A 114,165-nucleotide genomic window follows, 5' to 3' on the forward strand; every position below is an offset into this window, starting at 1 on the left:
CCCGAGGATGCGTTTGCCGAGTCCTTCCAGAAGTTCAACGAGGCCGCTGCTGCAGGTAGCGATGCGGAGTTCGGTCGCGGCAGCAGTGCATACGATCGGTACTACGGCGACCCGACAGTGTCTCCGAACCCGAATCTGCGCCAGCTCGACAAGAGCGCCCTCTATGCGGTGAAGATGACGCTCAGCGACCTGGGCACCTGCGGCGGTGTGCAGGCGGACGAGCATGCACGCGTGCTTCGTGAGGACGGCAGCGTCATCGACGGCCTGTACGCGATCGGCAATACCGCGGCCAACGCATTCGGTCACACCTACCCAGGCGCCGGCGCGACGATCGGCCAGGGGCTGGTTTACGGATACATCGCGGCCCATCACGCAGCAGAGAAGTAGCTCAAACCGTAGATGCACTAGCTAGTAGATCGACCTGACGGGAGATCAGCGCGCGTTTCCGATGCCGGAACGTGCACTGGTCTCCCGTTCGGCGTGTAGCAGCAATGCCAGCTGTATGTCCCATCTCGGTAACGCTGACGTGCCGGGTGACCGAGGCGCGGTATCGTCTCCAGAAGTGATGTGAGGCACTGATTTTTTCACCAGATGCCGTGGAATGAAGTGGCGCCTGATATCGACCGGTCGGGTCGAAAGCGCAAAAACAGGTACGTACCCAGGTAATTCGACCGTGGCGTGGAGCGTCGTGAAGCGACAGCGTATGAGGTGATTCCTCATCCGCAACGCAAGGATCTCCATGTTCCACCCCATTTCCGACCATCCGGGTAGACACCCACCCTGTCGATCTTCGAACGAAATGCCCTCAGTTCGGTCCGGCATTCGTAGTCCTCGATCAACGATCGATTCAGGCACTGCCTCGATGTAAAACCCGTATCTCCTGTGCTGTCACCAGGAGATACAGACCTGCGGGTCTATGCGCGCGATCGCGTTCGAGAGTGGTCACCGTACTTCTCTCCATGGCGCAATCCGAAAATTTCACTCCAACGGAGTCTCGGTGCGATGCACCGCGTAGCTCAGCACGTACTGAGTGCTGTCTGGCGGTAGAGCCTGCGCCGGCTCCGAGCACATCAGTCAAGGAAAATATGAGTAAGCACAGAAAACACAAGCCTTCCAGCACAAAACGATTCATCGCCGTAACTGCAGGACTGGGCGCCCTTGTGGGGGCCGGAGCAGTTGTCAATGCAGGTACCGCCGGTGCGCAGGGCTGGTCGGCGAGTTGCAGTTGGGAGTGGCCGGTAAGCGGATCACTTTCGCAGGGGTACCACGCGGGACATGACGGAGTCGACTTCGCTGTCAACGTCGGCACCGCGCTTCACGCGCCGACATCGGGCACGATTTCTGTTGCCGGACCCAATGATCCGGGTGGATACGGAACGTACATCCAGTTGGAAGCGGACAGTGGCGAGCAGATTCAGATGGGCCACCTCTCCGAAACCTGGGTCGGTGTGGGGCAGCACGTCGAGGTAGGCGACCAGATCGGGGCAACGGGTAACACCGGTAGCTCCACCGGTCCACATCTGCACCTCCGCATTCACACTGGTGGCGCCGTCGATCCCATGTCCTTCCTGAGTTCGATCGGGGCGTGCGATACCGGGTCGAGTATCGTGCCCGCACCCGCACCCGCACCCGCACCCGTGCCGGCACCGGAAGTAGCACCCGAATCCGCACCGGAATCGGCGCCAGTTCCCGTTGTCTACTCTGAGGCAGCCGAATCTGCACCGGTAGAGAGCATTCCGGAGTCGAAGGCTCCAGCGTCTGGCGAAGAGGTAGTCGTTGCGGCCGGTGATACATTGTTCGGCCTCGCTGCAGAACGAGGTCTCACCTGGCAGCAGCTGTGGGACATCAATCCACAGATCGCCGATCCCGACCAGATCTTTGTGGGCGACGTAGTCAATCTGTGAGAGTGGATAATTCGATACTGATCCTGGGGTGAGTCAAAGATTCGTATACGACCGGTTCCAGTACCCGAGTTAACTCCGAGTCCCAGTTGGTGCGTGTGAGCGCTGCAGCCGGGCCGTGTATTTCACGGTCCGGCTGTTTGCGCGCTCCGAGAAGTGATTCCTACCGAAGTGCTGATGCGTGGCGGTTCGCTTCTTGGGCAGCCACGGCCAATCGCGGGGGATCTTGCCGATACTATTGAGCCCGTGAACCGGTCCGCGATCACCTCCCTACGTCGACGTTGGTCAGATGAGGGCGTCGACAATTTACGGGCGCAGCTGCTCGATCAGTCGCGGATCGTCAAGCCGCCCCACACTCTCGTCTCCCCATGGGCGGAGACCGATGACGGGCTGATCGACGTGCGTGGCCTGACAGCGGGTAGCGGTGGATTGGACATCCGGTATCTCACGTTGGAACGGATTGATCTGAGTTTCGCTCGGGGTGCGATCTCCGTCTTCGAATCCGAATTATTCGACTGTCGTTTCGATTTCGTGGCACTGACCGGACAGACCCGTTTCAATCGCCGATTCGAACGGTGCAGTTTCCGGGGTGCCACGCTCTCGCGTCTGGCGCTCGGACCGAGGGTCGTCGATTGCGATTTCACTGGAGCCAAAGCACGCGGGCTCCGCTCCGTGCCCAATACTGTGTTCGAACGATGTGCATTCGACGACACACGCCTGCCTGGTGCGCAGTTCGCCGATACCTCTTTCGTGGAGTGCACTTTCGGCGGCGCACGATTCTCGGCGGCCACGAGTTTTGTGCGGTGTTCCTTCACCCGGACCGCTGTCGAGTTCTCCGAGGCGCGAGTGTCGCGAACAACATGTGACGGCACCGCGATTCCGGATCAATGGGCAGGTGAGGCTGATTCAGCAGTCGCACTGGAGCGGTATGCCGGTCGATATGCCCGAGCACTCGGCGTGGGGGACACAGAGGGTATGGCCCTCGATCCTGAAATGGATGATTCGTAAAGGGGGCAGATCGATGACTCGCGGGGTCACGTTCAGAACAGTATTCGGTGGCCCGTCGGTGCCGCTCGACTTCATCGAGGAGTTGACTCGGCTCAGACACCGGCTGAGGGGCATCGCGATGCAGTACGACTTCGATCTGTTTGTTGTCGTTGGTGGCGACATCACCGTGGTGACCGATCCGACCGGGATCCGGCTTCCACGTGTGTTTCTGGGCAGGCGTACCGCTACGGCGCAGGTTCAGATGAACACTGACGACGTGATGGGGGTGTCCGAGCCCCGCACATTTCTGTACACGACGATCCATGCGGCACTGACGGAGCTGATTGCGCGTGTCTCATACCGCGACAACGACTTCGATGCGGACGGGGAGCGAGCGAAGATCGAGTTCTTGATCCCGGAAGACAGACGCGATTGACCCATTGGTATCGATCTGTGGGTATTGGCCCTGGACCGCCGATTGCAGTGCCGCGGCCGTCAGGGTGACGGTCGCTGTGGTCCGACCCCGACAGTCAACGGCGAAAGCTTCGCACCCGAAGGATAATTCGCGCCGAACATCATCGAACCTGCAGGGGTAACCCTGACCTCGGCGCACACGGTTGATGCTGGGCTCTCGACAACATCGAGGGTCGCAATCACGATGTGGTCCGAACCGTCGAGGGTGGTCCTGACGCTTAGTTGACCCTGTTTGTCGTTGATACGAACCTCGGGATCGGCAATGACGATGTCGAGAAGCCCGTCGTGGGCCCGGAGGTGAATCTCACCACGGTACTGGGAAATTCGCGCCCCATCGGGGTCGTGGCGATCGGCGACGAGTGGCCAGTGGAGTTCGTCACCTTGTTCGGCTAGGCCGTAAGCGTATGAAATCTCGCCCAGGGCTCGAACATATTGCAGTAAGGAATCTTTCACTGACCATCTCAGTGACGTGGCGGTAGTGTTCTCCGATATGTCCACTGTGGCTCGCTTCTTTCCTGTGGTACCGACCGTGTTCGATCGGTCCGACCAATCTTGTGCATTCAATTTCATTGTGCGGCAGTAACTTCGGCGATATGAACTAGTCGTTCGTTCAGTGGTGAGTCAGGACGATGAACCGTAGGCGCGACTACCTGTCAGCAGAACTGCTTTGAGATTTGACGCCCCCGAGGACTAGATCGACGACCGACTCGATATATTTATCGATTCCGGCTTCGAACTCTTTGAGTTTCGAATTCGGGGTCATCAAATAATGGTGTTCGATCGTTCCTGCGACGGCATCAAGTATCAGAGCTGGCGAAGTTCCCTTCGCTATCTCTCCGCGTTCAATCGCGCGGAAAATGATTTCGCGACCGCCGGTTATGCCTTCAGCGCGCACCCCAGCGATTTCGCCTTCGAATAGTTCTGGAAAGACTTTGGCGTCGATCATGGCCCGCATCCGTACTGTGCCATGGTTCCCGAACAACCGCTCTGCAGTTTCTTGGCCGACGGCCACCAGGTCCCCCCGCAGTGTTCCAGTATCCAAGTCACCGAGAGATCTTTGACTGAATCGCAACGCGGCTGACATTATCTGTTCTTTGGTTTGCCATCGCCGGTAGAGGGCGGCTTTTCCAACCTTGGCGTGTCGCGCAATGAGATCGAGATTCAATCTTGCCCACCCTAGATCCCCGTACAATTCCAGAGTGGTGGACAGAAGACGTGTTTCTATGTCGGGGTCGATGGGGCGGCCGCGCCCAGACGGTTGTGAGGCGGCGCGTGGCATGACTCCATCATGCCACGCACCACCTGGCGATCTCCTTAGGGCATCTCGTCAGTTCCGGTCTAGCCTGGTGTAGTTGCGAGGTTCAGTGTGCTCCCTTGTTCGGAACTGCGGCCAAAGGCTCTCGTTCCGAATCATGATGATTCTCGGACCGGAAGATTGATCATTTGCTCCGGAGTCTCTGGCTGGTAGGCCTTTCCGCCCAGTTTGTTGAGGAATGGGGCGAGAACAAAGATCAGAACGGAAACACCGATACAGATGGCCCAGATCGTTATGAAAGCACTCTCGCTAGGTATTTGCGACCCGCTGATCAGCATGCTGGACATGATTGCAGCGAACGTGGCGCCGGCGACGGCCCCAGCCATCGTTCGAGAGGTGTTGTACAGAGCGCCGGCGATTGCGGAGTCTTCTGGACGTGCACGAGAAACGATGAGGGCGGGGAGGAGTGCCGCGATAAAACCGACACCGATACCACCAATAGCACCCATCGAAATGAAAACGGATAGATTGTGTCGAAATGTAATCAGCCCAACGAACCAGATGGCAATCAAAAGGGAAGACATCTGTAACGTGGTTCGATTTCCGAATCGTCGCGAAACGCTGTCGGCGAGGGACGACGAAATCATCAGGGCAATCGGCACCGGACTGATAGCAAACGCCACGCCCACTGAGTCGAGACCGAATCCGTACCCGACGGCTTCGGGTTTGGATGCGAAGAACAGTACTGAGACGGTGGCCGCTCCGTAAAATTGTAAGCCGAATAGTCCCGTCAATCCCATCAAAAATCCCACCCCGCCCTTGGTCAACAAGCTCACATCGACCAGTGGGGCGCTGATTCTCTGCTCGAGCGCGACGAAAGCGACAAGTAGCGCCAAGCCGCCACCAATCGCCATGAGCGTTGTTGCAGAAGTCCACCCCAGTTTGCTTCCGTTGCTGATCCCGACAAGGAAGATCGCGAGGCCGATGCCAAGCAGCGCTGCACCTGTCCAATCGATGGACCCAGCTGCACGGGTGGAGGTTTCGGGGACGAACAGCGCGATGGTGGCAAGGCTTACCAGTGCGAGTGCGGCGGGTATGAAGAGGACCAGAGTCAGGTCGGCGTTGGTGCCGAGCATTCCGACCAAAAGGGTTCCTGCCGCTCCTCCGGCGCCAAGGCACCCGACGAGAATTCCGATTGCGCGGCCTGAATTAGCTCCCGCTCGTTCTCGGAGAATTGCAAGTTCCAGCGGAAGTAGAGCTCCCAGGGATCCTTGAATTACCCTGCCCAACAGAAAGATTCCGAAGGACGGAGCTGCTGCTGTCAGGATCGTTCCGAGGGTTACGGAGCCAAGCACAATCAAAACCATGCGACGATGACCGTATCTGTCGCCCAGTTTGGCTAGCAATGGGACGAAAATTACGGTGGAGAGTAGGTATGACGCCAGGACCCAGTTGAGTTGTGCCGGGTTGACGTCGAGCCTCTGCCCGATTTTGGGAATGAGCGGTATATACCACGACTGCAACATTCCGCTGGTGACTTCCGAAAATGCGAGGAACCCAACCGCTGCTAGTCCTCCGGCCTGGAGAGGCGCAGTGGCAATACCCGACTGGACGTTCGGTGTGGTCAATGGAGCCCTCCGGCGATAAGCCCACTGCGGGTTCGGTTGTTGCGCATCAGTTCTCGGTTCCTTGTCTGCGGGAGATTTGGAGTCGACCGAATAAGAGACGACTATCGTCCGTTGAACAATATTGAGTGTGTTGCTGATGTGTCAAGGCTCACAAAATTACTACTGGGTGGTAGCTAGACCGGGCGCTCGGACTCCGGTGCTCGGCAGGTGCGGCCGTGCGTGCGGACCTGCGCTCAGTGGCGTGTGGTCCGACGTCCGGACTTCACTTGTCGGCACAGTCAGCCTGCAGGGCTTGCTATTTCAGCGATGGTTCGCTCGACGGTGTGGGCGATTTCGCCGGCTGGAGGGAGAAGCTCGGCATCTGTCTGGATTCCGATCCAGAAGTTGTCGTTGCAACACGCCGCCGTGAAGCCGACGCGGGGATTGCCCGCCAACGGGCCAAGCGGCCAGCGCTAGACGAGCGCGGCCTCGAGCGTGAGCGGAAAGGTTGTTCCTGCCGCACGTGGAGACGGCTTGCGACCGAAGTTTGCTTCGCGACGATTGCGACGGCACGTTCGAGGTCTGTTTCTTGAAATGGGAGGTCGATGATCATGAATCCGACGGCGTTGCGTGCGTCACCGATCGCTGTGACGGAGACGGGGACCGGAACGGCGATCGTTTTCAGAATGGACTCGCCACGATCTTCGAGGATGAATCGCAGTCGGGTGCCCGCTGCAACGAGGTAGGCATCGTTCAATGTGCCTCCCGCACTTTGCCAACCGGCACGACCGGAGCGGTCTGGGCGTTGACGGACGCGATGGATCTAGTGGTGCCGATTGTGCCTAGCAGTGGCCGTGATCGGATCGGCCGGTGTAGGAACGTCCTGATTCGAAATCGGAGGAGGTTCGAGAAACTGGCCTTTTGCGGGATGTGGTGTCGACCCTCTGCTGAGCTTATCGAGGCGACACGGTGGACGACGCTGGTTTCGGCTAGCGGATCACCAAGTCGTGGTCGGTGGCGCTGAGCGTGATCGCGGCAATGGGGTTTCCGCGCATCCAGTCCTGCACGAACGCGTTCAGAGCGGGGTTCGATGCCCGATCCGCGTACGCGTCCGACGGGATCTCGATTGCCCCGACGAGGTGGCGCGGATCGGCATCGAGGCCGGATGCGCGGGGAGTCATCCGTAGTCCGTCGGCGGTGTGCAGGACGACCGGAAGAACCGTGCCATCCGGTGCAGTCACGGTCGCGGTCCGGGTGGTGGCGACCGGGTCGAAATGGTCCACGTCCAGTCGGTATCCGGACGGTTGTGCGTACTGGCCGATCGCGTCCAGCATGCGCGGATCCACCACAGAGTACGGAAACCCGATGTCGATCAGAGTCTGACCGTCGATGGCGCCGTCGCGGGCGGGCAAGGTCGTGGACAAGTGCCAGGGGGCAGCGGGGGACAGGGTATCCGTCGACCGGTCTGTCGGCGCGTTTTCGATCAGTGTGCCGAGAAGGGACGCGCCAGTCGGCGTGAACTCCCAAGCATCCCCGACGAGATCCTTGTGCCAGAAACCGGATTCGGCGCCGCGGCGGCCCTCGACACGCAACTCCCGCCGGTTCGGGCCGGGGCCGAGTGAGTGCACACTGATCGCGGATGTGACTTCACCGGGAATCTTGGGCTGGTGCACCCAGTCCGGTGCCGGAAGTTGGATCGCGGCGGTGCTGCGGTCCAGCGTTTCGGCCACGAGGTTGGGTGCCGACGGCTTGTCCGACTGATCTTCCCAGCTGTAGCGGAAGAAGATCGAGTCCGATCCCGAAGAATCGAAATCAAATGTGCGGGTGTACATGTCGCCGTACTTGTTCATCACGAAAGTGGTTGATCCGGCCGCCGACAGCGAGTCCGCCTGGAATCGCCCGCCGAGCGGGCCGCCGATCTCGTAGCTGTCGTCGTTGGGCAGCCACGGGTCTGCGTAAGTTATTCGGCTGCCGTCCGCGGTCAGCGTGGGGATCATCGTCATCTTGGCGAGTCCGACGAAGTGAATCCGTCCCGCGATGTCGGTGAAAGTTTGATTGTCCCAGGGCGACGAGACGCTCAGCGCCCACCCGTTCGGCCGGTCTCCCGGAAGTTGTCGGCCTGGACCACTCCAGAGGGGCGCGCCCCACGCGGAAGTCCAGTTCCACACGAGCGGGTCCTGGGAGGCGTTGTCCATCGTGTAAACCCAGCCGTTGTCGTCGACTGCGACGAGTTCGTCGTCGTCCAGTGATATCCCGACCAGTCGTCCACGTAGGCATTCGGGCATCGGCACGAAACGCCATGGCTCGGTCGTTGGTTCGCCGGGTGCCCGCGGACGAGCGAGTAAGTCGTGGTCGACCAGTGCAAAGTCCCAGAATCGATTGAATTGGGTTGTTGGCGTGCGCATCTCGATAGAAGACGGGGTGGCCGTGCCGTTGAACAACGGAAGGTTTTCCAACCCGACTCGTCCGCCTCCCGAGGGTGCGCCGGGTGGCAGTTGGGCGGTTCCGAATGGTACGCAACTGGCCGGCCCGGTTTCGGTGGGCGTGGCTGCGGAGAGGGGAGTGGACCACAGCAGGCCGGCGGCGAAGAGGATGCCGACGGTCGACAGTCGCGATCGGTACGGGTGCGAAACTCCACTCGCGGTCTCGTTCACCGTCCGATTGTCGCATGATCGGCACGTTGAATCTGCGGATTGTGAGGTTTGTCCATCTGTGTCGGTTGCGCCGAGAGTGCCGATCGCTGCGTTGGTTGTTGTGAGTGGAACGAGAGTGCTTGTACTGCAAAGGTATTCGCCGTGTAGCTGAGTTTGCCATGACCTGCAGATACGGTGGGGTGATGAGAAGGCCGAAGTCGCTGGGTGAATGGTTGGTAGCTGACCCTCCGGAGTCGTCCAAGCCACCGGGGCCGATTCTTTTGGCATTCACCGTTGTTCCGCTTATTGCGTTGGTCTGCCGGCATTACGGGTGGTGGCCTTCGCCATTCGGTGACTTCAGGTGGTTCGATCCTCTCCTCGTCAGCGCTGCGGCTCTGCTCACCTTGATCGTTGTTGGTCTGGTGTGGGCGGTTCGTACGCTCTACGTTCTCGGCCAGGACCGACGGTGGTCGTGGTGGATCCTGCCCTCTCCGGTTGCCGTTATCGCCGCGGTCGCTGCGGTGTTGTTGATGCCGCCGGCAACTTTCCTCGACAAGAGCGGAGAGTTCGAGACCGTCGCGATTGCTCTCCTGGAGCAGCCTGGATCGACTGTGGAAGAGCTCGAGATCGGCCAGTTCGAGATCAGCAGTGCCCATGTCGTACGTCCCGATGAGGTCTACTTCATCGACAACGACAGCATGTTCACCACCACGAGTGGATGGGTGTACTCGCCCAGCGGCGCACCAACGGGGTTCGACGATTTCTCCGCAAAGCACCTCGGCGGACCTTGGTACGAGTTCACGGCGGTCTGGCGTGACTGATTCACCGCGCCATTTCACGCATGAAGTGCGTCGATAAATCGAGTGGCCCGTGTCGAGGACCTGTGGCTACCATCGGGGTGTGGACATCGTGATGCCCCATGGGCGTGAGGGGGTTGTCGGCGTCGTCTTCGCCGGCGGCAGATAGCGCATTTCGGACCCGACAGCACTAGGTGCTGGTCGGGCCATGAGCTGTACCCACCTTCACCGATCCACGATTGGCATACACCCATGATCATTTTGACCGATACATCTACCCGTTCCAGCCTCGTCAACGCGAGCCGTAAGGAGAAGACTGATCTCACGTTGCCGGATGGCTTCGACACCATCGACTTCGACGCTCTCGACTATCTGGGCTGGCGAGATCCCAAAATGGGCCGACGCGCCTACGCGATCGTCCCGACACTCGACGGGGAGATCATCGGAGTCTTGCTCGTTCAAGCGCAAGCCACTCCGCGGTCGCGTGCCCAGTGTTCCTGGTGCCGTGACACGCGCCTTCCCAACGAGGTCGTCTTCTACGGCGCCAAGTTGGCCGGGCCCGCTGGTCGACGTGGCAGCACAGTCGGAACACTGATCTGCCGAGACTTCCAGTGCTCGGCCAATGTTCGTAACGACCCCCCGCTCCCGTATGCCGGCTACGATGCCGCCGCTGCGCGCCAGGACCGGAAAGATGAACTGGTGCTGCGTGCTTCGAGTTTTGTCGAGCGAGTGGCTCGGCAGTAGAGGGGACCCCGGGGACGCGATATCCCTGTTGTGAAGTTCGGCCCCTCCCTGGGCTGAGGAAGGGGCCGAACTGCCTGGACGGTGTCGATCCGAGGGGCACTCGGACACGGTGCGACATCTGGCGTCGCACATGATTACTCGGTCAGGGCGTTGCTCGACGTAAAGTGACCCAGGCTCCGGCTATGCAGGCGATGGCCAGGGCCAATGGAAGTAGTGCCATCGGCACCACTCGGGAAGTATCGGCAAACCACGAACCGATCGCCGGCCACCAGCTGGCCCAGGTGATTACGATCGCTGACAGGCCGAGCACACCGAAGAGACCGGTGAGAGAGGCGAGCAGACCGGTGGTCCTCCATCGCTGGTAGATCGCACCTGTCAGCATTGCGATCGAACTGGTCAGCAGCAGCGTCGCGAACAGCGCGAGCAACTGAACGGCTGCGCTGTCGGTGAAATAGCGTGCGATGCCGAACATGCGCATGTGCACACCCCAGCCGTTGGTGGCGGACTCCACCACTGACAKCAGTTGTAGCGCGATTGCGAAGATTGCGGACTGTGCCAACGCCATTATCGTGGTGGCAGTGAAGAACTCGCGGCGAGTCACGCTCAGCCCGAGCGCGAACGGGAACGTCTGGGTCATCGACTGGAGGTAGAACGCCAGCACGAAACCGTAAACGGAGAACACACTGCCGGTGAATCCCTCACCCTGCTCGTTTCCGACGATCGCGTAGATGGTGAAGCTGATGAGGAAAGAGATCAAAAGGATGCCCACCGGCCAGGCGATCAGCAACGGCCACGCGACCGTGTGCAGTTGGAGGACGGAACCGATCCTGGACCGGGTGGGCGCCTTCGGGACCGTCCGGGGCGCTGTCGTTGCGATGCTCATGCGGTGATCTCCTTGCGCTGCGTCGAAGTCGCGATGACAAGTTCCTGCAAAGATGCCGGTTCCACTTGGACTCCCGCCTCCCGCAGTCGGATTCGCTCGGTCTCGGTCACATCGGCCTGCAACATGATTCGGCTGTGGGAGCCTAGTGTCTCCCGGCGCAGGACCCTGCCGGACGCGGCAACAGCATCCACCGCATCAAGGGGGCCGGATACCACTACGGCGCGACCTCGCAGTGCGTCTGCGTCCTCGTCGACGACAATCCGGCCGCTGTCTACGACGATCACGTGCTCGAGCAGATTGGCTACCTCGTCGATAAGGTGAGTCGAAAGCACTACAGTGCGAGGATGTTCGGCATAATCGGCAAGCAGACGATCGTAGAAGAGTTGGCGTGCAACGGCATCGAGGCCGAGATACGGCTCGTCGAAGAGCGTGAGCGGTGCACGGGAGGCAAGTCCGATGATCACTCCCAACGCTGACCGCATGCCGCGCGAGAGCTTCTTCACCTTGCGGCACAGTGGAAGTTGGAAATCGTCGAGCAGTGTCTCGGCGAACGCGTGGTCCCAATTCGGGAGCAGATGGCCGGCGGCGACGAGTACATGCTTGACCTTGAGGTCCTCGGGGTACGTCTGGCTTTCCTTGACGAAGCACACGTTCGCCAAGACGTCGGCATTTTCGAAAGGGGCAGCGCCGAATACCTCGACGTCGCCGCTGGTGTGCAGGTCCTGTCCGGTCAGTATCTGCATGATCGTAGTCTTGCCTGCGCCGTTACGGCCGAGCAGGCCGTAGATCTTGTTCTGGCCGATCTCGAACGAGACGTCCGAGAGCGCATCGACGTCCCCGTAGCTTCTGTTCACTGCTCGCATCGAGGCGACGAGTTCAGTCTCGTCGAAACGCCTGACGTGCGACTTGGTCGTTGTCGTGCTTGAGTTCATCGGTCCGCCTTCCTGTCGTCCAGCATGGATTTGAGTTCGTCGAGGGAAATCTGAAGGCGGTCGGCCTCCATGACCAGCGGCTCGATGTATTGGCGCGCGAACGCTTCTCGTCGTCTGAACCTGAGTGCGTCGCGGGCGCCGACGGTGACGAACATTCCGATTCCCCGTTTCTTGTAGAGGAGCCCCTCGCCTACGAGTTGATTGAGGCCCTTGGCTGCCGTCGCCGGATTGATTCGGTGGAACGCCGCCAGTTCGTTGGTTGAGGGCACCTGCCCGTCTTCCGGCAGTGAGCCGTCGATGATCGAGCCTTCGATCTGCTCGGCGATCTGCTGGAACAGTGGTCGTCCGTCGTCGATCACGATGATCGGCGCCCGGTGTTCACTGGTTCATTACTCATGTAATGAACCATAGAACGTCGTGGGGCATGTTGGCAATGAGATCGCGGAATCTGGCACCGATGACTTGGGTCTCCGAGCGCTACCCATCGGGAAATTCATCGCAGAGGCTGATGGAACAGCTTGGATGCAGACCAGCTACGACTCCCAGATCCCCGGGGCGCTGCGCACAGGCATTGAGCTTCTGCGGAACCGTGGAACCGCCGATCTAGGTGGTCGACCACGGGACGGGGTTGACCGAAACACCCGTCAGCATCGGCAATTCGCCACCCAACGTGAACAGACGAAACCGCGGCCTCGGCTTCGGGGCGTAACCCGGAGTCGTAGAACAGAAGCCGGACCGCACGCCGCGGTCGGGCTGTTTTTCGTCAACCCAAAGACGGAATCGCATCCACCGCAAGTAGGGACTTAGCGCCTCGTTTTGGTGTTTCTGTACTGATTCGCGATCCCGATACGTACGCTTCCGGCCAGGGAATCGGACACTCGACCAACAGGGGTATCAATGCCGAATGTGACAGTGAAGTTCGGGGGTTCAGACCCGGAAACAGCAGACCTCGCACGCCGGGCACTGCAACCAGTACTCGACAGCATCTACCGCACATACCGCAGGAAACCGCTCCCATTCGTCGAAGCCGCACTGAAACGCGCAGGCCGAGGGAGCTTCTCACAAGCAGGAATTGAGCGATTCGCCAATTACATTTCAAGAGGCGACCGACCGATTCTCACCAAATAGTGCGGCCGCCCGTGATCAGGCCGAAGACCGAAGCGCTTCCACCGGCTACCTGGTCGACGACTTAAAGTGGTCTGTGCCAACTAGGTTCTGTGCCAACTAGGTACAGGTCCATCGTGGTCAACATCGGAGACAGCTCCCGCTCGCGTCCGAGATCGGTAGCTGCCTCACCGTGGCATGGGACCTGTCAAACACAATCTCCCCTTCCTGGACAGGTAGGGGAGATTGTGTTTGTGACCACCGCACGATCCACGCATCTGCTGATATGCAGGTTTCAGGCAGAGCTGAAACTGTCATTCACATGCGGTCGGCCGATCTTCTCTACAAGTCGGGTGCGGTTAGTGGCCCTGCGCCTTCTAATGAGAAGGGGATCGTGGAACCGTTCGCCATCGCCACGATCACGTTGACGATAGCAAAGAGGACGTTATTCATTTCAAATTCACCTCCTCTCTCCGTCTAGAGCCCGGCAGCATTCGCTATTGCATACAGGGCAGAGGCCCTGCTATCGAAATTGGGACTGCAATGTAAGCGGGCGAGCCTGGACCGAATGAGGTGACTGTCCTGATATATCCGAGGCCATTCGAGGAGTTGTAGTCCACCAACCAAGGTCCACCAGAATCGCCTCCGCCAAAGTTGCCCGGTTTGGGAGTTGCGTGAGAAGCCGTAGCTCCGAACGTCATAACCAGGGAAGGCGCCGCAATGCTTGCGAGGAATAAGGTTTCGACTCTGGACACCTACGGCCCTCTATCGAATTGGGGCCAACCTGCCGGTTTTTTAAGATCTTCGGGAAGGTAGCGCGACGCTAAGGTGACAGTCCTCCAAACTGGGGTATTTCTTCGAGATTTATCCGGCTCTTCCGGATCCGGAGTGTATGAGTCGAACCACGGATGATCCGAGCAGGCACAAGATGTAGGTCGGTGAGGGTTTTTAATGTGCAGACCGATGGTCGTGCATTGGGACTTACGGTTAGGGCTGTCCGATACTGAGGAAGAATACCTACTTGATGCTTTTCGAAGGTGATTTTTGACGGACTTGGGTATTTTCACAGTTGTGATTGTGAGAAGACCTGCATTCTTGCGTGAGTTGTGGTCCCCGGTGTCCGGGTGCGCTACGGCAGATCGGTTTTAAAAACTGATAAGCGCGCGGCGCCCGAGCAGAGACAGTTTCCAACCCCATCGGTTGGTAGTCGCGCTCGAATCACTGATGGACGGCAAACGAACCGAGGTACCGGCGACCATCGGCTTCGAGGTCGACAGCACTCTCCTGACAGTGCGCGCAATGGACACCGATTTAGGCCGGGGCACGACCAGTCGGACGGCATCGATGAACTGCAGAATTCCGAGATCCGGTCCTCTAGCACCCCCATTTGCGTTGGATACACGTTAACTGATCACTGAATGGAGGAGGTTGTGTACCTGCCGTGTACCTGTCACAGGATTTGGGACCCAAACAAGCGAAGTTCGTCTGCCCCAAAAAGGACTCTGAACTGCGGAGAATCTGTGGAGCCGATGACGGGAATCGAACCCGCGTATTCAGCTTGGGAAGCTGATGTTCTACCATTGAACTACATCGGCGTCGCAGCCGACCGGACGTGTTTTCACCGCCGATCAACGTGCTGTCCGAACATTATCAGACGAGCTTTCAAGCAGCGGTGTCCCCGGCCGTCATTGATCAACACAGGCGTGTGGAAGTCGGCGCCATCGGTAAATGATTTGCCCACAAGTTCTGCGCGGGAAAGCCTTTCGGCATGGAGAACTTGAGACAGGTGGGGCTGGGCTCTGCCGTGGGAGTCCAGAACCCGCGCATCGTGTTCGGTAACCACGGTGTGATCGCACCCATCGATGGGTCGGCACTGCCCGCAGAACCGGTAACCTCTACCTGTGCTGCTCTCCGATCGTGACATCCGTGCCGAAATCTCCGTTGGACGTCTGGGTATCGACCCTTTCGACGATTCCATGGTGCAACCGTCGAGCGTCGACGTGCGCCTGGATGGTCTGTTTCGGGTGTTCAACAACACGCGGTACACGCACATCGACCCGGCACTGCGCCAGGACGAGCTGACCAGCCTGGTCGAACCAGCAGAGGGCGAGCCGTTTGTGCTTCATCCCGGCGAGTTCGTTCTCGGTTCGACTCTCGAAGTGTGCTCACTGCCGAACGACCTGGCCGGCCGCCTCGAAGGTAAGTCGAGCCTCGGGCGCCTGGGCCTTTTGACGCACTCCACTGCCGGCTTCATCGACCCGGGTTTCAGTGGCCACATCACACTGGAGCTGTCCAACGTCGCAAACCTGCCGATCACGCTGTGGCCGGGAATGAAGATCGGGCAGCTCTGCCTGCTCAAGCTGTCGAGCGCTGCAGAGTTCCCCTACGGAAGCTCCGAGGCCGGATCCAAGTACCAGGGTCAGCGCGGCCCGACTCCGTCGAAGGCGTACCTGAACTTCAACCGCAGCTGAACGAACCAACTTCGGGGGGAGTGGCATGATCGGAATTTTCTACGGTCTGGTTTTCATGAACTTGTTGTTCGTGACCAGCACCGTGTGCTTGATGAAGCCATCGAAGGCCAGTGTTGTTGCGACCGTCTGCACAGGAGTGGCGTGGCTGTTCTTCAACGGCCCGCTGGAAGGTCAGGTCTTGTGGTCGTTGAATCGAGAACACGGTCTGACGGTCTCGGATCTGATGTCGCTTGTTGCCTTCGGCATCGCCGCTCGTGGTTGGAATCAGGTCCGTAAGGTCCGCGAAACCGTCGACGCCGATCGCTACTGACCTGCGAGCTCACCTCAATTGAACGCCACGATTCGGACAGAAGTTTCGACCTGGAGCACAACGGTCGGCGAATCGGGCACAATTACTGAGTATGTGGTGGATTGTCGGAGGCGTACTACTCGTATGGGTCGTGTGTTCCATTCCGATTGCCATCCTGGTCGGACGCGGTATCGCGCGCCGGGACCGCGCAGAATTCGACGGCCGAAATCAACAGTGGGCCGACGAGGTTGTCAGGTCGATAGAGAAGCAATCGGATCAGGACAATGCCGATCGGCGTAAGCCACCACTGATCAGCTGACCAGCTGAACTTTTCCGGAGGTGAGTGGGCGTGGAACTTCCATCCGATACTCCCGACGACGTCGTGGCCGCAGCCGCCGGAGGACCCAGGATTCCGCAGTTCGATCCCACAGTCGGGATTCCGGTAGTTCCGCCTGCGGGAGATGCTCCACACCGGTTGGTGGTCATCGGCGACTCGCTGTCGCAGGGATTTCAGAGCGGGGCGGTCTTCAATACCGAGCTGTCGTATCCCTCGATCATTGCTCACCAGTTGGGCTGGCTCGATCGGTTCCGCTTTCCCCGATACGGCGGTCCGGGCGGGCTCCCACTCAACATCGAACTGCTGCTCCGCACCCTCGAAGAGCGCTTCGGCCCACGGCTCGACCTCTGGGAGGTTCCGCTCGCACTCTTTGCTGCACGCGGGTTCATGGACCAGGTGGAGGACTACTGGGAGCGTGGGCCGGGCAGCGAAGCGCCGACGTTCTCGGCGATCAATCACAACCTTTCGGTCTACGGGTGGGATCTTCGTGACGCTCTGACCAAGACCACACATGGGTGTGAGGCAGCCCTGCACGAACCGCACGACGACCTGATCAGCCAGATCGTCGAGAACAACGGCGAACGCGCCGCACTGAGAGTTCTGCCGCGAGGCTCCGAGGCAGAGAAGCGCATGACGGCGTTCGACGCGGCAGCGGAACTGGGCAAGGAAGGCATCGAAACTCTGATCGTCTTTCTCGGGGCCAACAATGCGCTCCGCACCGTCACCGAACTCCGAGTCGAGTGGAGCGGCAACAACTTCCGTGACCCGGACGGCAAGCGCGAATACACGGTGTGGCAGCCCGAGCACTTCGCGTCGGAGTACGCCGAGGTGCTGGCCGCGATCCGCAAGATCAACGCCCAGCACGTCATCCTCTGCACCGTCCCACACGTGACCATCGCACCGATCGCCCACGGGCTCGGCGGCAAGATCGAAATCGGATCCCGCTATTTCCCGTACTACGCGCGACCGTGGGTGCGCGACACAGACTTCGACCCACAGCGCGATCAACACATCACCGGCGCGCAGGCGTGGGCCGTCGATACCGCAATCGACATGTACAACGACGGAATCGAGCAAGCCGTCGCGAATGCCCGTCGGGTGGGGAAGGACTGGTACCTCTGCGATATTGCCGGGTTGCTCGAGCGCGTGGCCTCACGGCGCTACGTCACCGACGTCAATGCGCGGCCGTCATGGTGGACGCCGTACCCCCTCCCCAAAGCACTGACCGACTTGCAACCCGTGCCGGACTCGCTGTTCCTCTCCGCCGACGGTCGCGGCGGCCGCGCGTCGGGCGGCCTCTTCTCGCTCGACGGCGTTCATCCCACGACAGTCGCGTACGGGGTGATGGCGCAAGAACTGGCGAACATCATGGTCACGGCCGGGGTCCAGTTCGACCGCGCTCAGGTCGATTTCGACCGACTCGTCCGACGCGACACCTTGGTGCGCACTCCGCCGCAGAATCTCGATTCCACGCTCGGCGTCATCGGCTGGGCTGACGAGCATCTCGGCTTTGCCAAACGTGTGTTCGGCCTCTGATTTTCAGCTTGCCTTCGACATCGTCGGTGCAACGATGCGTTCCGCGTACTCCCGCAACAGCACGACCAGGTCTACGTCGTCGACGGAAAGTCTGCCGGTCGGACCTATCGCAGCCAAGGCACCGACGACACACCTTTCCGCGTCGTGGATCGGGACGGCGACGGCGGAGCGTCCGACACGAATCTCGTCGACCTCACGGGCGGGCTCGCCGCGCCGGATCCGAGAGAGTTCGAGTTCCAACTGGTCGCCGTCGGTGATGGTGTGTGCGGTGACCTTTCGCAATGGGGCCTCGGCCAATTCGGGTCGGCTGGCGAGGAGCAGCTTCCCGATAGCCGACGCGTGAACGGCTGTGACCAGCGTCCGTTCGCCGCTGAGCTCGTGGTCTGGATCGCGATCGACCAGTCGAATTCTGTTCTCTGCAAACGACGCGAGGTAGACGCCGAACCGTAGCTGTTCGCGAAGTTCTTCGAGGAGCACCGAATTGTCGACGGGGGTGGGTTCGGCGGCAGCCCCGGCCAATTCACGGGTGCGTCGGCCCAGCGCGAAGCCGGAGAGGTCGGCGATCCGAACCAGGTAACCGTCGGCGACAAGGATGTTGAGCAACCGATACGCAGTGGCAGGTGGGATGTCGGCCAGGGCTGCAATGTCTTTGGCGGTGGCTCCCGATCCGAGCCTGGCCGCCGACTCGAGGAGGGCAAGGGCGCGCTGAACCGCTCGGGGTTCGTGCCCACCGAGGTCGCGTGGTCGGCCCACCATCAGCGGGCGCCGGCAGTCGGCTCGCCCACCAGCACGATGTTTCCGGCTGCGTCGGTGGCGAACACCCCAGCTCCTGGTAGTACGTCCTCGGTTTCGGGACTGTCGAACGCGCCGACGTGCAGCAGGCTCTTGGGGCTTCGGCGTCGCAGGTAGAACTGCCAGAGCGTGCCCGAGGTCAGGATCACGAGCACAGCGATCGGTGCAACGTACGCATGGTCGATCGTGTTGGCGTAAACGAGGTAACCGAGAACTATCGCACCGGCACCACTTCCACATGACGCGGCTGCGAGAACGCCGGGAGTGTGCTCTCCGATACGCGTCAGGAAGACAACCGATGCGATCGCCACCAGTGCATAGGCAACGATGACGGCACCGCGAACCGTCAGTCGAACGTCGTCGAAAATCTCTCCACGTCCAAGGATGGCAAAGGCTCCGCCGCCCACCAGAACTGTGCAGACGACGACGGTCAGCGCGAAGTAGGGCGTGCGAAATGCGCTGTGAACCGAGGCGAACCGGCGGGGGAGTAGGCGTTCGACGCCGAACGAGTAGACCAGTCGCGACGCAGCATTGGACGACGCCATCGACGACGCCAGCCACGAGCACCCCAGACCGACGTTGAGCGCGATGACGACACCTGGACTCACACCCGTCGCTGTTCCGTGGAGATAGGCGTTGACGAGGGTGTCGCTACGTCCCGACCAAGCGGCCCAGCCCGCAAAGATGAAGAGCGATCCACAGATGATCGGGGTGAGAAGGACTGTGCGGGTGACGGTTACCAGCGGACGACGAGCTTCGGGGCCGAAGAAGGCCGCGCTCTCGAATCCGGCGAGAGCGAACACGGCAGCCAGGGCGGTGAGTAACAGCCCGTGGCCGGAGGTAGGCGGAACGATCTGTGCTTGTTGACTTCCGGAACCGCCCACAATCATGAGCCCGACGATGAACAGAAGTGAACAGCTTTCGACGACGAGGATCGCGAGAGCAGCAAATCTGACACTTCGAACGAGGGCACCGAGAATCAGCAGGGCTATCCCAAGGTAGAGCGCGATGACGTGAAAAGTCTTGTCCACGTGCACACCCGCGAAGCCGAGCAATGCGATTGCGGCCTGTCCTCCGTGATAGAGCGTCATCACCGCGCTGCCGACGTACTTGACCAGCATGGCGATGCCGGTGGTCAATGCTGCCCGGGTGCCCAGGCCACGAAAGACGAAGCTGTGCAGCCCGCCCGATGCTGCCATTCGGCGCGTGAACTGCGAAACGCAGAAAGCGATGAGCGTCACCAGCACGGTGGCCGCGATGATGGTGATCATCCCGCTCAACAATCGGCCGTGTGTCAGCATGGTGACGGGCAGAACGACCATCGACACAGCAGGGGCGGTGGTTGCCACCGACTGGGCCAGCACTTCGGCGCCCGAGAGTTGCCGACGGCCCAACGCGCGCAGCGGTGATCGCGCCGGGGGCTGCTTCTCGCGCGTGGTGAAGGACCGCGCGATAGCTTCGGTGAGAGCGGACATGTCGCGTCACGCTAGTCCGGTTCTGTAACGCGGATATTGCGGACATGCTTCCGCTGATCGCACTCGGGTGAGAGAGCCCGATGCTGATGCTCGCAGGTTTCTCACTCGGTCCCCACTGACTGTTTCCTGCGCGTCAAGTTCCGGACCCAACGCTCCTGAAGTCTGTGTTCAACACCAACCACCCGGGTCACCGGGAGCACACTGGGGAGCTCGAATGCCATACACACGTAGATCTTTCATGCGCAGTCTGGGAATCACCGGCGGTGCCGGCCTGGCACTCGGTGCTATGTCGTCCATCGGCCTGGCACCGGCGGTGGCGTCGACGCCGAGGCGATTTCAGGCACCTGCCGCGGGTGACCTGATCGGAAAGGTCAAGGGAAATCACTCCGTCGTGATCCTCGGCGGTGGACCGTCCGGTCTGTGCTCCGCCTACGAACTGCAGAAGGCCGGATACAAGGTCACTGTCCTCGAAGCGCGCAACCGGCCGGGTGGTCGGGTGTGGTCGATCCGCAACGGCACCGAAGAAACCGACCTGAACGGTGAGACACAGACCTGTACGTTCTCCGAGGGGCACTTCTACAACCTCGGTGCGACGCGTATTCCGCAAAATCACAACACCATCGACTACTGCCGCGAACTGGGCGTCGAACTGCAGATGTTCGGAAACCAGAATGCGAACACCTTCGTCAACTACACCGGCAACAAGCCGCTGGCGAATCAGTCGATCACCTACCGAGCAGCCAAAGCCGACACCTACGGATACATGTCCGAGCTGCTGCAGAAGGCCACCAATCAGGGCGCTCTCGACCAGGTCTTGAGCAAGGAAGACAAAGAAGCACTCTCGTCCTTCCTCACCGACTTCGGTGATCTCTCCAGCGACGGCCGCTACGTCGGATCCTCGCGTCGAGGACACTCCGCCGAGCCGGGCGCCGGCCTCAACTTCGGAACCGAGATCGAACCATTCGGGATGAGCGATGTCATCCAGGGCGGCATCGGACGTGCATTCTCCTTCGAGTTCGGTTACGACCAGGCCATGACGATGATGACCCCCGTCGGCGGCATGGACCGGATCTACTACAAGTTCCAGGACGCGATCGGGATGGACAACATCGAGTTCGGCGCCGAGGTCAGCGGCATGAAGAACGTGCCGGAAGGCGTCACCGTCGACTACGTCGTCGACGGCAAAACCAAGTCGATCACCGCCGACTACGCAATCTGCACGATCCCACCGCACCTGATCAAGCGGCTGAACAACAACCTGCCCTCCGACATCCTGCTCGCGTTGGATGCAGCCAAGCCGTCGTCGTCGGGCAAGCTCGGTATCGAATACTCGCGTCGGTGGTGGGAGACGGAGGACCGCATCTACGGCGGCGCGTCGAACACCGACCGCGACATCTCCCAGATCATGTTCCCCTACGACCACTACAACTCCGACCGCGGCGTCGTGGTCGCGTACTACAGCTCGGGTAAGCGTCAACAGGCTTTCGAATCGCTCACCCACCGTCAGCGGCTGGCAAAGGCCATCGCCGAAGGCGCAGAAATCCACGGCGACAAATACACTCGCGACATCTCGTCGTCCTTCTCCGGAAGCTGGCGTCGCACCAAGTATTCGGAATCCGCCTGGGCATCATGGGCCGGCGCGGGAGATTCCCACGGCGGCATGGCAACTCCCGAGTACACCAAGCTGCTCGAACCCGTCGACCGGATCTACTTCGCCGGCGATCACCTCTCCAACGCCATCGCCTGGCAGCACGGGGCCTTCACGTCCGCGCAGGACGTCGTCACCCATCTGCATCAGCGTGTTGCGCAATCTGCCTGACGTGCTTCGTTTTCCATCACTTTCTCTGGAGGTCACATCATGAAATCTCGCAGCACCAAGGTTCTTGCAGCGGCATTTGCCGCCACCGCGCTACTGGGCTTCGCCACGGCCTGCTCGTCCGATGAGGCGGACGCCGAGACCACATCGACACCGCGATCTACAAGACCAGCGGCATCGGCCCGTCGGCAGGAAACAAGGCGGCGCCGGAAGGTTCGCCGGAGTCGTACATCGACGGCCAGTTCTCCGGCGGAGTTCTGCCTGCCGGGGTCACCGTCACCGAGGCGCAGGGCATCAACGTACTCAAGAAGATCCGCGACAACCTCGAAGCCCAGGGATTGAGTCTCGAAGACGTCGTGACGATGCGCGTCTTCCTGGACAACGCGCCGGGGTCGGACAAGGCCGACTACACAGGATGGAATCGCGCGTACCGCCAGTTCTTCGCCAATACCAATCTCGACACCGGTGATACGGAGCTGGTGCCGATGGGCACTGCCGAGCCGATCGCTCCGATCGAGCGCAACAGCGCTCGGCCCACCCGCTTCGCCCTCGAGGTTGCCGGACTGCCCGTTGCCGGTTGGCTCGTCGAGGTAGAGGTCGACGCGGTGTACCCCGATGGCAAGGAACCCGCCTGATGGGCGCGCTCAGCCCGACCCACTGGGCAATCGTCGCAGTAGTGGTCGTGGTGCTGTTCGGTTCGAAGAAGCTGCCCGACGCGGCCCGCGGCCTTGGCAGGTCGATGCGGATCCTCAAGACCGAAGTCGGTGAACTGCACTCGGATACGGACCTCGCGTTGGAGAAGCGAGACTGACCCCTGTGCSCGGTTGAGGAGTCCCCACACTCCTCAACGCGCACAGCAGCGTTCCACCAGGCTCGAGATGCTCGACGACGTGCAGCATTGCCTCGATCAGCTTTTCGAAGGTCAGGTAATAGCCGACTTCGCTGATGACGACGAGGTCGAAGGTCTCGTCGGGCCAGTCGTCACCCAACGCCCAGAGACGAAATTCGGCATCACGTCCGGTAAGCCGCGCACGGGCGCTCTCGAGTGCGGCCGGGACGATGTCGGTGGCGAGAACGCTGTCGCAGCGCTCTGCCAACTTCTCGGTGAGAACCCCGATCGAGCATCCCGGTTCGAATGCGCGACGGTAGCGAGGTTTGGGGAGCATCGCGGCGCTGAGCGCGTACTTTCGCTGCTCGTACCACCGGGATTCGAAGTCCCACGGATCGGATTGCGCCGCATACATCTTGGCGAAGTAGTCCGCGGGAAGCTCACGATCGGTCATACGAACACCGTTTCGTACGGTCGCAGTAGTCGTTCCATCGCATGTCGGGGGAGGATGGGTGCATCCGCGGGATGGTCGGAAAGCGGGGCGATCTGTGAAGTGAACTCATTGGCAGCAGCGGATTTTGCAGCCTGAACGTCGGAGGGCAAGGCCACTCTTCTGGCCCTTTCCCACGGGACTGCTGCATGATCCGGCTCAGCCCAATGCCACGCCCAGATGGGGTACTCGATCAATCGTGATCCAGTGTCCGCGCAGGCCTTCGCCGCTGCCTCCCCGGTGGCTTCATGGTCGGGGTGGCCGTCCCCGCGCCACGTCGAGGCGCACCAGGTACCCGTCGAGGAATCACCGAGAATCGAGCTGAGACGGTCGGTCAACTCCTGTCGGTTCTCGCTGATCTTCCCGTCTGGAAGGCTCAATCGAACCGGTGCGGGAATTCCGAGTACACGCGCTGCTCGATCCGACTCGGACCGCCTGAGATGTTCCATCTCAGGCTGAGTCACTGTTGGTGAATCGGGATGTGAGGCTCCACCGTCGGTGACAGACACCACGTGAACGTCGATGCCGGAAAGCGTTGCGAGAAGAGCAGTTCCACCCAGTCCGAGTATTTCGTCGTCGGGATGGGGAGCGACGACGATCAATCGCGAGCACCCGGTGAGATCCAGTTCCGGAAAGCTGCGTCCCCACTCCTGCCATGTCGATTCGGGAGTGCCGCCATCGTCGACAGGCTTCTGCGCGAACAGTTTCGAGTTCACCACGGCCGTTTCCCCTTGGCCGCAATCCGGCCCAGTTCGGCGAGATCCTTCTCGGCGTGGCTCTGCCGCAAGTAGACGGTGAGGTCGGCTACCCGCGCGGCATGCTCGGCGTCCATGCAGAGCGGTGCGGCGCCGAGAGCGCGTCCCACCCGATCCAGGGTCTCGGTGGCGGCGCGCTCGACAATTGCCCGCACACGGAGTGCCCGCTGCATGGCCTCGGCATTTTCATCGAAAGGATCGGCGTCGATCTCCGCCGCCGCGACCGCGAGCGCGTTGCGCGCTGCGGCCAGCGCCGCATCGACCGCGCCGAGGTGGGCGAGTAGGTAGGGATCGTCGCTGCTTGCAGCCTTGTCGTACAACGGATCTGCAACGCCGCAGGCACCGCCGTACCAACATGCAGCCACGCCTATCGCGCCGTGCCAGAACCCCGGCCTGCTCAGGTAGTCGCCTGCCGTCCCGACCGGTATCGCCGGAACCATGTCGAAGTCGACCGCGCTGGAGTCGCTTTCGGCCATACCGACGGCCTTCCACGAATCGGGAACGGGATGCACCCCAGGTAGTCCGAGCTCAACTGCGAAGAGTGAGGGTACTCCGTCGACCAAGGCGGTGATCAGTGCATGCGTGCAGGTGTTGGCACCGGAACACCACAATTTGCGGCCGGTGAGCGTCCAGATCCCTACGTGCTCAGACGCATTCACCACAGGTTCGGGTGGCTCGGCCGCCCACACTCCCCACAGCTGCCCGGGTTCGGGATCCGGCCCGTCGAGTTCGGTGAGTATCGCGACGGCATCGGTGTGAGCCTCAGCCATCCGCCCGAGAACCACATTCTCGCGCGTGAGCTCTGCCAGGGAGGTCCACCGCGCGGCTGTCGCGCCGCCGCCGGGAAGCGGCAAGTACAGTCCACCTGCGTCCAGGAGTGTGTGTAGTCGTTTCATCGTGCCAGCTCCGCTTCTTCGTTATCGGCGGTCGTACAACCCAGGTTACGGATATGTCCGGCAAAGCCGCCCGGAGTTCGGCCGTCGAGACGCGCAGACGTGGTGACCGCAATGTCTTCTGCCCACGCGATACAGGCACCAGCCTCGCTCAACCGCCGGACGAGATCGACGTCCTCGTCTTCTTCGAGATCGGAGAATCCTCCGACGCTCCAGTACATATCCGCGCGGACACCGAGGTTGGCCCCGTGGACGTGACCGTGTCGACCATATGGATGTGCGTGGTACATACGTTCGTATCGTTCGCGAACGGAGTGTGGATGGCCTTCCCAATCCGCGATGCGTACGGTTCCCGCGACGACGTCCGCAGTACGCGCATACTCCAATTGGCGCGCAATCCAGGTGGGGCCGACCACCGAATCGGCATCGGTGGTGGTGAACCACGCCGAAGCTCCCAACCCTCGGCCGAACTCGGAAAAGCCCGTCGCTCGCGAACGTCCGACGTTCTGGTGCTCGACGCGGAGTACTTCGACCCCGTCGGGGATGACACCGGCGGTTCCGTCCGAACAGTTGTCGAGGACGGCAACCAGTCGGACGGGAACAACGCAAGCCGACGCCGCTGTTGCGAGTGCGCGAAGGCAATTGGGGAGGTCTTCGGCTTCGTTGTGGGCGGGAACTACGACAAGAACCTGGTCGATTGGCACAGTGACGATCCTTTCCTCACCCTGGTACGGTCGGGTCTTCTTTCGTCCCGGTTCTCAACAGATAACCACATTTCGGACGAGGGCTGCCGCTCGACCGCCAGCAGTCACGCAGGTCGAAAACTGTTTCGGTGAAACATCTCTGGATGCGTTTGGGAACTGTGACTTCGGGGTACAAGACGAGGTTTTGCGACTGTGCTTTAAGGTGCAAAACGGGGTTTTGCACCGAAGAATCTTCAGAGCCGGCGGTGGCGCACCGAATCGATGAGCATCCGGGCAACCTCGTGCAGTTTCACGTTGGTGTTCTGCGATTGCTGCACAAGACGGCTGAATGCTTCCTCGGCGTCGATGCCGTGGACGGCGATCAGGACACCTTTGGCTTGTTCGATCTCGGCCCGAGATTCCATGGCGCAGTGCAACTGTTCGATGTGCTCGTGTGCTTGACGCCAGCGTCGTGAATCTGCGATCGCCGCGCCCGCACCGGCGGTGAACAATTTCATCAACTCTTCGTCGAAGGCCTTGAACTCTGTCGAGGCGAATCCGTAGACGTTGAAAGCGCCGAGCAGTTCGGTGTTCCCTTCGCCCATGGTGATCGGCACGGACAAGTAGGACCGGACGCCTTGTTTGCGGGCTTCGTCGGTGAATTCCGGCCATTCGTCGACGTGATCACCCACCTTTGCCCGAACCGAGGACACCGTGCGCGCGGCGTCAACGCACGGACCACGATCAGCGGAGTGCTGGGCGTCATCTATCTCGGAAAGGTAGTCCGCGGTGGACGCAGCAGTTCGTGGGCCATCGGTGGACAACACAGTCACGCTGACAGCATCGGCGTCAGGCAGTGCTTTGACCGCGGTCTCGGCCAGACGTTGGAGCATGGAGTCGAGATGCTCGTCCGTGTTCAGATTGGACCGGAGTCCGGCAATCGCTTCGGCGAGTGTGTCGAGCGAATCTGCTGCGGAAGCAAACGCCGCGGCTACCTGAGGAGCGTCCGCATTGCCTGTCATGACTCAGGTCTACTCCGCAAACTGCGACGATGTAACCGTTCCGGGCAGTCGATGCTGCGATGTTCGCATGAAATCCGAGGTTCCTGGGTAGCCGCACGCAGCGATGTGCGATGTCGCCTGAAAAAGAGGAGCCGATGATGATCCTGCGTCTACCTGGTGTGTATCGACCGCAACACGACACGTCGTTACTGGCGGATGCGCTGCTGTTCGAGCACCTCACCGCTCGCAGCCGGGTCCTGGATCTGTGCACGGGGACCGGCGCCCTCGCCGTCGCGGCATCGGCGGCTGGTGCAGGCCACGTCGTCGCGGTCGACATATCTCGCCGAGCGTGCGCCAATGCTCGTCTCAACGGAATCCTCAACGGAACCTTGATCGATTCCCGTCGCGGCGACCTCACCGAGGCGGTACACGGCGAACTCTTCGACCTGGTGATCTCCAACCCGCCGTACGTCCCTGCACTGGCAGACGATCTACCTACCGCTGGAATCGAACGGGCTTGGGACGCAGGCAAGGACGGACGCGCCCTCATCGACAGGATCGCGGCCACCGTTCACGAAGTACTCGTCCCCGGCGGCACACTACTTCTTCTGCAGTCGGTACTGTGTGGGGTCGACAAGACCGAGGCGATACTCGAGGAACACGGTATGGCCGTGGAGATCTCGGCCCGGAAGTACATTCCCTTCGGGCCCGTGATGCGCGAGAGGCGCACCATGCTCGAGGCACGAGGGTTGATCACCACCGGTCAGGAAATCGAACAACTCGTGATCATTCGCGCAACGAAGTCTCGCCCTTCTCCCAACTCGATGTGAGGTGATCGCCGAGAAGGTCGTCGAACGCGAGGCACGTTGCAGCGCCGAACAAGATGTCATCAGTGCGGTGCGGCTGCGAAGAAGCAAGACCGCCGGCAAGTTCCCGAACGGCGATCTGTTCGTGAACGGAATCCGCTTCCACGTGCTCGTCGTAGAACAGTGTCGCGTCCGAACCGAATCCGAGTCGGCGCAAGCCGGCACTGTACCGTTTGCTCGGCAGCGCCGACGTGGTCTCGACGGCGCACAGGTGCCCGACCAGCGCTCCGAGATGTCGGCGATGAAAGCCGAAGAGCGAGAGAGCATTCAACGACGCCAAGGTTACCGCGGGAACAGCATCGATGTAGTGGCCGTAGCGGTCCGAAAGGCCGACAGCCCGCATGGTGTCGGCAAAAAGACGCGAATGCATTCGCTCTGCGCTGCCCCCTCCGTACTCGTCGCTCTGCACTTCGACGAGGGCTGCTTTGACGGCACCGGAGAGGCGCGAAATTCCAAGGGTGTGCACATCCGCTTCACGCAGCTGATTGAGCGAACGGTGAATCAGCACCTCCGCGATCTGATCGATTGTGGCGTCCTTCGCCATAAAGGACGCCAGACCGGGGCCTGCACTGGGAGCCGTCATCGCCCACAAATCGGCTACGACGTCACCGGACGACGGAACCTTTCCCACGAGTTCCACGATGGCGGCCTCGAAATGCGTCTCGAGACGCGACCTCGCCGCGAGCAGGTCCAGATTCCACTCCCACGCGTCCGAGACGTTCTCGATTCCCTGCAAATGAAGCTCGTAGAGGAGCGTCAGAGTCAACTGAGCGTCGTCGTCTCGAAGAATGTCGTAGGTGGGGTCGATGGACCGTGCAACCTCGTACGCGTCAGCGGCAGCCGTAAGCTCCCTCGGATCGGCCGAGGAGCGCAGAATGGAAACGAGAGTGGCGCTCAGTGGGCCGCGAGCCTGTGGAACAGGCATGGAAGTGGGCACGCCAGTGGCCGAATCGAGAAGTGAAGAGGACATATGACCGCGTTTCCCGAATCGTCATCTGCCGAAACACCGAGTGTTGCCGGTAACAACACCACCATAACCGCCTGCTCGGACGGCCCGCTGCTGGTGCGTGGTGACTTCGAGTTGCTCCGTGACGACGGCACTCCGATAGAGAACAAGCGCTCTACGGTTGCTTTGTGTCGATGCGGGCGGACCGGCATTGCGCCGTTCTGCGACAGCTCCCACAAGAAGAAGCGGGCGCGAGCGACGTAACCGGGGCCAACTCGGAACGAGCCCGACCCGTAAACCAAGACGGCCCTGAAACCAAGAAAAGGCTGGATGCCGGCACCGTGCGGTGCAGCGTCCAGCCTTTTCAGTCTGAAGTCAGACTGGGATCGAACTCAGATGGCGCGAACGTTCTGAGCCTGGGGGCCCTTCTGGCCCTGTCCGATCTCGAACTCGACCTTCTGGCCCTCGTCGAGGGACTTGTAGCCGCTGCCCTGGATCTCCGAGTAGTGAACGAACACATCCGGTCCGCCACCTTCCTGCTCGATGAATCCGAAGCCCTTTTCACCGTTGAACCACTTGACACTGCCCTGAGCCATAACCAAATTCTCCTGGATCCATCGAGCCGAGCCCTCCCATCGAGAGTCCGGTCTCACACCTGATCCTGCCATGCTCTTCTTTTTCTGTCTCCAATTACATGCATGGCGAGTTGCAGTATTTGACGGGTTTGTCCCGTTCCTGGACCACGTCGGAAGCAGGTGATTGTTCAACTATGCGCGTTTACCTGCTGTGATGTATTCGTCGCTTCGATGTAGCGCGAAATGACAACACCTGTGTTAAATCTGGATTCGCGGCGCAGAATGCCACCCCGATACCCAGGAGGGGACCAAATACCCAACTCGATCGGGGTCGAGATCAGTCCGAATCGTCGGGTTTGGTGTGCCCGTCGAACGTCACATGGATGTTCTCGTGGGGAACCGCGCGTTGGGCTTTTGCTTGATCGGCGAAGGTACGCCGATCGCCTTCGATGAGTTCGGTGTTGTCGGTGAACGGAGCCAACAACGCCCGCGGATGGAGTTTGTCGACTCGCACGACGTTGATTTCCGCGCACATGACGATCGAGGCGGCAGCGAGGAACAAGAATGCCAACAAACCCAGAACGATGGCAAAGACGCCATTGGTGGTGGAGGCGCCCCGCACCACGGACGTCACGTAGAGGGCGCCGAAGGACTGAAGTGCTTGCCAGAGAACAGCAGCGGCGATCGCTCCAGGCGCCACATCGGCTACCGAGAGCGGGCGGGCGCAGGTGAGCCGGAAAGCGACGATGAAGATGCCTGCATTCAAGACGACTACCGCAAGGGTCAACAGGAAGCTGAACGAACCGCCCAGATGAAGCGCACCGCCGATGTTGGAGACAGCGGTGGTCCCCAAGATCGCGAGACCGATGGTGCCCAGGAGCAGTAACCCTTGAAGACGCCCGCGGATGGGATCCGGTCGCATGTTTCGGGGCACCGACCACACCGTGTTCATCGCATTCTGGCAAGCCAGAGCGACACCGAGGCCACCGTAGAGACCACCGACGATTCCGATCACCAGCCCTGTGACACCGCCGCCGATCTGTTGCGCATTGCCCAGATCGTCACCGATCACCGGAAACTGATGCAGAGCGGAGTCCAAGATTTGTTGCTGAAGCTCGGGGTTGCCAGAGAGCACGAAGCCGAGAATGGTCGAGAGCAACAGAAGAAGAGGGAAGAGCGAGACGAAGCCGTAGTACGCGATCAGCGCGGCGAGATAAACACCTTGATCGTCGAGGAACTTGTAGAGGACCGCTATCGGGAACCCCAGGGCCGGATGCTTCTGTTGCAAGGCATCGAGGCGCTTGGCGATTGTCATTCTCGGTCTCTCTCAGCTCGTCGGACAGCCCGACGAACGTTAGTCGCTGCGAGCGCGCGGCGCTCGACGCCGGTGCAGGCTTGGCGTCAGGAGGCTTCGAGTGACTTTTCTGCTTCGGCGAGCGCGCGCATTGCTCCCTCGACAGAGTTGGTGACCGGAAATTCCTCTTCCGCCCGTGCGGCCCGAAGCAAGCGTCGAAGCGGGTGTGACCCGATGACGGACCACTGGAAGTCGTGCGCTCGTGAACGGGAGTTCAGTTCGGCGAACAGTTCGAGGCAGACCGCACCGACGAACAGTGAGTTTGACAGGTCGAGAATGACGCGGGACCACTCCGCAGCGTACGAGTTGAGAAGTTCTCTCAGTTCTGGGGCGGACAGTTTATCGAGGTCGACGTCGACCTGGATCAGGACTGTCGAGGGTGCTATCCGCCAGGCCGCGAAGCCATGTGTGTCCACGATCGGACCCAATTGTGTTGAGGGATCGACGAAATCGATCGCTGTGTGGTCGAGTTCATTCAGATTCATGGCAGATCCGGTCTGTGTGCTTTTCGTCGAAAGGCTGACGACCGACCTGGCGGCACGGAAAGTGGAAGAGTCCAGGTGTGGAAAGCATTGAGCCCAATGGATGTACGCAGGAAGTTGTGACCTGAATCCAGAGTCCTGATGCGAACCGAGCGCCAGCGGCTTCAGCCCCGGCTGTATTCTCAACCTCGGTATCGCTCAGTGTAGCTCGAGGGCTTGGATCGGTCCAGGCTTGTAGTCGAACATTAAGCGGTGCAATGTTTTTGGCTCGAGACTTCGGTATGGTTGGGGATCGGTGCCACCTGACGAAGGGATTCAGATGAACGACCGCGATGCACTCACGGCCATCTCGACCAAGCTCGACACACTGATCGGTGCGGAGACCAACGGTCTGCAGGACGAGGTTCCGCCCGGTTCCAGTGTTCAGCGCACCGAGCAGGACGGCGAGCACGGCCGGTGGGGGCACGATTACCGTCTCGCCAACAAGTATCTCGAGGCTCTCGACATCGGCCAGCCCGGGCTCATTGACCGAGACGAGATGGAACGTCTTGCGCAGGAATACATCTGATCCTGGGGACCTACTTCAGAAGATTTCACCCATCTCGGTGCGCAGCTGCTTCAGTGTCTGAGTGAGGATTCTGGATACATGCATCTGAGAGATGCCGATCTTTTCGGCAATCTGGGACTGGGTGAGATGACCGAAGAATCTGAGAACCACGATCGTGCGCTCGCGCTCCGGTAGTGCAAGGAGCGCGGGTCGCAGGGTTTCGTGATTGTCGATCCGACTGATCGCTTCGTCGTACTGTCCCAAAGTATCGATCAGAGTCAGTCCGCTCCCGTCGCCGGCTGACGCGGTGTCGAGCGGTGTGGTTCGATACGAATTTCCGGCGGTCAACCCCTGTTCGACCTCGTCCGGCTCGATGTCGAGCTCCGTCGCAAGTTCCGCTACCGTCGGTGCACGGCCGAGCGTCTGCGACAACGACGTGAGCGCCCGGTTGAGGGCAAGATGTCGTTCCTGAAGGCTGCGAGGTACGCGTACGGACCAGCCGTGATCGCGAAAATGCTTGCGTACCTCGCCCATTACGGTGGGGACTGCGAACGACAGGAAATCCGATCCTTTGTCTACGTCGAATCGCTGCACAGCCTGTACCAACCCCACGCGCGCAACTTGTTCCAAGTCCTCGAAAGGCTGGCCGCGCCCCTGGTAGCGACGTGCAACGTGGGTGGCGAGCGGTAGGCACAGTTCGATGATCGAGTTGGTGATCTTTTCTCGGGTCGGATCATCCGGCGGAAGCGACGCCATCGAGACGAACAATTCGACAGCTAGTTCGTACTGGTCCTTCTTGTCCGGTGGTACAGCCTTGCCCGGTGGGACAGTATCGTCCGGTGGGACAGCGGTCACGCACGCTCCTGGAGCAAGCCCTTTTCAAGCGTCATCGTCAGCGTGATGTGACCGTCCGCGTCGATTTCCGATTGCTCCAAACGGACCGAGTCGACCAGTGCTTCGAGAACGAACCATCCGAAGCTGTGGGACTTGTCGGGTATTTCGGAGTGCGCGATCACCGACACGACGATCCGAAGAGTGCGACCGTAGGTCTCGAATCGGCAGGTCAAGTCGCTGGACGGTATCGCATGGCCGATGAGGATGCTCGCGACTTCGTCCATCGCCAGAGCAAGGTCGGCTGTCCCGTCGACGTCCAATCCGGTGTTGTTGGCAACCGTGCGGGTGATTCCGCGCAGAGTCGGCAATTGGGAGTACGACGCTCGGACGCGGAGCGAGGCAATGGAGTCGTGAGTAAGTTCGGCTTCGGTCGGACTCGACAGAGGAATCAAGGGGCTTCCTGTAGGTAGATGTGGCGTAATTCCGGCGGACCGAGGCAAGGAACGGTACCGGCCATGCGTGCCAGCCATCTCTACCCCGGAAGTATTCATGGCCTTCGATTACCCTTCGCCCGGCGAAGTAATCCTCTTTACCCGAACTAGAGGATGAATTGTGAGACACATCACCTGTGGTGCGCTCGTACCGAATCCCATCTTTCATTTGTGACCCGTTCGGGTACGTCCGTTTCATGGGCACTCAGGCGGACAGGCAGATCCCCGTACACGCACGACCGGAAGGCGTCACGGACGACGAGGTGAAGGCAGCGGGGGTGTTGTCGAACGCCCTCGAAACGGTGGAGCGGGCGCGAGGCGCTCTGTACGACTTCCATCAGCTGATCGGACATGCAGATCTGATGCTCGACGAGGTCGTAGAGCTACTGCGAACCAGCGGTAACGACGAGCTGGCCGATCAGGTCGAGAAAGAGTTGATGGGCCGGAACGTGGTCGAAGGGCGCTGGACCTTCCAGCTGGTCGAGGAGTTCGACGAGAACTACTGGTCCTTCTTTCGGGAATGCGAACAGGTGGTGCGTGACAAGCTGGCCGGCGGAGTGCCGCACCTCTTCGAAGCCGAGATGAAGGAGCGACGCCGCACGCACGGTTTACGACATCACGAGGCCAGGCCTTGAGGTTGCCACCTACTCCGGTGAGTTCGCAGCGGCACTGATCAGTGGTTCAGTTCGACCTTTACGCAACGATTCTCGTTCGGTCGCGGTCATGCCGCCCCAGATACCGTGGGGTTCCCCGGTCTGGATGGCGTGCACGAGGCATCTCTGCACGACAGGACACCTGGCGCACACCAGCTTCGCCGAACTCTCGCGTTTCGCTCGCCTGGAGCCGCGCTCGTTCGTGTCGTCGTAGAACAGGGCGGGGTCGGTGTCGCGGCAGGTGCCGGACAGCTGCCAATCCCACTCGTCGGCAAGGGGCCTGGGAGATGTGTAGGAGCGCATGAACATGGACGTTCCCTTCGCTGCGTGACGAACTCGACTCGGATCGGGGATCCGGGTCGGGTGTTAAGGCAAAGCTCGGTCCCGCCGGCCTGAMCCGGCGGGACCTTCGAGGCTCCTCCCTCGAGGGGAAGATTTCGGGGGTACCTCTGGTCGGTCATTACCCAGCCGTACAACCTTTGAATCCCGGTCGTCAGGAATTCTTTTGATCGACGGCACGTCTCTCTGCTGCGGCGACAAGACCACCGGCGATGTCGCGCACCTTGACGTTCCATTCCTGCGACATCTCGACCAGAAGGTCGAAGGCTTGGTCGGCCGAGCACTCGCGCTCGGCCATCAGTAATCCCTTGGCCTGCTCGATCACGGGCCGAGAATCCAAAGCTCTTCTCAGTTCGTCGTTTTCCGCGCGAAGGCGGGTGAGGACGTCTGACGCTGAACTGGACTGCTGAGCCTGGGGTCGTTGAACCTCGTACACACGATGAAGCACTCCGATCACCCTGCCGTCATCATCGGTGACGGCGGAATTGACCGTATTCCAATAGCGCGTGACAAACAGCCCACTACCTCGCTCATCGCGCACGTCGTAACGCTGAGTCGGCAGTGCGTCCCGAGTTCTGGAGTGCATCGTGCGCTCGAATGACGYTGTCAACGAGAAGATTCCGTCGGCAAACGAGTCGTCGGGATTGTCGGGGAAGGCTTCGAACACTTCCACTCCGTGCAACTGATCGAGGCTGCGGCCGGACACGGCAAGGTATTCGTCGTTTGCGCCCTGGATACGGAAATCGCTGTCCACGAGCAGAAGAGAAGAAGTGCTTGCCGCAAATCGATCGCTTCGAACGATCGAGCGGAGAGTGCTCGAACTCATGATTGTGTCGTTTCTGTCCTGTCTTCGACGGCTGCGGCCCCTGATATTTCAGAAGTAATTGATCGCGAGAACTCCAAGGGCGGTGCCTGCCACGATCGATCCGAACAACAAACGCTGTTGCAACACGAACATCTGATACTCGCGACGTGTTTGTGCCGACGTGCCGCGCGAGTCCGCAGACATGCTCTTGCCCTTTCCTGTTGTGGGGATCGCGATTTCGGCCGACCCCCGATCGATCTTGCCGACGTTGTCGATTGCAGTGCGGCTGTCGGTGATGACCCCGGTGTAGACGAGGTCGAGCGCAGCCAGATGGGCGCGAGCGTCGTCGCGGCCGACGGAGTAGTCGTCCCAAGTCCGATCGCGCTCGATCGCTCCCGCTGTGCCCTTGGGGGAGTTGCCCAGTGCCGCGATACGTTCCGCCACATCATCGGCGTAGCCGCGAACCAGCTCCACCTGTGGGTCGATCATCTCGTGCACGCCAATGAAGTTGGGTCCGACGACGTTCCAGTGGACGTGCTTGAGCGTCAGATGAAGGTCGTTGTAGGCGCTGAGGCGTTCCTGCAGAATATCGGCGACGGACGAACCGTCTGCGCTGCTCAGTCCCGGTACGGTGAACTCGGACATATGTTTTCCTCTCGTTTTGATGGGGATCGCCCGCGAACGGGGCGGTCTCGCGCCATCGTCAATCGGATCGCGTGTCGGTCAGGTTCAGTGCGCGAGTGCTACTGGCTCCTCTGTCACCGGGTCGCCGTACATCATCGCGATTCGGCGCTTGACCTCTTCGGTTGTCAATGTCGCGCTTGCAACAGTGATTCCGATGCCGGTGGTGCTCTCGCCCTGTGTGGGCGGGATGTCGATCGTCGTCATCTTGCTCCCGGTGAAGAGTGTGCCGTGAGGGAGTCGGCTGAACCACCGACTCCGACGTCTGGGTGTTCTACACCTTCGAGTGCCGGTTATGGCGCTTTCAAGTGCTACAAAATCTATATCAGCCGATGTAGATAATTGGCAAGGCTACTTCGATTCGACGGCTAAGGGAAGCTCCCTGTGCGATCTTGCCGAAATCGGCTTTGATCTGCCATTACATGCCTTCTCGGCTCGACGATTTTTGTCATGAGTGGCCCTGGACACGCTTGAATCTATGTCCTGGGCGTCAGATTCACTGCGTGATGATGCTAAGGTCGGATGACGCCGATTGAGACAGCCGACACCGAACTAGGAGGTTCCAGTGACGTCGGAATCCCAGACCCGGGCGCTGCGCGGCGTATACGGGATCTCAGTGATGTCAGAACTGTCCGGGGTAGGACCTCAGACGCTGCGCCTTTACGAGCGAAGGGGCCTGCTCACACCAACCCGCACGGATGGCGGTACACGCCGTTACAGCGAGGCCGACCTGGATACGCTCGGACGAATCACCGCGCTGATCGACGACGGAGTCAATCTGGTCGGTATCCGTCTGATTCTGTCCCTGGAGGCCGAAAATGCAGTCTTAGCGGCTCGAATCAGCCAGTTGACCGCCGAGGGTGACTAGTAGCGTTGCTCCATACGATGCCGTTCAGGATGGAGTTTCGGTGCGGGTAGGGTCGCCGAAGTCCGCGTCGGCGGAGATCTTGTTGCCTGCCGCTTCGATCTGTTCGAGCGCGGCGTCCAAAGCATCGACCAACCATTGATGCGACGCTTCCGCGAGGAGGCGATCCGGTGTGTCGGTGTTTTCGGATTGGAAGAACCGCACCAGCCACGATTCTCCGTTGTCGGGTCGATCGGAGAGTCCGGCCGCGGTATTGGTCGCCAGAAGATAACGGTTGTATTCGAGATCGACACGAATGGCGTACTCGCCGAACAGGTTCACCACATTGGCCGGCCGATGAGTAGCAGCAGCGAGCGCGATGAGAGCGTCGTTGTAGGTTTCGGAGTACTTCACCGTGAGGGGCATGGTCGGCCTGTCTTTCTGGGCCGATGCAGCATTGCACGGCTATGTTGAGGAGATCAGTTCGCAGCCGCTGCTTGACGATGAACTGAAACCAATCCTAGCTCGAGTCTCCGCTCACCCTTGACGCAAGCCCACGGGGTCAGTTGTTGCGTGCAAAGTCAGACTCGCGCTCCGTGACGAACTGATTGTCCGGGCGCGGTTCGGGCGGCGAAAGTGCCGTCAGGAACGACTCGGCCCACTGATGCACATCATGCGTCATGACCTGGCGATGCAGCGCAGCCATACGGCGACGGCCCTCTTTCGGATCCTGATGAACTGCGGTCAGGATTGTATTTTTCACGCCGTCCAAATCGTGCGGGTTGACCAGGTATGACTGTCGTAATTCCATTGCAGCACCGGTGAACTCGCTGAGAACGAGAGCGCCTCCGAGGTCGCCTCGGCAGGCCACGTACTCCTTGGCCACCAGATTCATCCCGTCACGCATCGGCGTCACGAGCATGACGTCGGCAGCGACGAACAGTGCGATCAGTTCTTCGCGGTCGACCGGCTGATACAGGTAGTGAACTACGGGGCGGCCGATCTGACTGTGGTCGCCGTTGATGCGGCCCACCTGTTCCTCGATGACACTGCGAAGGTCGATATAGTGTTGCACGCGTTCACGACTGGGCGTGGCGAGCTGCACCATCGTGTACTTCTCCGGATCCAAGCGGCCCTCGTCGAGGAGTTCCTTGAGGGCTTGCAGTCGCAGGTCGATGCCCTTGGTGTAGTCCAGGCGGTCGACTCCCAGCAGGATTTTTTCGGGATTTCCGAGCTCTTCCTTCAATTCGCGTGCGCGGCGCAGGACCGATTCGCTCTTCGACTGGCGCTCCAGCTCGGCCGAATCGACGGAGATGGGAAATGCCCCCACCTTGACGACGCGAGAGTCGAAATCCACATGCCCGAGCGCACTTCGAACACCGACGCCCGCGGTCGTTGTCTTGAGTCCGAGTAGTTTTCGGGCCAAAAACAGGAAATTGTTTGCGCCACCAGGCAAGTGGAAGCCGATCAGATCGGCGCCCAGCATTCCCTTGACGATCTCCTTGCGCCACGGAAGCTGCATGAAGAGCTCGACCGGAGGAAACGGAATGTGAAGGAAGAACCCGATCGTCAGGTCCGGGCGCAGTTCGCGCAGCATTGCCGGCACGAGTTGCAATTGATAGTCCTGCACCCAGACGGTGGCTCCGTCCGCGGCGCAACGGGCGGTTTCCTCGGCGAACCGCTGGTTGACCGCGACGTACGTGTGCCACCACGACCGTTCGAACGTCGGTGCCACCAGGACGTCGTGGTAGAGCGGCCACAGCGTGTCGTTGGAGAACCCCTCGTAGTACTCGGCGAGGTCCTGAGAGGTCAGCTCGACGGGAAACAGACGAAGGCCGTCAACCACTATGGGATCTACCTTCTCGTCCGCGACGCCCGGCCAGCCGACCCAAGCGCCGTCTCGCTGTCGCAGGATGGGTTCGAGAGCAGTGACGAGTCCACCCGGACTTCGCTTCCAGTTCTTGCCACCGTCCTCGTCGGTTTCGAGATCGACGGGTAGTCGGTTTGCGACGACGACGAATTCGGAGAGCTTTTCGAGATCGGTACTCACGCCGACATCGGCTCCGCCAGGGTCTCGTCCAGCACGGTGGTCGAGGACAGGTATGTGACCGCCTCGGCTGTCGAGTCGGTGAACACGATGTCTGCGTCCATCTTCAGAAGAGACAGCGGGCGCCTGACGGGGTGCGCTGCGACGAGCGTCCAAGGAACGCCGAGCCTTCGTGCCTTGGCCGACAGAGTCTCGATGATGGAAAGACCTCCGACGGAGATGAACTGGACGTCCGAGCAGTCGAGTACGAACGGGTGACGCTCACCGATCAGGTCGTCGACGCAGGCAGCGAAATCAGCTCGGGACCGGACGTCGATCTCGCCGCTGACCACGAGTGATTGAATGTTTTCCGCACACGTCGTGGTGAATGTGGGGGGACTGTCCGTACGCTCATCTGTAGTTCTCGAAAACTCGTTCATCGAAACTCCTGACGGATTGCTCGAAACGGTTCGTTCGAACGGTCTGGTTCGAAACGGTTTCGTTCGAAACCGGGAAACGGCACGGGAAGCAACGCACGAACCGTGCTCGTCTTCAACGGCTGGGTACTCAACCGTGCTGAGTGCCTACCTTACCGCATCGCGAAAACCCAGGTGAAAAGCGTTAGATCCGTAAGGATTTCAAGGACCCGTGAGCGTCGGCCCACGGGACCTTGGTCCCGATGACTGAGCTCTTGCGCGATCAGTCGGTGTCGGTTGCCGGGCCGGTACTCGAGGCTCCACCCTCGTCGGCCCACGTACGCTCGCCCGACGGATCGGTCTGAACGTCCTTGTGTGCGGCATCGGCCCCGGTTCCGGGACCGTGGTCGGTGCCGGTGGTCTGCGGCTCGTCCGTCTGATCAGTGCGGTCGGTGGAATTTCGTTCACTCATGGTGGCTGCGTCTCTCTGAAGGTTGGTGTTCATGTACTTGTCGTTTCTTGCTCACCCGCGAGGGGTACTCAATAGGGGTAGTACGTCACGTCGAGCCAGTACGTCACGTCGAGCCAGTACGTCACGTCGAGCCATACCAGCAAAGTCAGCTGTCACCGAAGCAGGAGATTTCACGTGAACCATATGACCGTGACGACCGAACACCTGCGTGCACTGCTGGGCAGCGGGCCCCATTCGGAATTGGTAGCGGTTGGGGGTGAGATCGAGATCTACGTCCCCGATGAAGAAGGGTTCGGCCTCGATGGTATCTCGCTTGTCACTCGCGAGCAGTTGGCCGAGCGCCTACCATCCTCGCCCGACAACCCCGACGAAGGTGAACTACGTATCGCCGCAGAATCGTTGAGCGAGATGATCGCCGAACTCGGCGGCTGAAGTCTGAAGTTCGGGGCAGCTGACTTCAGATCTGCGGGATCGGATCCGGGGGATACGGGTTCGGTGGCGTCGGAGTCGGTGGCACGGGCGGGGGATTCAGCGGATCGGGTGGTGCCGGCGCGGGTGGTGTCGGCGACCCCGGGTCGGGGACGGGGCCCGGATCCGGTGGTGGGGGAGTGGTCATGAGTGCCGGGTTCCCAAACACTTGCCGAACAAACACCTAGTGCTCGGAGTGGCTTTTGGTGTTCTCCTCGGCAGGTAGATCATCCACGATGTCGACTACGGCGATGTGGACGTTCTCTGCAGAGACGGGTGGGTCCATGTCGCCGAGGATCAGGTGAACGACATCGACGACGGTGAATCGAACCCGGTCCGACAGTTCGGCCAGATCCACTCCGTATGGCGCTGCCAGTTCGATACGTAGTGAACGTATTTCGTGGCCGTCGACGAAGAACTCGATACTGCTCGGCGAGCAGTGGTGTCGAGAACGTATCTCGGCGGCCAAATGGGTGCGGAGGACGTGATCGCTCACCGACACCGTGCCTAGACGTGGACCTTCGGACGCGTGTGCGTCGAGCGGCCAACCGGACGCCGAGGTCGACCGTAGCGCCCGGATCACCTTGTCGCTGATTCGATCCCAGCCTGGCTCGGGAGCGTTCCGCAGGACGTCGGATGCGTGCGCCATCAATGCGTCGGTTCGTGATTCAGTCATCGCCACCTCGTCATTCGTTCACTCAGGTTAGCCCGTGCACGATGGTGATGCCCTCGCACTGCATCCGGAGTGAGTCTCAGAATCTTGCCGATTTGAACGAACGTGAGCATCTCCACCTCTCGCAGCGTCCAGGCCGCACGCTGGCGATAAGGCAATTCACCCAACGCTTCTTCCAGTGCCTCCAGGAACGCGGCGTTCGAGGTCGTGTCGAACGGGCCGGCCTCGGGAGACGGCACGAGAGGATCCAGCAGCTTGTCGTCGATGGGTTGTGCTCTCTTGATTCGATAGCTGTCCACGATCTTTCGGGAACATATCGCGAAAAGCCATGTTCGCATCGACGATTCGCCACGAAATGAATCGAGTCGGCGCCACGCGGCCACGAAGGTGTCCTGGACTACCTCGAGAATGTCGCCTTCATCTGCGAGCATTCGACGCGCATAGCGGTGAAGTGCAGGTCCGTAGTAGTGCACCAGTGACTCGAATGCTTCTCGGTCGCCGAGTATCGCAGCGTCCACCGTTGCGGTGTCCAAGCCGTCAGGTGCTTCGGTGAGCCCCTGTGTGTGCGGTAACGCCACAGTCGCTCCTCTCGCGGAAATGCGGAAAACTCGGCTGCGTTCGAAGATTGTTCGCCCGGCCGGGGCGTTGAATGTTACGGACAGTAACTAACAAGTGTCAGTGATGCACGTCACCTGACTGGGGCATTCGGTTTTGCCTTCGAGTGACGACTACACAGGTAGATCGATCAACAGGAGGAGATGACAATGGTCAGCACACAGGTTGCGACAGCATCTACGAAGGATGTTGCATCATCGAACGACTCGGCTCTCGTGAGCTCTCAAGGAAAGACGTCGATCGCCGACACCGTTGTCTCGAAGATTGCCGGCATCGCCACGCGAGAGGTGAGCGGTGTGTACGACGTCGGCGGCGGAGCGTCCCGGGTTGTCGGGGCACTGCGCGAGCGGATCCCCGGCGCGAGTGTCAACCACTCCCAGGGAGTATCGGTCGAGGTCGGCGAAAAGCAGGCAGCGGTCGACATCGACATCGTGGCCGAGTACGGCGTATCGCTCGCCGATCTGGCCACCGGCATTCGCCGCAACGTCATTGCGGCGCTCGAACGGATGACGGGTCTCGAAGTGACCGAGGTGAACATCACAGTTCACGACGTCCACCTCGACGAGGGCAGCGACGACGAAACCGGCGAGCCCAAGACTGCACGGGTGCAGTGAGTTCCGAAATCGCTGACACCATCGCGGCGGCTGTGACGGGGGTACCTGGGGTCGCCTCGCTTCATGCCGGAATGTTCGGCGAGGTTGGCACGTACCTCCCCGGTCGCCGCGTCGTCGGCGTGCGGGTGACGGAGTCGTCGACAGACATCCATGTCTGCATCTTCGCCGACGCCGCCGTTCGAGACACGGCTTTACTTATCCGCCAAGCGGTTTCAGGACTCGTTACAGGCCCCGTGAACGTGACAGTGGAAGACGTAGTCGGTCGTGGACGCGATGCCTGAGCACTCTCGGGGTTCAGTTCCCGATCGACGATCCGCACGCCGAGAGGCGATCAGGAACTACCACCCCGACGTGGGCGGATCTGCCGACGCGCTCAATCGAGCATTCGAACGCGTCGACCGGGACTTCGCATCCCCGATCGGTGTGGTTGTGCGCACGTCGCTGCGCGGCACGATGCGACAGGTAGCCAAACCCGTTCGGGCCCAGTACACGCGGGTGCGCGCTCGGTTTCCGGGTGCAAAGACCTACACCGAGATCTGACAGGCACCATCGAACATCATCCACAACGGAGGATTCACATGACCACCTCGACTGTCGGCCTACTGGCAGGACTACTTCTCGGAGTCGCAGCTGCTGCAGGCGGTTTCACCGGATTCCTCATCGCTCTGGTTCTCGGTGTGATCGGATACCTCGTCGGTGGTCAGCGTGACGGCGAGTTCGATCTCGGTGTGATGCTGAAGGGTCGCGGACGTGGCTGAGACAGCTCGACCGGAGTCGTCTGTGCTTGGTGAGCCGGGCGATCGTGGAACGCTGACGATTCGAGACAGAGTCGCGCAGAAGTTGGTTCTCGAGGCGACGCGCGGAACCCCGGGGGTGCGCCATCACGCCGCCGGCATGGACAAACTGACCGGGCGCGAATTGCCGAGGGCGCGAGTGCTGGTATCCGGCAAGCGGGTACGGGCCAAGGTGGACATCGCGATCGAGTGGCCCGGATCCTTGTCGGTCATCGGTACCGCGGTGCGAGAGAACGTGACAACCCAGTTGCAGTCTGTATCGGGCCTGGACGTAGACGGAGTGGACGTGGCGATCGTGAGCGTTCTCCCGGCATCGACCAAGCGTGACGCGGGAAGGAAAGTGCGATGACCGCCGACAAGGTCGCACCACCCACTGCCTCGAGGGCTGCTGCTCCTGTTCCCCTTTCGGCGCCCGGATCGGCCGTCACGGGATTCCTCATCGCCGCGGCGCTACTCGCGCTCGGCGTGGTCGGCGTCCGCGACGCGCTGGTGGATACCGGCGTGATCACCGGGTCGCAGTGGATACCAAGTGCTGCCGCATATGTGGACGGGCTCGCGTACCAGGGTTGGATGTTGCCGGCGGGGATCGCAGCCGTCGTTCTCGGCCTGTGGTTCGTCATCCTCGGACTCAAACCGCGCCGAAAGACTGCCAATGCCTTGGTCGGAGTCGCGAATACGTGGATCGATCCCGCCGATGTAGCGGCGATAGCGTCTGTTCGCGTCGAGTCTCTTGCCCAGGTTCGATCCGCTTCGTCACACGCGACCCGGCGCAAGCTGGAAGTGAAGGCCTCGGTCACGCCCGATGGAGCCGCCGCCGCTGAATCGGAAATCCGTGCGGTGCTGGGGGACTTGGCCGGGTCGCTGTCACCATCGCCGCGAATCAAGGTTCGTATCCAGACGGGATCGCTGTCATGACTCGGACGGCGACGGCGATGGATCGCGTGGCGACATGCGTCGTGGGGATGCTCGCGGTAGCGCTGGGAGTTGCAGCGATCCTGTGGAATCTCGACGTGATCAAGGATTTCCCGGCGCGTATCGAGATCCCCTGGGCTGAAGATCTTGTCGATCACTCGTGGTGGCCATGGGCTGTCGGAGCTGGGGGAGTATTGCTAGCCCTCCTCGCGTTGCGGTGGTTGATCGCGCATGTGCCGCTGCGTCGGGTGAAGGAGATCACGGTCCCTGGGTCGAACTCACACAATTCCATCACCGCGGATCTGGGTGCGGTGGCGGAAGGGGCGAGCGCATCACTGGAGGACTTCGACGAAGTGTCGCGTGTCCGAGGAAAAGCGTTGCTCGATCGTGGAGTTCGCACGATCGATTTGCGAGTGACATTGAGACGTAGCGTCGTATCCGGATCGGAAACGTTGTCCGAGTTGATTGCTCGCGTCACTGACACGGGGGATCAAGTCGAGTCGATGGTCGGTGATCCATCCGTCGCGACCAGAACTCACATCGCCGTGGAAAGCGCGAAACGCGATGAGCCGAGAACTCTCTGATCAATCGAGGTTTGAGCCTCCCGGTGACCGGGTATTGGTAGACCTCCCGATCGTGCACAGAGTCATGGATGTTGCTGTGGCACTGTGTGTCACGGTGCTCCTTGCGACCGTCACTTCGATGGCGATCGCGATCGTAGTGACGCTGATCATGTGCGCGTCGGTGAGTGTCGTTTCTCGTATGTGGTGAATCGCCAGTCATTTTGGTTCTGTCGTGAACACCTGATAGAAAGGTAAGCAGACAATGTGGCTGCTACTGAGTGCACGATCCCCCGCGTCGTGCGGCGGAGAGTCCGGTTGTGTGCAAACACAACCCGCGATCACGGTCTAGTTGCGCGGGCCGATCGCTCGGAACTCTCCCTTCACCGGCAGTCACTCATTGCGCCGTCCCTCTTTACTCTAAGGAGTTCAAATGCTTCCTCTCGGTATCATCGCCTGGATCATCATCGGTGGGCTGGCGGGTTGGATCGGCAGTAAGATCATGAAAACCGATGCGCAGCAGGGGATCTTCCTCAACATTGTTGTCGGTGTGATCGGCGGCCTGATCGGTGGTTTCCTGCTTCGAGTCTTCGGCGTCGATGTCGAGGGTGCAGGCTGGATCTTCAGCTTCCTCACTTGCCTTCTCGGTGCAGTCATCTTGCTGTTCCTGGTCAAGGCAGTCACCGGAAAACGCTGACACATTTGTCCACGCAGTTCGAGTTCGACTGAATCCCACGGCCGAATCCCACGGCCGAACGCACGACCGAATCCACACCGAATTCAAGAAGGAGAAACACATGTCTGACTTCATCGACAAGGCAAAGCACCGCGCTGAGGATCTCATCGGCGAAGCCAAGGAAAAGATCGGAAATGCCACGGGCAATGACGATCTGGCTGCCGAAGGTGTTGCCGATCAGGGCGAGGCAAAGGTCAAGAAGGCCGGAGACACTGTCAGTGACAAGGTCTCGGATATCAAGGACAAGTTCACAAGCTGAATGAGTTTCGGGGGGGGGGGGGGGGGGGGGGGGGGGGGGGGGGGGATACGCTAACTTCCGCGTTTCCGCGAGCCACTCCGGAAGCATGCGCATGTGTGCCGGCCTGTTCAGGATCGGATCGAAGGACGGCTGGAGGCAATCCGGGTGGTCCTCGACTTCGTCGAGACAGAGATGTCCGATCGGTATCAACTGAAGTTGAATTCTCGCGAGGTACACGGAGAAGTGCAGCGGGGAATGATCGACCGCAGCTTTTAATGCAGACAAAGAAGTGCCGGCCGGGTGGACGCCGCGCGGTGTCACGATCAGCCACGCCGCGGCCCCGCCCGCGCGTGAGTAAGGGACCAGTGTGCTGTATCTCGCGCCGTTCCACGAGAAAGCCGGAGCTGGAAACATTTTCGAGAAGGTAGAAAGTCCTGATGTTGCGAGAAGAATGTCCCACGGGTTTTCATCTGCGCCGACATCGTGCAACCGAAGCGCCAGGCCAAGTATGTCGGGTAGGTCTCCCGGAATTCCGAGTGCTTTCGACATTCGAGCGGTGACGGTAATCGTCGACGACTCCGTTACCGGCCACCACGGGGTGGCCGGCTTCAATGTTCCCTTCAGTTCGATCCCGTGCGGGTGAAAAACCCTGGCCATGCGCAGCGATGATGCGAAGTGGAACGGTGCGCCGACCAGCTTTCCGATCGCGCTCTTGCCGGCGGGGATGATCGAATTGAGCGTCACAGCTTCCTTATCTGAGAATTCTCCGCCCCCCGAAGCGCCCAGACTGGACGGACGTTCAGGCGTGTTGACGGGCTTGCGGACGGTTTCTTTCGGCTTCCCAGCGGCAGCGATTGCTAATCATGTGACGCGCCGTAACAAAAGTCTCGCCGGTCGGGATAATTAGCCAAACGCACAAATTGGTCGTTATGGTTCGTTTGTCCGTAACGGTGCGATCGGACCTGCGACCGTCGCGAACTGGCGAGATTGCTACCCGTGATTTGTGTTTGGTGATTGCGCGGAAACAAGAAATGTCGAGGAGACACGCTGATGGGCCACTCTCGAACCTGGCTGACGCGCGCGCTGGCAATGCCGGTGGCTGTCGCGGTGACTTTGTTGCTTCCTCTCGGCGGTGTCGCCTCGGCCCAGGATTTCGAGGACGACGCAGATACTTCGGTGGTCGCCGCAGCCACAACTCCGATCTCCTTCACCGAACTCGGCCGAGGAACGGACATCGTGTTCTCTTCCGATGACGCACCAGTGTTGGTGACCGTGCCGGTGCCGGACGGACTCACCGCAACAGCCGTGACCGGAATCCTGACCGCCCCGACCGACTTCAGTAGGGGCTGGCTCGAAGTGACTGCGGACGGCAGATTGGTGAGCCGCGTCGACTTCGACGCCGGGCAGGCCGGGACCGGGTTACCGATTTCGGTTCCCTTGCAAGGTCTCGAAGTGGTCGACCGTAGTGTGACCGTGTCGATGATCGCTCACCTCGTTCCCGTCGACGACCGCTGCTACGACCGAACGAGATACCAGCCCCTCGCGCTCCGGGATGCCTTTGTCGCCTACGACGGTGCTGAGCGGCAGCCCACAACTGTTGCAACCTTCTTCCCGCCGATTTTGAGGAAGGCAACCATCTACGTCACGGATGGTTCGTCAGGGGCGCAGCAGAGTGCGGCTTTGCAACTGAGTGCAGCGATTGTCAACAAGTACGGAAGTCAGCCTGATGCAGTGGTGGTGGAGCAGCTGCCGAACGGCCAGAGTCTGCCCTCCGCTGAGCCGGGACTGTTCGAGAGAGCTGTAGTGCTCGGTAACAGCGGGGACGCCGGCATCGATCTCGCGACGGCGCCGAATGGTTCACCCGTGCTGCGAATTTCAGGGGATGACAAGACGCTCGTTCCTCAGGTCAGTCTCTTGGCGGCGAACTTCGACGGCTACTGGGCGGCGAGCAGAGCGCTGGCGTCACCGGACAACACGGTTGCCCAGATTTCCCAGGACGCCATCACCGTCGGTGAGCTGAAGCTCGGAACGCTGACGACTTCCGGTCTCAATCACATCGAGGTCGACGTCCCGTTCAGTCAGTCGCAACTGGGGCGTCCGATGAAGGATGTCTCGGTGCGAATGATTGGTTCCTATGTCCCGCTACCGAATTCGCGTAACGGAGAACTGTCGATCTCACTCGGGGATAGACGACTCGCCTCGCAGACGGTTAACGAGACAGGGCGCTTCGACATCGGCGTCGATGTTCCGAACGAACTCCTGCGTCGCGACTTGACGTTCGAGGTCTCGATGGATGTGACCGGCGACTTCCAGTGCGGCACCAGTAGCCCTTCTTCGCTCACTGTCGATCCGGCCAGCACCATCACGTCCACTACCGGATTCCCGCCGACGCCTGGAGGATTCCAGTCATTGCCTCAGTCGATGCTGCCCACACTCGATGTCGGTTTGAGTCACGGTGATTTTGCAGATCTCGTTCGAGCCCAGCGCCTCGTTGTCGCGATGCAGCGGTTGAGCTATCTGCCGCTGCAACCGCGTGTGCTCCCGTTCGGCGACGCGGCGACCAGTTCGCTGCCTGCGTTGTTGATCGCGGCGGACGGGACGCTGCCCACTCCGGTGGCTCTACCCATGGACACGGCAGATCAAGGACTCCTGCGCTTGCAGGGTCTGGAATTCGGTGGACAATACGGTGCCTTGCAGGTGGTTTCGGGTTCGCACAACGAAGTAGTGGCGCTGACGTCTGAGGGTGATGCGGCCGATGCCGACGGTCTGCTCAACTGGTTGGAAGGTGGGAAAGACCGGTTCGCAGAACTGACCGGCGATCTACTGGTCGCACCTCGCGGAGGTGAGCCGTTCGACGTCGGAGTCGACGTCGCCCCGTTGGGCACTGCGACCTCGGCCGAAGAAGAGACCGGACTGAGCGCGGTCACGATCGGCTGGATCGGATTCGGGACCGTGGTTCTGATCGCTGTTGCCGTCGGTGGTGTGCTCGTGGCTCGGCGTCGCGGACAGTGACCGTCACCGATCGCCCGGCCCTGTCCGTCGCGGTCCACGACCTACCGGGCCGGAAGCCATGGCGGATGTTCGTCGTGCTCTTCGCGATCTACACCGCGTTGGGCGTATGGATGAACGCGGGTATCGGGTTCATCTTCACCGATTCGCTCAGTCGTGTCGCCGCGGTGTCGGCGATGCTGCTCAGCCGTGATCCGCACTTCGCGGCGATCGGATTCGTGTTCACCCCGTTGACGGCGGCAGTCCAGATTCCGATGGGCCTGATGGGTCATTGGTGGCCGGATCTGCTGCGGTGGAACATCACTGCGGTCGTGATGTCCGCGGCCTTCATGGCTGGCGCGGTGATTCAGATACGCGGGATCAGCCGCGACCGTGGGTGTCCGCGATGGGTCACCGTCGTCCTTACCGTGCTGTTCGCTGTCAATCCGATGATCGTCATGTACGCGGCGAGCGGAATGAGCGAAGCTCCGTTCCTCTTCTTCGTTCTGTGGGCGACACGTCGACTGATTCGGTGGATGCGCAGCGACGACGTACACGACCTCATCGGTGCGGGCCTCGCGTTCGCTCTGGCGTACCTCACTCGATACGACGCATTGGCACCCCTGTTTGTCGCGGTGGTGCTGGTGACCGTGGTGAGTTGGCTTCGTTTTCAACCGACAGCGGAGGAGCGGGGCGAGGGCGCAGGACCTGGCTTGCGGCTCTGGGCAGCAGCGCTCGACGGCGCCGTCGTGCTGATGCCGGGTTTCCTGGCCTTCGCCTTGTGGTCGTTTGCCAGTTGGCTCATCACGGGTCAAGCGTTCCAACAGTTCTCGTCGGTGTACGGGAACAGTTCCATCCTGGAACAGGCTGGTGCCGGAACCGACTCACCGGTTGCCCGCCTTGCGTTCTCGATCACCGAAATGGCGGTACTCGGGCCGGCGCTCCCGGTGTTCGTGGTCCTGGCAGTCATCTACGCACTTCGGCGGCGCGACACCGAAGTGGTGGTGCCTCTTGTGCTGTTCGGCGCCATCCTCGGAGCGCAGACGTTGCTCTACCTGATGGGATCGACGTTTCCTCTTCTGCGCTTCTACATTTCGATCATTCCGCTGTGTTTCGTATTGGTCGTCCTGATCGCTCCTCGCGGAGCGCCGGTCATCACGCGTCGACCAGGGGCTGCTGCGTCGCGCTCGGTGTCGACGTACCCCGAGCAGGCGGGACCGTCTCTACCTCTTGTGATCTCCCTGTGCTTGCTGGTCGGTTCGACGCTGGTCACGTTTGTTGCGATGGGTAGTGCGCGGATCGCAGTGCTCGAGCATTCCATTGCCAGCGCGATCATTCCGGGCCGCCAGAACCTGGAGGAGCAGACGAATCTACGCACGTTTGCGGCCGAGCGTCGCATCGCCAGGTACCTGGACGACTTGGCTTTGCCGGAGGGGTCGGTTCTGCTCGACACCGTGCAGAGCTATGCCGTCGTGGCGTCGTCGAACAACCCTCGGCAATTCGTCGTGCCTTCCGATGCGGACTTCGTGCGCGTACTGAACAACCCGGCCGAACATCACGTCGAGTACATCCTGTCGGTTCCGAACACCGGTCGCGGTGTGTCGGACGCGGTCAATCGGCGTTATCCGACGATGTACGACACTGGTGCCGGCGGTGTGGGAGCACTGGTGCTCGAGGTGCACAACGACGGCGGCATGGACCCTTCGGCCTGGCGATTGTATCGCGTGACCGGTGAACGTCAAACGGGTCGATGAGGGAATTCGTGTGGGAGGATTGTCCGTATGACGTGGATGGTTGTAGATGTCTTCTGAAGAAGCGCGTCCGCGTGTGCGTGGCACAGTGCGTCGCCGTATCGCTGCCGCTGTAGTCAGCTTTGCAACCGTCGCGGTCGTGACAGGAATGTTCACGACGCCGGTGGTTGCCGATTCGCCCAAGACGGTTCGGGTCGGAGCGTCGTCGAGCGGACTGACACTCGACGGACAGCCGTGGTGGCCCACCGGGCTCAATGCTTATCAACTGGCCACTGATTGGTCGGTGAACTTCGGCTGTGGCGCGATGGTCGATCTCGATGCCTACTTCGGTTCTCTGCCACCGAATTCCGTCACGCGTTTCAACGCCTTCCAAGCGTTCGCGGTGAACAAGGTGTCCGGGGAGATGGATTTCGGACCGATGGACGCGGTGTTCGACGCTGCGGCGCGACACAACCAGTTCACGATTCCGGTGCTCTCACCACAGGACAGCGGGTGTGATGACGGGCTGTTCAAATCCAGGGACTGGTACACCGACGACTGGAAGGTTGCGAACCTGATCCCAGGTCGAGCCACCATGAGCTTTCAGGACTGGATGCACACCGCCGTCGACCGTTGGAAGAACGAGCCTTCCGTCGCGGCGTGGGAATTGGTGGGGGAGCCGGAACCGAGCCTGTGTACCGACGCCGCCTGCAATTGGTGGACAAGAACGTGCCCGTCTGATTCCGCGCAGGTGTTGCGGGAGTTCTTCGACACGGCAGGCGCCGAACTTCGGGCGATCGATCCGAACACCCTGATCACGGCCGGATACGTCGGGGGCGGTCAGTGCGGCACTGCTGGTGACGACTACCAATATGTGAGCGAGTCCGACTTCGTCGACATTCTGCAGTATCACGACTACGGAGCAGACGGGGTTCCGCTTCCGGGCGACCAGTGGAACGGACTGGCGCGTCGCATCGAACAGGCCACGAACGTCTCGAAGCCGTTGTTGGTCGCTGAGACAGGCGAATTGGCGGGCAGTTGTGAATCATTGGCAACCCGAGGCACGAATATCGAGACGAAGCTGACGGGGCAGAAGGCGGCGGGTACGGCCGGAGCTCTCCTGTGGGCCTTCGTACCGGATCCGCGGCCGAACGAGTGCACAATGGACATCGGGCCCGACGATCCACTCTTCGATGTGATCGCTTCACTGGCAAGTTAGGACACTGCTGGTAGTCCACTAGGAGTTCCGCCCAGTGGGAGTATGGTCACGATCTGATAACAACCTGAACCTGGCGTTGTGACGTGATGACCGTATTTCGTTTGCATCCAATGGTATTCAGTGGCATTCACCTGCGGATAACCGAACTTGAAGGCCCGCGGGACCAAGCAGGACTATCGACGCGGCACCCGCAGGACCTACGTCCGGTTGTGCGAGGACGGTCCAATCGAGACGCCGGCAACGGAAGTTGCGCTGTACCTGCCCCTTTGGTTGACAGAGCAGTCCCTTTCCGATTGACGTCGAAATGCGGGCACGACCGTTCGCCGCGGTAACGGGTAGTGAGCGGAGTTCGGTGCGGCCCTCGCGGAAGTGACAATGTGGGGTGGTGTGTAGCTCTCGCGCGCAACGAATTCCGAGTTCGAGTCGACTTGCGACGGCATCGGCTGCCCGGTAGACCTTGTGCGCAGGCTGTACATGCGATGTGAGCTTTCGGTCGTCGAAATGAGGGGACGACCGCTGCATGCGCGTAACGGTAAGTGTGTGGAGCATCGCGTGAGCGGAGAGGTGAACGATGACTGGATACTCTGAACGGCCTTTCAGGACTGCGGTGGTACCGGCTGCCGGGATGGGGACCCGCTTCCTTCCGGCCACCAAGACGATCCCGAAAGAGCTACTCCCCGTCGTGGATACGCCCGGGATAGAACTGGTTGCCAGCGAAGCGGCTCAGGCCGGCGCAGAACGCTTGGTGATCGTCACCGCGCCAGGCAAGGCATCGGTGATCGGTCACTTCGTCGAGGACCTGGTGCTCGAGGGCAAGCTCGCCGCGAGTGGAAAGCACCATCTGCTCGAGCGTGTGCGTCGAGCACCTGGCCTCATATCGGTGAAGCCTGTCGTCCAAGAAACCCCGCTCGGCTTGGGTCATGCCGTCGGTCTTGTCGAGTCGGTGTTGGATGCCGACGAGGACTCGTTCGCGGTGTTGCTTCCCGACGACCTGGTTCACCCCTGCGGCGTTCTCGACGCTATGGCGAAGGTCCGTGCCGAGCGTGGTGGTTCTGTGCTGTGCGCGTTCGACGTCGCGCCCGATCGTGTGGGTGCGTACGGAGTATTCGACGTCCAAGCGCCTGAGGAAGGCGATGACCCCGATGTGCTCGCGGTCGTCGGCATGGTGGAGAAGCCGGACCCGGCGGATGCTCCGTCCACCCTCGCCGCGGCCGGACGCTATCTGCTCGATCGCGCCGTGTTCGATGCGCTCCGGCGAATCTTGCCTGGGCAAGGTGGTGAGCTGCAGCTGACGGATGCGATAGCGCTGTTGATCGCGGAGGGGCATCCGGTTCACGTCGTCGTCCATCACGGAACCCGCCACGATCTGGGTAACCCGGGAGGCTTTCTGCGAGCATCTCTCGACCATGCGCTCAGTCGCACCGAGTACGGTCCGGAGTTGCGAGTCTGGCTCAAGGAACGATTGGATCAGCCGGATCCGCAGTTGACGTACTGAAGAATGCCGTCCATGACAGCTGAGATCGGAATATGTTTTGGTGCAAGAGAATCCGCACCATTTTCGGTTAGTGCGTATGTGAATGTCGGTAGCCCGGATTCATTCGCTGCGTTTGTCGATACCGCGTCGGGTGAGTTCGTCCACCAGGGACTGTGTCGCAATCGTCGCGACGACCGACGGTGGAGTCGTTCCAGGCTCCGCCTCCTCAGAGGTCAGATAACCGGCGGCTACGAGGACCTCCATGATCGGAGCGTCGAAGACCTGACATGCCGTCCGCATCGTGTCCTGCGTGGGAGGGCGCTTGGCCGACAGCCATCGACTCAGCTCGGAAGGTCGAATCTTCAGCGCACGCGCAGCTTCCTGGATGTCGCCGAACGAGCGAAGTTCCAGTTGATTCTCGACCCATGCGGAGAAACCACTCATAGCGGTCATATTGCCTGAGCCGAGAGGTATATGCCACTTCCTTTCGGCCACGAGTCGAGGACAATTGGATATCTGCCATGTCGTGGCAAAGTTTTACGTCGACGATTCGCTTATTTGCAGTTACGCGACGTCGCCGACGGAGGCTGACTTCTGCGCTGAGCGGGGATTATTCAGCCCGGCGTTGGCGAAGGGTGAAATTGAGGGTGAAATGCATAAAATTCGATTGTCGGAAGCAGGAACTCAATGACAACGCCGAGTCAAATCAGACCTGAAGGCCTTCGGGATGATGCCGCTCCGACGGCAGGGCGAACAGGCAGAATTCCTTTGTCGCCGACTACCGCCGTCTGGATGGCGATCGCGGTCGTAGTTCCGATATACCGCTCGTTGCCCGGCGCCGTCACGCAGTTGTGGGCGATGGCAGTGCTTGCGGTCATCGTGGCGTCAGTAGCACTGGGACGAGTTGCTCGGCCGCAGTTTGTCGGCGTCTGGTTGATCGCCGGCTACGCCGCTCTTGTCGCCACGGTGACAGCAACGCGTGGCAGTGACGTCACCGGAAATCTCTACGTTGGAATCCAACTCTTCATTGTTCTCGGGCTCGGAATATTTGTGATGGTCGCCAATGTCCGGCGCGATCCGGAATTTGTCAGGCGTGTATGTATTGCGTTCATAGCAAGCCAATCGGTTTCTGCTCTGGTCGCCGCTATCCAATTGGCAGGTTCATCCGTCTTCGGTTTCGGTGTTGTGAACGGTCGTGCTCCAGGTCTGGCAGGTCACCCGAACGTTCTGGGCATCATGTCCTCACTTGCGCTGATTCTGTGCCTGGGGGCTGCAGTGCAAAAGGTCGGAAATCGGGTCGTTCTGGTGCTGATCTCGATTGTGAACGCGGTGGGACTGCTGGCAACCGGTAGCTTGAGTTCGTTGTCGGCGTGCGCGATCGGATTAATCGTGGTGGCGATTTCTTCGCGAGTGAAGATCGCCACCATCGTCAAGAGTTTTGTCGGTGCCTCCGTCCTCTTCTGGATCGCAATCACCTACACCGAGTTCGGAAAGCACCTGGAGACGCCGGCCGATCGATACCTTCAGGTCACAGGGCAGACCAAGGCCGTCAGCACTCTAGAGATCCGTAACGATACTTACGGATTCGCTTGGGACGCTATTCGTGCGCATCCGCTGTCCGGGGTGGGTTTGAACGCGGCCAATGCGGCCTCGTTCGACAACGTCACAGTCGTCCACAATGTGTTTCTACGATCCTGGTACCAAGGCGGGGTGGTGCTTGCCCTGGCTGTGGCACTGATCATCTGCGCGACGGCATTGGTTGCGTTCAGATCGATGAAGTCCGGCAAGAACGCCGCCGCGGCCGGCGTTCTGGTCTCGATGATGACGTTCGCTCTGACATCGGCGTTCTTCGAGCAGGCATACTACTGGCTACCGGTCGTACTCGCGTTTGCATGTCTTTCGACCGACAGCGATCGGACCGCGAGCTCCAAAGCTCAACCGGCGCAACAATCTCCGGTCGGGAACTGAGGCTACGTGTTCAGTCCGTGGAAGGTTTTCTCCCAGTACGACGGATTGCGTATCAACTGATAGGTGCCTTTTATGGCTGCGATGCTCATCAGTACCCAGTAGAGCGGAGCGGTGAGGCAGGCAATCAGCAGCATGGGATTCCGCGTCTCGCGGCACGCCACCAAGTTCATGTAAAGGACTGCAGCGTTACCGAAGACGAGTGACACGAGTGCCGGAAAGTAGACGTAGTTGGGAAATACGTCGTGGATGACCTCAGGCTGGCCGAGGATCCATCCGAGACTGATCAGCCAGAATGCCATGTTCAGCGTCGCCACGACGGGTGTACCCGCCATCAAGATCGTGAAGCGTAGAAATCCGACCGTGCCGAGTCCGCGCCACAGTTTCACGGGTTGACGCATGTGAACCAGCCAAGTCTGCAGGTAGCCCTTGTACCAGCGTGAGCGTTGTCGGATCCAGTTGATCGTGTCGCTGTTGGCCTCCTCCAGCGTCGTCGAGTTCAGAACAGCGGTCCGGTAGCCGCTCTCGGCGATGCGAACTCCGAGATCTGCGTCCTCCGTGACGTTGAAGGGATCCCAGGCGCCGATCTCGTCGAGCACACTTCGCCGAAGGTGATTGGACGTGCCCCCCAAAGGAATCGGTGACTGACTGCGCATCAGCCCAGGGAGGATGAAATTGAACCAGAGGGCGTAGTCGGCCGTGAACCATGCGGTCAACAAATTCTGAGTTCCGTTGTGAAATGCGAGTTTCGCCTGAACGCACGCAGTATTCGATGGAAGTTTTGCGAAAGTTGCTACCACACGACGTAACTGGAGCGGATCCGGAGAGTCCTCGGCGTCGTAGATGGTGATTATCTCGCCCGTAGAGAAGTGCAATCCGTAGTTACAGGCTTTGGGTTTGGTGCGCGGATCTGCAGCAGGGACCTTCAAGATACTCACCACAGCATCGACTCCGGCGGCAGTCGCAGCTTCGATAGTGACAGTGTCATCCTCTTCGAGGAGCAAGAGCACCTGCAATTTGTCCGAGGGGTAGTCGATCGCGCGCATAGCGGAAATCAGGTCTCCGACTACTTCCGGCTCGTTGTATGCCGGAACAAGGATTGTGTAGTGCGGGAGTTCTTCGTCCGAAAGCGAGCTTGCCTCTTGATCGCTGATCGTCATGATCGAGGAAGCATCCAAACCTCTTGTGAACAGCACGAGTCGATCAACCATCGCCCACACGTAACCGAGAGTGCACGCCAATGTGAGAACGATCAGCGTGGGAGTAAGGAAGAAGACCAGACACACCATGGTGATCACGAGAATCAGGAGCAGGATGTTGCGCTGCCACGGATAGAACGCAACTGATGCCGATGAAATCGGTTTGCGTTCACGCAGTCCGTTCACAGCGTCGTGGAGTGCGGCTCGTTTGAATTCTTCGGAGCTTTCGCCCTCAACCGAGAGATCGGGATCTACCACTTCTGTGCCTCCACGACGAGCCTTCCGAGTGACTGGAGCATACCTAGATCCTTGTACTGAGATTCGCTGTCCACAGTCGATATCCGGCCTCTGAGTAGAACGGCCAAGGTGTTGCTTCCATTCGAAGCCATTGATGGTTTCGGTTCGGGGAACAAGGCATTCGGTTCATGATTGTCCACTGTCAAGAGTGTGACGCGTTGTGCGGCACCGTCGCCGCGTGTCCACACGAAATTGAGGTTGCTCCAGGTGAGTAGGAGGGAGTCGTCGACAACTGTGTACATTTCCGCGACAACTCCACGACTCAACTCGACTCGTACGGTGGGGCTTACACGTGCGTTCTGGAGATCATAAGTTGTATTGCTCGGATAGACAGACAGAGTAGACGGGCGACGCACTTGAACAACGTCCATTTGGACAGTGCGTGGGCGCATCTGGGTGTCCCAGGCAGGATTGGGCGTATCAGCACGAATCGTCTGGCGAGTGAGTGCCGAAGTGGAACCGAAGTATTTTCTCGGCCAATCGTATTCGTTGGTCGAGATTTCACGCCAACCAGCGGGGACGATGAGGCGTGGATCAGCAGTCGCCGGCGGGCCTACCGAGACCGGAACGCCCTGAGCGGTGGGCACCGGCGTAAAGAACATCACGATCGCCGCGGCGAACACCACCAGGATCGTCCAGTTGCTGGTCGACGTCGAAGGATTCCGGAGCGGACGCTCGAACGGCTTCCATGACCTTCCACGTCGCTCGTACAGGTAGAAGAACCCGCCTACCAGTAAAGCGCTACCTAGTGCTGGTAGCAGCTGGATGCTGAACAAGGGTGCAGTCGGGTACTGACGGGAGAGATAGTAGACCAAGGCGGCACCCAGGACGGACGAGCCGACGAACCCGGCGAATCCTCGTCTCCAGGTCCTACTGACGGCGATCGTCGTTGCGGCCGAAGCGACCAGCACCATGATGATGCTGTAGTCGAATCGAGTGCCGCCGAGTTCAGTCGCCAGCGTGCGGTAGATGAGCGGCGCCAGGACGATCGGAACAACCCAGATTGCCCAGTAGCGGTTCACCGGACGCAGCCCGAACATGAGAACCGCTGCGCTCCAGACGAATACCCAAGCCGCGATTACATCGATATGCATCAGTTCATAGTTCTCGGCAAAACGTGGCATGAGGAGTGCCTGTAAACCCAGGGAGACAAGTAAGCCGATACCGCCGACAATCTTGTCCGTCTCGCGGTCGTGGATCGGAAGGTCCGGGCCTCGCCGCAAATCTGTTCCGACGGCGGCTATCAGGCAGAGCAAGGGGAGGACAAAAACGTATCCGATGGCGGTACCGCTCGCGGTGCTCCTCCACAAATTGGTCCAGGTAGGCCAGAAAGCAAAGATTGTCGCGGCTGCAATCATCAGCCAACGTACTGTGAGGCGGGGGATAATTCCCGACTGCGTGCGTAGGTCGCGAATCTTCAAGATATGTAGTCCTATTCGAACTGGTCGTCTACTCCGGCCGTGTCGGCTGCAGCGAGGTTGTGTCAGCGAACCCGACTTTTGTCGACCTTACGTGATCGATCGCAAGGTGCGAATCCGCACACCGGCCGACGCGGAATGGCCGAAGCGGGGGAAGAATCTCACATATTGAGACGAAGGAAAAATTTCTTTTCGGGGCCGGTTAGTTGCGAACTGGACGAGCGACCTGTTCTTGTTCTGATGTTGATGCCTGTATCAGCAAGGGCTGTAGTGCTATTCGCCTTCGAATTGCACATCGAAACGGCAATAGGGACCAAGATCCCTGTCGGGGACGTAGGTCCCCAACGGCGCAGGCACCTTCTGTCGGCGAAAGTCATAGCGTTGGTTACCAATGGAAATGATCCTCTGTTCAGGCGGTATCGGTAATGCGGTGCCCTTTGGCAACCGCCTACTGGCGAGTAAGGTCCTCCCGTTTGCCGCACTTTCGTTGAAGTAACGCGATAGTTGCTTCTGAATCGATCTCTCGTCCAGTTGTTCCAGTCGATCCGCCTCCGAAGGGCGAGAGGCAAAGCGCTTGCGCTGCGGCCATATTGGAATAGGTGGGGGTGTGGGCGGCTACAGGCCTGAACTGGGATGACTTTGCGTTTGATCCTGCGCTCGGACAGTGCTGCAATGTAATCCAATCGGAGCGTGAGAGCGTTCCGATTCTCGAACAATTGCACTCTTCGGATCGAAGCGAGCAATTTGCTGTTCCAGCGGATTGCTCAAATCTGGTGAATCACGCTCAACACCTGTCAACGACACACGGATTCAACGACACACGGATTCCACGAATGAGGAAGGGACTGATCACGTGACGGCGCTCGACGTGTCCACACTGGGCAAGACCAAGCACACGCTTCCCCGCGCAGTGCCCGACCTCCGCCGCGGATCGACTTCTCGGAGGGAATGGGAAACGGCATACCGCAGAAGGCTGTTCCTGGGCGATTCGGTGATCATCGTGGCGACGGTTTTTCTGGCTCAATGGCTACGATTCGGCGGAGACGGCCGTGCGGTAAGCCCCGGAATCCTCGGGCAACTCAGCTACACCGGTGTGTCAATTGCATTGGCGGCGATGTGGTTATCGTCTTTGGGGATCTTCCGCACTCGCTCGATTCGTGTGATCGGCAGCGGCCCCGAGGAGTACAGACGAATCTTCGTCGCGACAGTTCGCCTCTTCGGTCTCATTGCGATTGTCAGCTTGCTGTTGCAGTTGGACATCGCACGGCTCTATCTGGCCTTCGCATTTCCGGTCGGTCTGACCGCACTGATGGCGAGCCGCTGGATCTGGCGAAAGGTGATCGCGCGGAAGCGGTCTCGCGGCGATTTTCAGACGTCCGTCTTGGTCGTGGGAAGCCCGGTTGCAGTCAAGAAAATGGCCCAGACCTTCGAACGAGCTCCCGGTGACGGGTACCGGGTAGTGGGCGTCTGCCAACCCAGTCAACTAGGACGTCGCGACAGAGTCATAGTGGTCGACGGCAACGAAATACCGGTCCTAGGCGACGAGCACGACGTGACCGACGCACTCGATTTGGTCGGTGCCGATGCGGTGGCGGTTACGGCGACGGAACACCTCGGCTACGACGGTATGCGGAAACTGGCCTGGGATCTGGAGTGTAAGGACGTCGATCTTGTTGTGGCACCGGGAATCCTGGATGTTTCCGGTCCGCGACTGTCGATGCGGCCGGTGGCGGGCCTTCCACTGATTCACGTCGAACGTCCGCGATACCATGGTGCTCAACGGTTCGCCAAGACAGCCTTCGACGTCGTTTTCGCATCTGTCATTCTCATTTTGATCAGTCCCGTTTTGATCGTGACGGCCTTGGCAGTCAAGTTCACCAGTCGGGGTCCTGTGCTCTATCGGTCGGAGCGAATGGGATTGGACGGGGTTCCCTTTCCGATGCTGAAGTTCCGATCGATGGTTCAGAACGCAGATACGCAGGTCGACAGCCTGCTGTCGGATAACGAGGGCGCCGGCGTCCTGTTCAAGATGCGTGACGATCCTCGGGTTACCAAGGTGGGGCGCGTCATTCGAAAGTTTTCGATTGACGAGTTGCCTCAGTTCGTCAATGTGCTCCGTCGCGAGATGAGCGTAGTTGGCCCGAGACCGCCGTTGAGGCGTGAGGTAGAGGCATACGACGGGGCCGTCAAAAGGCGACTGCTGGTCAAACCGGGTATCACCGGTTTGTGGCAGGTGAGCGGGCGCTCGGATCTTTCGTGGGAAGAAACCGTTCGGCTGGATCTGTCCTATGTCGACAACTGGTCGATGGTCGGGGACGTGATGATCGTCGTGAAGACGCTCAAAGCCGTAATGGCTAGTGACGGCGCATACTGATCCGTTCAGTCAGTCTTTCGTATTCGTATTCGTATCGCGAATCCGATTCGCCATTCCCGGCGAACTCTGCCTGGGATCCGAAGTAAGGGAACTGCGCAATGCACACTGGCCAATCGGTGGTGCTCGATGAGAACTTTGGGGGAGCAGGCTCGATGTCATCAACAAAATACTCGATGTATTTGGCGGTGATTCCAACCTATCGGAATCCGTGCATCGAGGTGTTGCGTGAGATGGAAGAAGGAAATCTCGATATTCTCGCTTCGGACTACGGGCTGGATTCCACGGTGCGAACTGGCATCGACAAGGATTTCTACGACCGCGTTCGACGGATCGGAATCTTCGGTGACAAGGTTCTTCTTCAGGTGGGTTCTTGGAAAAATCCGCTTTCCGCGTCCGTGACTATCCTGGATTTGAATCCCCGTAGTCTCACATCGTGGAGTATTTTGGTCCTTCGACGAATAGCGCGTCGCCGTACTCTTCTTTGGGGCCATTTGCATCCCAGGCAAGGTTCTTCGTCGAAGACGGCTTTCCTTCGGCGAACGATGCGCCGCTTGTCTCAGGGGACCATTCTTTACGGGTACGCCAGTGTGGTCCCAGCCAAGCTCGAGGTTCCAGGCCAACCAGTTTGGGTTGCACCCAATTCTTTGTACAAACGCGCTGACATCAACGCTGGTAACATCGGCGAATCGCGTAGATCAATTGTCTATGTCGGCCGATTGGTTGCCGAGAAGAACGTCGATCAATTGGTTCCAGCTTTCCACCGATCGGGCCTCGTAGACGAGGGTGCCGTGTTGGAAATCGTGGGTTTCGGCAATGCGGTGGAAACGGTAGAACGGCAAATTCTCGAATTAGGTCTGGAAGAGTCCGTTGTGGTACACGGTCGCATTGAAAGTCCGATCGAACTTGCTGAAATCTACGCACGCTCAATCATGTCGATCTCTCCCGGATACGTCGGGTTGAGTGTCACTCAGAGTTTGGGATTCGGAGTCCCGATGCTGTACCCCGAGGACGCCCCGCACGCCCCCGAGATCGAACTTGCTGCTGTCGGTCCTATGCAGAGTTACTCACCGACGACCGAGGAGTCGCTGGCTGCGGCGCTGCGAGACTACTTCCTGCATCTTGTCTCCAATCCCGTTCCAGCGGAGGAAGTTTCAGCGAAGGTCGGGGATCTCTATTCCGCCGAAACCATGGCATCGGGGATCTCTGCTGCGTTGCGAGGTCAGGTCGTCGAATTCGACAATGAGGGATGGCCCAAGGAGATGGTCGTACGATGAGCAACCGATCACGCCTACCGTCAGGTGTCAGGCGAGCCCTTCGCGGAATTATGAATGGACTCGCAATATCGAACGGGAATGTTTCAGTAGGGCGCGACTTCAACGCCGGCCGTGGAGCTATCATCAGTGCGCCTCACCGACTGAATATCGGCGATAATGTCAGTGTCGGACCCCGAACCGTTATTCAGGTAGACGGCTCCATCGGATCCCACGTCATGATCGGAATGAACGTCTACATCGTGGGGCGCGAAGACCACGCGATCGACGAGGTGGGTATTCCGATGCTCGCGTCGACGTGGGTGGGGGACCGTCAGCCTGGTGCCCGCGATTCTGTCGAAATTGGAACAGACGTATGGATAGGCGCCTGTTCGGTGATATTGAGCGGTGTGAAGATCGGTGACGGTGCGGTTATCGGAGCCGGTTCGGTCGTGACGAACGACGTCGAGAGTTTCTCGGTGAATGTCGGAGTTCCGGCACGGAAAGTCGCCGAACGATTCGAGAGTGACACGCAGAGAAGTGCACACCTGCAAGCTGTGCACGGACTGCCGTCCTGAGTTAGCTGAAAAGGGAAATGAGCACGATGGATAATCAGGGAAATAAAATCCTGATCGTGGGAATCAACTATTCTCCTGAGCCAACCGGTATCGCTCCGTACACGGAGGGTTTGGCAAATGCGATAGCGGATGCCGGTGCTGACGTCAGGGTAGTGACAGGGTATCCGCACTATCCATTCTGGCGAAAGATGGATGGCTTCTCAGGTCTGTCCTCCGTAGAGCAGTCGGAAAATCTGACGGTTCAAAGACTTCGTCATTACATCCCTCGGAATCCCAGCTTCCTGCGAAGAATTCTGATGGAGGCAAGTTTCGCTTTGAGAGCGACCTGGGCGACTCTTTTCCATCGAGCAGACCTCATACTGTGTTTAAGTCCTACACTTTTGTCCTCGGCGGCATTTGTCATCAGGACCAGGCTCCTTCGGTCGCGCACACCCGTGGTGCTGTGGGTGCAGGACTTCTACGGACTGGGCGCGTCCGAGACCGGTCAGCTGAGCGGAGGCCTGTCGTCTCTCGTTGATCGAGCCGAATCCTGGATCTTGCGAAAGTCCGATCACGTCGTCGTGATCCATCCGCGGTTCGCGAAGCATGCTCAGGACAACCTCGGAGTCGACTCGAGCAGCGTCACAGTCATCAGGAACTGGACCCACCTGGATCTCTCCCAGTCTGCCTGCACCCGAGAAGATTCGCGAAAGCGATTGGGCTGGGGGCCGGAACAGAAGATAGTTCTGCATGCCGGCAATATGGGTGCCAAGCAAGGGCTCGAGAACGTAGTGGACGCCGCGCGTTTACTTGGGCCGCGGCAGTCCGACATCAAATTCGTGCTGATGGGGGATGGGAATCAGCGGGCCCATCTCGAAGAGCTGTCCGAGGGATGCACCGGGATCGAATTCATGGATCCTGTTGGCGGCGAGGACTTCACCGATGTGCTGCGAGCAGCGGACGCATTACTTCTCAACGAGTTGGCCGATCTTCGCAGTATGGCCGTTCCGAGCAAACTCACATCGTATTTCGCTTCAGGGGTACCCGTCGTCGCGGCTACGTCTTCGGACAGTGCCTCCGGCGAGGAGATCGCCCTGTCCGGGGCGGGAGTACGTGTTGACGCCGGAAATCCGGAAGCATTGGTACGTGAAATAGAGATGCTGGTATCCGACCCCGTCCGTGCCGCTCAACTCGCGCGAAGCGGGGGGGAGTACGTGCACGAAATCTTGTCTCCCGGCTCTGCCACCACGGCGTTCGGTGACCTCTTCGACGGACTCATCAATCGAGACAGTTTGCCGACTCGACCGACGCAAGCCCGAGCGCGATGACACACCCGCAGCTCTCCCTCGGTGAATTCACCGGGGCAGGATACGACAAGGGACGTCCGGCATCAGTGCAGGTCGCCTGGCTCGCGGTGGCACCACTGTTCCGGGCCTGGTTCGTGCCGGCACGCGTACGAGTTGCCATTCTCAGACTGTTCGGCGCTCAGATCGGTGATGCAGTCCTGATTCGGCACGGCGTGAAGATCCATTGGCCGTGGAAACTGTCGATCGGTGATAACACTTGGGTGGGTGAGGGAGCATGGATCCTCAATCTCGAACCGGTGAGTATCGGGTCGAACAGTTGTGTCTCGCAGGACGTCTTTCTGTGCGCGGGCAGTCACAGCAGAAAGTCACGGACTTTCGAGTTCGACAACGGACCGATCGTCATCGGCGACGGAGTGTGGATTGCGGCCAGGTCCACAATTCTCCGTGGCACGTCGGTCGGTGACCACTCGGTTATCGGCGCAAATTGCCTTGTTACATCTGATGTTCCGGCGAGTTCGATCGTCCGCGCCCCGGTTTCGTCGATCGGACGACCATGAAGGGCGCACGACCGCGCTGCGCCGGGGTTCCGCACTCGTTCGAGTGCCCGGGTGGTGGAACATGAAGGTGATGACGAACCCCCTGGTGGTTCAGTTCACGGGAATCGCCGGCGGACGTCTTGTCGGTGCGTTGATTCAGGCACTGAGTATGGTCCTACTCGCGCGTATCTCCGGTCCGTCCGGCTTTGGAATCTTCGCTGCGGCTTATGGTGTCGGACTGGTGCTTCAGACCATTCTGAACTTCGGGTTCACCCCATTTCTGGTTCGGATCCGTGCGTTGGGTGACCAGGACCCCCTCATCGCGTCGACCTTGGAGTTCTCGCGCCGCGCCAACCTGGCCGTTGGTGCATTGCTGGCATTTACCGCGGCGGTAGCCGCGGTCTTCGAGCCGAAGCTTTGGTTCGTAGTGCCGTTGACAGCTTGGGTTGTTCTGGACAATTACGTCGAGACGCTGCTCTCGCTACCACTCGCTGACGGGAATACCTGGCAGAACGCGGTGTCGTTGCTCCTCCGGCGAGCACTTGCTCTCGTTTTTGTTGCGGCGGCTTGGCTCGCAGGAGTCGACGCAGTGTTCTGGTATTCCGTGGGCCTCGCGTTCTCTTCGATGATCGCTGTCTTCGTGGCCATTCGGCTCGGACCGGCGATCACTCGTGTCAGATCGAGACGCTCGTACAAGTCGATCATCGGCAAGTCTTCGCACTTCTGGTTGAATTCCGTTGCTACTCAGACGCGCAACTTCGACGTACTGCTGGTTGGACTCGTCACGTCGCCGGCCGTCTCCGGAATCTACGGCGTGACGAGTCGTATCACCACGCCGTTGCGGCTGATTCCCACATCATTTGCGGCAGTTCTCATGCCGGCGGCGGCGCGCTCGACGACCGGGCGAATCACCCAGGGCATTCTGCGACCCGCGATGTACGTATGCATCGCAAGCGCGGTGATCTTCGGTGTGATCGCAGCTGCCATACCTGTGCTCGTTCCACCGATTTTGGGCGATGCGTACGTAGACGCGGTACCGGTAATGCAGGTCGTCTGCTTCAGTTTGATCTTCGCAGCGATCTCGTCCCAATTGAATGCGATTCTGCAAGGTACGGGCAGAGTTGAAATTGTCTCCTACATAACGGTTGTGAGCACCTTGATCTGCCTCGTCGGAATCGTGCTTGCTGCCCCCCGTTACGGGGCGCTCGGAGCGGGGTGGTCGCTCTCGCTCAGCTATGTACTTCAAACCGCATTGCTGACCTGTGTCGTTGTCGTTGCAATGAGGAGGGATCCCCATGCGTAGGTTCTTCATGAGTATTGCAGCAGCTCAGGGCAATCTGGGTGACATCGAGATACGGCGAACAGCAGTCGACTACATGCGTGAACTGGGATTCAAACCCGTTGTCTTTTCCGGCAGTATGAGCGCGGAGTACGTCGATGCCTTCGATTGGGAGCCAACCGACGAGGTCGTGGATTCGGGTATCAGCTTCTGGCGAGCGATTTTGTCCGATACGGTGCGCCGAAAGCGGGCAGTGATCGTGATGGCACCTGGGCCGGCGGTTCTGGGGGCTTCAGCAGCAAGCGTCGTCAAGCACTCGTTGTTGGTGACAGTCTTTGCGGTGCTTCGCATTTTCGGTACACGAGTCCTCGTTTTGGGACGGTCGATCGAGGTGCGAAGCTCGATGGCGGCAGTACCCGAGAAGATCCTCGTCGGCGTAGCCGACGTCTACGCGGCACGTGACAAAAGGACGTGTGAGTACCTGCGAGGCAAGAGTCGGTTCTATCCCGATCTCGCGTTCCGGGCCGGCGTATCCGACGGAGCGAAGTCTGCAGGCCGAGAATCTGCGAGCCGAGAAATAGCCTTGCTTTCACTTCGGCATGACCGACCGGTGAACTACGCGGTTCTTCGGTCGATCCACAGTCAGGTCGAGGCAATCGGCTTGAATCTGGTGGCCTGCTGCCAAGTTGCCGAGGACGACAACCACAATCGTGAAGTTGCTGCAACGCTGGGTATTCAGTACGTGGGATGGGACGATGACGTGACCCATCGGCAACAGGAGTCCGCTGTCCGCGCCCTGTACGAGCGCGCTGCCGTAACCATCAGTGACCGCCTCCATGTTTTGATCCTGAGCGCTCGAGGCGGATCGATACCGGTGATGGCGGGCAGCAGTTCGGTACCGAAGCTGAGGGATTCGCTGGAACCGGTACTCGCGCCGCAGGCCTCCTGGATGGACGATGCGACGGGTGGCAGCTTGAATCTCGGGCACGACGAATCTACCCGTATCTCTCGCGGAATGGATTCCGCTGCCGCGGAACTGGAGGATTTGAGATCGCGGATCAAGGGGGCAGTAATGCCGTGAGGGTTTCTCAGTTCTGGTTGTGGGTTCGTTACTCCCACACAACACAATTCGGCCGATGACTACTCGCAGACAAGTATCTGCTTCGAGGACGGAGTTTCAAGTGAAACGTGCACTGATTACCGGAATTACAGGCCAAGACGGTTCATACCTGGCCGAGCTGTTGTTGAGCAAGGGATACGAGGTCCACGGACTTATTCGTAGGTCGTCCACGTTCAATACAGCTCGAATCGATCACATGTATGTGGATCCCCACACGCCGGATGCAAAACTGTTCCTTCACTACGGAGATCTCAGCGACGGGGCGCGTTTGGTCACTCTTCTCGCACAGATACGCCCGGACGAGGTCTACAACCTCGCAGCGCAGTCCCACGTGCGGGTGAGCTTCGACGAGCCAGAACATACCGGTGACACCACGGGAATCGGGTCGATCAGGTTGCTCGAAGCAGTCCGGATGGCTGGTCTCGAATGCAGGTTCTACCAGGCGTCCAGTTCCGAGATGTTCGGTGCGACACCGCCTCCGCAAGACGAGCAGACTCCCTTCTACCCGCGATCGCCGTACGGTGCGGCGAAGGTGTACTCGTACTGGATCACCAAGAACTACCGCGAGGCGTACGGGATCTTTGCCGTGAACGGAATTCTGTTCAACCACGAATCACCCCGGCGAGGCGAAACATTCGTCACTCGCAAGATCACGCGAGCGGTGGCGCGGATCAAGGCCGGTCTGGAAAGCCATTTGTACATGGGCAATCTCGATGCAATCCGCGACTGGGGCTATGCGCCGGAGTACGTGGAGGGAATGTGGAGAATGCTTCAGGCCGACGAACCGGACGATTACGTGCTCGCGACAGGCGGTAACTACTCGGTCAAGGATTTCCTGACGGTGGCCTTCGAGCACGCCGGCCTGAACTGGGAAGATCACGTGCGCTTCGACGAGCGCTATCTGCGGCCGACGGAAGTAGATGCGTTGATCGGAGATGCCGGTAAGGCGGAGCAGAAGCTCGGTTGGAAGGCGACTGTGCATACCCCGGAGCTGGCTCGAATCATGGTCGATGCGGACATCGAGGCTCTGACGTGTGAGGGCAAGCCCTGGATYGACCGTCCGAACCTGGTGGATTGGGAGCACGCTCGATGACGGGGGAGTACACGCAGAAGTCCCTCGATCGAAGCGACACGGTATACGTTGCGGGCCATCGTGGACTCGTTGGTTCAGCGATTTGGCGTCGTTTGGAAGCCGACGGTTTCAATCGCCTTGTCGGTCGCACGTCCGCCGAACTCGATCTTCGCGACCGCGGTGCCGTATTCGAATTCTTCGCCGCTGAGAGGCCGAAGAACGTGGTCCTCGCGGCAGCCAGAGTGGGCGGGATACTGGCGAACAGCACACTGCCGGTGGACTTCATCTCCGACAACCTTCGCATCCAGGTGAACGTGATGGACGCGGCGGCCGAATTCGACGTAGATCGCCTTCTATTCCTCGGATCATCCTGCATCTACCCGAAATTCGCACCTCAACCGATTCGCGAAGAATATCTGCTGACCGGTCATCTGGAACCGACGAACGATGCCTATGCCATCGCAAAGATCGCGGGAATCCTGCAGGTACAGGCTGTTCGCAAGCAGTTCGGGCGACCGTGGATCTCCGCGATGCCGACGAACCTCTACGGCCCGGGTGACAACTTCTCTGCCAAGGGCTCTCATGTGCTGCCAGCCCTCATCAGGCGCTTCGACGACGCGCGCCGTGATGGAGCTGCGTCAGTCGTTAACTGGGGCAGCGGGACGCCGAGGCGCGAGTTTCTCCACGTCGACGACATGGCGGATGCCTGCCTTCATTTGCTCGACCACTATGACGGAGCAGAACACGTCAATGTTGGTACGGGCGAGGACCAGAGTATCGCGGAGATCTCCGCGATCGTGGCGGACGAGATCGGGTTCGACGGCGAGATCGAATGGGATCATTCGAAACCTGACGGGACGCCGCGGAAGTTGCTTGACATCGGGAAGCTTCGAGATTTGGGGTGGCAGCCCAGGATTGATCTTCGTGCGGGAATCGCATCGACCGTGGAGTGGTATCGACAGAACGTCGATTCGATCAGGACATGAAGTACTACAGCATTATTCGACGTAAACCCGACTTCGACAGGCAGACATCGTTATGACTTCTCGTATTGCGGTATTCGGCACCGGCTACCTCGGGGCGACACATGCAGCTTGCATGGCCGAGTTGGGTCACGAGGTTCTCGGGGTGGATGTTGATCCGAACAAGCTCGCGATGCTCGAAGCTGGGGAGGTTCCTTTCTACGAACCGGGACTCGAGGAAGTGCTGCGCCGCAACATAGCCGCGGGACGTCTTCGATTCACGGCTTCCTACGAGGAGGCCGCAGAGTTCGCCGACATCCATTTCCTCGGCGTCGGTACGCCGCAGAAGAAGGGGGAGTTCGCGGCCGACATGCGTTTTGTCGATTCGGTGATCGAGACGCTTGCACCCCTCTTGACCAGGCCGACCGTTATCTTCGGGAAATCAACAGTGCCAGTTGGTACAGCAGAGCGATTGGGTGCGCGGGCACGGGAACTGGCGCCTGCCGGACAAGACGYCGAGGTGGCGTGGAACCCGGAATTTCTCCGGGAAGGCTACGCGGTGAAAGACACACTTCACCCGGACCGGCTTGTGCTCGGGGTCGACCGTAATCGACCCGGACGTGCGGAATCGGTTGCGCGTGAAGTGTACGAGCAGCTCTTGAACGAAGGTATTCCCTTCGTTGTGACCGACCTTGCGACTTCGGAGTTGGTCAAAGCGTCAGCCAATGCATTTCTGGCGACGAAGATCTCGTTCATCAATGCGATCTCGGAGGTGTGCGAGGCGTCGGGCGCGGATGTGACCGTTCTTGCCGATGCCATCGGCCACGACGAGAGAATTGGTAGGCGATTCCTCAACGCCGGAATCGGTTTCGGTGGTGGCTGCCTACCTAAGGACATCCGTGCTTTCATGGCACGTGCGGGTGAGCTGGGAGCAGATCAAGCACTCACTTTCCTACGCGAAGTCGACAATATCAACATGCGTCGTCGTACTCGGATGGTCGAACTGGCTCGAGAAGCGTGTGGTTCTCTACTCGGAGCCAATGTGGCGGTTCTCGGTGCAGCCTTCAAGCCTGACTCCGACGACGTGCGCGACTCACCTGCGCTGAACGTTGCCGGCCAGATTCAGCTCCAAGGCGCTGCCGTCAATGTCTATGACCCGAAGGCCATGGGAAACTCGAAGGCGTTGTTCCCCACCCTCACTTACACTTCGAGTGCACTTGACGCGTGTGCAGGAGCTGATGTCGTCTTGGTTCTGACCGAGTGGACCGAGTTTCGAAAGTTGTTGCCGTCGGATCTCGAAGCGGTCGTCCGCAAGAAGGTCATCATCGACGGACGTAACTGCCTGGAACCGACCACCTGGCGCGACGCAGGGTGGACCTATCGAGGTCTTGGAAGGCCGTAGATCGGTGAAACCCTCAGCGAGGGATGGTTATTGCACGGCGTCGAGGGGAGTGCCCGCGTGTCTGGGACGAAGGTCCGTCAGTAGATGAACTATTCCGGTGTGGAAACTTCGATCGCCGCCCGTCGATTTCGGGGCGAGTGGTGTTTGCCCTGTTCGATTGGTGTGCACCGGCTTCCGGTGGCGGCGGGCGTTGTTGGATGTTCGCGGACTTTGGTCCTACGGCCGGCTGAGGGTGTGTGATCTTCGCGTGGTCGGCACATTCGGCTGGCGAAATCGAGGGGTTTCGATGCTGCGTTGCGGTGGTGAAAAGAACCACGACACAGTAGAGTTCAGCCTGGCTGCACGTTACGTCCGCTCTCTTCGATGTGCAGTGAACTCCAGGTGGCGGTGTCGGCCGATGAGGCTGACGAAGAGAACTGGACCCGATGTCCGTGTCGCAGGTTCGCCGCTGCGTCAATATGTAGTCGTGCCGTCAAGTGTGGACCACGAACTGAGATGCGTGAGATGCCACGAAGGTTTCTTGTCCCTGCCTGTTTCGGGATCGACCTCTCTGTGACGCAGGGACGCGCGATAAAAAGATTGGCTGCCTCGTTCAGCCTGGATTGAGTGCAGCGGCTCGACAAGCGGCTGTCGATTACTACTCGAATACGTACTACGTGCTCGAGCCGAAGGAGATTCGACGATGGATGTACGGGACTACCTGAAGATCTTGCAGGCACGGTGGAAAATAGTCGTTGTCGTCACCGTGGTTGTGATCTTGGGCGCTTTGGGTGCCTCGTTGATTGCGACACCGGTCTACCAGGCTTCCACGCGCCTGTTCGTGTCGACTTCCACTGGAACGACCGTGAACGAGGCTTACCAAGGCAACCAGCTTTCACAGCAGTTGGTCACCTCCTACGCCAAGCTCCTCACTGGGGAGACGCTCGCGCAGCGAACAATCGATGCAGTGGGGTCAGATCGATTGGGTGGGCTGTCCGCGGCGGAGATCTCGTCGAAGGTGACCGCCACATCGGCGCCGGATACTGTACTTCTCGATTTGAGCGTGCAAGATGCGTCGCCTGAACTGGCACGCGAAATCGCAAATGCGCTGTCGGACGAGTTTGTCGTGATGGTCAAAGATCTGGGTACGCCCGCGAATGGTGGCACAGCGCCGGCGCGCGTCGTTGTCGAGCAGCGAGCACAAACTCCCGCGGAACCGGTGTCGCCGAAGACTTCGCGGAACGTGGCGCTCGGTGCCGCGATCGGGCTTCTGCTGGGGATCGGATTGGCTGTCGTGCGTGATCGCCTGGACAACACCGTCAAAGAGCGCAAGGTGGTCGAAGACATCGCCGGCGCGGCGATGGTGGGAACAATTCCGTTCGACAAGGAACGCGAAGTTCATCAAGCGATCAACTTCCACGAGGGCAACTCCGCAAGTGCCGAGGCGTACCGCGAACTGCGAACCAATCTGCAGTTCCTGGCCGTGGATCGTCCACCGAGTGTCATCGTCGTCACGAGTTCTCTTCCCTCCGAGGGAAAGACCACGACCGCGGTGAACATCGCACTCGTGCTGGCCGAGGCAGGCAAGAAGGTGTGTCTCGTCGAAGGTGACCTCCGTAAGCCTCGCGTTTCGAAGTACCTTGGACTTATCGGAAGCGTCGGTTTGAGCTCGGTCTTGGCTGGGCAAGCAGATCTCGACGACGTACTTCAAGTCACGAGCAACGCTGACCTGACGGTTCTTGCTTCAGGTCCGATTCCCCCGAACCCGAGCGAACTGCTGGGGACTGACACTGCCCATGCAGTCTTTACCGATCTCCGCAGAAGGTTCGACTACGTCATCATCGACGCCTCGCCGTTGCTTCCGGTTACGGATGCTGCAGTGCTTTCAGCGCTGGCGGACGGTGCGCTCGTGATTGCTCGTCACGGCTCGACGAAGAGGGATCAGCTGAGCAGGGCGGTCGGCAATCTCCACAGTGTGGGCGCGACAATTCTCGGCACTGTCATCACGATGACCCCGCTGAACGGTCGTGGTGTCTACGAGTACAAGTACTACTACGATTCCGATCCGGTTGTCGCAGACGTGGCCGTGGGAGGTTCCGTGGACAGCAATCCAGTCGGCAAACGAAGGGTAACGTCGACAGTCAACTGATCTGGTCGTACGTTAAATCCCGACGCCTCACAGGGCCCTCGAGCAATGCTCGAGGGCCCTTCGGCGTGTGGTGAATCGGACGCAATTCTCTAGTCGGGTCCTCTGAGTCTGCGACGCTGCGGTCTGACCTGTCCTACTTGACCGGTGCCGCTATGGCTTTCGATCTGGTTGCGCCTGACGAGCCCTTGTGAGCTTCCTGTCGGAGTCGTGTGACGAGTGTGGCGGACCGCAGGCGGACCAGCACGGTTCGGCGATTGGAGTTGCGCAACGTCTAGATCTCGGTCTGGCATCCCGTGCTGGATTCAGGCAGTGGGTGCAGTAGCTGTTGGCGCAGCCAGAGTCGTGGACGGGGCCCGACATTGTCCCGGCAACCAACTGGTGGATCGCTCGAGGCGGCCGGTATCTCGGTGCTATCCAGATGCGGCACAGCATGAACGAGATCTTGGCCGATGTCGGTGGTCATATCGGCTATGGAGTCCGGCCGCCGGAACGCCGGCAAGGTATCGCGTCGACGGCTCTGCAGGAGATGCTCACGTGTGCCACACAACCGGTGGGCCTCGGTCGAGTCCTGATTGCCCGCAACGAGATGAACGTGGGTTCACGCAAGGCCATCGAGGTTTGCGGGGGTCTACTCGCGAGCGTGCGCCCAGCTGATCAGTCGACCGCAACCTCGGCTGTTCGAGAGACACGCTCCGCTACTGGGCGCCAACGAGYATGTCGAGCGTCAGTTGACCTATACGCGGCCGCGCACACTTGCCATTGCCGCGCACGCTTGCATGGACATAGCCGTCGGTAGCGGTCGCCCCGCTTTGTAGTCGAACGGCTGCACAATTCCCCCTTCTCGAATTGGATTGTGCTGCAAATCTTTCTGCACCGCATAGACGGTCAGTGGCGGTCCAGGCTCCTCCTTTTGCATGTCTAAATTCTCGGTGTCGCCCGATCGTAGGTTCGCGCATTGCCGGCCAGTCGTAAGTAAAGCGCGCAGAGGCCAAGTGCCGGACAATCGTCCAGGTCTGAGGCGACGCTGAACGCTTCAAAGTATGGTTTGCAGAGCGATTACCAACTGCGTGCGGGTTTCCGTCCAAACGTGGAGTCCAATTGGCTAAGTCAATGAAAACTATAGGTACGCAATAGTAATGGCGATGAATGGTCTCACCTTCCTGATTGGAGGGTGAATAACTGACCTCAATGCTGGCGACCGGAAGAAGTTCGGGAAGCGCTATTGCCACACTGTCCGGAATGTGGCAAACTCCTCACTGGTACTGACCAGCTAGCCGTAAAATTGCCAAGACGTGAGTCCTGACAATATCGAGGCTGGCGACGTCAGCGGGCGAGGAGAAATCGCCGATCGTCCTGTGTTTGGGTCGTTAGTGGACTCTGCTTCAATCATGGGGTGTGAGCTGCGGCAATGCCGCAATAATCGACAGTTGGGCCGAGGCCTGACAATAGTCGCCGGGTTAACTGCAAGGCGCACGTAATGCGACCATTCGCACTGAACGCAGCAATGCGGAGCAGTTGCTTCGCCGTCGAAGTTTCGGGATTCGGCAAGGCGGTCCGATGGACCTCGGCCGGTGAACAGCTTCAGGCCGAATTTTGTGCATGGGGAAAGGTTTCTGAACACATGACGGTTCTCGAGATGGCCGCGCCCACGAAAGAACGGCCACAACAACACCGACGAGTAGCGCCGGAGAGGGCTGGTGGAGTTTCCGCACGCAGGAAATGGCAATCTGCGTATCTTCGTCGTCTGGCGATCACCGACACGATCATTGTTGCGGCAGTTGTGTTTCTGGCTCAATGGTGGCGATTCGGTAGCGACGCGGATGTCGTCGACGGTGAAGCATTCGGCCATTTCAGCTACACCGCACTGTCTTTCGCCTTGATTATCGGCTGGTTCGCCGTGTTGAGAATATTTCGCACCAGATCTCCTCGCGTGATCGGAAGCGGCCCTGAAGAGTACCGATTGATCGCTGTCGGAACGCTCCGCCTGTTCGGACTGATTGCGATTGCCAGCCTTCTCCTTCACCTGGAGATCGCGCGCCTGTACCTCGCCGTGGCGTTTCCGATGGGATTGACCGCCTTGATCGCGAGTCGTTGGATCTGGCGACGGGTGATTGCTCGTGAGCGAGCCCGAGGTGAATTTCGAACTGCCGTACTTGTGGTCGGTGTGCGAGGGGCGGTTGTCGATCTTGCACGCAACCTCGAGCGCGACGATGCCCATGGATACCGAGTCGTCGGAGTCTGCGTACCTGGCTACGGAGGAGACGTGGGCGAAGTTGTCACAGTGAACGGTCGGGACATTCCGGTGCTCGGAGATGAGCACAGTGTCACGGACGCAATCGAACAGGTCGGTGCCGACACGGTGGCAGTGACGGCGTCGGAGCGATTCGGACCGGAAAGGCTGCGCACGTTGGCCTGGGATCTCGAGCGCGATCATGTGGACCTTGTTGTTGCACCAGGGATTCTGGATGTGTCCGGACCGAGGCTGTCGATGCGCCCGGTCGCTGGATTTCCGCTGATCCATGTCGAGCGTCCGCGCTATCACGGCGCGCAGAAGTTCACGAAGACGACCTTCGACACCGTCTTCTCGACCGTGGTACTCGCCATGATCAGTCCGGTGCTTCTGGCGGCTGCGATCGCAGTCAAGCTCACGAGCAAGGGGCCGGTTCTGTACAAGTCCGAGCGGATGGGGTTGGACGGGCAGCCGTTCCCCATGCTCAAGTTCCGCTCGATGGTCCAGAATGCGGATTCTCAAGTCACGGCGCTGATGAAGGAGAACGAAGGCGCCGGAGTGCTTTTCAAGATGCGAGATGATCCGCGTGTGACGACGGTCGGTCGCTTCATGCGTCGGTACTCGATCGACGAGTTGCCCCAGTTCGTCAATGTTCTTCGGCGCGAGATGAGCGTCGTCGGACCGCGGCCACCGCTTCGGCGCGAGGTCGAGATGTACGACGATGCGGTCAGTCGCCGGCTACTGGTCAAGCCCGGTGTCACCGGTCTGTGGCAAGTCAGCGGACGTTCTGATCTTTCGTGGGAAGACACTGTCCGCCTTGATCTTTCCTACGTCGACAACTGGTCGATGATGGGTGACGTCATGATCGTCGCGAAGACGCTCAAGGCGGTGGTGGGAAGTGATGGCGCCTACTGACAAGAATGCGGCACCGGCGCCTTGCGAAAATGAGGCACCGAACAATCCGCTGATCTTGCGAACGGCATTGGTGATCGCGGTCATCGGCGCGAGCGGAGCCTTTCAGGCCTACACGCAGAAGACAGCGCTCGGATCGTTGCTCGTACACGGTTCGGCCGTTCTCTCGGCGACACTCGCGTTGGTCTACTTCCTCGACCGGCGATACTCACGCAACGCGTCCTGGCCTGTCTTCATGCTTCTGATCGCGGCCGGCGTTCCGGCAACCAGCTGGTACTGGTCGACGTTGCCCCGGAACTCCGTCGTCGCCGGCATCGTCATCGTGTGCCTGGCGATCACTGGAATCATGGTCGCCCGCGAGTTGACCTTCCCGGTGCGAGTGCGGACGGTGGCCGTCACCTTGCTGGTACTACTCGTGCTGTCGCTGATGGTCGTGGTCCTCGATCCTTCGACCGGCATCGATGTGGACACCCGCACTGTTGCCTATCGCGGAATCTTCACGCACAAGAATACTTTGGGCCGAATGGCTGCGATCGAAGTTGTCCTTGTTGCTGTCATGCTCATGCTTCCCGACGTCAAGCGTATTCCGTGGGTGGCGGCGCTGGCTGTTGCCGGCATCGTGTTGTTCGAAGCCCGGAGCCAGACCAGTCTCGTCGCTGCAGGCATTGCGCTGGCGACAGTGCTTGCTCTGAAGTGCCTTCGACGGACACCTAACGCTCGCCTCGCCTCGACGGTGATCATCGGGCTGTACATCGGGGTATCCGGCGCGATGAAAGTGCTCGGACCCGATGTCGCAGCGCTACTCTCGCGAGATGTCACGTTGACCGGCCGGCTACATCTCTGGACGGTGTCCGAGTACTACGCCGAACAGCGGCCCCTGCTCGGTTGGGGCTTCGGCTCGGTCTGGGCACCTGACAGCGTTGTCGGACAAATGATCCGGTCCAAGCTGTCCTTTCCGGCGACCAGCGCGCACAACGGAATGCTCGACATTCGTCTCCAGATCGGTTGGATCGGATTCCTGCTGCTGTTGGCCGGCTACTACCTGCTTCTGAACACGGCGCTCGGGCGAGCTCGCAGCAGAACGGAGTACATCGCCGTCGTCGCGATCATGGTTCTCGTCTTCTCGATGGACTTGACGGAGTCGACGCTCTTCTTCGGCGCCATGTGGCTGATCGCATGGGTCTTCCTGGCGCCGTACGGACCCTCAACGCACCGCTCTCACAGTGCAGGCAATGCCGAATTGTCGATCCGTAGGGGTCGTGCGTACGGGTTCACTCCGGAGCGAAGAGGAGGTCAGTGAGATGTACAAGTCGTTCGATGTAGCGCGTTCGAAGCCTGAAGTGAACCCGACGTCCGCCGGTGGATCCACGCCGCCGAAAGCTTTGATGTTCCATGCGATCTATCGGAGTCCGGGTGGTGAGGAGCAGAGCTTCGCCAACGAATCCAAGCTCCTGAAATCGATCGGATACGAGACGGTTCAGTGCACCACCGAGAATTCCAAGATCTCCCGGGGACCGTGGGCGGCAGTCACCGCAGTGTTCAGTCCTCGAGTACTCGTCGATGCGTTGCGCATAATCCGTTCGGAGCGACCGGACATCGTCTACGTCAACAATCTGTGGCCGGCGTTCTCGGCTTCGTTGCTCGTGGCCGCACGAGCCGCCGCAATTCCTACGTTGCAGGCGGTTCGGAACTATCGCCTCGCCACTCCGTCAGCCAAGTTGCGCGCAGATGGCACGTGCACCGAATGCGGTTCCACCAAATACTTCACGAGTTGTGTCCGCAACGGATGCTACGGAAACAGCCGACTGCAGAGCCTTGTCTGCTACCTGAGCGCTGCGGCAGTCAAGATCAGCGTCTTGGGGTGGAAGCAGCACAGGTTCGTCGCAACGAGCGCGATGACAGCACGTCTGGTCGAGGGACGACTGATCGATTCTGGCCGCGTCGTGGTTCGTCCGAACTTCGGATTCGAAGAAAATGAACCCGAGTTCCGGAGCACTGATTCGGTTGTGTGCGTCAGCCGACTGACACCGGAGAAGGGCGTCCTGGACTTGGTGCGCAACTGGCCGCAGGGCGCTGGAAGTCCCTCGCTCACAGTTCTCGGTGACGGACCGCAGTACGGCGAGATCTCCAGCATAAGCGCAGCTCTCCACAACGTCACGCTGGCCGGATTCACTTCAAACGAAGATGTGATCGAGATACTCCGCGACAGTGCGGCGTCCGTGGTGCCGTCTCAATGGGCAGAACCGTTCGGGCGGGTTGCGATCGAGTCGATGTCGGTTGGCACCCCGGTCATCTACGCAACCAGCGGTGCACTCGCGGACATCGTCGGACCGGGCGGAACGCCTCTCCATACCTTGGAAGAGTCGTCGATACGCGAGGCCCTCGACCGAATCTTCGGAGCGGACGACCGATCGGCGATACGCAGATCCGCTTATCGTCACTACTCGAATCGCTTCACATCGCGCAAGGCGGCGACGTCGATGCGTGAGCTCATCAACGAGGTGAGATCGTGAACGATCGCACTCGGCATGTGACATTCATGGCCGATCAAGGGCTTTCGAGCGTCCTCACTTTTGTCGTTCTCACCTCGGTGGCACGACTCGGTGGTCCGATCGAAGTCGGCCAGGTTGCCGTGATTCAATCGGCGGGTCTGTTGGCACTGGCACTGGGGAGAGCGATCGGCGTCGACGTCTGGCTGTCGCGAGGGGCGGTGTCCGACGAGCGTGGACCGGCGTTGGCACCCACGATCGTGCTGGCGGCGGTATCGGTGACATCGGTGTGGGCACTGTTCCTGATCGCCGGCTCGGACTCGATGAATCTCACGGTATACGCCTTGGCTGCAGCTGGTTTTGTGGTTTTGGACGTGATACGCACGATGCTGATGCACGACGGAGCGAGTTGGATCTCTGCGTCGATACAGATCGTGACACTCTCGTTCGTCCTTATTGCAGCTTTCCTGGTCGAGAATCTGACACTTGCACTCGTGACCCATACGGTCGGTGTCTTCGTCGCGCTCGCGCTCGGTCACGCATCCATGCGTCTGGTACCGCCGGTGCCGTCGGTCAGGTACTCGCGCACTCACCGATATAGATCCGTGCCGTTTGCGATCGAGATATTGATGGGATCAGCTGCGCAGCAGGCGATGTTCTTGATACTCACCGTGGTGGCGTCGATCTCGATGATCGGTGAGATCAGAACTGCCCAGACACTGCTCGGTCCACTGTCCTTGATGTTCGCGGGCATCTCGCCAATTCTGATGCGTAAGTTCGGCAGTGGTGTCGAAGCGAGGAGCGCGAGCGAGTGCATGGCACTCGGCCGCCGAGTGGGCTTGCAGATCTTCTGGGTTTCGATCATCTGCGTTTCGCTGATCTGTCTCACGCTCGAGATTCGACTCTCGGGAGTGCGATTGATGGATCATCTGGTCGGGCCGCACTTTCCGAACTTGATACCGGTCATTCTGCTGTGCGGGTTGGCGGTGGCGTTCAACGGGATTCTGCTGGGAGTCGGCACGTCGATCCGCGTCGTGGACAAGACGGGAAACCTCAACAGATTTCGCGCCTTGCTGTTGCCTCTACAGTTTCTGATCGTTCTCGGGGCAGGACTGACCGACAGCGCCGTACACGTCGCAGGAGCATTGTCCGCGTCGGCGTGCGTCAGCGCGAGCGTCGCACTCCTGGTCTCGATGAACCGTGGCGCCCGACCGAAAGTTGACCTCTCATGAAGAATCCCAGCGGCGTCATAGTGGCGATTCTGACCTTCCGTCGCGAATCGGAACTGGCTGTATGCATCGACAGCGTCCGGGCATCGATCCAGGCTTCCGGTGTCTCCGCCCAGGTCGTAGTAGGCGACAATGATCCGGAATCCACCACACCGACGTATGTTGCCGACGGGATCGAACGACTGCATCTCGGATTTGGCGGGGTATCTCCGGCGCGACGTGCGCTGGTCGATCTCGCCCGTGCACGCGATCGTCGTTACATCGTCTTCGTCGACGACGACGAGTACGTCGATGTCGACTGGCTGTCGAATCTCCTCACCTGCGCCGCAGATTTCGACGCAGGTGCTGTGGCCGGTCCTGTGATTCCGGTGGGTCTGCCTGCCTCAGAACTTCCATTGCACACTCGCGTTCGCCATTCGACCGGCACCCCGGTTGCGTCTGCAGGCGCTGGAAATCTGTTGTTGGACCTGAAGACTTTGAACGGCTTGAACTTCAGTGACGACTGGGATCTACCTGGCGGCGAGGACACCGAGTTCACGCTCAGGATGAGCGCCGGCGGTGTCCGGTTGTTGTGGTGCGACGAGGCGCTTGCGTACGAACCCGTCGACGAGAATCGGCGTCGGGACTCCTGGCTCTTCGCCCGGTATGTCAACAACGGACGAATCCTCGCGGTCTGTCAGGGACAGCTCGACCTGCCACTGTTGACGGCTCAGAGTGCCAAACGCGCTCTGCTCGTACTCGCGTCGGCGACGTTGATCCCCGTTGCCCTGCTCAGTCCACGGATCAAACGCGTGGTTCTCGACCACGGTGCACGCAACATCGGTTGGTTCTCAGAGCGATTCAGCCGCCGCGATTCTCGGACGCCGCGCGCACAGAGGCTGGTGGTAGCGCGATGACACGGTTGTTGATGACGGCATACGCCTGCGATCCGAATCAGGGGAGTGAATCCGGTGCGGGTTGGGCGCTTCTCTCGGCGGCTTCCGAACTGTGTGAGTCGATCACGGTGGTGACTCGCTCCGGTGAGGCTCCCGCATTGGAATCGGAGTGTGAAAAGCTCGGTTGCGAAGTTCGTGTCGTGCGAATAGCGACTTTGACCGCGGAAGAAGCCGGATCGTACGGTCGTTACCTCCGATGGCTCTGGCGCACTTCAGTGTTCGTTCGGCGTGAAGCGGCAAACTTCGACGTCCTGCACCATGCAACGTTCGCCTCCGACTGGCTGCCTCCACCGGTGCTGTTCGGTGGAGCCGGCGGCGCACGACTCGTATGGGGGCCTGCCGGGGGCAACACCTACCCGCCGATGCCGCTCGCCAAGCGCATCGGTGTGCGGTATCTGGCATCCACGGTAGTTCGAACCTGCTCGACGAAAGCCGTTCGGTCACTGACACATATCTTCATGGCCGGACGAGTTGACACTTTCATCGCGATGAACTCCGACAGCGGACGTGGCGCACCGCGGGCACGCAACGTCGTCATCCAACCCAATTGTGTTCTGGACTACGACGGAATCGAGAAGCAAGCGGTACCCAGGCCGAAACGAAGGCTCTTATTCGTAGGAAGACTGTTGCAGTACAAAGGAATCGACCTGATTCTGGACGCGCTCGAGCATTTGGGCGCCGAGTGGTCCATGACCTTTGTCGGGGACGGACCCGCCCGCGGGCGGATCGAGAAGTCGCTTCCGTATCGGCGCGGTCAGGTCACGCTTCGCGGGTGGCGCGACAGATCGGAAGTGGTGGGCGAGATGGGGTCCTCCTCCGTTCTGCTCTTCCCGAGCATGCACGATTCGGGCGGCTGGGTGGCGGCCGAAGCGGCTGCGGTGGGCCTCCCGGTGGTCTGTTTGGATCTCGGCGGTGTGCCGACACTGGCCGGTAGTAACGCCGTGGCGATCCCGGTTGCTCCGGCCTCGACTCTCGCCTCTCGTATCGCTCGATCGGTTGTCGAGACAGAACTTTCTTCCTTTGAACCGCAGCGTGATTGGACTCGATCTCGGTTGAAGTCGGTCTTGTCGCGCAGCTACGGCCAGTGCAATGAACGTCAACAAACGAACTCGAAGAAGTGGTGAGACAGATGAGCAGTCCGTTCGAGGTCATCGAGGTGGGTGGCATTCCGTTTGCCGCGACCAATCTCGAGGGAGCTACCGATTGGGTAGTCAACGACAGACGAGAGGGAGCGGGAACCGGAGTCTCCGTGAGGTTGTCGAATTCCTACTGCGTGTCGGCGGCGCACAGCGATCGCGACTACTCCGCGGTTTTGAAGGGTCCCGGTGTGAACTTCGCAGACGGAACCCCGGTCAACTGGGTGATGCGCCTGATCGGAGGCACCGCTTCCGATCACGTCGGTGTTCGACCAGTCCGGGGTCCGTCGTTCTTCGAGGCCACCCTGGACAAGGGGCGCCGCTACGGCCTCCGTCACCACTTTGTCGGCACGACAGAAGAGACGTTGAGCCTCTTGACGGATCGAGTCGAGGAGTTATACCCGGGCATCGAGGTGGCTGGCACTTATGCCCCGCCGTTTGCCGCGTTCAGCAAGGAGTTCGTCGATGACATCATCACGAAGGTCGGTCCGTCGGCCCCGGACATCGTGTGGGTCGGCTTGGGAGCTCCGAAGCAGGATTTTGTCACGAAGGCGATAGCGGATCGAACCGACTACGTGGCCGTCGGTGTCGGCGCGGCCTTCGACTTCTTGGCCGGAACTGTTTCGGAGGCACCATCTTTCGTTCAGAACTCGGGTTTCGAGTGGCTGTATCGACTTACATCGGAACCCAAACGTCTGTGGCGGCGCTACCTGTTCGGTAACTCGACATTCGTTCGGTTGGCATCGCGTGACATTCGAAAGTTCCTCGGCCGTTCGGGGGGACGCACATGAGCGAGATCAAGACTGCCGGGCGATTCGGAGGAATACGGACCACAACCGTGGTTTCGCAACTATCACGCGGGCTGTCCCGCAACGGAAGGAACGCAGGATGAAACGCGCACTGATTACCGGAATCACGGGACAGGACGGCTCTTACCTCGCCGAGTTGCTGCTCTCCAAAGGCTACGAGGTTCACGGACTGATCCGTCGATCGTCGACGTTCAATACTTCGAGGATCAACCACATTTATGTGGACCCCCACCATGCGGATGCACGGCTTTTCCTTCACTACGGTGACCTCAGTGACGGAGCGCGCCTGGTGACGCTGCTCGCGCAGATCAAACCGGACGAGGTATACAACCTCGCTGCGCAGTCTCACGTCAGAGTCAGCTTCGACGAACCCGAACACACGGGGAACACGACAGGTGTCGGGTCGATCCGACTACTGGAGGCGGTTCGGATGGCCGGACTCGACTGCCGGTTCTACCAGGCGTCGAGCTCCGAGATGTTCGGTGCCACACCACCACCGCAGAACGAGGAGACGCCGTTCTATCCACGCTCGCCCTACGGTGCGGCGAAGGTGTACTCGTACTGGATCACCAAGAACTACCGTGAGGCGTACGGAATCTTCGCGGTGAACGGAATTCTGTTCAATCACGAGTCCCCCAGGCGCGGTGAGACGTTCGTGACGCGCAAGATCACGCGGGCAGTCGCACGTATCAAGGCCGGGATCGAGGATCATCTGTACATGGGTAATCTCGATGCGATACGCGATTGGGGGTACGCGCCGGAGTATGTCGAGGGAATGTGGCGCATGCTGCAGGTCGACGAGCCTGAGGATTTTGTGCTGGCCACCGGTGGCAATTACTCGGTGCGCGACTTCCTCACAGTCGCTTTCGAACACGCAGGTCTGAACTGGGAGAACCACGTTCGATTCGACGAACGGTATCTTCGGCCGACCGAGGTGGACGCACTGATCGGGGATCCGAGCCATGCCGAGCGCAAACTCGGTTGGAAGGCCGGCGTGCACACACCCGAACTGGCCCGGATCATGGTCGAGGCAGACATCGAAGCGCTCGAACATGAAGGGCGCCCGTGGATCGACACTCCGGCACTTCCCGACTGGTTGGCGACGCGATGAGTGATTCATTCGCAGCGCGGCCACTCGATCGAGGCGCACCGTTCTACGTGGCTGGACACCGAGGTCTGGTCGGCTCTTCGGTGTGGCGAAAATTGGAATCTGCCGGCTTCTCCCGGTTGCTCGGAAAGACCTCCGCCGAACTCGATCTGCGTGACCGGGAAGCTGTTTTCGATTTTTTCGCCCGCGAGAAGCCGACCAACGTGATCCTTGCAGCAGCAAAAGTTGGTGGGATTGCGGCGAACAGCACGTTCCTCGTCGACTTCCTGTCGGAGAATCTTCGTATCCAGGTGAACGTGCTCGACGCTGCCCTTGCACACGGCGTCGAGCGTCTCCTGTTCCTCGGATCATCGTGCATCTACCCGAAATTGGCGCCGCAGCCGATCAAGGAGGAATACCTGCTCACCGGGCATCTCGAGCCGACCAACGACGCCTATGCAATAGCAAAGATTGCGGGAATACTCCATGTTCAAGCTGCCAGGCGGCAGCATGGTCGATCGTGGATCTCGGCGATGCCCACCAACCTGTACGGTCCGGGAGACAATTTCTCGCCGCGTGGATCGCATGTACTTCCCGCCCTCGTTCGGCGTTACGACGAGGCGCAGTCGTCCGCAGTGCCGTTGGTTGCCAACTGGGGGAGTGGCAATCCTCGCCGTGAATTTCTGCATGTCGACGATCTGGCGTCGGCGTGTCTGCATCTGCTCGACAACTACGACGGTGCATCGCACGTCAACGTGGGAACCGGCGAGGACCACACAATTCGCGAGATCGCTTCGATGGTCGCCGACGAGGTCGGATACACCGGCGAGACGCAGTGGGACACCTCGAAGCCTGACGGAACGATGCAGAAACTTCTGGACGTGAGCATGATTCGTGAACTCGGATGGCGGCCGACAATCGGATTGCGCGAAGGAATCGCGTCGACGGTCTCGTGGTACCGAGACAACATCGGTGCCGTACGCACCTGAATTACCCATCCCATCAACACTTCACACACTGTCGAGAAAGCAGATCGAGCAACATGAGCACTCGCATAGCAGTTTTCGGCACGGGATACCTGGGCGCGACACACGCGGCGTGTATGGCCGAACTCGGTCACGAGGTCCTCGGAGTGGATGTCGACGCGGCAAAGCTGGAGAAACTGGCAGCAGGGGAAGTTCCTTTCTACGAGCCAGGTTTGGGCGAGGTCCTACGACGAAACATCGATCGAGGAAGGCTGAAGTTCACGTCGTCTTACGAGGAAGCCGCTGAATTTTCGGACGTGTTCTTCCTCGGGGTCGGTACGCCACAGAAGAAGGGCGAGTTCGCCGCTGACATGGTCTACGTGGATGCCGTGATCGAAACTCTGGCACCGCTACTCACCAAACCCTCGGTCATCTTCGGGAAGTCCACGGTGCCGGTGGGAACCGCGGAACGGCTCGGTAAGCGCGCGCGGGAACTGGCACCGGTTGGTGACGGCGTCGAAGTCGCATGGAATCCCGAGTTTCTGCGCGAGGGGTTTGCCGTCCAGGACACATTGCATCCAGATCGTCTGGTGCTCGGGGTCGACCGCGGTCGACACGGTCGCGCGGAATCTGCTGCGCGCGAGGTTTATGCAGACCTCCTCGATGAGGGAATTCCCTTTCTCGTCACGGACCTCGCTACGGCCGAGTTGGTCAAAGCGTCAGCGAATGCATTCCTGGCCACGAAAATCTCGTTCATCAACGCGATTTCCGAAGTGTGCGAGGCTGCTGGCGCCGACGTCACAGTGCTCGCCGACGCGATCGGGTACGACGTTCGGATCGGACGTCGATTCCTCAACGCGGGAATTGGTTTCGGCGGCGGTTGCCTACCCAAGGACATCCGTGCCTTCATGGCTCGCGCCGGTGAACTCGGTGCCGACCAAGCACTGACGTTCCTACGCGAAGTCGACAACATCAACATGCGCAGACGGACACGCATGGTCGAACTGGCGCGGGAGGCATGCGGATCGCTTCTCGGTGCGAGAGTCGCAGTTCTGGGTGCCGCGTTCAAACCGGACTCGGACGACGTTCGTGATTCGCCGGCGCTCAACGTCGCGGGTCAGATTCAGCTTCAAGGCGCAGCAGTGAACGTGTACGACCCGAAGGCCATGGACAATTCGCGTGCGCTGTTCCCGACGTTGACCTATTCGGCAAATGCGTTGGAGGCGTGCGAAGGCGCCGATGTCGTCCTGGTGTTGACCGAGTGGCCCGAATTTTTGAAGTTGCAGCCGTCCGATCTCGATGCAGTCGTTCGCAAGAAGGTGATCGTCGACGGGCGCAATTGCCTTTCCCCCGACGAGTGGCGAGGCGCAGGTTGGAACTACCGCGGACTGGGACGCCCGTGAGCACAGGACGTTTCGTCCGTCGCAGCTGATCGATATCGAAATTGAGAAAGCCCGGTTCGCCCTCGCGGTCTGACCGGCAAAGACCGCTCAGACCCGCAGTGGACATGCGTGAGCCGAAGGAGACATCAAGATGGAAATTGTCGACTACCTGAAGATATTGCAAGCCAGATGGCGAATAGTCGCTGCTGTAACCGTGCTCGGAATCCTGGGAGCCCTTTGCGCTTCTCTTCTTTCGACGCCCGTTTACCAGGCCTCGACGAGGCTGTTCGTTTCGACGTCGGCGGGTACCTCGGTCAACGAGGCACTGCAGGGCAGTCAACTTTCACAGCAGCGAGTTCTGTCCTATACAAAACTCCTGACCGGCCGGACACTTGCGCAGCGGACGATCGACGAACTGGGACCGAGGGTGGTCGGCGGGATGTCGGCTGAAGAGTTGGCCTCCAAGGTCACTGCGACGTCGGCGCCCGACACTGTGTTGATCGACCTCGGAGTCAAGGATCCTTCACCGGAGCTCGCGCGAGAGATCGCAAATACTCTGTCGTCCGAATTCGTCGCACTGGCAAAGGAACTGGAGACACCCGAGAACGGCGGAACGCCGCCTGCACGTGTGGTCGTCGAGCAACAGGCCCAAGAGCCGTCTGTTCCCGTTTCGCCCAAGACTTCGCGCAATCTCGCTCTCGGAGCAGTGGCGGGACTGGTGTCGGGAATCGCGCTTGCGTTGATTCGCGATCGACTCGACAACACGGTGAAGGATCGTCGAACGGTGGAAGAGATTGCGGGTGCGGCGATGGTGGGCACGATCCCGTTCGACAAAGTCGTCGAAGTCAACCATGCGATCACTTTCAGTGACGGAAATTCCGTGAGTGCCGAAGCCTTCCGTGAATTGCGCACCAACCTTCAGTTCCTCGAGGTGGATCATCCACCGCGTGTCATCGTCGTCACGAGTTCGCTTCCCTCCGAGGGTAAGACGACGACCGCCGTGAACATCGCTCTTGTCTTGGCGGAGGCCGGTAAGTCAGTGTGCCTGATGGAAGGCGACCTCCGGAAGCCGCGAGTGTCGAAGTATCTGGGGTTGATCGGAAGCGTCGGCGTCAGTTCGGTGCTCTCCGGTCAAGCGACGCTGGACGATGTGCTTCAGCCGACCGAATTCGACGGGCTGACAGTGCTCGCCTCCGGACCGATCCCGCCGAACCCGAGCGAACTACTCGGCACGGATACGGCCAAACATGTTCTCGATGAACTGCGGGCGCGATACGACTACGTCATCATCGACGCCTCGCCGTTGCTACCCGTCACGGATGCCGCGGTCCTGGCCGCGATGTCGGACGGTGCTCTGGTGATCGCCCGACACGGCTCCACGAAGCGCGATCAACTGGCGCGCGCGGTCGGAAACCTACAGAGTGTGGGTGCACACGTCCTGGGCACTGTCATCACGATGACGCCGTCTCGCGGACGCAATGCGTACGAGTACAGCTACTACTACGAGTCGGACAAGTCGCTACCGCAGTTGACCGCGGTGCCCGCTCTCAGCGCTCACCGAAGCGAAGTCGGCTGAGCAGCGGGCCGAGGAGATCGGCGATCTCAAGTCCGATTTCGTGAAACACGTTCTCTTCCTTACCCATCGGATCCATGACGTCCTCGGGTTCGGCGGCACGAAATCGGGGTCTGGCGGCGGCGAGGTCCTCGACAGTTGCTGCATCTGCGAGCGAGCCCAACCGTGCGGCTTCTCGAAGTGTGAACGTGCGCTTGAGCCGCGCCGGAGCCATCGCCAGGACTTTGTCTCGCTGACTTTCGGTCATCGTGAGAATGAGGTCGGCGTCCGAGGCCAGCGCTGTTGTCATGCGTCGGGCTTGAAACTCCGTGGGGTCGCCGCCGAGCCCCGCGAGAACCCTCGCAGCAGTCGGCTCGATCGGGTGTCCGACCATCGCCCGGGTTCCGGCACTCGACGCGGTGAATCCGGAAACTCCGGCTTCGGCGGCATAAGCACGTGCAAGGCGTTCGCCAGTGGGTGATCGGCAGATGTTTCCCGTACAAACGAAGAGAACGTGCATGCCAGAAGCATAGGTTGCACGCGCGACGCACTCGTCGTACGCCCGATGTTGGTTTCGCGCCCACCTGGCGTACGCGTTTCGGAAAGTTCGGACGCATACCAACAACACATGAAGATGACCGTGTTCGGAACGGGATACCTGGGGGCGACCCACGCAGTGTGTATGGCCGAACTTGGTCACGACGTGCTGGGAGTCGACATCGACCAGTCCAAGGTCGACAAGTTGTCTCGTGGGGAGGTCCCGTTCTTCGAGCCGGGTCTGACCGACATGCTCGAGAAGAATCTGGCGTCGGGTCGGCTGCAGTTCACGACTTCCTACGCCGATGCCGCGGATTTTGCCGACATCCATTTTGTCGGTGTGGGGACGCCCCAGAAGAAGGGGGAGTACGCCGCAGATCTCAGTCATGTTCATTCGGTGATCGACATGTTGGCGCCGTTGTTGCGAAAGCCTTCGCTGATAGTCGGGAAGTCGACGGTGCCGGTAGGCACGGCAGCGGCTCTCGGCGAGCGACTCCGAGCGACTGCGCCGGCGGGTGGCTCGGTAGAGGTGGCCTGGAATCCGGAGTTCCTGCGTGAAGGACACGCGATCGCGGATACCTTGAGCCCTGACCGGTTGGTTCTGGGGATCGATCGTGACCGGCCGGGAAACGCCGAAGGCGTTCTTCGCGAGGTGTATGCCGAGATACTGGGCGCGGGGGTGCCGTTCCTCGTGACCGATCTGGCGACGTCCGAGTTGGTCAAGGGATCTGCGAACGCGTTTCTCGCGACCAAGGTGTCCTTCATCAATGCGATTGCGGAGGTGTGCGAGGCGACCGGCGCCGACGTCACGATGTTGGCCGACGCTCTCGGGTACGACGCTCGGATCGGTAGACGGTTCCTCAATGCGGGCTTGGGGTTCGGCGGTGGGTGCCTGCCGAAGGACATTCGGGCGTTCATGGCACGCGCCGGGGAATTGGGTGTCGACCAGGCCCTGTACTTCCTCCGCGAGGTAGACAGCATCAACATGCGACGACGCACAAAAGCTGTGGAACTGGTGACGGCAGCCTGCGAAGGCAGTTTGCTGGGAGCTAACGTCTCGGTTCTGGGGGCCGCGTTCAAGCCCGAATCCGACGATGTGCGCGATTCGCCTGCGCTCAACGTTGCCGGAATGATGCAGTTGCACGGGGCAGCGGTCACCGTTTTCGATCCGAAGGCCATGGACAATTCTCGCCGACTGTTTCCCACCCTTCACTATGCAACCTCCACGTCAGAAGCTTGCAGAAATGCTGATGTGGTCTTGATCGCCACGGAATGGGAAGAGTTCGCCTCACTCGTGCCCGGCGATTTGGAACCACTCGTTCGGCGGAGGGTGATCGTTGACGCCAGAAATTGCCTCGATCCGGACCTGTGGCGCGGCGCCGGTTGGAACTACCGCGGATTGGGGCGGTAGGTCGACCGTCCAGGTTGCGAAAAAATAGCTGCGAGAAGGCCTTAGGTGAGATGCGCGAACCTCGCAGACCATGCCCAGTGGGTAGACTTCCGGCCGGGGAATGACGGGGTCTGCTGACGGAACCCGTCGCCGGTCGACGAAGGTGGATCATGAACTTGGTTTTGGGTGTGACGGTGGGAGCCAGCGCTGTGCGTTTGGCGCGCCCGGGGACGCCCGACCACAGTGGTCCGGTGTTCCGATCCAGAGCGGTCGATCGCGGTCGTGAGATTCCGGAGGAAGTCGCAGCGGAGGCAACCGGCGTGGCTTTGACCGAGAATGCCGATCTCGGCAGCAATACGGTCGTCGCCTACCGGGATCAAGCGCAGGCCGGCGCACTCCAATCAGCGTTCGAACAGAAAGGCATCGACAACTTCGAGCTGGTTCCCGAAGTAGTCGCGACGCTTCGAATGCTCGAGGAGTCCGGCGCGCTGACCGACCAGAGCACACTCGTCGTCGTCGACATCGGTAGTTCTGGATCGACGATCAGCATTGTGGACAGGCAGATGCGGTCTACCGTCGTCACCGCCCGGTCGACGCGGGTCAGCGGAGATCACTTCGACGAGCTCGTCTACTCGGATCAGACCGTGCGTCGCCGTATAGCTACGCCGGCCGACCCGGGTGGCGATGCCGAACTGCAGGCGCGATGCCGACTCGCGAAGGAACAGCTGTCCTCACGAAGTGCGGTGTGCCTGCCCGGGCCCGGCGGGCTTCTCCTGCTGTCGCGGGAAGTTTTCGATTCGTTGGTCGTCACGTCGGTGGAGGCCTTCGCACGCGAGATACGAGAGGTCATCGCAACGTCCGGCCGTAACCCCGACGCGATTCTCCTGATCGGTGGCGGTGCACGCATTCCGATCGTGCGGGCGACCCTCGCCGCGTGGCTGGAGTGCCCCCTCATCGCGCCCGAGCAGCCGGAACTCGTGACTGCGCAAGGCGCTGCGCTGATCGCGGAGTCGTCGATGACGCCATCGGCGCGCGCGGTATCTGCCCCGGTTCAGGTTCCGGCTGTAGCGCCGATCTTTGCGCCGTATCCGATCCACACCCCGGCGGAGGTACCCGTTCCGGTTCAGGCGTTCAGCCACGGAGGGGTGGCAACGCTCGCGGAATCGGAGCGGCCGAATGCCTTGTCCGAAGCCGCTTCCGGCACGAAGTCCGTTCCGCAGGAACAGGTGCCGAGCCCTTACGCGGCGGAACTGCCTCAGCCGCGACCGAACCGACACGAGCAACGATTCGATCCGGCCGCAGATCTCGCGGTCGCCGACAGCGACCAGACCACGGACGGATTCGGCACAGAACATGACGCCGACACCGAGGCTGTGATGGTTGACGCCCAGGCGTACTCGGCGATGTACGAAGGCGAGGCACCCGGGGCAGGAACCGCACACCCGTCCTGGCTCGCCGGGACACAACCCGTCGAATCGACATCCAAAGAGCCGAGAAACCCGCTACGGTTCGCTGGCCTCGGCGCCGGTGTGATCGCGGCGATCGTGATCGTGGGGTTGGGATTGGGCTACGGAGGAAAGGTCTTCGATTCCGAGGATGCCGGACCCGTGGCAACCGAGGTGACTACGCCGCCGTCGACGACCACGACTACCCCGCCGCCTACGACCACAACGACCCCGCCCCCGACGACGACGGAGGAAGCCCCTCCGGTCGTCGAGGCTCCGCCAGTCGTGCAGGACACTTACGTGCCGCCAGCGCCCGCTCCCGCGCCGCCACCGCCCGCGATCTACATCCCGGGGCTTCCGCCGATTCTGTTACCGGTTCTCCCACCGATTCCCGGACTCTGAGGCTCGTTTTCAGCGTTTGGAGTGTCGGCCACCTGACGTGGGGCCGGCCTTGACCGCACTACCGGGTGGCCGAGCCAGAATCACAGCGATAGCAGTAGTGAGCGGAACAGATAGAGCCAGAGCAATCCCGCCGACCGCGGACCGTACGATTTCGATCGCTACAGCGTCACCGACCAGGACGTCCTGAAGAGGGCGACCGCTGACGCTGAAAAGCAGAAGCAGTGGCAACGCCCCGCCGGCGTACGCGAGAACCAAGGTGTAGACCGTGCTGGCGATGTGATCGCGTCCGACCCGCATCGCCCCGCTGAACACCTTTCGGCGGGGTGCGTGCTTGTCGAGTTCGGCCAACTCGAATGCCGAAGATGCCTGGGTGATGGTGACGTCGTTGAGAACACCGAGCGATCCGATGATGAAGCCCGCCAGCAGCAGGCCCGTGATGTCGATGTGCTCGATGTAGGTCTGCACATTGGTGTTCTGCTCTTCGGACAGTCCGGTGAGGTGCGTCAGTTCGATACAGAGGTAGGAGAGAACGGCAGCGAGCACCATCGCGGCAAGGGTGCCGAGCAAAGCCGAACTGGTCTTGAGTGAGACACCGTGCGCCAGATAGAGAACCGCGTACAAGATCACCGCGCCGGCGACCAGTGCAACCGGTATCGCAGGCTTACCGTCGAGCAATGCGGGCAGGAGAAACCCGACGACGACGCCGAAGGCGATCACCAGACCGACGAGTGCGCGCAGTCCGCGCCACCGCGCAACGGCGATGATGACGACGGCAAACGCGATGACGATCAACGCCAGCGGGAGTCCACGCGAATAGTCTTCGAAGGAGTACTGCGTGTTTCCGTTCGGGTCGGTCTGACGCACCAGGCGAATGTGGTCACCGACCCGTAGATCCGGTTGTCCGGCACCCGGGATGATCTCGAGGAGTGTCTTCGTTCCGGCATTCGGCCCGGACTCGATATCGACGATACTGCGCTGGCACTGATAGGCGGAGGTGGGTGGCGGTTGCGGTGCACCGACGAATACCCTTCCTGCGGAGGAACTTCCGCAGTCGCCGAGATCCTGCATCGTGACGGTGCCCGCCTCGGTCTCCACCGAACTGCCGTCGGCGTTCTGAAAGGGGAGCGGGACGGGAATGGTGTTCTTGTCCGGCCACAGTGCGATAGCTGCCGCGACGACAACCATGCCGATGACGACGAGCAAGCCGATGACGACGCGTGATGCGGTGGGGCCGATCTGGATGGGGCCACCGTGGCCGTGGCCGTGACTCATCGGAAACTGAGTGTCGGACTGGGGATTTGCACCGGTGCAATGTTATCGGCTCCGAAGCGAATGGTCAGCTTCTGTGGATAGTGTCGATCGACGACAGCGTCGGCACAGATGATTTCCGGGAAAGAGGCGAAACTGGGATTGGTCGAGCTGGGTGGCGGGGAACAGGGGGGGTTGTCCCCGCCACCAACCTGGTATCCACAGGGGGGGGAGGGATACCAGGTGCTCGCGGCACCGAAGTGCTGATAACCAATGTACCCAATTTCAATCGGGTTTGGCGCGTTGTCCAACTACCAATTTCACGACGAATCACGTACCGGTTGGACCGTTTTCGCATCAGGGCAGGTCACTAAATAGTTAAAGTGTCAATCAAACCGCCTGGTATGCGAATGTTGTGACGAAGGTCTCACAAATACCCCGCACTTTTACGTTTACGGGGTATTTGTACAACGAATTGTTTACCTGATTTTGCCCGATTCGACGGGCCGAAATCACTGCTTGTAACTGGTGAGGAAGTTGCCGAATCGCTCGATGGCCACGGCGAGATCCCGGGCCCACGGAAGGGTGACGATCCGAAGGTGATCGTGGTTCGGCCAGTTGAACCCGGTGCCTTGAACCATCAGGATCTTCTCCTGGAGAAGCAGGTCCTGAACCAACTTCTCGTCGTCGTGGATCTCGTAGACGTTCGGATCCAGACGAGGGAACGCGTAGAGCGCACCGCGGGGTTTCACACACGAAACACCCGGAATCATGTTCAATCGCTCCCACGCGACGTCGCGCTGCTCGAGCAGGCGACCGCCGGGCAGGATCAGGTCTTCGATGCTCTGGTGTCCGCCGAGGGCGACCTGAATGGCGTGCTGTCCGGGGACGTTGGGGCACAGGCGGGTCGACGCCAAGAGGTCGAGTCCCTCGAGGAAGCCGGCGGCGTGATCCTTCGGGCCCGTGATCGCCACCCAGCCGGAGCGGTAGCCGGCGACGCGGTAGGCCTTCGAGAGGCCGTTGAACGTCAGGCACAGCAGATCAGGGGCAAGCGTTGCCAGCGAGATGTGCTTTGCGTCGTCGTAGAGGATCTTGTCGTAGATCTCGTCGGCGAGCAGCAGAAGCTGATGCTTGCGTGCCAGATCGACCAACTGCTGCAGAACCTCCATGGAGTACACCGCACCCGTGGGGTTGTTCGGGTTGATGACGAGGAGAGCCTTGGTCTTGTCGGTGATCTTGGATTCGATATCGGCGATATCGGGATTCCAGTCGTTGGCCTCGTCGCAGAGATAATGGACGGGCGTGCCTCCGGACAAGCTCGTCATCGCAGTCCACAGCGGGTAGTCCGGCGCTGGGATCAGAACCTCGTCCCCGTTGTTGAGGAGGGCCTGCATGGTCATCGTGATCAGCTCGGAAACACCGTTACCGAGGTAGATGTTGTCGACGTCGAGCTCGGGGAAGCCGGGAACCAGCTCGTAACGCGTCACGATTGCGCGCCGCGCCGACAGAATGCCCTTCGACTCCGAATAGCCCTGCGCATAGGGCAGGGCGGCGATCATGTCGCGCATGATCACATCGGGAGCATCGAATCCGAACGGTGCCGGGTTGCCGATGTTGAGCTTGAGGATCCGGTGTCCTTCCGCCTCCAACCGGGCGGCATGCGCGTGCACCGGCCCACGGATTTCGTACAGGACGTTCTGGAGCTTCGACGACTGCTCCAGCTCGCGCTGCGGCTGACGATGGCGGACGGGTTCTGGTGTGCTCACGAGTTACATGATTCCACCACTGTGCAAGTGCATTGTCGGGGACCGTGTCGCGCGACCAGTTGGCTATTGTCGAGCGATGACCCCCAGCGAGCAGATTGCAGCCCCGTACGGATCGTGGACTTCTCCGATCGGAGCAGCGGATCTGGCTGCAGGTGGCCACCCTGTCGAGGGTGGACGATACGTCGGTGACGAGATCTGGTGGGCTGAACTTCGTCCGACCGAGGGTGGTCGGACATCGATCCGTCGATCCGGTCTCGACAACCAACCCGTCGACATCCTCCCTGCGCCGTGGAACGCGCGGACCAGGGTTCACGAGTACGGCGGTGGCGCCTGGACCGTCACCGAGTCCGGAAAACTGGTCTTCAGTGAATTCTCTGATCAACGGGTGTACATCCTCGAAGGAGTCACTCCGCGGGCTCTGACGCCTGAACCCGCGTCGCCGGCCGCGTTGCGATACGCAGACCTGCAGATCGTGAACGGTGAGGTGTGGGCGGTTCGGGAAGCGCACGCGGAGGGCGGGGCGATCACTCGCGATATCTGCGCGATTCCGCTGGACGGTTCCGGCAAGGCTCGCTCGATCGTCGGCGGCTCGGACTTCCTCTCGTCACCGAGGCTTTCGCCGAGTGGAACCAAAATAGCCTGGATCGCGTGGAACCATCCGCAAATGCCCTGGGACGGTACCGAACTGCGGGTAGCTCCACTCGTCGACGGCGTCGCTCAGAAGTACTCCGTGCTGATCGGCGGACTTGAAGAGTCCGTCCTGCAACCGGAGTGGATCACCGACGACGAACTCTACGCAATCAGTGATCGCAGCGGCTGGTGGAACATCTATCGAGTCGGCGGCAAGATCACCCCGATCTGCCCGGTGAATGCGGATTTCGGTGGCCCACAGTGGCGCTTCGGTGCGCGCTGGTTCGTCGAACTCGACAACGGGCACCTTCTCACCGCACGCACGGTGGGAACCGACACGCTGGCGGTACTCGATCCGGCGTCGGGGGAACTGCGCGACATCGCGATCCCGGGTGTCACCAGCATCGGCCTCATGCAGGTTCGCGGCGATCGGTTGCTGCTCACCTCGGGAGGCGCGAAACTGGCGGGCGCGCTACGCGAGTTCGACCTCGGTACCGGCGAACTCACCGAAATCCGTTCGTCGGTCGAAGAATTGCCCGAGTCTGCATACCTTCCGGAAGCGCGAGCTGTCGTGGCTCACGGACACGGGCGAGAAGTTCACGCCGTTGCGTATCCGCCGCGCAGTCCGCGATACAAAGGACTCGACGGCGAACTGCCGCCATACGTTGCGTTTGTTCACGGTGGGCCGACGGCGCACGTCGCCCCGGCCCTCAACCTCGTCTACGCCTTCTTCACCAGCCGCGGAATCGGCGTCGTCGATGTGAATTACGGCGGGTCGACCGGCTACGGACGTGAGTACCGCAACCGGCTGCGCGGACAGTGGGGTGTCGTCGACGTGCAGGACGTCGTCACCGCCGTCACCGGGTTGGCTGAGCAAGGGCTTGCCGATCCGGCCCGCCTTGCCATCGAAGGCGGATCTGCCGGTGGATGGACCGTTCTGGCCGCACTGACGACGTCCGACGTGTTCGCTTGTGGTGCTTCCTATTTCGGCGTGGCCGAACTGGACCTGTTCGTGCAGGAAACTCACGATTTCGAATCGCGCTATGTCGACGGTTTGATCGGCCCGCTGCCGGAATCTGCCGACCTGTACGCGGAACGTGCTCCGCTCAACAACGTCGACGGGTTGAACTGCCCGGTGTTGCTGCTCCAGGGTCTCGACGATCCGATCGTGCCACCTTCGCAGGCGGAGCGATTCCGGGATGCTCTGGTGACCAAGGGTATTCCGCATGCCTACCTGGCCTACGAGGGTGAATCTCACGGATTCCGCAAGCAGTCGACCATCATCAGCTCACGCAACGCCGAGCTGTCCTTCTACGGGCAGGTGCTCGGATTCACCCCACCCGGCATTGCGACGCTCGAGCTGTGGAAGCCTGCGATCAGTAGCTGACGGCCCCGCGGCTGCGCGCAAAGGCCGCGAGGATCCGACCTGCCACCAGTGACGGGGTCGACAGGTCGGCCCACGTCCACCTCGCGACTTCCCACCCCGTGTCACGGAGTAGGTCTTCGCGGAGCTTCTCGTTCCAGAGCACGTCCTCGGCGCTGCGCCCGGCGGGCACCAGTCGGCCGTATTTGATGCGGCCGTCGAACTCTCCGATGGTGCGCTGCTCACGCCACAGGAAGTCGACGCGGCCGGCCAACCCTCGAGCGTCGTGGATTTCGACCTGGGGTTCGGGGAGTGGTAAGTGCTCCTGCAGGAACAATGCGAGGCTCCGTGATTCACCGACGCTTTCGATGCGCGAGTCCATCGCGGTGAGCGCGTGGAGCGCATGTCGATGGCGCGGATGGTTCGGGCTGAGTGCAAGCGAGGCCGCAACTGCATCTTTGGTCAACGCTGAACGGTGCAATGCTGAATTGCCCACCACGAGAGCCGGTTCGAAAGGGAGCGTCCTCGCGAGATCCGCAACAGTTCGTGCCGGAGTCGTGACGCGCAGGCCGTCGACGTGGGTGACCTCGTCGTCGGTGAACGATACCGAGTGCACGTGTCGTCGAGCGGATTTACGGCCACCGCCTCGTCGGTCCCGAGAGAGGTGCACAACTTCGAGCGGAGTGTTCCAGAGTTCGAAGCCGTGCACCACCGCTGCCGAGATGTGGCTGACCGCTGCATGTGCCGAAGCGGTACCGGCCACAGCCTCGACGCGCAATCGATGTAGCCCGTAGGCGTCGAGGCGGGACAGGTGGTCGCTGGGTACGTAGGCACCGCGATGGATTCTGGACCAGTTTCCACTCGCGCAGGCCTGCCGGATCTCGGAATCGGTACGACCTGTCGACAGTTGCTCTGGCCGACGGATGATGCGTATTTGTTCCCCCATACCGATCGATCTTGCTGCGCCCGGCACTGGAAAGGAAGCCGTGAACCCTGGGCTGTGGATAGCCGTGAGTGAACACCACTTGTCCACAGTTCGAACCGGTTTCGCGTCGCTGGAGAGGGTGTTGGGTGTGGGGAAACGGTGGCAGGTTCTCGGTGTCGCACTCTAGGTGACCCTTGCGTCCGGAGCGTTTGCGTGCCAGGCTGTTGAACTATGACTACAGGAAAGGCGGACACCGCCACCGTCGCGTGAGCGCCGCACCGTTTCGCTCGTCGACGTCACGTCGAGCGACATCGACCGAGAACATCGATATCTTCGATGAAGACAATCAGGCCTTGGAAACAGTCCGCGACGTATGGCTCGAACGCGGTCTGTGTACACGTCCGGCCGATCGATCGACGGCAGAATCTGCTGTCGCGCAACTATACCGACGATCCGGGCTCCCGAAACCGGAGTTCGTCTGGGTTCAGTCGCCCTCTGCTGGATCGGATCTGATCGCCGCCGAAGGTCTGTCGAACAAGATGTCCTTCGACGGCACTGGACTCGACTGCGCTTGCGGGCACATCGCGAGCATGTTTTCGGCGTCGCGCCGACGTATGAACGCGCGTATCGAACGTCGGAGCATTGACTGGCAGATAGAACGCTGGAAGATGGAACGTCGCGCGTTCGGGGGCGTTGGTGCCAGCGTGTCCGAGGGGTCGGATCAGCGGGGGTCGACTCAGCGGGGTTCGACTCAGCGCCGCGTCAATCCAGCGCGGATCATCAGATCCGCAATCTGGGAATCGTTGCACACCACACTGTTCGACGGCGTCGCAGCTGCGATACGAACGATGTCGACCCCGGTGGCGGGCGAAGTGACCTGGTACGGGCAGCAGGACGCCCATCGAATCGCGTACTACGACACATGCCATCGATACGGTCTTGCGACCTTCCGCTCGGAAGACCGTGAACTTCTCGATGTGCAGACCGCACTGGCTGACTCGACCGGGTGGTGGTGGGCGTTCGACGACGTGTGCATCATGGCGGAACGACCCAGGGTCTTGCACTCGGAGCGGATACCGGGCAGTGCGCGGGGAGAACGCCGACTCCACCACTCTGATTCCCCGGCACTCGAATTCGCAGACGGAACAAAGGCGTTCGTTCTGCACGGAGCGATCGTTCCCGACTGGGTAGTGCTCGACCCGACCGCCGAACGCATCGCACACGAGCGCAATGTAGAGATCCGTCGATGTGCAATCGAGCGGATCGGTTGGGATTCCTACATCGAGCTGGCCGGCCTGACACTGGTCGACCAAGCCGACGATCCCGGTAATGCCGGTTGCCTGCTGCAGCTCTACGCGTCCCCGGAGGGCTGGGGCCGAAGTGGACGCATTCTCCTCGCGGTCAACGGTTCTTTCGAACGCGACGGGCATCGGCGTCGATACGGCCTTCACGTACCCGGATGGTTTACCTCCGCGTTGGATGCCGCCGGTTGGACTTACGGCATCACCGGCGCCGATTACTCCCGTCTCGTTCGTCGAACCTGAATCTCGACCCCTCAAGCCCCAATCCTCAAACCCTCAATCCTCAAACCCTCAATCCTCAAACCCTTGGTGATACTTATGAACTCGAACATGACCTTGTCCGCTCTCACCACCCTCACCGGCCTCGATGTCTTCGACTACCTGGACCAGGAAGTGTCCATTCCTGTGATCGACGGACTTCAGGCGCAGGGCGATCTCATCGTGATCCCGTTTTCGCTGCTCGCAAATATCGTGGCGCCTCTGCCGTGGACACGCTCTGTGAGAGTGCCGCTCTCGGGAGTGGAGTTGCTGCGAAGCGCCGCGGGCGGTAACCCCCACAGTCTGGTTGCAGACAAAGGGGAGTGCACGTGGTCGACGCCGGTGAAAGATGCTCGGGGCCTTGCGCTCGGCATGCTCGACACCCGAGTGACCGCGTACCTGATCCATCCGGAGCACGGCGCGACCGGAATCGCTCCGGGGCGATACGTCATCGGACGGCAGCAGGAAAGGGGCGTCGGGCGTGCGCGCGGTGCGGTGATGCTTGTCGCAGATTGACAGGGCGACCTCGATTTGGCAGCGGGGGAGTGAGCACCACTTGTCCACGGCGAGCACCGCTTTCCGCGTAGAGCAAGGTGTGTTTGGTCGAGGGAACGGGTGCTCGGTCGGGAGTGGCTCCCCACACAAACACGAATGCCCTCACCGTGACGGTGAGGGCATTCGCGTGTGGAGCGGTTACTTCTTGCGGCCGGGAGCCTTTGCGCCGGCCTTGAATCCGAGCCCACCTGCGTTGGGGGCGGGCGGCGCGGCAGCAGGAGCCGGAGCTTCCGCGGGTGCGGACGCTTCAGCAGGTGCTTCGGCGGCGGGTTCTGCCTTCACAGGTTCGGCGGCGGGTTCTGCCTTCACAGGTTCGGCGGCGGGTTCTGCCTTCACAGGTTCGGCCTCGGGAGCCGGTGCCGCAGCTGGCGCCGGGGCTGCAGCGGGAGCAGCCTTCCGAGCGCCGGGAGCCTTTGCGCCCGACTTGAATCCGAGTCCGCCGGCCTTGGCGACCGGTGGAGCCTTCGGGGCTTCCGCCTCGGCGGCCGGAGCCTCTGCGGGTGCCTCGGCGGGTGCAGCCGGAGCAGCGGCAGGTGCTTCAGCAGCAGGTGCAGCCTTTGCGCCAGGAGCCTTGGCCCCGCCCTTCATCTGCAGTCCCTTGCCTCCGGGAGCCTTGGCGCCGGACGCCAGGCCCAGACCCTTCGGCTTGGCGACGGGCGCAGCAGCTTCGGGTGCAGCAGCCTCAGCTGCCGGTGCTTCCGCTGCCGGTGCGGCAGCGGCCTTTGCTCCGGGTGCCTTGGCGGCGCCCTTCATCTGCAGTCCCTTGCCGCCGGGAGCCTTGGCTCCGCCCGCAAGACCGAGACCCTTGGGCTTTGCCACAGGTGTGGCCGGTGCAGCAGCTTCGGCGGCGGGAGCTTCCGCGCTTGCGGCGGGAGCCGCCTTCTTGGCGCCGGGAGCCTTTGCCCCGCCGGCCATTCCGAGGCCCTTGCCTGGTGCCTTGGCTCCGGGAGCTTTTGCGCCTGGTGCTTTGGCGAGGCCCTTCATGGCCAGACCCTTGCCTGCCGGTGCAGCCTTGGCTTCCGGAGTCGCGGCGGCTTCCTCGACTTCGGCGACCCGATCCTGCTCGACGGTCTCAGCCTTTGCCTCAGCAGCGACCGGGGCCTTCTCACGCGGGATCACCTTGATGTTCTCGCCGAGCTGGGCGGGATCGAGGCGGGTGACGGAGTTCAGCATCAGCTGCGCGACGTCGACGACCTCGACGCCTTCGCCCTGGCCTTGCTCCTGGCGGGCAGTGACGCCGTCGGTGAGCATGACGCGGCAGAACGGGCAACCCGTGGCGATCTTCTTGGGGTTGGTGGAGAGCGCTTCGTCGACGCGGTCGACGTTGATGCGCTTGCCGATGTTCTCTTCCATCCACATGCGAGCACCACCGGCACCACAGCACATGGAACGTTCGCCGTGACGCGGCATTTCGACGAGCTTGGAGCCTGAGGCTTCCATGAGTTCACGGGGAGCGTCGTAAACCTTGTTGTGGCGTCCGAGGAAGCACGGGTCGTGGTAGGTGACGTCTTCGCTCACGGATGCAACCGGGATCAGCTTCTTCTGGCGCACCAGACGGTTGAGCAGCTGAGTGTGGTGCACGACCTCGTAGTCGCCGCCCACCTCCGGGTACTCGTTGCCGAGGGCGTTGAAGCAGTGCGCACAGGTGACGACGATCTTGCGCTTCTTCTGCTCGATACCGTCGAAGACCGAGTTGAGCATCTCGATGTTCTGCATTGCGAGCTGCTGGAACAAGAACTCGTTGCCGGCACGACGTGCGGAGTCGCCGGTGCAGGTTTCGTCGGCGCCGAGGACCATGAACTTCACTCCCGCGGTGGCGAGGAGTTCGGCGACGGCCTTGGTGGTCTTCTTGGCACGGTCTTCGTAGGCGCCGGCGCAGCCGACCCAGAAGAGGTACTCGTAGTCCTCGAAGCTGTCGGCATCCTTGCCGAAGACGGGGATCTCGAAGTCCATCTCGTTGATCCAGTTGAGGCGATCCTTGGAGTTCTGGCCCCAGGGGTTGCCCTTGTTCTCGAGGTTCTTGAACAGGCCGGCGAGCTCGGAGGGGAACTCCGATTCGATCAGGACCTGGTAGCGACGCATGTCGATGATGTGGTCGACGTGTTCGATGTCGACGGGGCACTGTTCGACGCAGGCGCCGCAGTTGGTGCAGCTCCACAAGGTTTCGGCGTCGATGACCGGGGCCAACTCACCTTCGACGGTTTCACCGACGAGCTTGCGGTCGGCCTCGAGGCGTGCGGCCTCGGGGATGGCTGCGAGTGCGGCTTCCTTGACGTTGCCTTCGCTGTCGACGAGTCCGATCTCGTCGCCGCCCATGTCCTTGCGTCCACCAGCGAGCAGGTACGGGGCCTTGGCGTAGCCGTGGTCACGCAGCGACATGATGAGCAGCTTGGGGGAGAGCGGCTTTCCGGTGTTCCAAGCAGGGCACTGGGACTGGCAACGCCCGCACTCGGTGCAGGTGGTGAAGTCCAGCCAGCCCTTCCAGGAGAAGTCTTCGATGTTTCCGGCGCCGAGAGTGTCTGTGTCGGGGTCGACGTTCTCCATCGTCAGGACTTTGCCCTTGGACATCATGGGCTTTGCCGCGCCGAGCGCGACGGTGCCGTCGTCTTCACGCTTGAAGTAGATGTTGAAGAACGCGGAGAAGCGGTGCCAGGCGACGCCCCAGGTGATGTTGCGGCCCACGATCGCGAGCCAGATCATGCCGGTCATCAGCTTGACGAACGCGAACACCGAGATCATGACGGGGCTGGCGGGAAGCAGTTTGGCGACCTGCATGGTGAAGAAGTCGGTCCACGGGTTGGCGTGACCGTAGGTCGCGATCTTGCCGGCCTTGACCATGATCATGCCCAGGCCCTCGAGCAGGACGATGCCCTCGATGACGTAGGCGGCCTTGAAGTTGGAGCCGCCGAACCGGGACAGGCGTGCAGGCAGACGCGGGTGGTTGAGCTGACGGATCACGATCAGCGTGGTGATACCGATGACTGTGCCGAGGCCCAGGATCTCGTCCCACAGGTGCCACGCCCACGTGTTACCGAAGATGGGCCAGTGGAACTCGGGGTTGAACGTCTGGCCGTAAGCCTCGAACCAGAGCAGGAATCCGCCGAGGAAGCCGACCATGACGAGCCAGTGGGCCCAGCCGACGCTGCGGAACTTGTTCATGCGCGTGTGCGCGATGAACTCGATGATCATCTGCTTGAAGCGAGGGAAGAACGGGCGCCATCGATCGGGTGCCGACTGGCCGATGCGCACGGTGTTGAACATCCTCAGCGCGCCTGAGAGGAAGATGTACCAACACACCAAGCTCAGCAGAGCACCAATCGTGCCCAACGTAATCGTCAGGGCATTCATGTCGCGGCCTTTCGTTTCAGGGCGACGCGTCGGCCACCTCGGGACAGCCCACTGATACTAACCTGCATTATGTTACCCGCCAGTAACTAGCATTACCAGCCTGTAGATACCGACTGGTAACCGCTCGTGGCCTGGAGAGATCAATCTTCTGCGTCGGACGGGCTTGGTCAAACGCAGACATGTCTGGTCGTCACGTTAGGCGGTGGCCGTCGGGCTCCTTTCTGTCAGGCAGCCCTAACTCGGTTTCCGGGCAGGTGAGGACAACCGACCGGCTGTTATCGTTACGCCCGTCACGCACAGGGGAAACGGGTGGTGTGAGTCATCGACTTGCGCCCGCTCGCTCCCGGGGAGGATCAAAAATGTTCATTCGTAAAGCTGCGGCCATCGCAGCGATGACCATTGCCGCTACGGGCATCGCTGCAGGTACTTCTTACGCAGCTCCGGAGACGTCACCCGACGTTTCGTACACCGCCGAGGTCGTCGACCAGGCTGTTGTCACCACCATCGATGCCGGGGCATTCCGGGTATCGGGTGACGGCACACACGTCGACTTGCAGAACAGCCAGGGCGCAACTCTCGTGAGCCTGCCGCTCGCGTTCAACCTCGGGGACGTTCAGTTCCCGTTCGACGAGACCATCAGTGAGGACGGCAAGACCCTCACCCTCAAGCCGAACCTGGACCCGGCCAGCTCCAAGCCGAAGCCGGTCGCTGCCGAGTTCACCCCGGTTGCTTCGCCTGACGAGGATCAGAAGGCAATCGAGAAGTTCCAGTCACAGCTCGGGCTTGCCACGCAGATCGGTAGCCTCACCGGCACGATCGTCGGAGCAGTCATCGGTTGCATCGTGGGTCTGCCCGGCCTGGTTATCGGCTGCCTCCCCGGCATGGTCACCGGTGCCGGTATCGGTGGAGTCGCCGGTACCATCCTCGCCGGCGGCGGAACCGCAATCGTCGCGGGCATGGACCTGATCAAGGTCCTGAACGCTCCGGCCGGAACAACTCTCTTCCAGTAAGCAGCTCTACCGGTTAGACGTCACGAACGCCGACACGGGCGCCACACCTTCGAAAGGTGTGGCGCCCGTTTTGCTGTCTCGGGGAATGCGTGCGATCAGTAGTCGCGAACCTTCAGGCCTGGATTGGCGGCGAGGATGTCGTTGATCGGCGTCGCGTACTGCGTCGGTGCTTCTTGTCCGAACAACGTCTCGGCCTGAGCGATCTCGCAAAGGGGAGAGGTGGCGACGTTGGACGCACTCGTGATGCCCACTGCCAACGTTCCGGAGACGATGGGGCCACCGCTGTCACCCTGCAGGACGCAGATGTTGGTGGTGAAGCCGTTGTCGAGGGTGTGATCCAAGACCTTGGCGACGCGGTTGACGCCGGTGACGACGCCGCAGCTGAAGCCGGTGGTCGATCCCGCCTTGCAGACCGGGGCGCCCACAATGGGATCGGCGGTACCGGTGATATTGACCGAACGGTTGAACGGGACCCGCACGCTGTTGTTCTCGAAGCGGTACTTCGCGTTGTCGTCGATGTTGATGATCGAGTAGTCACGCCCGTCGAAGCTGCTCTTGGCGAAGTATCCGACGCGGGGCCCGGTCTGGTTGTTCACCATCGGGAAGACCTGGCTCGAGTTCGAGGTGCCGGCAGCGGCACGGTTGGGATCGCAGTGACCGGCGCTGATGTTGACCGTGCGTCCTGAACCGTCGGTGCCGTTGAAGCCGAATGAACAACGCAGTCCGGTGTTACCGGAGGTTGCGCCGAAGGCGTCTCCGCCCAGTGCAGCGTCGCCGGTTGCGGATCCGGTTGCGGGAATGAGGTCCGCGACGATCGGGGGAACCAGTAGCGGAGCAGCGGTGTGGACGACGGTCCGCTTCAGGAACTCAGGCAATTCGATGCCGGCAGCAGGATCGGCGGTGAGGGCGACTCCGTTGCCGACCACGTCGACGGCGATGCCACGCACGAGGTCTGCGACCTCGGCAGGCTGCGAATCGAGCCAGGTGTTGAGTGCCGAGAGTTGACCTTGCAGAGCCTGCTCGCTCTGCGCGACGTCCTTGACCTCGAAGCCGGCCTTCTCGGCGGCCTCGCGGGCAGCATCCTTGTCGCGACCGTCAGCGAGAGCGACGATGCCCTTGCCGAGGTCGTCGAGCCACACGCCGGCAAAAGAGTCGGGAAACTGGACGCGCGCGATGGCGGCGAACTCTGCGAGCTTCTGCGCGAGTTCGGAACGCGAGACGAACTGGTCGGGCGTCAGCGCCAAGTCGTGCTGTAGGGCTTCGGCGAGTTCGACGGGCAGATGGGCTGCCTGATCGGATACCCCGGATTCATTCGGTTCTGCGTTCGCGACCGCGGTAATCGGTCCGAGGAGCAGCAGCGCGGCCGAACCGAACACTGCGGCGCGACGTGCGATGGAGCTTCGCATGTGGGCCTTTCCACTTCGTTGACCGCGTACCACCCCCCTGGGAGCACACGGATACGGCTCACGGACTTGTGGTGAGCCGATCACAGTCGACCATGACTATATGGGTTCGAACGCGCTATTCCCACCCGTTACATGAGCAAACAGCGCTGACCCCGACCGACAACAGCACTGTGCCCGCCGATCAGAACAGATCGGCGGGCACAGTGCTGTGAATCAGGCGTTGGTCAACCCGCAGTGCGAACGCGGATTCCGGAACCGATACCGCCACCGGATGCACGATCTGCAGCGTCGAGGATGTCTCCGACCGGGATACCCAGATTCGAGGTTCCACCGGAGGTCGCGAGTACCAGGTTCGCTTCGTTGCAACTGGGTGCGCCGCTGCTGTTGGAACCGCTGGTGATGCCCAGCGCCAGGGTTCCGGAGACGATGGCGCCGCCACTGTCCCCGGCGAGGGTGCACGCGGTACCGGCGAACCCGCGGACGGTTCGTGAATCGCCGTCAGCCATGACCAGTTGTGTTTCGACGCGATCGGCTGCCACGACGCCACAGGTGAAGGACGACGTCTGACCCGACTTGCAGATGGGAGCGCCGATCACGGGACGTGCTGTTCCGGTGATCGCGAGGGTGGTCCCGTTGGCACCGCGGACGGCAGCGCGGTCGAGGCCCGCGTCGATGCCCGACTGGTCGAACTTGATGACCGAGTAATCGAGATCACCGGCGTTGTTGCCGACGGAAGACTGTGAGAAGGCGCCGATCAACTGACTGTCGTCGACGTTCGCGTGATTCGGCAGGTAGACCGGCGACTTCGAGCCCTCGGCCGGATTGCAGTGTCCGGCACTGATATTGAGTGCATTGTTCTGATCGTCGACGGCGTTGAACCCGAACGAGCAGACCGAGATGTTCTCGGTCGGCGTCTCGCGAATGGGACCTGTCGACGTGATGTAGGTGTCGCCGCCGAGCGCTCCGGGATCAACCGATCCGCCACCGTCCGGGCTGAGAACGATCTTGGTGTTCTCGAGCAGGGTCGGAAGATTGAGTGCCTGCCCGACGGGGCTGTTCGCAACGTCGATGACGACCTGATTGTTCAAGACGTCGATGGTCGCCGAATTGACTGCGCGTGATATTTCCTTGGGCAGCCCGGCGATCCATCCGTTGACGTCGGCCAGCGTCTTCTCGAGGGTGTCGGCGGAGACGGGGGCGACGTGGGTGCGGTATCCGTCGTCGGCCGCGATTCGAGCAGCTTCGGTGGTGGTGACGGCTACGACGGGTTGACCGTCGAGTCCCATCCACGATCCGGCGTAGTCGCCGGGGCGCTCGGACTTGAATTCCTGGGCGTACGCGCCGAGTTCCTGAGCTTTGGCAGCGCGGTCGAGATACTCCTGTGGGGAGATCTTCAGATCGCGTGTGATCGCCTCGACCAGCTCAGCCGGAAGCTGGTCGGCTTCGAGCTGTTCGACATGCGTGTCGGAGGCGGGCTCTGCCGATGCCGTCGTGGTGAATGGAGCTGCGAGCAGTAGTGCCGAGGCGCCGACCACAGCGGTGCGGATCGCCAACGAGTTACGCATGAAATCCCTTCAAGTCCCCGGCACCGAGCCGGTAGGTACCGCACCCACCATAGGGGAAAAGTTTCGACGAGGAATATGCGCCTCCTCTCTGGCTGTTCAATCTTTCTGTCTAACTTGGCATTCCGGGTCTCGGGGCCAATGGCATGACGGGCATGTCGGGATTCGGCACCACCGGATCGGTTGTGTCGGTCGGGTTGGAGGGCTGCGTCGGCGTTGTCTGTGTATCAGTGGGGTCGGTCACGGCGGGAGTGTCCGGGGTAGCCGGATCGACCGGATTCAGCGGTCCGACGACCGGCGGCAGGTTCTCGATCCGAAGGGGGTCGAGCTGGATGGTGATCGGCGATCCCTGTTGCGCGGGGACGTTCGCCGTAGTGGATTTCTCGGTACCGGTGCCCGGACTCGCCGGGATGGGCTGGGATTCGGATGAGGTCGATTCCGCTTCGGATGACCACGACTGCGCCGTCGGCTGCGCGCCGAGAGCGGGTACTTCCGACGGGAGCGAGGTCGCTGATTGCGAAACCGTGCCGGACGGACTCGCCGCAGTGGCGGGCGTGGTGCCGGTGGGCAGGGGAGATTGTGCGTCGAGAATCCCGGGCGCTGAAATGGTCGGAGTGTGTCCGATGATGACCGCGGCCGCACACCCCGACACCGTCAGAAAGACTGCGGCGGCGGCTGCGGCGATGATCGGTCGGCGCTCCGATCGCCACTGACGATTCAGCCAACCGTCGACGCTCGGTGCTTTCGTGCCCGGTACTTCCACGCCGGATTCCGGCTCCGGTTCGATCAGGACGAACGGCGGAAACTCCTCGATGGTGTCCTCTGGCTCGGCAAGATCGGTTGGCTCGGGTTCGGAACAGGTAGAGGTGATCGAGTAAGGCGCGGCCAACGCTGCGGCTCCGCGGGCTGCACTGTCGTCGGCATCCGGATCCGCGAGCCAGGCCGCAGAGGCTTTCTCTTCCGGAATCAGTTCGACGCCGTCGAGATCCATGCTGTCGAGTGCGCCGCGCAGTGCGTCGACGGAATCGCTCGACCAACCTGCCGGGATCACCGCAGAGATGTTCAGGTTCTGATCAGTGAGTGTTCGGACCTCCTTGACCAGGCAATACATTGCTGTCGCTACGAGTTCCTCTCCTCGCGTCATGTGCTCGGAGAAGTTGTCGGTATCGTCAGTTCCGACCCTGTCGAGGAACCCGCGCAAGCCGGTTGACCCCAACGCGGTTTCACCTAGCTGCACGGTGCCGTCAGGAGCGTGGTGCAGCACCGATTCGCGTTCGAGGATCACTGGTTCCGAGTCGGGTTTCGCGATCGCAGCAATGCTTCGTTTATTGCCGACGGCGAGTTCGACTCCCCACTTCATAGCAATCCCCGTTTCACAGTTACCGAACTTTGCTCGGCGTGCATGTCCTGATTCCTGTGAAAACTATCACTTAAACGGATATACGCAACCCTCCGGACAATATGCAGCTAACTATTTGTTCGGCGGTGTCATGCTGCGAAGGATGGTGAGTAGTTCCGAACGAGACTGCGCCCCGACGCGCCGCTTGATGCGTGCGACATGGTGCTCGACGGTTTTTGCGGAGATGTAGAGGCGTTCGCCGATTTCCCGGTAGGTCAGGCCGACGACGACGAGTTCGGCAACTTCTTGTTCGCGCTCGGTCAGTACCGACGGTGGTGCCGCGCTGTCGGTCGAATCGGTTGCATTCGTCTCGGCCGTCGACGTTGTGCGTAGCGAGCGCGCAACGTGGAGCAATGCGGTGGCCGATTTGGTGTCCGGTGTGCGCAATGCTGCTTCGCCCGCCAAGCGGGCCGCGTCCCAGGGCAGCCCGATGCGGTTGAGTGTTCGCGCTGCAGCTTCCACGTCGTCTGCGTCGACGCTGCCCTGCATGAGTAGGAGCCATTGGCGTCCGGCGGTCGCCAAACCGGCTGCGTAAGTGTGGGTTTTGGCTGATTCCGCGAGTGTATGGGCGTGTGGAAGGAGATCGGCCGGTGACTGCGAGAGGATCGACGCCTGGACGCCGTACCAATGCAGCGGCGAAGACCACAGCGGAGGCTCGCCGAGTGCTCGGAGGAGCGTGCGTGCGTCGTCGACCAGATGCTCGACCTGCTCGGCCTCGTCGAGTCGTACTGCCGCAAGCCACAGTTCGCCGATGGGAAGCAAATTGAAGAGATCCACGCTGCAGGACGAGAGGGTGCCGGCTGCGCCCGACCAGGCGCGCCGCAGCTGGGCGAGATCGCCGGAGCGTCGAGCGAGACCCACGATCATGGCATGCAGAAACAGTGCGTCACGCTCACGGAGGGGGCCGCGGACTACCTCCTCCGGTAGATCTTCGACAGCAGTGTCGTGCCCACGGGTCATCGCGATCCACGCGTCGAGAAGGTGAAGCCGCGCCCACGTGTGACTGCTTGCGTCGTCGGCGGCGATCGCGGCCGCGACGACAGCGGCGGCCCGTTCATGGGCGCCGTTGTGCAGGAGTGCAAGAGCTACCAGCGCCGGGGCGGAATCAGGCTGGAATTCAGATGTGCCGGAGCCGCCGGGGAGCGAAAGTGCGCGCGACATCGTGTTGAGCGCACTCGGTGCACTCCCCGTGACCGATTGCATCAGTCCATTGGCCAGTGTGGCAGCGCCGACCGTGGAGCTCGACGGTGATCCAGTATGCCCGGCGAGCGCCGCGTTCGCGTCATCGACGTTGCCGATGCCGAGGAAGGTGATTGCGGCGAAGGGGGATTCGGTTTCGGTGCGCCCTGGCCCGAGCCAGGTGTAGAGATCTGCGGCGGCGCGGAGTTGGCCGCATGCTGCGGACGAAGCTGCGCGGATTCGCACCGCCGCAGCCAGTCTCGCGTTGTCGAGATCGGGTTCGGCGATGACGGAATCGGCCAGGCGGCAGGCAGTGTCGAGGTCACCACTCCGAGCCGAAACCTGGGCGTACAGCAGCGTGTCCGCCACGCCGAGAGGCTCGATCGAATTCACACGACGAAAAAGATCTGCCGCGACCGTCGGCGTGCTCGCGTCGACTGCGTCTCGTAGTACAGCCGTGAGATCGCGGTGGCGGATGCCGGAGTCGAAAAGTCTTCGTGCTGTATCGATATCGAGGGTTCTCGCGTTCGCTCGTGATTCGACGATTCTGATCAGCTCGCTGCGGATACGTCCTGTGCTGGTCGACTCTGCCACAACGCTCGCGACGAGAGGTGATCGCGAACCGAACAGTCCGGTGGCCAGTGCTCGGTCGAATGCCGCTGTGAGACTGAACTTCTCCTGTCCCAGATCGAGCTCGAAAGCGTCGATGTCCGGGACGGCGAATGAAACCTCGATGATCTCACGCTCGATCGGATGCAGAGCGGTGACCTGATGGAGGATGTGTGTGCGTACGGCTGTCGCCATTTCCGGGCGGCCCGCCGAGGCGGCGGTGAAATACGCTTCGACGGCCCCGAAGGAACCACCGGCCAGATGCTCGAGCGTCAGCACGGCACGATCGTCGAGCGGAACTCTTCGCTCCGCGGCGATCTTCCGAATATCTGACCGGTTCAACGGGTTCAGATGTAGGACGGTACCGAAACTCGAGATGTTCGAGTAGATCGGTGCGAGTGGAGGATCGATCCGATCGGAGGCGATGACAACTCCGAGGTCGTCACGTTGAACCAGCTCGTTCAGAGCACGGATTTCGACGGAGGTCAGAGCCTGCGCGTCCGCGATCACCACAATCGCATCGGCCGGGGCGTCATGCGTGACGACGGTGACCACGGGTCTGTCACCAGATTCGATCCTCTTGCGCACCGCCCTCGTCACTTGGGGCCGAGCGCTGGCATCGGTCCCGGTGACGAACAGGCGCAGTGGCGATGCAGTCAGGTCGATGCCGCGCAAAAGTCCTGCAATGTAAGACGATTCGGTGCCGCTGTCACGGTTCATCGAAAGTCTGCCGGTCAGCGGATCGGCGCGGTGACGCCGCCGACGACACCACCGACCACGTTTCCGACACCACCGACGACGTTACCGAGACCTCCGACCACGCCGCCGACACCGTCCCCGACGCCGTCGACCAAACCGCCGACGCCGTTGCCGATGCCGGTCGCAGCATCACCGATACCGGTTCCGACGCCTGCTCCGGGCGCGGGCGCCGGTGCCGGGGCGGGAGCCGGTGCGGGCGCCGGGGCGCCGGGTGCGGCAGGTGCAGGCGCCGACTGGGCGGTCTCACCTGGTGCGGGAGCAGATCCAGCTGGTGCGCCGGCAACCGGAACTGCCCCTGGTGCCGTCGTCGAACCGCCTGCGGCAGCAGGAGAGCCGGGCTGATTGTTCTGAGTAACGTTGTTCGCAGTCGTGGATCCGTTGCCTGCTGCTTCGGCTGCCGTGGTGCTGCCGGGGGTAGAGCCCGGCGTGGTCGAAGCGGTGGACGAGGTGGACTCACTGGTGGTGTCCGCCGAACTGGACGGAACGTTGATCTTGTCCATGGCCGTTCCGATTCCGAGTCCGCCTGCGGCGAGCACGATGAACGCTCCTACCACCGCAGCAACGACGCCCACCCTCGACGAGCGTCGAGTCGCCGTGTTCTCTTCCTCTGTCGGCTCGGCAAGCAACGGAGTGGAGAAGGCAGGAACCGGTGCGGGCTTGCGCGACGGCTCGGCGGGAATCACTGCAGTGGCGGCGGCCGGCACGTGCGAGTCTCGGGCGTCGAGGGCGAGTGCCGCGGCGCCGGACGCCGCGCACGACGCGGGATCGGCGTCGGCGATCACCGGAACACGAAGCTCCGCGGACAGTAGTTCGGCGACAAGGGGAATGGACGAGCTTCCGCCGGCCAGAACAACCTGATTGACATCACTGGACTCGACGCCGGCAGATCGCAGGCTTTCACGCACCAAGGCCACCGATTCGGTGAGGGCGGGCCTGATCAGATCCTCGAGCTCGGAACGAACCAGTCGAATGTCGCTGACGGCGCCGGGAAGCGTCACGCGAGCAACGGTTTCCGTCTCGGTGGAAAGTTCCTCCTTGGCTGCGCGGGCTTGCTCGCGCAGAGTTTCCAGCGCTGCAATCGTCTCGGGAGCAAAGGGATCAAGGGCTGCGAAGTGGTCGGAAACCGCATCGAGCAGGTGCACGGTGACGAGGTGATCGAATTCGTCGCCGCCGATGTCCTCGCTGCGCAGTGGCTTTCCGAAGATCTCGCTTCGTCCGCCGGTCGTGGACATCATCGTGACGTCGAGCGAGCGAGCGCCGAGGTCGTAGACGACGGTCAGACCGTCGTTGGCAGCGTTTCCGGAAGCGGCGAGCCACGCCATGACGGCCGCGGGTTCGGCGACGAGAGTAGCCCCGTGAACCCCGGCGTCGTCCAGCGCGGACTCCATGGTGCGTGCTGTGTGACGATTCCACCCCACCGGGTGAGCCAGGACAACAGCTGGACCTTCTTCGCCGCCAGCCTGGCCGACGAGCGCGCCTACCGCTGTCGCTGCGAGAGACTCGCCGCGGTACTCGGTACCGTCGGCGGCAAGTATCGGGATCGGGTCTCCGACGCGCTCGACAAATCCGGTGATGACGGATCCGTCGTCCAATTGCAGCGCACTGGGTAAGCGGACCTGTTGCGTTTCACCGGTCGAGCCGTCGGTGACAGCTACGAGAGTGGCCGAACCGATGCTGATGCCGAGCCCTGCCGCCATGAACGAACTCCCCTGGTCGTGGGCGACAGAAGGACTGTCGCGGTTGTCTGCGATGTCGGTTTCAGGACCTAGATCGTTACCGGATCGGAGGCGTCGCGGCGAAGTAGGGGACCGATCCCCTAATCGGAGCAAATCCCCCTATTCCGAGCGGGCGTACCCCGTAGGGGGCTTCCCCGTCTGTCCACGCAGAAGAGGGGGGTGCTCCCCGTTGGCCCCAGTCGCAAAAGTTCTTAGCGTTGATTCCACTCGCTACCTCTGGCAGCGCACCAGTTTCCGGATCACCGGCAACAACCCACCGGCAACAACCCGGTCAACGAACTTCAGGAGAACCCGCCATGGCAACGAACGCCGTACTCGAATTCATCCTCGGGCTACTTCGTGACGACGAGGCAGCTGCCAACTACTGCGCCAACCCGACCGCGGCACTCAACGCTGCCGGTCTGTGCGACGTCAGCCCCGCCGACATCGTCGCCGTCGCTCCGCTGGTTGCCGAGTCCGGACTGTTTGCCGGTGGCGGCGCCGACCTGTCCGCGATCGTCAACGCCGGCGCGTCCGCTGCGGGTGCCATCGGCGGCGGTCTCGGAATCGGTGGTGGTCTCACCGGTGGACTGGGTGGCGGCCTCGGCGGCAGCCTGGGTCTCGGTGCCGGTGCAGGCCTCGGAGTCGGAGGCGCCCTCGGCGGCCAGTTCGACCTGGTCGGCGACTTCGCAGCAGCCCTCAGCGCTGCGCTTGCCATCGGCGGCGAGATCAGTGCCGACCTCGGCGCAGCCTTCGGCGCCGTCATCGAAGCCGGCCTGGGCCTCGGCGGTGCACTCGATCTCGAAGGAGCTCTCGATCTGGGCGCACAGCTCAGCGCGGCTCTGGGCGGCGCCCTCGGAGTGACCGGCGGTCTGACCGCGGAACTGGGCGCAGCCCTCGACGCCGCCATCGGCGCGGTCGGCGGACTCGACCTGACGGCGGGGCTCAGCGGCGCCCTCGCACCCGTCTTTGCCATCGGTGGCGACCTCGGAGCCGACCTCGGACTGGCTCTCGGTGGACTCCTCGGCGGCGCAGCAGACCTCAGCGGACTCCTCGACATCGGCGGCGAGCTGGGCGCGAGCCTGACCGGCGCACTGGAATCCGCCCTTGCACTGGGTGGCGGCCTCGATCTTGCCGGCGCTCTGACGGGCGACCTCAGCACGGCGTTGTCCGGCGCGCTCTCCGGTGTCCTGGGAGCCGGCGGCACGATCGGCGCCGATCTGGGTGCATCACTCGGCGGCGTCCTCGGAGCGATCACGGATGTCAGCGTTCTCACCGATATCGCGGGCGGCCTCGATCTCGGTGCTGCACTGAGCGGCGCACTCGGCGGAGCTCTCGGAGTCGGCGGCGGCTTGGAAACTGCACTCGGCGGCGCACTCGACGCAGCACTGGGCCTCGGCGGAGGACTCGACCTCGACGCCGTACTCGGCGGGGGTGCAGACCTGGGCGCGCAGCTCAGCGCGGCACTCTCCGGCGCCCTCGGTGCCGGCGGAACGGTCGGAGCCGACCTGGGCGGCGCACTCGGTGGACTGCTCGGGGGAGCACTCGACCTCGAAGGCGGTCTCGGCGCAGACCTCGCAGCGGCTCTGGGCGGCGGTGCGAATCTGTCGACGGCTCTCGAAGGTGTCCTCGGTTCGGCACTCGGCATCGATGCCGGGCTGGCGGGCGGTCTCGGCGGCGCACTCGACGCAGCGCTGGGCGCAGGCGGACTTACCGGAATCGACCTCGGTGGTGCACTCGGGCTGGGCGGCGAAGCAGGCTTGGCAGCCGGTGTGGCTGCGGCTCTCGACACCGCTCTCGCAGGTGCAGGCGGCTTGGGGGCTGTCGGTTCCGTGGGCACGGACCTCACCGGCGCGCTGGATGGTGCGCTGGGCGCCGGCCTCGGGCTGGGGGGCTCTCTCGACAGCGTTCTCGGTGCCGAAGGCGCACTCGGTGGAGCGCTGGACACGGCACTGAACCTCGGCGGAATCGACACCGGTTCGATCGGCGCCGACCTGCCCTCCGTCGACCTCGGCGCAGTGAACCTTGGCCCGATCTCCGCTGAACTGCCTTCCGTCGACCTCGGAAGCATCGCGGCAGACGGCCTGAACCTCGGCGGTGTGACCGGCGACCTCGGAGCAACGGTGGGCGGTGCTCTGGACGCAACAGCAGGTCTCGACGCAGCAGCAGGTCTCGACGCCGCCACGAACGCTGCGGCCGGTTTGGGTGGGTCGCTCGGCGGAGCACTGAACGGCGTCACCGATCTCGGTGGATCGCTCGGCGGGGCTGTCGGAGCAGTCACCGACGTGACAGGTTCGATCGGTGCCGACGCAGCCGCGGCTGCCGGTGGCACCGTCGACGGTGGCGGTACCGTTGGCGGCGGCGGAGTCGCTGACCTGGGTGGATCCCTCGGTGGAGCAGTCAGCGGCGTGTCCGACCTGACAAGTTCCTTGACCGGTGCGCTGAACCCGTGGTCGTCGATCGATGCGACCGACGCTTTCGGTGCGGGCTCCGATTCGGGACTGAGCGCCGATACCGGACACTCGCTCTTCGCCGAGGATTCGGTTGCAGCACCGGTCGATCACATCGACCCGGTTGCGGTTGTCGATCACCTGCATCCCTGATCTGCTGACGCAGGAACTGAAATCGGTCAAAATGACCTGATGTAACAAATCCGGCCCTGCGTGCGCTATGCGTTCGCAGGGCCGGATATTCGAGTCGGGAAGAATTGCGGGTCAACGTAGCTCATGAGTGATTCAGCGAGTCAGGTAAGCAGTCGGAAGGCGCGCGTCGCGTCGTCGACGGCGTCGTTGCTCGAACGAACAGCCGTCGTGGCGAAGGATTTCGGGCGCACGGATCTGGTGCGCCGACTTGAGAATGCTCAGGTCAGAGTCAATGATCCACGTATTCGTATCGTGGTGGTCGGTCCCCTCAAACAGGGCAAGAGCCAGTTCGTCAATTCTCTGCTCGGCATCGACGTGTGTTCGGTCGGTGACGACGAGACCACTGCCGTGGCGACGGTCGTGCAGTACGCGGAGACCGCGGTCGCCGAATTGATTCTCGCCGATCCGGGTGCGGCGCCCATCCGGGTGCCCCTCCCGCTCGAAGAACTGATGGGGATCACCCCGGCCACGCCGCGCGCCGAAGGGCGTGAAGTTCTGCGTGTGGAAGTGGGTGTTCCCAGTCCGCTGTTGGCCGACGGTTTGGTTCTGATCGACACCCCCGGTGTCGGTGGTCATGGAAATCCGCATGCTGCAGGAACATTGGGATTGATCACTGCGGCCGATGCCGTGTTGGTTCTGTCGGACTCCAGTCAGGAGTTCACCGAACCCGAGCTGGGATTCATCCGCCAGGTCGTCAATCTGTGTCCTGCGGTGGCCGGTCTGATCAGCAAGACCGATCTGTACCCGCACTGGCGACAGATCCTCGACGCCGATCGCGGACATCTCCAGCGCGCCGGGTTGGACCTGCCGCTCATTCCGATCTCCTCGGTACTGCGGTCGCACGCACTGAGGCTGGGGGACAAGGAACTCGAGGCGGAATCCGGATTTCTGGACCTCTATCAGTTCCTGCGGGACAACGTGGTTGCGCGTGCCGAGTCGAACACGCGACGCGCAGTTGCGATGGACGTGCGTTCCTCGGCAGCACATCTGACGTTGGAGATGGGCAGTGAGCTTGCGGCGCTGAAGGATCCGTCCACCGCTCAAGCGGCGGTCGCCGGCCTGCAGCGTGCCCGGGCAGCGGCCGAGGA

At 61.0% G+C, this 114,165-nt stretch carries 107 protein-coding genes, 1 tRNA gene and 1 pseudogene (2 of these 109 running past the window's edge); 64 read left to right on the plus strand and 45 right to left on the minus strand.

Going from position 1 to position 114,165, the window contains the following annotated elements; translation table 11 throughout:
* The 4 genes from AC1DWA_RS05450 to AC1DWA_RS05465 all read left to right on the plus strand — a co-directional run.
* Positions 1-387, plus strand: partial view of a 3-ketosteroid-delta-1-dehydrogenase gene (locus AC1DWA_RS05450; protein ID WP_279163183.1) — the 3' end only. It extends 1,311 nt beyond the left edge of the window; the window shows 387 of its 1,698 coding nt (coding positions 1,312-1,698); its start codon lies off the left edge, out of view; it ends in the stop codon at positions 385-387.
* Between the two features lie 698 nt (positions 388-1,085).
* Positions 1,086-1,904 carry a peptidoglycan DD-metalloendopeptidase family protein gene (locus tag AC1DWA_RS05455; RefSeq protein WP_308372084.1) on the plus strand — a complete coding sequence of 273 codons (819 nt, stop codon included), beginning with the start codon at positions 1,086-1,088 and terminating at the stop codon, positions 1,902-1,904.
* 243 nt (positions 1,905-2,147) lie between these two features.
* On the plus strand, positions 2,148-2,909 hold the full coding sequence (locus tag AC1DWA_RS05460; protein ID WP_279163185.1) for a pentapeptide repeat-containing protein: 762 nt from the start codon (positions 2,148-2,150) through the stop codon (positions 2,907-2,909).
* Between the two features lie 13 nt (positions 2,910-2,922).
* Positions 2,923-3,324, plus strand: coding sequence for a hypothetical protein (locus tag AC1DWA_RS05465; RefSeq protein ID WP_477845724.1), 402 nt, complete (start codon positions 2,923-2,925; stop codon positions 3,322-3,324).
* A gap of 59 nt (positions 3,325-3,383) precedes the next feature.
* On the opposite strand, the gene AC1DWA_RS05470 is transcribed toward AC1DWA_RS05465, so the two are convergent.
* The 4 genes from AC1DWA_RS05470 to AC1DWA_RS05485 all read right to left on the minus strand — a co-directional run bounded on the left by AC1DWA_RS05470 (position 3,384) and on the right by AC1DWA_RS05485 (position 8,878).
* Positions 3,384-3,932, minus strand: coding sequence for an HtaA domain-containing protein (locus tag AC1DWA_RS05470; RefSeq protein WP_046378083.1), 549 nt, complete (start codon positions 3,930-3,932; stop codon positions 3,384-3,386).
* A gap of 76 nt (positions 3,933-4,008) precedes the next feature.
* Positions 4,009-4,641, minus strand: a complete 633-nt coding sequence (locus AC1DWA_RS05475) for a TetR/AcrR family transcriptional regulator (RefSeq protein WP_024488222.1) — start codon at positions 4,639-4,641, stop codon at positions 4,009-4,011.
* Positions 4,642-4,772: 131 nt separating this feature from the next.
* On the minus strand, positions 4,773-6,245 hold the full coding sequence (locus tag AC1DWA_RS05480) for an MFS transporter (protein ID WP_070797280.1): 1,473 nt from the start codon (positions 6,243-6,245) through the stop codon (positions 4,773-4,775).
* 968 nt (positions 6,246-7,213) lie between these two features.
* A complete protein-coding gene (locus AC1DWA_RS05485) occupies positions 7,214-8,878 on the minus strand; it encodes a hypothetical protein (protein ID WP_020906526.1) in 1,665 nt (554 codons plus the stop codon).
* A 182-nt stretch (positions 8,879-9,060) separates the two neighbouring features.
* Between AC1DWA_RS05485 and AC1DWA_RS05490 the strand changes: the two genes are divergently transcribed.
* Positions 9,061-9,678, plus strand: a complete 618-nt coding sequence (locus tag AC1DWA_RS05490; RefSeq protein ID WP_031331749.1) for a hypothetical protein — start codon at positions 9,061-9,063, stop codon at positions 9,676-9,678.
* 228 nt (positions 9,679-9,906) lie between these two features.
* Positions 9,907-10,398 (plus strand): FBP domain-containing protein, encoded by a 492-nt coding sequence (locus AC1DWA_RS05495; protein WP_019747493.1) that lies wholly within the window; start codon positions 9,907-9,909, stop codon positions 10,396-10,398.
* A 142-nt stretch (positions 10,399-10,540) separates the two neighbouring features.
* Here AC1DWA_RS05495 and AC1DWA_RS05500 read toward each other — a convergent pair whose 3' ends face one another.
* From AC1DWA_RS05500 to AC1DWA_RS05515, 4 genes are all read right to left on the minus strand, one after another.
* Complete coding sequence (locus AC1DWA_RS05500; protein ID WP_477916509.1) at positions 10,541-11,281, minus strand: ABC transporter permease; 741 nt, start codon at positions 11,279-11,281, stop codon at positions 10,541-10,543.
* Positions 11,278-12,213, minus strand: coding sequence for an ABC transporter ATP-binding protein (locus tag AC1DWA_RS05505; RefSeq protein ID WP_020968709.1), 936 nt, complete (start codon positions 12,211-12,213; stop codon positions 11,278-11,280). Before AC1DWA_RS05505 ends, AC1DWA_RS05500 begins: the two co-directional genes overlap by 4 nt.
* Positions 12,210-12,572 carry a GntR family transcriptional regulator gene (locus AC1DWA_RS05510; RefSeq protein ID WP_019747490.1) on the minus strand — a complete coding sequence of 121 codons (363 nt, stop codon included), beginning with the start codon at positions 12,570-12,572 and terminating at the stop codon, positions 12,210-12,212. The genes AC1DWA_RS05505 and AC1DWA_RS05510 overlap by 4 nt, the downstream gene beginning before the upstream one ends.
* A 2,266-nt stretch (positions 12,573-14,838) precedes the next feature.
* Positions 14,839-14,912: transfer RNA gene (locus AC1DWA_RS05515), tRNA-Gly, on the minus strand.
* 306 nt (positions 14,913-15,218) lie between these two features.
* Between AC1DWA_RS05515 and dcd the strand changes: the two genes are divergently transcribed.
* The 4 genes from dcd (at position 15,219) to AC1DWA_RS05535 (ending at position 17,950) form a co-directional block, all read left to right on the plus strand.
* A complete protein-coding gene (dcd, locus tag AC1DWA_RS05520; protein ID WP_019747488.1) occupies positions 15,219-15,788 on the plus strand; it encodes a dCTP deaminase in 570 nt (189 codons plus the stop codon).
* Positions 15,789-15,813: 25 nt separating this feature from the next.
* Positions 15,814-16,098, plus strand: coding sequence for a hypothetical protein (locus AC1DWA_RS05525; protein ID WP_477845725.1), 285 nt, complete (start codon positions 15,814-15,816; stop codon positions 16,096-16,098).
* A gap of 91 nt (positions 16,099-16,189) precedes the next feature.
* Positions 16,190-16,396, plus strand: coding sequence for a hypothetical protein (locus tag AC1DWA_RS05530; protein WP_019747486.1), 207 nt, complete (start codon positions 16,190-16,192; stop codon positions 16,394-16,396).
* A gap of 30 nt (positions 16,397-16,426) precedes the next feature.
* Complete coding sequence (locus AC1DWA_RS05535; protein WP_477845726.1) at positions 16,427-17,950, plus strand: hypothetical protein; 1,524 nt, start codon at positions 16,427-16,429, stop codon at positions 17,948-17,950.
* Between the two features lie 3 nt (positions 17,951-17,953).
* Here AC1DWA_RS05535 and AC1DWA_RS05540 read toward each other — a convergent pair whose 3' ends face one another.
* Positions 17,954-18,706: an IclR family transcriptional regulator gene (locus AC1DWA_RS05540; protein WP_021333867.1), complete on the minus strand. Its 753-nt coding sequence runs from the start codon at positions 18,704-18,706 to the stop codon at positions 17,954-17,956.
* Positions 18,706-20,217 (minus strand): APC family permease, encoded by a 1,512-nt coding sequence (locus AC1DWA_RS05545; protein ID WP_020968712.1) that lies wholly within the window; start codon positions 20,215-20,217, stop codon positions 18,706-18,708. The genes AC1DWA_RS05540 and AC1DWA_RS05545 overlap by 1 nt, the downstream gene beginning before the upstream one ends.
* Before the next feature lie 238 nt (positions 20,218-20,455).
* Between AC1DWA_RS05545 and AC1DWA_RS05550 the strand changes: the two genes are divergently transcribed.
* From AC1DWA_RS05550 to tatA, 3 genes and pseudogenes are all read left to right on the plus strand, one after another.
* A complete protein-coding gene (locus AC1DWA_RS05550; protein ID WP_031331744.1) occupies positions 20,456-22,036 on the plus strand; it encodes a flavin monoamine oxidase family protein in 1,581 nt (526 codons plus the stop codon).
* A gap of 39 nt (positions 22,037-22,075) precedes the next feature.
* A pseudogene (locus tag AC1DWA_RS05555) lies at positions 22,076-22,668 on the plus strand (Rid family hydrolase).
* Positions 22,668-22,844: a Sec-independent protein translocase subunit TatA gene (gene tatA, locus AC1DWA_RS05560; RefSeq protein WP_477845728.1), complete on the plus strand. Its 177-nt coding sequence runs from the start codon at positions 22,668-22,670 to the stop codon at positions 22,842-22,844. The pseudogene AC1DWA_RS05555 and the gene tatA overlap by 1 nt, the downstream one beginning before the upstream one ends.
* On the opposite strand, the gene AC1DWA_RS05565 is transcribed toward tatA, so the two are convergent.
* The 5 genes from AC1DWA_RS05565 to AC1DWA_RS05585 all read right to left on the minus strand — a co-directional run bounded on the left by AC1DWA_RS05565 (position 22,783) and on the right by AC1DWA_RS05585 (position 26,705).
* Positions 22,783-23,316 (minus strand): class I SAM-dependent methyltransferase, encoded by a 534-nt coding sequence (locus AC1DWA_RS05565; RefSeq protein WP_477916511.1) that lies wholly within the window; start codon positions 23,314-23,316, stop codon positions 22,783-22,785. The two genes, tatA and AC1DWA_RS05565, sit on opposite strands and share 62 nt — an antisense overlap.
* Complete coding sequence (locus AC1DWA_RS05570) at positions 23,313-24,071, minus strand: PIG-L deacetylase family protein (protein ID WP_019747478.1); 759 nt, start codon at positions 24,069-24,071, stop codon at positions 23,313-23,315. Before AC1DWA_RS05570 ends, AC1DWA_RS05565 begins: the two co-directional genes overlap by 4 nt.
* Entirely contained in the window at positions 24,065-25,003 is a 939-nt protein-coding gene (locus tag AC1DWA_RS05575) for an acyl-CoA dehydrogenase family protein (protein WP_019747477.1), read from the minus strand. Before AC1DWA_RS05575 ends, AC1DWA_RS05570 begins: the two co-directional genes overlap by 7 nt.
* Positions 25,000-25,704: a glycosyltransferase family 2 protein gene (locus AC1DWA_RS05580; protein WP_020968717.1), complete on the minus strand. Its 705-nt coding sequence runs from the start codon at positions 25,702-25,704 to the stop codon at positions 25,000-25,002. Before AC1DWA_RS05580 ends, AC1DWA_RS05575 begins: the two co-directional genes overlap by 4 nt.
* A 233-nt stretch (positions 25,705-25,937) precedes the next feature.
* The gene (locus AC1DWA_RS05585; RefSeq protein ID WP_020906539.1) at positions 25,938-26,705 is read right to left on the minus strand and encodes a GAF and ANTAR domain-containing protein; all 768 of its coding nucleotides are present in this window, start codon (positions 26,703-26,705) and stop codon (positions 25,938-25,940) included.
* Between the two features lie 110 nt (positions 26,706-26,815).
* Between AC1DWA_RS05585 and AC1DWA_RS05590 the strand changes: the two genes are divergently transcribed.
* Positions 26,816-27,514 (plus strand): HemK2/MTQ2 family protein methyltransferase, encoded by a 699-nt coding sequence (locus AC1DWA_RS05590; RefSeq protein WP_019747474.1) that lies wholly within the window; start codon positions 26,816-26,818, stop codon positions 27,512-27,514.
* Here AC1DWA_RS05590 and AC1DWA_RS05595 read toward each other — a convergent pair.
* Positions 27,471-28,520: an iron-containing redox enzyme family protein gene (locus tag AC1DWA_RS05595; RefSeq protein WP_308372095.1), complete on the minus strand. Its 1,050-nt coding sequence runs from the start codon at positions 28,518-28,520 to the stop codon at positions 27,471-27,473. The two genes, AC1DWA_RS05590 and AC1DWA_RS05595, sit on opposite strands and share 44 nt — an antisense overlap.
* On the opposite strand from AC1DWA_RS05595, the gene AC1DWA_RS05600 reads away from it, so the two are divergent.
* Positions 28,521-28,760: a CDGSH iron-sulfur domain-containing protein gene (locus AC1DWA_RS05600; RefSeq protein ID WP_019747472.1), complete on the plus strand. Its 240-nt coding sequence runs from the start codon at positions 28,521-28,523 to the stop codon at positions 28,758-28,760.
* A gap of 128 nt (positions 28,761-28,888) precedes the next feature.
* Here AC1DWA_RS05600 and AC1DWA_RS05605 read toward each other — a convergent pair whose 3' ends face one another.
* From AC1DWA_RS05605 to AC1DWA_RS05615, 3 genes are all read right to left on the minus strand, one after another.
* The gene (locus tag AC1DWA_RS05605; protein WP_003943666.1) at positions 28,889-29,092 is read right to left on the minus strand and encodes a cold-shock protein; all 204 of its coding nucleotides are present in this window, start codon (positions 29,090-29,092) and stop codon (positions 28,889-28,891) included.
* A gap of 316 nt (positions 29,093-29,408) precedes the next feature.
* Positions 29,409-30,386 carry a YihY/virulence factor BrkB family protein gene (locus tag AC1DWA_RS05610; protein WP_003943713.1) on the minus strand — a complete coding sequence of 326 codons (978 nt, stop codon included), beginning with the start codon at positions 30,384-30,386 and terminating at the stop codon, positions 29,409-29,411.
* Positions 30,387-30,472: 86 nt separating this feature from the next.
* Positions 30,473-30,910: an STAS domain-containing protein gene (locus AC1DWA_RS05615; RefSeq protein ID WP_070797274.1), complete on the minus strand. Its 438-nt coding sequence runs from the start codon at positions 30,908-30,910 to the stop codon at positions 30,473-30,475.
* Positions 30,911-31,226: 316 nt separating this feature from the next.
* Here AC1DWA_RS05615 and AC1DWA_RS05620 point away from each other — a divergent pair, with 316 nt between their 5' ends.
* Positions 31,227-31,475, plus strand: coding sequence for a hypothetical protein (locus AC1DWA_RS05620; protein WP_020968722.1), 249 nt, complete (start codon positions 31,227-31,229; stop codon positions 31,473-31,475).
* A 15-nt stretch (positions 31,476-31,490) separates the two neighbouring features.
* On the opposite strand, the gene AC1DWA_RS05625 is transcribed toward AC1DWA_RS05620, so the two are convergent.
* Positions 31,491-32,210, minus strand: coding sequence for a SigB/SigF/SigG family RNA polymerase sigma factor (locus tag AC1DWA_RS05625; protein ID WP_223258034.1), 720 nt, complete (start codon positions 32,208-32,210; stop codon positions 31,491-31,493).
* A 95-nt stretch (positions 32,211-32,305) separates the two neighbouring features.
* A complete protein-coding gene (locus tag AC1DWA_RS05630; protein ID WP_019747468.1) occupies positions 32,306-32,740 on the minus strand; it encodes an ATP-binding protein in 435 nt (144 codons plus the stop codon).
* 236 nt (positions 32,741-32,976) lie between these two features.
* On the opposite strand from AC1DWA_RS05630, the gene AC1DWA_RS05635 reads away from it, so the two are divergent.
* A complete protein-coding gene (locus AC1DWA_RS05635; RefSeq protein WP_029254688.1) occupies positions 32,977-33,414 on the plus strand; it encodes a hypothetical protein in 438 nt (145 codons plus the stop codon).
* A 9-nt stretch (positions 33,415-33,423) separates the two neighbouring features.
* On the opposite strand, the gene AC1DWA_RS05640 is transcribed toward AC1DWA_RS05635, so the two are convergent.
* The 4 genes from AC1DWA_RS05640 to AC1DWA_RS05655 form a co-directional block, all read right to left on the minus strand.
* On the minus strand, positions 33,424-33,735 hold the full coding sequence (locus AC1DWA_RS05640) for a WhiB family transcriptional regulator (RefSeq protein ID WP_037120154.1): 312 nt from the start codon (positions 33,733-33,735) through the stop codon (positions 33,424-33,426).
* A gap of 190 nt (positions 33,736-33,925) precedes the next feature.
* The gene (locus tag AC1DWA_RS05645; RefSeq protein ID WP_477916513.1) at positions 33,926-34,597 is read right to left on the minus strand and encodes an ANTAR domain-containing protein; all 672 of its coding nucleotides are present in this window, start codon (positions 34,595-34,597) and stop codon (positions 33,926-33,928) included.
* A gap of 48 nt (positions 34,598-34,645) precedes the next feature.
* The gene (locus AC1DWA_RS05650; RefSeq protein WP_477916515.1) at positions 34,646-35,221 is read right to left on the minus strand and encodes a Dps family protein; all 576 of its coding nucleotides are present in this window, start codon (positions 35,219-35,221) and stop codon (positions 34,646-34,648) included.
* Between the two features lie 84 nt (positions 35,222-35,305).
* Positions 35,306-35,464, minus strand: a complete 159-nt coding sequence (locus AC1DWA_RS05655) for a hypothetical protein (RefSeq protein ID WP_003943664.1) — start codon at positions 35,462-35,464, stop codon at positions 35,306-35,308.
* Between the two features lie 358 nt (positions 35,465-35,822).
* Here AC1DWA_RS05655 and AC1DWA_RS05660 point away from each other — a divergent pair, with 358 nt between their 5' ends.
* On the plus strand, positions 35,823-36,125 hold the full coding sequence (locus AC1DWA_RS05660; RefSeq protein WP_003943719.1) for a MerR family transcriptional regulator: 303 nt from the start codon (positions 35,823-35,825) through the stop codon (positions 36,123-36,125).
* A gap of 24 nt (positions 36,126-36,149) precedes the next feature.
* On the opposite strand, the gene AC1DWA_RS05665 is transcribed toward AC1DWA_RS05660, so the two are convergent.
* The 4 genes from AC1DWA_RS05665 to AC1DWA_RS05680 all read right to left on the minus strand — a co-directional run bounded on the left by AC1DWA_RS05665 (position 36,150) and on the right by AC1DWA_RS05680 (position 39,015).
* Positions 36,150-36,527: a hypothetical protein gene (locus AC1DWA_RS05665; protein ID WP_019747463.1), complete on the minus strand. Its 378-nt coding sequence runs from the start codon at positions 36,525-36,527 to the stop codon at positions 36,150-36,152.
* A gap of 136 nt (positions 36,528-36,663) precedes the next feature.
* Positions 36,664-38,151: an alpha,alpha-trehalose-phosphate synthase (UDP-forming) gene (locus AC1DWA_RS05670; protein WP_019747461.1), complete on the minus strand. Its 1,488-nt coding sequence runs from the start codon at positions 38,149-38,151 to the stop codon at positions 36,664-36,666.
* Positions 38,148-38,567 carry an STAS domain-containing protein gene (locus tag AC1DWA_RS05675; RefSeq protein ID WP_019747460.1) on the minus strand — a complete coding sequence of 140 codons (420 nt, stop codon included), beginning with the start codon at positions 38,565-38,567 and terminating at the stop codon, positions 38,148-38,150. Before AC1DWA_RS05675 ends, AC1DWA_RS05670 begins: the two co-directional genes overlap by 4 nt.
* A 259-nt stretch (positions 38,568-38,826) precedes the next feature.
* Positions 38,827-39,015, minus strand: coding sequence for a PI-type proteinase (locus tag AC1DWA_RS05680; protein WP_228117918.1), 189 nt, complete (start codon positions 39,013-39,015; stop codon positions 38,827-38,829).
* A gap of 183 nt (positions 39,016-39,198) precedes the next feature.
* Between AC1DWA_RS05680 and AC1DWA_RS05685 the strand changes: the two genes are divergently transcribed.
* Positions 39,199-39,447 (plus strand): hypothetical protein, encoded by a 249-nt coding sequence (locus AC1DWA_RS05685; protein WP_019747457.1) that lies wholly within the window; start codon positions 39,199-39,201, stop codon positions 39,445-39,447.
* Between the two features lie 25 nt (positions 39,448-39,472).
* Here AC1DWA_RS05685 and AC1DWA_RS05690 read toward each other — a convergent pair whose 3' ends face one another.
* From AC1DWA_RS05690 to AC1DWA_RS05700, 3 genes are read right to left on the minus strand one after another with little or no spacing between them, the layout of a single operon-like run.
* Positions 39,473-39,631 (minus strand): hypothetical protein, encoded by a 159-nt coding sequence (locus AC1DWA_RS05690; RefSeq protein WP_428689752.1) that lies wholly within the window; start codon positions 39,629-39,631, stop codon positions 39,473-39,475.
* Positions 39,632-39,667: 36 nt separating this feature from the next.
* Positions 39,668-40,159: a hypothetical protein gene (locus AC1DWA_RS05695; protein ID WP_202023085.1), complete on the minus strand. Its 492-nt coding sequence runs from the start codon at positions 40,157-40,159 to the stop codon at positions 39,668-39,670.
* A complete protein-coding gene (locus AC1DWA_RS05700; RefSeq protein ID WP_020968728.1) occupies positions 40,156-40,734 on the minus strand; it encodes an RNA polymerase sigma factor in 579 nt (192 codons plus the stop codon). Before AC1DWA_RS05700 ends, AC1DWA_RS05695 begins: the two co-directional genes overlap by 4 nt.
* A 186-nt stretch (positions 40,735-40,920) precedes the next feature.
* Between AC1DWA_RS05700 and AC1DWA_RS05705 the strand changes: the two genes are divergently transcribed.
* From AC1DWA_RS05705 to AC1DWA_RS05765, 13 genes are all read left to right on the plus strand, one after another.
* Positions 40,921-41,385, plus strand: a complete 465-nt coding sequence (locus AC1DWA_RS05705; RefSeq protein WP_003943699.1) for an Asp23/Gls24 family envelope stress response protein — start codon at positions 40,921-40,923, stop codon at positions 41,383-41,385.
* Positions 41,382-41,666 (plus strand): Asp23/Gls24 family envelope stress response protein, encoded by a 285-nt coding sequence (locus AC1DWA_RS05710; RefSeq protein ID WP_020968729.1) that lies wholly within the window; start codon positions 41,382-41,384, stop codon positions 41,664-41,666. Before AC1DWA_RS05705 ends, AC1DWA_RS05710 begins: the two co-directional genes overlap by 4 nt.
* Positions 41,667-41,736: 70 nt before the next feature.
* Positions 41,737-41,925, plus strand: coding sequence for a hypothetical protein (locus tag AC1DWA_RS05715; RefSeq protein ID WP_477845730.1), 189 nt, complete (start codon positions 41,737-41,739; stop codon positions 41,923-41,925).
* A 38-nt stretch (positions 41,926-41,963) separates the two neighbouring features.
* The gene (locus AC1DWA_RS05720) at positions 41,964-42,143 is read left to right on the plus strand and encodes a hypothetical protein (RefSeq protein ID WP_003943629.1); all 180 of its coding nucleotides are present in this window, start codon (positions 41,964-41,966) and stop codon (positions 42,141-42,143) included.
* A complete protein-coding gene (locus AC1DWA_RS05725) occupies positions 42,136-42,528 on the plus strand; it encodes an Asp23/Gls24 family envelope stress response protein (RefSeq protein ID WP_019747452.1) in 393 nt (130 codons plus the stop codon). Before AC1DWA_RS05720 ends, AC1DWA_RS05725 begins: the two co-directional genes overlap by 8 nt.
* Complete coding sequence (locus tag AC1DWA_RS05730; RefSeq protein WP_030535927.1) at positions 42,525-43,094, plus strand: DUF6286 domain-containing protein; 570 nt, start codon at positions 42,525-42,527, stop codon at positions 43,092-43,094. The genes AC1DWA_RS05725 and AC1DWA_RS05730 overlap by 4 nt, the downstream gene beginning before the upstream one ends.
* Positions 43,091-43,675 carry a hypothetical protein gene (locus AC1DWA_RS05735; RefSeq protein ID WP_030535928.1) on the plus strand — a complete coding sequence of 195 codons (585 nt, stop codon included), beginning with the start codon at positions 43,091-43,093 and terminating at the stop codon, positions 43,673-43,675. The genes AC1DWA_RS05730 and AC1DWA_RS05735 overlap by 4 nt, the downstream gene beginning before the upstream one ends.
* A gap of 409 nt (positions 43,676-44,084) precedes the next feature.
* Complete coding sequence (locus AC1DWA_RS05740) at positions 44,085-44,348, plus strand: GlsB/YeaQ/YmgE family stress response membrane protein (protein WP_003943661.1); 264 nt, start codon at positions 44,085-44,087, stop codon at positions 44,346-44,348.
* A 100-nt stretch (positions 44,349-44,448) separates the two neighbouring features.
* Positions 44,449-44,646: a CsbD family protein gene (locus tag AC1DWA_RS05745; RefSeq protein WP_019747449.1), complete on the plus strand. Its 198-nt coding sequence runs from the start codon at positions 44,449-44,451 to the stop codon at positions 44,644-44,646.
* 1,029 nt (positions 44,647-45,675) lie between these two features.
* A complete protein-coding gene (locus AC1DWA_RS05750; protein WP_477845732.1) occupies positions 45,676-47,637 on the plus strand; it encodes a hypothetical protein in 1,962 nt (653 codons plus the stop codon).
* Positions 47,634-49,367, plus strand: coding sequence for an ABC transporter (locus tag AC1DWA_RS05755; protein ID WP_477845733.1), 1,734 nt, complete (start codon positions 47,634-47,636; stop codon positions 49,365-49,367). The genes AC1DWA_RS05750 and AC1DWA_RS05755 overlap by 4 nt, the downstream gene beginning before the upstream one ends.
* 46 nt (positions 49,368-49,413) lie before the next feature.
* A complete protein-coding gene (locus AC1DWA_RS05760; RefSeq protein WP_477845734.1) occupies positions 49,414-50,562 on the plus strand; it encodes a beta-mannosidase in 1,149 nt (382 codons plus the stop codon).
* 571 nt (positions 50,563-51,133) lie between these two features.
* Positions 51,134-52,057, plus strand: a complete 924-nt coding sequence (locus AC1DWA_RS05765; protein ID WP_020968737.1) for a UTP--glucose-1-phosphate uridylyltransferase — start codon at positions 51,134-51,136, stop codon at positions 52,055-52,057.
* A 99-nt stretch (positions 52,058-52,156) separates the two neighbouring features.
* Here the strand turns inward: AC1DWA_RS05765 and AC1DWA_RS05770 are convergent, their stop codons facing one another.
* Entirely contained in the window at positions 52,157-52,480 is a 324-nt protein-coding gene (locus tag AC1DWA_RS05770) for a helix-turn-helix domain-containing protein (RefSeq protein ID WP_020968738.1), read from the minus strand.
* Positions 52,481-52,828: 348 nt separating this feature from the next.
* Between AC1DWA_RS05770 and AC1DWA_RS05775 the strand changes: the two genes are divergently transcribed.
* Positions 52,829-54,004 carry an O-antigen ligase family protein gene (locus AC1DWA_RS05775; protein ID WP_446696314.1) on the plus strand — a complete coding sequence of 392 codons (1,176 nt, stop codon included), beginning with the start codon at positions 52,829-52,831 and terminating at the stop codon, positions 54,002-54,004.
* Positions 54,005-54,006: 2 nt separating this feature from the next.
* Here the strand turns inward: AC1DWA_RS05775 and AC1DWA_RS05780 are convergent, their stop codons facing one another.
* Positions 54,007-55,458 (minus strand): glycosyltransferase, encoded by a 1,452-nt coding sequence (locus AC1DWA_RS05780; protein WP_029254697.1) that lies wholly within the window; start codon positions 55,456-55,458, stop codon positions 54,007-54,009.
* Positions 55,452-56,918 (minus strand): hypothetical protein, encoded by a 1,467-nt coding sequence (locus AC1DWA_RS05785; protein ID WP_232816784.1) that lies wholly within the window; start codon positions 56,916-56,918, stop codon positions 55,452-55,454. The genes AC1DWA_RS05780 and AC1DWA_RS05785 overlap by 7 nt, the downstream gene beginning before the upstream one ends.
* A gap of 850 nt (positions 56,919-57,768) precedes the next feature.
* Between AC1DWA_RS05785 and AC1DWA_RS05790 the strand changes: the two genes are divergently transcribed.
* The 23 genes from AC1DWA_RS05790 (at position 57,769) to AC1DWA_RS05900 (ending at position 85,652) form a co-directional block, all read left to right on the plus strand.
* A complete protein-coding gene (locus AC1DWA_RS05790) occupies positions 57,769-59,289 on the plus strand; it encodes a sugar transferase (RefSeq protein WP_029254699.1) in 1,521 nt (506 codons plus the stop codon).
* A gap of 551 nt (positions 59,290-59,840) precedes the next feature.
* Positions 59,841-60,563: a glycosyltransferase gene (locus tag AC1DWA_RS05795; protein ID WP_477845735.1), complete on the plus strand. Its 723-nt coding sequence runs from the start codon at positions 59,841-59,843 to the stop codon at positions 60,561-60,563.
* Between the two features lie 215 nt (positions 60,564-60,778).
* Positions 60,779-61,117, plus strand: a complete 339-nt coding sequence (locus AC1DWA_RS05800) for a DapH/DapD/GlmU-related protein (protein WP_024487404.1) — start codon at positions 60,779-60,781, stop codon at positions 61,115-61,117.
* Positions 61,118-61,143: 26 nt separating this feature from the next.
* The gene (locus AC1DWA_RS05805; RefSeq protein WP_477845815.1) at positions 61,144-62,424 is read left to right on the plus strand and encodes a glycosyltransferase; all 1,281 of its coding nucleotides are present in this window, start codon (positions 61,144-61,146) and stop codon (positions 62,422-62,424) included.
* Positions 62,421-62,960 (plus strand): DapH/DapD/GlmU-related protein, encoded by a 540-nt coding sequence (locus tag AC1DWA_RS05810; RefSeq protein ID WP_477845736.1) that lies wholly within the window; start codon positions 62,421-62,423, stop codon positions 62,958-62,960. Before AC1DWA_RS05805 ends, AC1DWA_RS05810 begins: the two co-directional genes overlap by 4 nt.
* 70 nt (positions 62,961-63,030) lie before the next feature.
* A complete protein-coding gene (locus AC1DWA_RS05815; protein ID WP_158510647.1) occupies positions 63,031-64,242 on the plus strand; it encodes a lipopolysaccharide biosynthesis protein in 1,212 nt (403 codons plus the stop codon).
* On the plus strand, positions 64,235-65,299 hold the full coding sequence (locus AC1DWA_RS05820; protein ID WP_477845737.1) for a polysaccharide pyruvyl transferase family protein: 1,065 nt from the start codon (positions 64,235-64,237) through the stop codon (positions 65,297-65,299). The genes AC1DWA_RS05815 and AC1DWA_RS05820 overlap by 8 nt, the downstream gene beginning before the upstream one ends.
* Before the next feature lie 100 nt (positions 65,300-65,399).
* Positions 65,400-66,431 (plus strand): GDP-mannose 4,6-dehydratase, encoded by a 1,032-nt coding sequence (gene gmd / locus AC1DWA_RS05825; RefSeq protein ID WP_020968749.1) that lies wholly within the window; start codon positions 65,400-65,402, stop codon positions 66,429-66,431.
* On the plus strand, positions 66,428-67,396 hold the full coding sequence (locus AC1DWA_RS05830; RefSeq protein ID WP_042951021.1) for a GDP-L-fucose synthase family protein: 969 nt from the start codon (positions 66,428-66,430) through the stop codon (positions 67,394-67,396). Before gmd (AC1DWA_RS05825) ends, AC1DWA_RS05830 begins: the two co-directional genes overlap by 4 nt.
* Before the next feature lie 52 nt (positions 67,397-67,448).
* Positions 67,449-68,774, plus strand: a complete 1,326-nt coding sequence (locus AC1DWA_RS05835) for a UDP-glucose dehydrogenase family protein (RefSeq protein ID WP_477916518.1) — start codon at positions 67,449-67,451, stop codon at positions 68,772-68,774.
* Positions 68,775-69,456: 682 nt separating this feature from the next.
* Entirely contained in the window at positions 69,457-70,902 is a 1,446-nt protein-coding gene (locus tag AC1DWA_RS05840) for a tyrosine-protein kinase domain-containing protein (RefSeq protein ID WP_060939098.1), read from the plus strand.
* Between the two features lie 418 nt (positions 70,903-71,320).
* A complete protein-coding gene (locus AC1DWA_RS05845) occupies positions 71,321-71,698 on the plus strand; it encodes a GNAT family N-acetyltransferase (RefSeq protein ID WP_477916532.1) in 378 nt (125 codons plus the stop codon).
* A gap of 825 nt (positions 71,699-72,523) precedes the next feature.
* On the plus strand, positions 72,524-74,047 hold the full coding sequence (locus tag AC1DWA_RS05850; RefSeq protein ID WP_477845738.1) for a sugar transferase: 1,524 nt from the start codon (positions 72,524-72,526) through the stop codon (positions 74,045-74,047).
* On the plus strand, positions 74,034-75,344 hold the full coding sequence (locus tag AC1DWA_RS05855; protein WP_477845739.1) for an O-antigen ligase family protein: 1,311 nt from the start codon (positions 74,034-74,036) through the stop codon (positions 75,342-75,344). The genes AC1DWA_RS05850 and AC1DWA_RS05855 overlap by 14 nt, the downstream gene beginning before the upstream one ends.
* Position 75,345: 1 nt before the next feature.
* Positions 75,346-76,557 (plus strand): glycosyltransferase family 4 protein, encoded by a 1,212-nt coding sequence (locus AC1DWA_RS05860; protein ID WP_477845740.1) that lies wholly within the window; start codon positions 75,346-75,348, stop codon positions 76,555-76,557.
* On the plus strand, positions 76,554-77,765 hold the full coding sequence (locus tag AC1DWA_RS05865; RefSeq protein ID WP_477845741.1) for an MATE family efflux transporter: 1,212 nt from the start codon (positions 76,554-76,556) through the stop codon (positions 77,763-77,765). Before AC1DWA_RS05860 ends, AC1DWA_RS05865 begins: the two co-directional genes overlap by 4 nt.
* A complete protein-coding gene (locus AC1DWA_RS05870) occupies positions 77,762-78,658 on the plus strand; it encodes a glycosyltransferase family 2 protein (protein WP_477845742.1) in 897 nt (298 codons plus the stop codon). Before AC1DWA_RS05865 ends, AC1DWA_RS05870 begins: the two co-directional genes overlap by 4 nt.
* Positions 78,655-79,821: a glycosyltransferase family 4 protein gene (locus AC1DWA_RS05875; RefSeq protein WP_477845743.1), complete on the plus strand. Its 1,167-nt coding sequence runs from the start codon at positions 78,655-78,657 to the stop codon at positions 79,819-79,821. Before AC1DWA_RS05870 ends, AC1DWA_RS05875 begins: the two co-directional genes overlap by 4 nt.
* Before the next feature lie 5 nt (positions 79,822-79,826).
* The gene (locus AC1DWA_RS05880; protein WP_477845744.1) at positions 79,827-80,624 is read left to right on the plus strand and encodes a WecB/TagA/CpsF family glycosyltransferase; all 798 of its coding nucleotides are present in this window, start codon (positions 79,827-79,829) and stop codon (positions 80,622-80,624) included.
* A gap of 97 nt (positions 80,625-80,721) precedes the next feature.
* Positions 80,722-81,753, plus strand: coding sequence for a GDP-mannose 4,6-dehydratase (gene gmd, locus AC1DWA_RS05885; protein ID WP_019747421.1), 1,032 nt, complete (start codon positions 80,722-80,724; stop codon positions 81,751-81,753).
* Complete coding sequence (locus AC1DWA_RS05890; protein WP_477845745.1) at positions 81,750-82,718, plus strand: GDP-L-fucose synthase family protein; 969 nt, start codon at positions 81,750-81,752, stop codon at positions 82,716-82,718. Before gmd (AC1DWA_RS05885) ends, AC1DWA_RS05890 begins: the two co-directional genes overlap by 4 nt.
* A 53-nt stretch (positions 82,719-82,771) precedes the next feature.
* Positions 82,772-84,097 carry a UDP-glucose dehydrogenase family protein gene (locus AC1DWA_RS05895; protein WP_243617405.1) on the plus strand — a complete coding sequence of 442 codons (1,326 nt, stop codon included), beginning with the start codon at positions 82,772-82,774 and terminating at the stop codon, positions 84,095-84,097.
* Between the two features lie 130 nt (positions 84,098-84,227).
* Positions 84,228-85,652, plus strand: a complete 1,425-nt coding sequence (locus AC1DWA_RS05900; protein ID WP_021333832.1) for a tyrosine-protein kinase domain-containing protein — start codon at positions 84,228-84,230, stop codon at positions 85,650-85,652.
* Here the strand turns inward: AC1DWA_RS05900 and AC1DWA_RS05905 are convergent.
* The gene (locus tag AC1DWA_RS05905; RefSeq protein WP_020906582.1) at positions 85,624-86,148 is read right to left on the minus strand and encodes an arsenate reductase/protein-tyrosine-phosphatase family protein; all 525 of its coding nucleotides are present in this window, start codon (positions 86,146-86,148) and stop codon (positions 85,624-85,626) included. The two genes, AC1DWA_RS05900 and AC1DWA_RS05905, sit on opposite strands and share 29 nt — an antisense overlap.
* A gap of 108 nt (positions 86,149-86,256) precedes the next feature.
* On the opposite strand from AC1DWA_RS05905, the gene AC1DWA_RS05910 reads away from it, so the two are divergent.
* Together AC1DWA_RS05910 and AC1DWA_RS05915 are read left to right on the plus strand one after the other, a co-directional pair.
* Positions 86,257-87,576 carry a UDP-glucose dehydrogenase family protein gene (locus AC1DWA_RS05910; protein ID WP_477845746.1) on the plus strand — a complete coding sequence of 440 codons (1,320 nt, stop codon included), beginning with the start codon at positions 86,257-86,259 and terminating at the stop codon, positions 87,574-87,576.
* Positions 87,577-87,725: 149 nt separating this feature from the next.
* The gene (locus tag AC1DWA_RS05915; protein WP_477845747.1) at positions 87,726-89,402 is read left to right on the plus strand and encodes a DUF7159 family protein; all 1,677 of its coding nucleotides are present in this window, start codon (positions 87,726-87,728) and stop codon (positions 89,400-89,402) included.
* Between the two features lie 9 nt (positions 89,403-89,411).
* On the opposite strand, the gene AC1DWA_RS05920 is transcribed toward AC1DWA_RS05915, so the two are convergent.
* Entirely contained in the window at positions 89,412-90,674 is a 1,263-nt protein-coding gene (locus tag AC1DWA_RS05920) for a YibE/F family protein (RefSeq protein WP_019747414.1), read from the minus strand.
* A gap of 488 nt (positions 90,675-91,162) precedes the next feature.
* Positions 91,163-92,416: a pyridoxal phosphate-dependent aminotransferase gene (locus tag AC1DWA_RS05925; RefSeq protein WP_019747413.1), complete on the minus strand. Its 1,254-nt coding sequence runs from the start codon at positions 92,414-92,416 to the stop codon at positions 91,163-91,165.
* A gap of 76 nt (positions 92,417-92,492) precedes the next feature.
* On the opposite strand from AC1DWA_RS05925, the gene AC1DWA_RS05930 reads away from it, so the two are divergent.
* Positions 92,493-94,433, plus strand: coding sequence for a S9 family peptidase (locus AC1DWA_RS05930; RefSeq protein WP_477845748.1), 1,941 nt, complete (start codon positions 92,493-92,495; stop codon positions 94,431-94,433).
* Here the strand turns inward: AC1DWA_RS05930 and AC1DWA_RS05935 are convergent.
* The gene (locus AC1DWA_RS05935) at positions 94,423-95,355 is read right to left on the minus strand and encodes a hypothetical protein (protein ID WP_477845749.1); all 933 of its coding nucleotides are present in this window, start codon (positions 95,353-95,355) and stop codon (positions 94,423-94,425) included. The two genes, AC1DWA_RS05930 and AC1DWA_RS05935, sit on opposite strands and share 11 nt — an antisense overlap.
* Before the next feature lie 245 nt (positions 95,356-95,600).
* Between AC1DWA_RS05935 and AC1DWA_RS05940 the strand changes: the two genes are divergently transcribed.
* Positions 95,601-96,878, plus strand: coding sequence for a DUF6745 domain-containing protein (locus tag AC1DWA_RS05940; protein ID WP_477845750.1), 1,278 nt, complete (start codon positions 95,601-95,603; stop codon positions 96,876-96,878).
* Positions 96,879-96,953: 75 nt separating this feature from the next.
* Positions 96,954-97,409 (plus strand): hypothetical protein, encoded by a 456-nt coding sequence (locus AC1DWA_RS05945; protein WP_428691272.1) that lies wholly within the window; start codon positions 96,954-96,956, stop codon positions 97,407-97,409.
* Between the two features lie 177 nt (positions 97,410-97,586).
* Here AC1DWA_RS05945 and AC1DWA_RS05950 read toward each other — a convergent pair whose 3' ends face one another.
* A complete protein-coding gene (locus tag AC1DWA_RS05950; RefSeq protein WP_477845751.1) occupies positions 97,587-100,796 on the minus strand; it encodes a (Fe-S)-binding protein in 3,210 nt (1,069 codons plus the stop codon).
* 359 nt (positions 100,797-101,155) lie between these two features.
* Between AC1DWA_RS05950 and AC1DWA_RS05955 the strand changes: the two genes are divergently transcribed.
* Positions 101,156-101,806: a DUF8020 domain-containing protein gene (locus AC1DWA_RS05955; protein ID WP_021343217.1), complete on the plus strand. Its 651-nt coding sequence runs from the start codon at positions 101,156-101,158 to the stop codon at positions 101,804-101,806.
* A gap of 95 nt (positions 101,807-101,901) precedes the next feature.
* On the opposite strand, the gene AC1DWA_RS05960 is transcribed toward AC1DWA_RS05955, so the two are convergent.
* From AC1DWA_RS05960 to AC1DWA_RS05980, 5 genes are all read right to left on the minus strand, one after another.
* On the minus strand, positions 101,902-103,212 hold the full coding sequence (locus AC1DWA_RS05960; RefSeq protein ID WP_029254718.1) for a S1 family peptidase: 1,311 nt from the start codon (positions 103,210-103,212) through the stop codon (positions 101,902-101,904).
* A 224-nt stretch (positions 103,213-103,436) separates the two neighbouring features.
* On the minus strand, positions 103,437-104,777 hold the full coding sequence (locus AC1DWA_RS05965; protein WP_020906592.1) for a S1 family peptidase: 1,341 nt from the start codon (positions 104,775-104,777) through the stop codon (positions 103,437-103,439).
* Between the two features lie 109 nt (positions 104,778-104,886).
* Entirely contained in the window at positions 104,887-106,134 is a 1,248-nt protein-coding gene (locus tag AC1DWA_RS05970; RefSeq protein ID WP_477845752.1) for a hypothetical protein, read from the minus strand.
* Between the two features lie 111 nt (positions 106,135-106,245).
* Positions 106,246-108,681: a LuxR C-terminal-related transcriptional regulator gene (locus AC1DWA_RS05975; protein WP_477845753.1), complete on the minus strand. Its 2,436-nt coding sequence runs from the start codon at positions 108,679-108,681 to the stop codon at positions 106,246-106,248.
* Positions 108,682-108,695: 14 nt separating this feature from the next.
* On the minus strand, positions 108,696-110,417 hold the full coding sequence (locus tag AC1DWA_RS05980; RefSeq protein ID WP_477845754.1) for an Hsp70 family protein: 1,722 nt from the start codon (positions 110,415-110,417) through the stop codon (positions 108,696-108,698).
* Between the two features lie 335 nt (positions 110,418-110,752).
* Between AC1DWA_RS05980 and AC1DWA_RS05985 the strand changes: the two genes are divergently transcribed.
* Positions 110,753-113,038, plus strand: coding sequence for an IniB N-terminal domain-containing protein (locus AC1DWA_RS05985; RefSeq protein ID WP_283384546.1), 2,286 nt, complete (start codon positions 110,753-110,755; stop codon positions 113,036-113,038).
* A 123-nt stretch (positions 113,039-113,161) separates the two neighbouring features.
* Positions 113,162-114,165: the 5' portion of a dynamin family protein gene (locus AC1DWA_RS05990; protein WP_021334270.1), read on the plus strand. It continues 865 nt past the right edge of the window; only the first 1,004 of its 1,869 coding nucleotides appear in the window; it begins with the start codon at positions 113,162-113,164; its stop codon lies off the right edge, out of view.

Source organism: Rhodococcus sp. P4_F3_2 (assembly GCF_056401335.1).

Excerpts from the sequence above, each read along its gene's own strand:
- AC1DWA_RS05585 (WP_020906539.1), bottom strand. The coding sequence starts at position 26,705 with ATGACAGGCAATGCGGACGCTCCTCAGGTAGCCGCGGCGTTTGCTTCC.
- AC1DWA_RS05610 (WP_003943713.1), bottom strand. The coding sequence starts at position 30,386 with ATGACAATCGCCAAGCGCCTCGATGCCTTGCAACAGAAGCATCCGGCC.
- AC1DWA_RS05730 (WP_030535927.1), top strand. The coding sequence starts at position 42,525 with ATGACCGCCGACAAGGTCGCACCACCCACTGCCTCGAGGGCTGCTGCT.
- AC1DWA_RS05620 (WP_020968722.1), top strand. The coding sequence starts at position 31,227 with ATGAACGACCGCGATGCACTCACGGCCATCTCGACCAAGCTCGACACA.
- AC1DWA_RS05855 (WP_477845739.1), top strand. The coding sequence starts at position 74,034 with ATGGCGCCTACTGACAAGAATGCGGCACCGGCGCCTTGCGAAAATGAG.
- AC1DWA_RS05915 (WP_477845747.1), top strand. The coding sequence starts at position 87,726 with ATGAACTTGGTTTTGGGTGTGACGGTGGGAGCCAGCGCTGTGCGTTTG.
- AC1DWA_RS05895 (WP_243617405.1), top strand. The coding sequence starts at position 82,772 with ATGAGCACTCGCATAGCAGTTTTCGGCACGGGATACCTGGGCGCGACA.
- AC1DWA_RS05695 (WP_202023085.1), bottom strand. The coding sequence starts at position 40,159 with ATGACTGAATCACGAACCGACGCATTGATGGCGCACGCATCCGACGTC.
- AC1DWA_RS05615 (WP_070797274.1), bottom strand. The coding sequence starts at position 30,910 with ATGAATCTGAATGAACTCGACCACACAGCGATCGATTTCGTCGATCCC.
- AC1DWA_RS05640 (WP_037120154.1), bottom strand. The coding sequence starts at position 33,735 with ATGCGCTCCTACACATCTCCCAGGCCCCTTGCCGACGAGTGGGATTGG.
- AC1DWA_RS05605 (WP_003943666.1), bottom strand. The coding sequence starts at position 29,092 with ATGGCTCAGGGCAGTGTCAAGTGGTTCAACGGTGAAAAGGGCTTCGGA.
- AC1DWA_RS05745 (WP_019747449.1), top strand. The coding sequence starts at position 44,449 with ATGTCTGACTTCATCGACAAGGCAAAGCACCGCGCTGAGGATCTCATC.
- AC1DWA_RS05625 (WP_223258034.1), bottom strand. The coding sequence starts at position 32,210 with ATGGCGTCGCTTCCGCCGGATGATCCGACCCGAGAAAAGATCACCAAC.
- AC1DWA_RS05550 (WP_031331744.1), top strand. The coding sequence starts at position 20,456 with ATGCGCAGTCTGGGAATCACCGGCGGTGCCGGCCTGGCACTCGGTGCT.
- AC1DWA_RS05575 (WP_019747477.1), bottom strand. The coding sequence starts at position 25,003 with ATGAAACGACTACACACACTCCTGGACGCAGGTGGACTGTACTTGCCG.
- AC1DWA_RS05965 (WP_020906592.1), bottom strand. The coding sequence starts at position 104,777 with ATGCGTAACTCGTTGGCGATCCGCACCGCTGTGGTCGGCGCCTCGGCA.
- AC1DWA_RS05600 (WP_019747472.1), top strand. The coding sequence starts at position 28,521 with ATGACCGCGTTTCCCGAATCGTCATCTGCCGAAACACCGAGTGTTGCC.
- AC1DWA_RS05545 (WP_020968712.1), bottom strand. The coding sequence starts at position 20,217 with ATGTCCGCTCTCACCGAAGCTATCGCGCGGTCCTTCACCACGCGCGAG.
- AC1DWA_RS05950 (WP_477845751.1), bottom strand. The coding sequence starts at position 100,796 with ATGAATGCCCTGACGATTACGTTGGGCACGATTGGTGCTCTGCTGAGC.
- AC1DWA_RS05935 (WP_477845749.1), bottom strand. The coding sequence starts at position 95,355 with ATGGGGGAACAAATACGCATCATCCGTCGGCCAGAGCAACTGTCGACA.
- AC1DWA_RS05775 (WP_446696314.1), top strand. The coding sequence starts at position 52,829 with ATGGCGATCGCGGTCGTAGTTCCGATATACCGCTCGTTGCCCGGCGCC.
- AC1DWA_RS05960 (WP_029254718.1), bottom strand. The coding sequence starts at position 103,212 with ATGCGAAGCTCCATCGCACGTCGCGCCGCAGTGTTCGGTTCGGCCGCG.
- AC1DWA_RS05595 (WP_308372095.1), bottom strand. The coding sequence starts at position 28,520 with ATGTCCTCTTCACTTCTCGATTCGGCCACTGGCGTGCCCACTTCCATG.
- AC1DWA_RS05470 (WP_046378083.1), bottom strand. The coding sequence starts at position 3,932 with ATGAAATTGAATGCACAAGATTGGTCGGACCGATCGAACACGGTCGGT.
- AC1DWA_RS05875 (WP_477845743.1), top strand. The coding sequence starts at position 78,655 with ATGACACGGTTGTTGATGACGGCATACGCCTGCGATCCGAATCAGGGG.
- AC1DWA_RS05525 (WP_477845725.1), top strand. The coding sequence starts at position 15,814 with ATGATCGGAATTTTCTACGGTCTGGTTTTCATGAACTTGTTGTTCGTG.
- AC1DWA_RS05970 (WP_477845752.1), bottom strand. The coding sequence starts at position 106,134 with ATGAAGTGGGGAGTCGAACTCGCCGTCGGCAATAAACGAAGCATTGCT.
- AC1DWA_RS05680 (WP_228117918.1), bottom strand. The coding sequence starts at position 39,015 with ATGAGTGAACGAAATTCCACCGACCGCACTGATCAGACGGACGAGCCG.
- AC1DWA_RS05765 (WP_020968737.1), top strand. The coding sequence starts at position 51,134 with ATGACTGGATACTCTGAACGGCCTTTCAGGACTGCGGTGGTACCGGCT.
- AC1DWA_RS05880 (WP_477845744.1), top strand. The coding sequence starts at position 79,827 with ATGAGCAGTCCGTTCGAGGTCATCGAGGTGGGTGGCATTCCGTTTGCC.
- AC1DWA_RS05465 (WP_477845724.1), top strand. The coding sequence starts at position 2,923 with ATGACTCGCGGGGTCACGTTCAGAACAGTATTCGGTGGCCCGTCGGTG.
- AC1DWA_RS05975 (WP_477845753.1), bottom strand. The coding sequence starts at position 108,681 with ATGAACCGTGACAGCGGCACCGAATCGTCTTACATTGCAGGACTTTTG.
- gmd (WP_019747421.1), top strand. The coding sequence starts at position 80,722 with ATGAAACGCGCACTGATTACCGGAATCACGGGACAGGACGGCTCTTAC.
- AC1DWA_RS05900 (WP_021333832.1), top strand. The coding sequence starts at position 84,228 with ATGGAAATTGTCGACTACCTGAAGATATTGCAAGCCAGATGGCGAATA.
- AC1DWA_RS05820 (WP_477845737.1), top strand. The coding sequence starts at position 64,235 with ATGCGTAGGTTCTTCATGAGTATTGCAGCAGCTCAGGGCAATCTGGGT.
- AC1DWA_RS05800 (WP_024487404.1), top strand. The coding sequence starts at position 60,779 with ATGATCGGAATGAACGTCTACATCGTGGGGCGCGAAGACCACGCGATC.
- AC1DWA_RS05665 (WP_019747463.1), bottom strand. The coding sequence starts at position 36,527 with ATGCCCCTCACGGTGAAGTACTCCGAAACCTACAACGACGCTCTCATC.
- AC1DWA_RS05635 (WP_029254688.1), top strand. The coding sequence starts at position 32,977 with ATGGGCACTCAGGCGGACAGGCAGATCCCCGTACACGCACGACCGGAA.
- AC1DWA_RS05590 (WP_019747474.1), top strand. The coding sequence starts at position 26,816 with ATGTCGCCTGAAAAAGAGGAGCCGATGATGATCCTGCGTCTACCTGGT.
- AC1DWA_RS05675 (WP_019747460.1), bottom strand. The coding sequence starts at position 38,567 with ATGAACGAGTTTTCGAGAACTACAGATGAGCGTACGGACAGTCCCCCC.
- AC1DWA_RS05810 (WP_477845736.1), top strand. The coding sequence starts at position 62,421 with ATGACACACCCGCAGCTCTCCCTCGGTGAATTCACCGGGGCAGGATAC.
- AC1DWA_RS05920 (WP_019747414.1), bottom strand. The coding sequence starts at position 90,674 with ATGAGTCACGGCCACGGCCACGGTGGCCCCATCCAGATCGGCCCCACC.
- AC1DWA_RS05840 (WP_060939098.1), top strand. The coding sequence starts at position 69,457 with ATGGATGTACGGGACTACCTGAAGATCTTGCAGGCACGGTGGAAAATA.
- AC1DWA_RS05655 (WP_003943664.1), bottom strand. The coding sequence starts at position 35,464 with ATGACGACGATCGACATCCCGCCCACACAGGGCGAGAGCACCACCGGC.
- AC1DWA_RS05850 (WP_477845738.1), top strand. The coding sequence starts at position 72,524 with ATGACGGTTCTCGAGATGGCCGCGCCCACGAAAGAACGGCCACAACAA.
- AC1DWA_RS05720 (WP_003943629.1), top strand. The coding sequence starts at position 41,964 with ATGACCACCTCGACTGTCGGCCTACTGGCAGGACTACTTCTCGGAGTC.
- AC1DWA_RS05690 (WP_428689752.1), bottom strand. The coding sequence starts at position 39,631 with ATGACCACTCCCCCACCACCGGATCCGGGCCCCGTCCCCGACCCGGGG.
- AC1DWA_RS05930 (WP_477845748.1), top strand. The coding sequence starts at position 92,493 with ATGACCCCCAGCGAGCAGATTGCAGCCCCGTACGGATCGTGGACTTCT.
- AC1DWA_RS05985 (WP_283384546.1), top strand. The coding sequence starts at position 110,753 with ATGGCAACGAACGCCGTACTCGAATTCATCCTCGGGCTACTTCGTGAC.
- AC1DWA_RS05750 (WP_477845732.1), top strand. The coding sequence starts at position 45,676 with ATGGGCCACTCTCGAACCTGGCTGACGCGCGCGCTGGCAATGCCGGTG.
- AC1DWA_RS05815 (WP_158510647.1), top strand. The coding sequence starts at position 63,031 with ATGACGAACCCCCTGGTGGTTCAGTTCACGGGAATCGCCGGCGGACGT.
- AC1DWA_RS05740 (WP_003943661.1), top strand. The coding sequence starts at position 44,085 with ATGCTTCCTCTCGGTATCATCGCCTGGATCATCATCGGTGGGCTGGCG.
- AC1DWA_RS05805 (WP_477845815.1), top strand. The coding sequence starts at position 61,144 with ATGGATAATCAGGGAAATAAAATCCTGATCGTGGGAATCAACTATTCT.
- AC1DWA_RS05475 (WP_024488222.1), bottom strand. The coding sequence starts at position 4,641 with ATGCCACGCGCCGCCTCACAACCGTCTGGGCGCGGCCGCCCCATCGAC.
- AC1DWA_RS05455 (WP_308372084.1), top strand. The coding sequence starts at position 1,086 with ATGAGTAAGCACAGAAAACACAAGCCTTCCAGCACAAAACGATTCATC.
- tatA (WP_477845728.1), top strand. The coding sequence starts at position 22,668 with ATGGGCGCGCTCAGCCCGACCCACTGGGCAATCGTCGCAGTAGTGGTC.
- AC1DWA_RS05685 (WP_019747457.1), top strand. The coding sequence starts at position 39,199 with ATGACCGTGACGACCGAACACCTGCGTGCACTGCTGGGCAGCGGGCCC.
- AC1DWA_RS05650 (WP_477916515.1), bottom strand. The coding sequence starts at position 35,221 with ATGTCCGAGTTCACCGTACCGGGACTGAGCAGCGCAGACGGTTCGTCC.
- AC1DWA_RS05705 (WP_003943699.1), top strand. The coding sequence starts at position 40,921 with ATGGTCAGCACACAGGTTGCGACAGCATCTACGAAGGATGTTGCATCA.
- AC1DWA_RS05530 (WP_019747486.1), top strand. The coding sequence starts at position 16,190 with ATGTGGTGGATTGTCGGAGGCGTACTACTCGTATGGGTCGTGTGTTCC.
- AC1DWA_RS05830 (WP_042951021.1), top strand. The coding sequence starts at position 66,428 with ATGACGGGGGAGTACACGCAGAAGTCCCTCGATCGAAGCGACACGGTA.
- AC1DWA_RS05955 (WP_021343217.1), top strand. The coding sequence starts at position 101,156 with ATGTTCATTCGTAAAGCTGCGGCCATCGCAGCGATGACCATTGCCGCT.
- AC1DWA_RS05505 (WP_020968709.1), bottom strand. The coding sequence starts at position 12,213 with ATGAACTCAAGCACGACAACGACCAAGTCGCACGTCAGGCGTTTCGAC.
- AC1DWA_RS05910 (WP_477845746.1), top strand. The coding sequence starts at position 86,257 with ATGAAGATGACCGTGTTCGGAACGGGATACCTGGGGGCGACCCACGCA.
- AC1DWA_RS05870 (WP_477845742.1), top strand. The coding sequence starts at position 77,762 with ATGAAGAATCCCAGCGGCGTCATAGTGGCGATTCTGACCTTCCGTCGC.
- AC1DWA_RS05980 (WP_477845754.1), bottom strand. The coding sequence starts at position 110,417 with ATGGCGGCAGGGCTCGGCATCAGCATCGGTTCGGCCACTCTCGTAGCT.
- AC1DWA_RS05760 (WP_477845734.1), top strand. The coding sequence starts at position 49,414 with ATGTCTTCTGAAGAAGCGCGTCCGCGTGTGCGTGGCACAGTGCGTCGC.
- AC1DWA_RS05860 (WP_477845740.1), top strand. The coding sequence starts at position 75,346 with ATGTACAAGTCGTTCGATGTAGCGCGTTCGAAGCCTGAAGTGAACCCG.
- AC1DWA_RS05540 (WP_021333867.1), bottom strand. The coding sequence starts at position 18,706 with ATGGTGGGCCGACCACGCGACCTCGGTGGGCACGAACCCCGAGCGGTT.
- AC1DWA_RS05890 (WP_477845745.1), top strand. The coding sequence starts at position 81,750 with ATGAGTGATTCATTCGCAGCGCGGCCACTCGATCGAGGCGCACCGTTC.
- AC1DWA_RS05905 (WP_020906582.1), bottom strand. The coding sequence starts at position 86,148 with ATGCACGTTCTCTTCGTTTGTACGGGAAACATCTGCCGATCACCCACT.
- AC1DWA_RS05770 (WP_020968738.1), bottom strand. The coding sequence starts at position 52,480 with ATGAGTGGTTTCTCCGCATGGGTCGAGAATCAACTGGAACTTCGCTCG.
- AC1DWA_RS05495 (WP_019747493.1), top strand. The coding sequence starts at position 9,907 with ATGATCATTTTGACCGATACATCTACCCGTTCCAGCCTCGTCAACGCG.
- AC1DWA_RS05735 (WP_030535928.1), top strand. The coding sequence starts at position 43,091 with ATGACTCGGACGGCGACGGCGATGGATCGCGTGGCGACATGCGTCGTG.
- AC1DWA_RS05945 (WP_428691272.1), top strand. The coding sequence starts at position 96,954 with ATGAACTCGAACATGACCTTGTCCGCTCTCACCACCCTCACCGGCCTC.
- AC1DWA_RS05490 (WP_031331749.1), top strand. The coding sequence starts at position 9,061 with ATGAGAAGGCCGAAGTCGCTGGGTGAATGGTTGGTAGCTGACCCTCCG.